Annotated in this window: 116 protein-coding genes and 7 pseudogenes (1 of these 123 only partly in view); 68 read left to right on the top strand and 55 right to left on the bottom strand. The window is 72.6% G+C overall.

What is annotated here, in order from left to right:
• Nucleotides 1–633, bottom strand: the 5' portion of a protein-coding gene (locus tag HGB44_RS09385) for a sensor histidine kinase (RefSeq protein WP_210751397.1). The gene continues 618 nt to the left of window position 1, outside the view; only the first 633 of its 1,251 coding nucleotides appear in the window; its start codon is at nt 631–633; its stop codon lies beyond the left edge, outside the window.
• Nucleotides 634–727: 94 nt separating this feature from the next.
• Here HGB44_RS09385 and HGB44_RS09380 point away from each other — a divergent pair, with 94 nt between their 5' ends.
• The 6 genes and pseudogenes from HGB44_RS09380 (at nt 728) to HGB44_RS09360 (ending at nt 4,225) form a co-directional block, all read left to right on the top strand.
• Nucleotides 728–1,894, top strand: coding sequence for a DUF418 domain-containing protein (locus tag HGB44_RS09380; protein ID WP_061079754.1), 1,167 nt, complete (start codon nt 728–730; stop codon nt 1,892–1,894).
• A gap of 576 nt (nt 1,895–2,470) precedes the next feature.
• Nucleotides 2,471–2,902: a hypothetical protein gene (locus tag HGB44_RS09375; protein ID WP_061079818.1), complete on the top strand. Its 432-nt coding sequence runs from the start codon at nt 2,471–2,473 to the stop codon at nt 2,900–2,902.
• 60 nt (nt 2,903–2,962) lie between these two features.
• Entirely contained in the window at nt 2,963–3,091 is a 129-nt protein-coding gene (locus HGB44_RS32410) for a hypothetical protein (protein ID WP_267909075.1), read from the top strand.
• Nucleotides 3,052–3,450: pseudogene (locus HGB44_RS09370) on the top strand (DUF5753 domain-containing protein); the annotation flags it as partial. The gene HGB44_RS32410 and the pseudogene HGB44_RS09370, both read left to right, overlap by 40 nt.
• Nucleotides 3,451–3,452: 2 nt before the next feature.
• Nucleotides 3,453–3,638, top strand: coding sequence for a DUF397 domain-containing protein (locus HGB44_RS09365; protein WP_082768276.1), 186 nt, complete (start codon nt 3,453–3,455; stop codon nt 3,636–3,638).
• Between the two features lie 131 nt (nt 3,639–3,769).
• A complete protein-coding gene (locus HGB44_RS09360; RefSeq protein ID WP_061079752.1) occupies nt 3,770–4,225 on the top strand; it encodes a pyridoxamine 5'-phosphate oxidase family protein in 456 nt (151 codons plus the stop codon).
• 80 nt (nt 4,226–4,305) lie between these two features.
• Here HGB44_RS09360 and HGB44_RS09355 read toward each other — a convergent pair whose 3' ends face one another.
• The gene (locus HGB44_RS09355; protein ID WP_061079751.1) at nt 4,306–5,520 is read right to left on the bottom strand and encodes an FAD-dependent oxidoreductase; all 1,215 of its coding nucleotides are present in this window, start codon (nt 5,518–5,520) and stop codon (nt 4,306–4,308) included.
• Nucleotides 5,521–5,616: 96 nt separating this feature from the next.
• On the opposite strand from HGB44_RS09355, the gene HGB44_RS09350 reads away from it, so the two are divergent.
• Together HGB44_RS09350 and HGB44_RS09345 are read left to right on the top strand one after the other, a co-directional pair.
• Entirely contained in the window at nt 5,617–6,246 is a 630-nt protein-coding gene (locus HGB44_RS09350; protein ID WP_061079750.1) for a TetR/AcrR family transcriptional regulator, read from the top strand.
• A 214-nt stretch (nt 6,247–6,460) separates the two neighbouring features.
• Entirely contained in the window at nt 6,461–7,087 is a 627-nt protein-coding gene (locus HGB44_RS09345; protein WP_061079749.1) for a DUF1349 domain-containing protein, read from the top strand.
• A gap of 61 nt (nt 7,088–7,148) precedes the next feature.
• Here the strand turns inward: HGB44_RS09345 and HGB44_RS09340 are convergent, their stop codons facing one another.
• Entirely contained in the window at nt 7,149–7,553 is a 405-nt protein-coding gene (locus tag HGB44_RS09340) for a cupin domain-containing protein (protein ID WP_061079748.1), read from the bottom strand.
• 52 nt (nt 7,554–7,605) lie between these two features.
• Between HGB44_RS09340 and HGB44_RS09335 the strand changes: the two genes are divergently transcribed.
• Complete coding sequence (locus HGB44_RS09335; protein ID WP_210751396.1) at nt 7,606–8,640, top strand: helix-turn-helix domain-containing protein; 1,035 nt, start codon at nt 7,606–7,608, stop codon at nt 8,638–8,640.
• The gene (locus HGB44_RS09330; RefSeq protein ID WP_061079746.1) at nt 8,633–9,073 is read left to right on the top strand and encodes a VOC family protein; all 441 of its coding nucleotides are present in this window, start codon (nt 8,633–8,635) and stop codon (nt 9,071–9,073) included. The genes HGB44_RS09335 and HGB44_RS09330 overlap by 8 nt, the downstream gene beginning before the upstream one ends.
• A gap of 144 nt (nt 9,074–9,217) precedes the next feature.
• Here the strand turns inward: HGB44_RS09330 and HGB44_RS09325 are convergent, their stop codons facing one another.
• From HGB44_RS09325 to HGB44_RS09315, 3 genes are all read right to left on the bottom strand, one after another.
• The gene (locus HGB44_RS09325; protein ID WP_061079745.1) at nt 9,218–10,486 is read right to left on the bottom strand and encodes a purple acid phosphatase family protein; all 1,269 of its coding nucleotides are present in this window, start codon (nt 10,484–10,486) and stop codon (nt 9,218–9,220) included.
• Nucleotides 10,487–10,762: 276 nt separating this feature from the next.
• Nucleotides 10,763–11,185: a hypothetical protein gene (locus HGB44_RS09320; protein ID WP_061079744.1), complete on the bottom strand. Its 423-nt coding sequence runs from the start codon at nt 11,183–11,185 to the stop codon at nt 10,763–10,765.
• A 48-nt stretch (nt 11,186–11,233) separates the two neighbouring features.
• Nucleotides 11,234–12,190 carry a hypothetical protein gene (locus tag HGB44_RS09315; protein ID WP_231972363.1) on the bottom strand — a complete coding sequence of 319 codons (957 nt, stop codon included), beginning with the start codon at nt 12,188–12,190 and terminating at the stop codon, nt 11,234–11,236.
• 130 nt (nt 12,191–12,320) lie between these two features.
• Here HGB44_RS09315 and HGB44_RS09310 point away from each other — a divergent pair, with 130 nt between their 5' ends.
• Both HGB44_RS09310 and HGB44_RS09305 read left to right on the top strand, forming a co-directional pair.
• Nucleotides 12,321–13,322 carry an ArsR/SmtB family transcription factor gene (locus HGB44_RS09310; RefSeq protein ID WP_061079743.1) on the top strand — a complete coding sequence of 334 codons (1,002 nt, stop codon included), beginning with the start codon at nt 12,321–12,323 and terminating at the stop codon, nt 13,320–13,322.
• Nucleotides 13,323–13,444: 122 nt separating this feature from the next.
• Entirely contained in the window at nt 13,445–14,422 is a 978-nt protein-coding gene (locus HGB44_RS09305) for an aldo/keto reductase (RefSeq protein ID WP_061079742.1), read from the top strand.
• 111 nt (nt 14,423–14,533) lie between these two features.
• Here HGB44_RS09305 and HGB44_RS09300 read toward each other — a convergent pair whose 3' ends face one another.
• Nucleotides 14,534–15,265 carry an alpha/beta fold hydrolase gene (locus tag HGB44_RS09300; RefSeq protein WP_061079741.1) on the bottom strand — a complete coding sequence of 244 codons (732 nt, stop codon included), beginning with the start codon at nt 15,263–15,265 and terminating at the stop codon, nt 14,534–14,536.
• A 75-nt stretch (nt 15,266–15,340) separates the two neighbouring features.
• Nucleotides 15,341–16,711: an NADP-specific glutamate dehydrogenase gene (gdhA, locus tag HGB44_RS09295; RefSeq protein WP_061079740.1), complete on the bottom strand. Its 1,371-nt coding sequence runs from the start codon at nt 16,709–16,711 to the stop codon at nt 15,341–15,343.
• 1,237 nt (nt 16,712–17,948) lie between these two features.
• Here gdhA and HGB44_RS09290 point away from each other — a divergent pair.
• From HGB44_RS09290 to HGB44_RS09245, 10 genes are all read left to right on the top strand, one after another.
• The gene (locus HGB44_RS09290) at nt 17,949–18,548 is read left to right on the top strand and encodes a phage tail tube protein (RefSeq protein ID WP_061079739.1); all 600 of its coding nucleotides are present in this window, start codon (nt 17,949–17,951) and stop codon (nt 18,546–18,548) included.
• Between the two features lie 44 nt (nt 18,549–18,592).
• A complete protein-coding gene (locus HGB44_RS09285) occupies nt 18,593–18,901 on the top strand; it encodes a hypothetical protein (RefSeq protein ID WP_061079738.1) in 309 nt (102 codons plus the stop codon).
• Nucleotides 18,902–18,948: 47 nt separating this feature from the next.
• The gene (locus HGB44_RS09280) at nt 18,949–19,275 is read left to right on the top strand and encodes a hypothetical protein (protein WP_168443992.1); all 327 of its coding nucleotides are present in this window, start codon (nt 18,949–18,951) and stop codon (nt 19,273–19,275) included.
• Nucleotides 19,276–19,306: 31 nt separating this feature from the next.
• The gene (locus HGB44_RS09275; protein WP_061079736.1) at nt 19,307–20,869 is read left to right on the top strand and encodes a phage tail protein; all 1,563 of its coding nucleotides are present in this window, start codon (nt 19,307–19,309) and stop codon (nt 20,867–20,869) included.
• On the top strand, nt 20,866–21,735 hold the full coding sequence (locus HGB44_RS09270) for a phage distal tail protein (RefSeq protein ID WP_061079735.1): 870 nt from the start codon (nt 20,866–20,868) through the stop codon (nt 21,733–21,735). Before HGB44_RS09275 ends, HGB44_RS09270 begins: the two co-directional genes overlap by 4 nt.
• Nucleotides 21,736–21,777: 42 nt before the next feature.
• On the top strand, nt 21,778–22,833 hold the full coding sequence (locus HGB44_RS09265) for a hypothetical protein (RefSeq protein ID WP_061079734.1): 1,056 nt from the start codon (nt 21,778–21,780) through the stop codon (nt 22,831–22,833).
• Entirely contained in the window at nt 22,830–23,972 is a 1,143-nt protein-coding gene (locus HGB44_RS09260) for a hypothetical protein (protein ID WP_061079733.1), read from the top strand. The genes HGB44_RS09265 and HGB44_RS09260 overlap by 4 nt, the downstream gene beginning before the upstream one ends.
• Complete coding sequence (locus HGB44_RS09255; protein ID WP_061079732.1) at nt 23,969–24,436, top strand: hypothetical protein; 468 nt, start codon at nt 23,969–23,971, stop codon at nt 24,434–24,436. Before HGB44_RS09260 ends, HGB44_RS09255 begins: the two co-directional genes overlap by 4 nt.
• Nucleotides 24,437–24,569: 133 nt before the next feature.
• Entirely contained in the window at nt 24,570–25,616 is a 1,047-nt protein-coding gene (locus tag HGB44_RS09250; protein WP_061079731.1) for a Gfo/Idh/MocA family protein, read from the top strand.
• Between the two features lie 117 nt (nt 25,617–25,733).
• Entirely contained in the window at nt 25,734–26,567 is an 834-nt protein-coding gene (locus HGB44_RS09245) for a phosphotransferase (protein ID WP_061079730.1), read from the top strand.
• Nucleotides 26,568–26,650: 83 nt separating this feature from the next.
• On the opposite strand, the gene HGB44_RS09240 is transcribed toward HGB44_RS09245, so the two are convergent.
• On the bottom strand, nt 26,651–28,141 hold the full coding sequence (locus HGB44_RS09240) for a carboxylesterase/lipase family protein (RefSeq protein WP_061079729.1): 1,491 nt from the start codon (nt 28,139–28,141) through the stop codon (nt 26,651–26,653).
• Nucleotides 28,142–28,311: 170 nt separating this feature from the next.
• Between HGB44_RS09240 and HGB44_RS09235 the strand changes: the two genes are divergently transcribed.
• The gene (locus HGB44_RS09235; RefSeq protein WP_061079728.1) at nt 28,312–28,956 is read left to right on the top strand and encodes a TetR/AcrR family transcriptional regulator C-terminal domain-containing protein; all 645 of its coding nucleotides are present in this window, start codon (nt 28,312–28,314) and stop codon (nt 28,954–28,956) included.
• Between the two features lie 71 nt (nt 28,957–29,027).
• Here the strand turns inward: HGB44_RS09235 and HGB44_RS09230 are convergent, their stop codons facing one another.
• Nucleotides 29,028–29,591 carry a helix-turn-helix domain-containing protein gene (locus tag HGB44_RS09230; RefSeq protein WP_061079727.1) on the bottom strand — a complete coding sequence of 188 codons (564 nt, stop codon included), beginning with the start codon at nt 29,589–29,591 and terminating at the stop codon, nt 29,028–29,030.
• Nucleotides 29,592–29,623: 32 nt separating this feature from the next.
• Between HGB44_RS09230 and HGB44_RS09225 the strand changes: the two genes are divergently transcribed.
• The gene (locus HGB44_RS09225) at nt 29,624–30,151 is read left to right on the top strand and encodes a GNAT family N-acetyltransferase (RefSeq protein ID WP_082768274.1); all 528 of its coding nucleotides are present in this window, start codon (nt 29,624–29,626) and stop codon (nt 30,149–30,151) included.
• A gap of 168 nt (nt 30,152–30,319) precedes the next feature.
• On the top strand, nt 30,320–31,279 hold the full coding sequence (locus tag HGB44_RS09220; RefSeq protein WP_168443991.1) for an EamA family transporter: 960 nt from the start codon (nt 30,320–30,322) through the stop codon (nt 31,277–31,279).
• Nucleotides 31,280–31,439: 160 nt separating this feature from the next.
• Here the strand turns inward: HGB44_RS09220 and HGB44_RS09215 are convergent, their stop codons facing one another.
• From HGB44_RS09215 to HGB44_RS09205, 3 genes are read right to left on the bottom strand one after another with little or no spacing between them, the layout of a single operon-like run.
• Nucleotides 31,440–32,759: an ABC transporter substrate-binding protein gene (locus HGB44_RS09215; RefSeq protein ID WP_061081941.1), complete on the bottom strand. Its 1,320-nt coding sequence runs from the start codon at nt 32,757–32,759 to the stop codon at nt 31,440–31,442.
• 18 nt (nt 32,760–32,777) lie between these two features.
• Complete coding sequence (locus HGB44_RS09210) at nt 32,778–33,653, bottom strand: carbohydrate ABC transporter permease (protein WP_061081940.1); 876 nt, start codon at nt 33,651–33,653, stop codon at nt 32,778–32,780.
• Nucleotides 33,643–34,614, bottom strand: coding sequence for a carbohydrate ABC transporter permease (locus HGB44_RS09205; RefSeq protein ID WP_061081939.1), 972 nt, complete (start codon nt 34,612–34,614; stop codon nt 33,643–33,645). The genes HGB44_RS09210 and HGB44_RS09205 overlap by 11 nt, the downstream gene beginning before the upstream one ends.
• Nucleotides 34,615–35,048: 434 nt before the next feature.
• Here HGB44_RS09205 and HGB44_RS09200 point away from each other — a divergent pair, with 434 nt between their 5' ends.
• From HGB44_RS09200 to HGB44_RS09180, 5 genes are all read left to right on the top strand, one after another.
• Nucleotides 35,049–36,356, top strand: a complete 1,308-nt coding sequence (locus HGB44_RS09200) for a Gfo/Idh/MocA family oxidoreductase (RefSeq protein ID WP_082768488.1) — start codon at nt 35,049–35,051, stop codon at nt 36,354–36,356.
• Nucleotides 36,356–37,528, top strand: coding sequence for a Gfo/Idh/MocA family protein (locus tag HGB44_RS09195; protein ID WP_061081937.1), 1,173 nt, complete (start codon nt 36,356–36,358; stop codon nt 37,526–37,528). Before HGB44_RS09200 ends, HGB44_RS09195 begins: the two co-directional genes overlap by 1 nt.
• Nucleotides 37,529–37,539: 11 nt before the next feature.
• Nucleotides 37,540–38,394 (top strand): DUF6807 domain-containing protein, encoded by an 855-nt coding sequence (locus HGB44_RS09190; protein ID WP_061081948.1) that lies wholly within the window; start codon nt 37,540–37,542, stop codon nt 38,392–38,394.
• 313 nt (nt 38,395–38,707) lie between these two features.
• Nucleotides 38,708–39,661 (top strand): NAD-dependent epimerase/dehydratase family protein, encoded by a 954-nt coding sequence (locus tag HGB44_RS09185; protein ID WP_061081936.1) that lies wholly within the window; start codon nt 38,708–38,710, stop codon nt 39,659–39,661.
• Between the two features lie 67 nt (nt 39,662–39,728).
• On the top strand, nt 39,729–40,760 hold the full coding sequence (locus HGB44_RS09180) for a LacI family DNA-binding transcriptional regulator (RefSeq protein ID WP_061081935.1): 1,032 nt from the start codon (nt 39,729–39,731) through the stop codon (nt 40,758–40,760).
• A gap of 229 nt (nt 40,761–40,989) precedes the next feature.
• Here the strand turns inward: HGB44_RS09180 and HGB44_RS09175 are convergent, their stop codons facing one another.
• A complete protein-coding gene (locus HGB44_RS09175) occupies nt 40,990–41,403 on the bottom strand; it encodes a DUF6069 family protein (RefSeq protein ID WP_061081934.1) in 414 nt (137 codons plus the stop codon).
• 129 nt (nt 41,404–41,532) lie between these two features.
• Here HGB44_RS09175 and HGB44_RS09170 point away from each other — a divergent pair.
• Nucleotides 41,533–41,844: pseudogene (locus HGB44_RS09170) on the top strand (response regulator transcription factor); the annotation flags it as partial.
• 108 nt (nt 41,845–41,952) lie between these two features.
• Here HGB44_RS09170 and HGB44_RS09165 read toward each other — a convergent pair.
• Nucleotides 41,953–42,660, bottom strand: coding sequence for a hypothetical protein (locus tag HGB44_RS09165; RefSeq protein ID WP_210751393.1), 708 nt, complete (start codon nt 42,658–42,660; stop codon nt 41,953–41,955).
• 37 nt (nt 42,661–42,697) lie between these two features.
• Between HGB44_RS09165 and HGB44_RS09160 the strand changes: the two genes are divergently transcribed.
• Nucleotides 42,698–43,324: a TetR/AcrR family transcriptional regulator gene (locus HGB44_RS09160; protein ID WP_061081933.1), complete on the top strand. Its 627-nt coding sequence runs from the start codon at nt 42,698–42,700 to the stop codon at nt 43,322–43,324.
• Between the two features lie 41 nt (nt 43,325–43,365).
• Here HGB44_RS09160 and HGB44_RS09155 read toward each other — a convergent pair whose 3' ends face one another.
• The 8 genes from HGB44_RS09155 to HGB44_RS09120 all read right to left on the bottom strand — a co-directional run bounded on the left by HGB44_RS09155 (nt 43,366) and on the right by HGB44_RS09120 (nt 51,038).
• Entirely contained in the window at nt 43,366–43,743 is a 378-nt protein-coding gene (locus HGB44_RS09155; RefSeq protein ID WP_061081932.1) for a DUF2784 domain-containing protein, read from the bottom strand.
• 137 nt (nt 43,744–43,880) lie between these two features.
• On the bottom strand, nt 43,881–44,969 hold the full coding sequence (locus tag HGB44_RS09150; RefSeq protein ID WP_061081931.1) for a mandelate racemase/muconate lactonizing enzyme family protein: 1,089 nt from the start codon (nt 44,967–44,969) through the stop codon (nt 43,881–43,883).
• Nucleotides 44,970–44,971: 2 nt separating this feature from the next.
• Complete coding sequence (locus HGB44_RS09145) at nt 44,972–45,877, bottom strand: 5-dehydro-4-deoxyglucarate dehydratase (RefSeq protein WP_061081930.1); 906 nt, start codon at nt 45,875–45,877, stop codon at nt 44,972–44,974.
• Between the two features lie 53 nt (nt 45,878–45,930).
• Nucleotides 45,931–46,890, bottom strand: a complete 960-nt coding sequence (locus HGB44_RS09140; protein WP_061081929.1) for a sugar phosphate isomerase/epimerase family protein — start codon at nt 46,888–46,890, stop codon at nt 45,931–45,933.
• Nucleotides 46,887–48,047 (bottom strand): dihydrodipicolinate synthase family protein, encoded by a 1,161-nt coding sequence (locus tag HGB44_RS09135; RefSeq protein ID WP_061081928.1) that lies wholly within the window; start codon nt 48,045–48,047, stop codon nt 46,887–46,889. Before HGB44_RS09135 ends, HGB44_RS09140 begins: the two co-directional genes overlap by 4 nt.
• A complete protein-coding gene (locus tag HGB44_RS09130) occupies nt 48,044–49,198 on the bottom strand; it encodes a Gfo/Idh/MocA family protein (protein WP_061081927.1) in 1,155 nt (384 codons plus the stop codon). Before HGB44_RS09130 ends, HGB44_RS09135 begins: the two co-directional genes overlap by 4 nt.
• Nucleotides 49,199–49,485: 287 nt before the next feature.
• Nucleotides 49,486–50,661, bottom strand: a complete 1,176-nt coding sequence (locus HGB44_RS09125; protein WP_061081926.1) for an MFS transporter — start codon at nt 50,659–50,661, stop codon at nt 49,486–49,488.
• Nucleotides 50,658–51,038: an ArsR/SmtB family transcription factor gene (locus HGB44_RS09120; protein ID WP_082768490.1), complete on the bottom strand. Its 381-nt coding sequence runs from the start codon at nt 51,036–51,038 to the stop codon at nt 50,658–50,660. Before HGB44_RS09120 ends, HGB44_RS09125 begins: the two co-directional genes overlap by 4 nt.
• 176 nt (nt 51,039–51,214) lie before the next feature.
• Between HGB44_RS09120 and HGB44_RS09115 the strand changes: the two genes are divergently transcribed.
• From HGB44_RS09115 to HGB44_RS09100, 4 genes are all read left to right on the top strand, one after another.
• Complete coding sequence (locus HGB44_RS09115) at nt 51,215–52,219, top strand: DUF2804 domain-containing protein (protein ID WP_061081946.1); 1,005 nt, start codon at nt 51,215–51,217, stop codon at nt 52,217–52,219.
• A gap of 69 nt (nt 52,220–52,288) precedes the next feature.
• Nucleotides 52,289–53,317, top strand: a complete 1,029-nt coding sequence (locus HGB44_RS09110) for a pirin family protein (RefSeq protein ID WP_061081924.1) — start codon at nt 52,289–52,291, stop codon at nt 53,315–53,317.
• Nucleotides 53,318–53,623: 306 nt separating this feature from the next.
• Nucleotides 53,624–55,174, top strand: a complete 1,551-nt coding sequence (locus HGB44_RS09105; protein WP_061081923.1) for a sodium-dependent transporter — start codon at nt 53,624–53,626, stop codon at nt 55,172–55,174.
• Nucleotides 55,174–55,287 (top strand): methionine/alanine import family NSS transporter small subunit, encoded by a 114-nt coding sequence (locus tag HGB44_RS09100; protein WP_082768487.1) that lies wholly within the window; start codon nt 55,174–55,176, stop codon nt 55,285–55,287. The genes HGB44_RS09105 and HGB44_RS09100 overlap by 1 nt, the downstream gene beginning before the upstream one ends.
• An 85-nt stretch (nt 55,288–55,372) precedes the next feature.
• On the opposite strand, the gene HGB44_RS09095 is transcribed toward HGB44_RS09100, so the two are convergent.
• Both HGB44_RS09095 and HGB44_RS09090 read right to left on the bottom strand, forming a co-directional pair.
• The gene (locus HGB44_RS09095; RefSeq protein ID WP_061081922.1) at nt 55,373–55,918 is read right to left on the bottom strand and encodes a type 1 glutamine amidotransferase domain-containing protein; all 546 of its coding nucleotides are present in this window, start codon (nt 55,916–55,918) and stop codon (nt 55,373–55,375) included.
• A 116-nt stretch (nt 55,919–56,034) separates the two neighbouring features.
• Nucleotides 56,035–56,931 carry a DMT family transporter gene (locus HGB44_RS09090; protein WP_061081921.1) on the bottom strand — a complete coding sequence of 299 codons (897 nt, stop codon included), beginning with the start codon at nt 56,929–56,931 and terminating at the stop codon, nt 56,035–56,037.
• On the opposite strand from HGB44_RS09090, the gene HGB44_RS09085 reads away from it, so the two are divergent.
• Complete coding sequence (locus HGB44_RS09085) at nt 56,930–58,381, top strand: aminotransferase-like domain-containing protein (protein WP_061081920.1); 1,452 nt, start codon at nt 56,930–56,932, stop codon at nt 58,379–58,381. The two genes, HGB44_RS09090 and HGB44_RS09085, sit on opposite strands and share 2 nt — an antisense overlap.
• 90 nt (nt 58,382–58,471) lie before the next feature.
• Here HGB44_RS09085 and HGB44_RS09080 read toward each other — a convergent pair whose 3' ends face one another.
• Complete coding sequence (locus HGB44_RS09080; protein WP_061081945.1) at nt 58,472–59,176, bottom strand: hypothetical protein; 705 nt, start codon at nt 59,174–59,176, stop codon at nt 58,472–58,474.
• A 181-nt stretch (nt 59,177–59,357) separates the two neighbouring features.
• Complete coding sequence (locus tag HGB44_RS09075; RefSeq protein ID WP_061081919.1) at nt 59,358–60,740, bottom strand: FAD-binding oxidoreductase; 1,383 nt, start codon at nt 60,738–60,740, stop codon at nt 59,358–59,360.
• Between the two features lie 214 nt (nt 60,741–60,954).
• Here HGB44_RS09075 and HGB44_RS09070 point away from each other — a divergent pair, with 214 nt between their 5' ends.
• Both HGB44_RS09070 and HGB44_RS09065 read left to right on the top strand, forming a co-directional pair.
• Entirely contained in the window at nt 60,955–61,707 is a 753-nt protein-coding gene (locus HGB44_RS09070) for an SDR family oxidoreductase (RefSeq protein WP_061081918.1), read from the top strand.
• Nucleotides 61,708–61,765: 58 nt separating this feature from the next.
• Nucleotides 61,766–62,191 carry a hypothetical protein gene (locus HGB44_RS09065; RefSeq protein ID WP_061081917.1) on the top strand — a complete coding sequence of 142 codons (426 nt, stop codon included), beginning with the start codon at nt 61,766–61,768 and terminating at the stop codon, nt 62,189–62,191.
• A 62-nt stretch (nt 62,192–62,253) separates the two neighbouring features.
• On the opposite strand, the gene HGB44_RS09060 is transcribed toward HGB44_RS09065, so the two are convergent.
• Nucleotides 62,254–63,564, bottom strand: a complete 1,311-nt coding sequence (locus HGB44_RS09060) for an FAD-binding oxidoreductase (RefSeq protein WP_061081916.1) — start codon at nt 63,562–63,564, stop codon at nt 62,254–62,256.
• 95 nt (nt 63,565–63,659) lie between these two features.
• Here HGB44_RS09060 and HGB44_RS09055 point away from each other — a divergent pair, with 95 nt between their 5' ends.
• Nucleotides 63,660–64,523, top strand: coding sequence for a sigma-70 family RNA polymerase sigma factor (locus HGB44_RS09055; RefSeq protein ID WP_061081915.1), 864 nt, complete (start codon nt 63,660–63,662; stop codon nt 64,521–64,523).
• A 19-nt stretch (nt 64,524–64,542) separates the two neighbouring features.
• On the opposite strand, the gene HGB44_RS09050 is transcribed toward HGB44_RS09055, so the two are convergent.
• Nucleotides 64,543–65,085, bottom strand: coding sequence for an MOSC domain-containing protein (locus HGB44_RS09050; RefSeq protein WP_061081914.1), 543 nt, complete (start codon nt 65,083–65,085; stop codon nt 64,543–64,545).
• On the opposite strand from HGB44_RS09050, the gene HGB44_RS32695 reads away from it, so the two are divergent.
• From HGB44_RS32695 to HGB44_RS09030, 4 genes are all read left to right on the top strand, one after another.
• A complete protein-coding gene (locus HGB44_RS32695) occupies nt 64,975–65,457 on the top strand; it encodes an aldo/keto reductase (protein ID WP_325096945.1) in 483 nt (160 codons plus the stop codon). The two genes, HGB44_RS09050 and HGB44_RS32695, sit on opposite strands and share 111 nt — an antisense overlap.
• Nucleotides 65,458–65,681: 224 nt before the next feature.
• Complete coding sequence (locus HGB44_RS09040; RefSeq protein WP_061081912.1) at nt 65,682–66,143, top strand: hypothetical protein; 462 nt, start codon at nt 65,682–65,684, stop codon at nt 66,141–66,143.
• 113 nt (nt 66,144–66,256) lie between these two features.
• Complete coding sequence (locus tag HGB44_RS09035) at nt 66,257–67,123, top strand: LLM class flavin-dependent oxidoreductase (RefSeq protein WP_061081911.1); 867 nt, start codon at nt 66,257–66,259, stop codon at nt 67,121–67,123.
• Between the two features lie 104 nt (nt 67,124–67,227).
• Nucleotides 67,228–67,953 carry a Mut7-C RNAse domain-containing protein gene (locus HGB44_RS09030; protein ID WP_061081910.1) on the top strand — a complete coding sequence of 242 codons (726 nt, stop codon included), beginning with the start codon at nt 67,228–67,230 and terminating at the stop codon, nt 67,951–67,953.
• A 176-nt stretch (nt 67,954–68,129) separates the two neighbouring features.
• Here the strand turns inward: HGB44_RS09030 and HGB44_RS09025 are convergent, their stop codons facing one another.
• From HGB44_RS09025 to HGB44_RS09015, 3 genes are all read right to left on the bottom strand, one after another.
• Nucleotides 68,130–69,314, bottom strand: a complete 1,185-nt coding sequence (locus HGB44_RS09025) for a GDSL-type esterase/lipase family protein (protein WP_061081909.1) — start codon at nt 69,312–69,314, stop codon at nt 68,130–68,132.
• 83 nt (nt 69,315–69,397) lie between these two features.
• Nucleotides 69,398–69,967, bottom strand: coding sequence for a TetR/AcrR family transcriptional regulator (locus tag HGB44_RS09020; protein WP_061081908.1), 570 nt, complete (start codon nt 69,965–69,967; stop codon nt 69,398–69,400).
• Between the two features lie 185 nt (nt 69,968–70,152).
• Nucleotides 70,153–71,157 (bottom strand): helix-turn-helix transcriptional regulator, encoded by a 1,005-nt coding sequence (locus HGB44_RS09015; RefSeq protein WP_061081907.1) that lies wholly within the window; start codon nt 71,155–71,157, stop codon nt 70,153–70,155.
• Nucleotides 71,158–71,425: 268 nt separating this feature from the next.
• Here HGB44_RS09015 and HGB44_RS09010 point away from each other — a divergent pair, with 268 nt between their 5' ends.
• Nucleotides 71,426–71,848 carry a VOC family protein gene (locus HGB44_RS09010; protein ID WP_061081906.1) on the top strand — a complete coding sequence of 141 codons (423 nt, stop codon included), beginning with the start codon at nt 71,426–71,428 and terminating at the stop codon, nt 71,846–71,848.
• A 133-nt stretch (nt 71,849–71,981) separates the two neighbouring features.
• On the opposite strand, the gene HGB44_RS09005 is transcribed toward HGB44_RS09010, so the two are convergent.
• Nucleotides 71,982–72,842 carry a helix-turn-helix transcriptional regulator gene (locus HGB44_RS09005; RefSeq protein ID WP_231972530.1) on the bottom strand — a complete coding sequence of 287 codons (861 nt, stop codon included), beginning with the start codon at nt 72,840–72,842 and terminating at the stop codon, nt 71,982–71,984.
• An 87-nt stretch (nt 72,843–72,929) separates the two neighbouring features.
• On the opposite strand from HGB44_RS09005, the gene HGB44_RS09000 reads away from it, so the two are divergent.
• The 5 genes from HGB44_RS09000 to HGB44_RS08975 all read left to right on the top strand — a co-directional run bounded on the left by HGB44_RS09000 (nt 72,930) and on the right by HGB44_RS08975 (nt 76,754).
• Nucleotides 72,930–73,694 carry an SDR family oxidoreductase gene (locus HGB44_RS09000; RefSeq protein ID WP_061081943.1) on the top strand — a complete coding sequence of 255 codons (765 nt, stop codon included), beginning with the start codon at nt 72,930–72,932 and terminating at the stop codon, nt 73,692–73,694.
• Nucleotides 73,695–73,759: 65 nt separating this feature from the next.
• Complete coding sequence (locus HGB44_RS08995; protein WP_061081905.1) at nt 73,760–73,969, top strand: 4-oxalocrotonate tautomerase family protein; 210 nt, start codon at nt 73,760–73,762, stop codon at nt 73,967–73,969.
• 666 nt (nt 73,970–74,635) lie between these two features.
• Entirely contained in the window at nt 74,636–74,923 is a 288-nt protein-coding gene (locus tag HGB44_RS08985) for a helix-turn-helix domain-containing protein (protein WP_269458479.1), read from the top strand.
• A 434-nt stretch (nt 74,924–75,357) separates the two neighbouring features.
• Nucleotides 75,358–76,323 (top strand): hypothetical protein, encoded by a 966-nt coding sequence (locus HGB44_RS08980; protein WP_168443990.1) that lies wholly within the window; start codon nt 75,358–75,360, stop codon nt 76,321–76,323.
• Between the two features lie 44 nt (nt 76,324–76,367).
• Complete coding sequence (locus HGB44_RS08975) at nt 76,368–76,754, top strand: hypothetical protein (RefSeq protein ID WP_168443989.1); 387 nt, start codon at nt 76,368–76,370, stop codon at nt 76,752–76,754.
• Between the two features lie 148 nt (nt 76,755–76,902).
• Here HGB44_RS08975 and HGB44_RS32905 read toward each other — a convergent pair.
• Nucleotides 76,903–78,616, bottom strand: a pseudogene (locus HGB44_RS32905) (Tn3 family transposase).
• A gap of 74 nt (nt 78,617–78,690) precedes the next feature.
• Nucleotides 78,691–79,026: an NAD(P)-binding domain-containing protein gene (locus tag HGB44_RS31875; RefSeq protein ID WP_233458636.1), complete on the bottom strand. Its 336-nt coding sequence runs from the start codon at nt 79,024–79,026 to the stop codon at nt 78,691–78,693.
• A 492-nt stretch (nt 79,027–79,518) separates the two neighbouring features.
• Between HGB44_RS31875 and HGB44_RS08960 the strand changes: the two genes are divergently transcribed.
• Nucleotides 79,519–79,836: a DUF4158 domain-containing protein gene (locus tag HGB44_RS08960; protein ID WP_061081011.1), complete on the top strand. Its 318-nt coding sequence runs from the start codon at nt 79,519–79,521 to the stop codon at nt 79,834–79,836.
• Nucleotides 79,837–79,885: 49 nt separating this feature from the next.
• On the opposite strand, the pseudogene HGB44_RS08955 reads toward HGB44_RS08960, so the two are convergent.
• From HGB44_RS08955 to HGB44_RS08940, 4 genes and pseudogenes are all read right to left on the bottom strand, one after another.
• Nucleotides 79,886–80,092: pseudogene (locus HGB44_RS08955) on the bottom strand (hypothetical protein); the annotation flags it as partial.
• 40 nt (nt 80,093–80,132) lie between these two features.
• Nucleotides 80,133–80,918: a MerR family transcriptional regulator gene (locus tag HGB44_RS08950; protein WP_061081010.1), complete on the bottom strand. Its 786-nt coding sequence runs from the start codon at nt 80,916–80,918 to the stop codon at nt 80,133–80,135.
• Between the two features lie 4 nt (nt 80,919–80,922).
• A complete protein-coding gene (locus HGB44_RS08945; protein ID WP_061081009.1) occupies nt 80,923–81,723 on the bottom strand; it encodes an alpha/beta fold hydrolase in 801 nt (266 codons plus the stop codon).
• 191 nt (nt 81,724–81,914) lie between these two features.
• Nucleotides 81,915–83,363: an MFS transporter gene (locus HGB44_RS08940; RefSeq protein WP_231972464.1), complete on the bottom strand. Its 1,449-nt coding sequence runs from the start codon at nt 83,361–83,363 to the stop codon at nt 81,915–81,917.
• Here HGB44_RS08940 and HGB44_RS32825 point away from each other — a divergent pair.
• Together HGB44_RS32825 and HGB44_RS32690 are read left to right on the top strand one after the other, a co-directional pair.
• Nucleotides 83,251–84,018 (top strand): annotated as a pseudogene (locus HGB44_RS32825) (DUF4158 domain-containing protein); the annotation flags it as partial. The gene HGB44_RS08940 and the pseudogene HGB44_RS32825 overlap by 113 nt on opposite strands.
• A 47-nt stretch (nt 84,019–84,065) precedes the next feature.
• Nucleotides 84,066–84,536, top strand: a complete 471-nt coding sequence (locus HGB44_RS32690; protein ID WP_061081007.1) for a Tn3 family transposase — start codon at nt 84,066–84,068, stop codon at nt 84,534–84,536.
• Between the two features lie 63 nt (nt 84,537–84,599).
• Here the strand turns inward: HGB44_RS32690 and HGB44_RS31570 are convergent, their stop codons facing one another.
• From HGB44_RS31570 to HGB44_RS08915, 4 genes and pseudogenes are all read right to left on the bottom strand, one after another.
• Nucleotides 84,600–85,187: an aminoglycoside phosphotransferase family protein gene (locus HGB44_RS31570; RefSeq protein ID WP_210751390.1), complete on the bottom strand. Its 588-nt coding sequence runs from the start codon at nt 85,185–85,187 to the stop codon at nt 84,600–84,602.
• 10 nt (nt 85,188–85,197) lie between these two features.
• A complete protein-coding gene (locus tag HGB44_RS31565; protein WP_210751389.1) occupies nt 85,198–85,554 on the bottom strand; it encodes a phosphotransferase family protein in 357 nt (118 codons plus the stop codon).
• Between the two features lie 343 nt (nt 85,555–85,897).
• Nucleotides 85,898–85,981: pseudogene (locus tag HGB44_RS08920) on the bottom strand (IS5/IS1182 family transposase); the annotation flags it as partial.
• Nucleotides 85,980–86,093: pseudogene (locus HGB44_RS08915) on the bottom strand (MerR family DNA-binding transcriptional regulator); the annotation flags it as partial. The pseudogenes HGB44_RS08915 and HGB44_RS08920, both read right to left, overlap by 2 nt.
• Before the next feature lie 199 nt (nt 86,094–86,292).
• Between HGB44_RS08915 and HGB44_RS08910 the strand changes: the two are divergent.
• Together HGB44_RS08910 and HGB44_RS08905 are read left to right on the top strand one after the other, a co-directional pair.
• Nucleotides 86,293–87,222, top strand: a complete 930-nt coding sequence (locus HGB44_RS08910; protein ID WP_061081006.1) for a ribonuclease Z — start codon at nt 86,293–86,295, stop codon at nt 87,220–87,222.
• Between the two features lie 151 nt (nt 87,223–87,373).
• Complete coding sequence (locus tag HGB44_RS08905; RefSeq protein ID WP_061081005.1) at nt 87,374–88,150, top strand: putative protein N(5)-glutamine methyltransferase; 777 nt, start codon at nt 87,374–87,376, stop codon at nt 88,148–88,150.
• Between the two features lie 29 nt (nt 88,151–88,179).
• Here HGB44_RS08905 and HGB44_RS08900 read toward each other — a convergent pair whose 3' ends face one another.
• The gene (locus HGB44_RS08900; RefSeq protein ID WP_231972463.1) at nt 88,180–88,476 is read right to left on the bottom strand and encodes a hypothetical protein; all 297 of its coding nucleotides are present in this window, start codon (nt 88,474–88,476) and stop codon (nt 88,180–88,182) included.
• 347 nt (nt 88,477–88,823) lie between these two features.
• On the opposite strand from HGB44_RS08900, the gene HGB44_RS08895 reads away from it, so the two are divergent.
• The gene (locus HGB44_RS08895) at nt 88,824–89,534 is read left to right on the top strand and encodes an ArsR/SmtB family transcription factor (RefSeq protein ID WP_061081004.1); all 711 of its coding nucleotides are present in this window, start codon (nt 88,824–88,826) and stop codon (nt 89,532–89,534) included.
• A 185-nt stretch (nt 89,535–89,719) separates the two neighbouring features.
• On the opposite strand, the gene HGB44_RS08890 is transcribed toward HGB44_RS08895, so the two are convergent.
• Entirely contained in the window at nt 89,720–91,354 is a 1,635-nt protein-coding gene (locus HGB44_RS08890; protein WP_231972462.1) for an FUSC family protein, read from the bottom strand.
• A 138-nt stretch (nt 91,355–91,492) separates the two neighbouring features.
• Here HGB44_RS08890 and HGB44_RS08885 point away from each other — a divergent pair, with 138 nt between their 5' ends.
• The 9 genes from HGB44_RS08885 to HGB44_RS08850 all read left to right on the top strand — a co-directional run bounded on the left by HGB44_RS08885 (nt 91,493) and on the right by HGB44_RS08850 (nt 97,837).
• The gene (locus HGB44_RS08885; protein WP_061081003.1) at nt 91,493–91,978 is read left to right on the top strand and encodes a MarR family winged helix-turn-helix transcriptional regulator; all 486 of its coding nucleotides are present in this window, start codon (nt 91,493–91,495) and stop codon (nt 91,976–91,978) included.
• A gap of 118 nt (nt 91,979–92,096) precedes the next feature.
• Nucleotides 92,097–92,270, top strand: coding sequence for a hypothetical protein (locus HGB44_RS31870; protein ID WP_231972461.1), 174 nt, complete (start codon nt 92,097–92,099; stop codon nt 92,268–92,270).
• A 344-nt stretch (nt 92,271–92,614) separates the two neighbouring features.
• A complete protein-coding gene (locus HGB44_RS31865; RefSeq protein WP_231972460.1) occupies nt 92,615–92,833 on the top strand; it encodes a hypothetical protein in 219 nt (72 codons plus the stop codon).
• A 14-nt stretch (nt 92,834–92,847) separates the two neighbouring features.
• On the top strand, nt 92,848–93,888 hold the full coding sequence (locus HGB44_RS08875) for an aminotransferase class V-fold PLP-dependent enzyme (RefSeq protein ID WP_061081002.1): 1,041 nt from the start codon (nt 92,848–92,850) through the stop codon (nt 93,886–93,888).
• Between the two features lie 263 nt (nt 93,889–94,151).
• Entirely contained in the window at nt 94,152–94,889 is a 738-nt protein-coding gene (locus HGB44_RS08870) for a class I SAM-dependent methyltransferase (RefSeq protein WP_061081001.1), read from the top strand.
• Nucleotides 94,890–95,034: 145 nt separating this feature from the next.
• Entirely contained in the window at nt 95,035–95,424 is a 390-nt protein-coding gene (locus HGB44_RS08865) for an Hsp20/alpha crystallin family protein (protein ID WP_061081000.1), read from the top strand.
• 183 nt (nt 95,425–95,607) lie between these two features.
• Nucleotides 95,608–96,180: a TetR/AcrR family transcriptional regulator gene (locus tag HGB44_RS08860; RefSeq protein ID WP_061080999.1), complete on the top strand. Its 573-nt coding sequence runs from the start codon at nt 95,608–95,610 to the stop codon at nt 96,178–96,180.
• Nucleotides 96,177–97,358: an FAD-dependent oxidoreductase gene (locus HGB44_RS08855; RefSeq protein ID WP_061080998.1), complete on the top strand. Its 1,182-nt coding sequence runs from the start codon at nt 96,177–96,179 to the stop codon at nt 97,356–97,358. The genes HGB44_RS08860 and HGB44_RS08855 overlap by 4 nt, the downstream gene beginning before the upstream one ends.
• A 239-nt stretch (nt 97,359–97,597) precedes the next feature.
• Entirely contained in the window at nt 97,598–97,837 is a 240-nt protein-coding gene (locus HGB44_RS08850; protein ID WP_061080997.1) for a hypothetical protein, read from the top strand.
• Between the two features lie 43 nt (nt 97,838–97,880).
• Here HGB44_RS08850 and HGB44_RS08845 read toward each other — a convergent pair whose 3' ends face one another.
• The 6 genes from HGB44_RS08845 to HGB44_RS08820 all read right to left on the bottom strand — a co-directional run bounded on the left by HGB44_RS08845 (nt 97,881) and on the right by HGB44_RS08820 (nt 103,767).
• Entirely contained in the window at nt 97,881–98,783 is a 903-nt protein-coding gene (locus tag HGB44_RS08845) for a transglutaminase domain-containing protein (protein WP_061080996.1), read from the bottom strand.
• Nucleotides 98,780–99,631, bottom strand: coding sequence for a MerR family transcriptional regulator (locus HGB44_RS08840; protein WP_061080995.1), 852 nt, complete (start codon nt 99,629–99,631; stop codon nt 98,780–98,782). The genes HGB44_RS08845 and HGB44_RS08840 overlap by 4 nt, the downstream gene beginning before the upstream one ends.
• A gap of 64 nt (nt 99,632–99,695) precedes the next feature.
• Nucleotides 99,696–100,418 carry a CPBP family intramembrane glutamic endopeptidase gene (locus HGB44_RS08835; protein WP_061080994.1) on the bottom strand — a complete coding sequence of 241 codons (723 nt, stop codon included), beginning with the start codon at nt 100,416–100,418 and terminating at the stop codon, nt 99,696–99,698.
• A gap of 267 nt (nt 100,419–100,685) precedes the next feature.
• Entirely contained in the window at nt 100,686–101,852 is a 1,167-nt protein-coding gene (locus HGB44_RS08830; RefSeq protein WP_061080993.1) for an aminotransferase class V-fold PLP-dependent enzyme, read from the bottom strand.
• A gap of 59 nt (nt 101,853–101,911) precedes the next feature.
• The gene (locus HGB44_RS08825) at nt 101,912–102,565 is read right to left on the bottom strand and encodes a response regulator (protein ID WP_017567396.1); all 654 of its coding nucleotides are present in this window, start codon (nt 102,563–102,565) and stop codon (nt 101,912–101,914) included.
• A complete protein-coding gene (locus HGB44_RS08820) occupies nt 102,562–103,767 on the bottom strand; it encodes a sensor histidine kinase (RefSeq protein ID WP_231972459.1) in 1,206 nt (401 codons plus the stop codon). The genes HGB44_RS08825 and HGB44_RS08820 overlap by 4 nt, the downstream gene beginning before the upstream one ends.
• 133 nt (nt 103,768–103,900) lie before the next feature.
• Here HGB44_RS08820 and HGB44_RS08815 point away from each other — a divergent pair, with 133 nt between their 5' ends.
• Both HGB44_RS08815 and HGB44_RS08810 read left to right on the top strand, forming a co-directional pair.
• Nucleotides 103,901–104,212, top strand: coding sequence for an SHOCT domain-containing protein (locus HGB44_RS08815; RefSeq protein WP_061080991.1), 312 nt, complete (start codon nt 103,901–103,903; stop codon nt 104,210–104,212).
• Nucleotides 104,213–104,362: 150 nt separating this feature from the next.
• Nucleotides 104,363–105,352: an adenosine deaminase gene (locus HGB44_RS08810; RefSeq protein WP_061080990.1), complete on the top strand. Its 990-nt coding sequence runs from the start codon at nt 104,363–104,365 to the stop codon at nt 105,350–105,352.
• A gap of 70 nt (nt 105,353–105,422) precedes the next feature.
• Here the strand turns inward: HGB44_RS08810 and HGB44_RS08805 are convergent, their stop codons facing one another.
• A complete protein-coding gene (locus HGB44_RS08805) occupies nt 105,423–106,025 on the bottom strand; it encodes a TetR/AcrR family transcriptional regulator (RefSeq protein WP_061080989.1) in 603 nt (200 codons plus the stop codon).
• Between the two features lie 92 nt (nt 106,026–106,117).
• On the opposite strand from HGB44_RS08805, the gene HGB44_RS08800 reads away from it, so the two are divergent.
• Nucleotides 106,118–106,900: an MBL fold metallo-hydrolase gene (locus HGB44_RS08800; protein WP_061080988.1), complete on the top strand. Its 783-nt coding sequence runs from the start codon at nt 106,118–106,120 to the stop codon at nt 106,898–106,900.
• Nucleotides 106,901–107,064: 164 nt separating this feature from the next.
• Here the strand turns inward: HGB44_RS08800 and HGB44_RS08795 are convergent, their stop codons facing one another.
• From HGB44_RS08795 to HGB44_RS08785, 3 genes are all read right to left on the bottom strand, one after another.
• On the bottom strand, nt 107,065–108,051 hold the full coding sequence (locus tag HGB44_RS08795) for a DUF2332 domain-containing protein (RefSeq protein WP_061080987.1): 987 nt from the start codon (nt 108,049–108,051) through the stop codon (nt 107,065–107,067).
• 120 nt (nt 108,052–108,171) lie between these two features.
• A complete protein-coding gene (locus tag HGB44_RS08790) occupies nt 108,172–108,813 on the bottom strand; it encodes a DJ-1/PfpI family protein (RefSeq protein WP_061080986.1) in 642 nt (213 codons plus the stop codon).
• Nucleotides 108,814–108,864: 51 nt separating this feature from the next.
• Nucleotides 108,865–109,812, bottom strand: coding sequence for a GlxA family transcriptional regulator (locus HGB44_RS08785; RefSeq protein WP_061081014.1), 948 nt, complete (start codon nt 109,810–109,812; stop codon nt 108,865–108,867).
• Between the last annotated feature and the right edge of the window lie 69 nt (nt 109,813–109,881).

The following is a 109,881-nucleotide window of genomic DNA, read 5'->3' as shown; positions in this document are numbered from 1 at the left end:
GATGTCGTGCACGTCCCGAGCGATCCGGGCCCGTTCCCGGGCGCGCTCCCGCTGGATCCGGGAGAGTTCGGCGCTGCGCCTCTGTCCCGCCCGCTCGGCGCGCATGCGCAGGAGCAGCCCCACGAGCGTGGGCAGGACCCCGGTCAGCGCGATCATCACGATCTGCGGCGGGTCCCCCCACAGCAGGCCCGGCTGCTCCGCGCTCAGGGTGAACAGGGTCAGGATCCACGGCACCGAGAGCGCGCCCACCAGGGCCGCCGGAGCCCGGTGCAGGACCGCCGACCCGGCGGCGAAGGCGGCCAGCGCCTCCGGCAGCGGGGCGCCCACCCCCAGGACGACCGCCAGCGCGAGCGCCGCGGTACCGGTGGCCACTGCCACCGCCACCGGGTACCGGCGCCGCCACACCAGCGGCAGGCAGGCGCAGACCACCAGCACGGGCAGTGCCCACCACGGTGCTGCGGCGGCGCCCGAGGTCCCCGACCAGGCGAGCGACACCGCCCAGCCCGCGGCGATCAGGGGGTCCCGAGCGGTGTCCGGCAGTCGGCGCCGTCGGCGGTGCGGCCCCTGGGGCACCACCGCGTCCGGTGCGTCCGTTCGGGTCAGGGTCGTCTCCATCCCCTCATGGTGGGTCATGGAACGCCCTCCGTCGTATGCCGAACGGCATAAGGGTGCACCTCTGCCGTTCGGCGGACGCGCCCCAGGGGTCCCCACCAGCAGGCTGCCGGGCATGGACACCGAAGCCGAAGCCCCGCGGGCCCGCACCGAGGCCCGCCCCACACCCCCGCCCAGACTGCTGATCCTCGACGTGCTGCGGGGGATCGCCATCCTGGGCACCCTCGCCACCAACATCTGGCTCTTCCTACCCGGAGTCGCCGAGTCCGCTGGCGCCTTCAGAGCGGTGCTGGACCCGCTGCTCAACGGCAAGTCCTACGCGTTGCTCGCGATGATGTTCGGCATCGGTCTGGCCGTGCAGCACCGGTCCGCGGCCGCGCACGGCCGACCCTGGCCCGGCCGTAACGGGTGGCGCCAGGTCCTGCTGCTGGTCGAGGGCGCGCTGCACACCGTGCTGCTGTTCGCCTGGGACGTCCTGATGGGCTACGCCGTCACCGCGCTGGTGGTCGTGTGGCTGCTGAGGCGCTCGGAGAAGGTCAGGTCGGTGGTGATGTGGACCGCTCTGGGGGCGAACCTCGCCCTCATGAGCGCGTTCACCCTGCTGTTCACCCTGTTTCCGGCAGGTGATCCCGCCCCCGCGACGGTCGGGGCACAGGAACTCCTCTTCATCGAGGGCTCCTACCCCGACCAGGTGGCCGAACGGTGGACGGGGTTCTTCGGCACCCGGGCGGAGATCCTCGTGGCCCTCCCCATGTGCCTCTTCCTGTTCCTGCTGGGGGTGCGGCTCTACCGTTCGGGCGCTTTCGACGACACCGCGCGCGGACGGCTGATCCGCGGACGGCTGCTGGCCTGGGGGCTGGGCCTGGGGTTGCCGCTGTGCGTTCTGGGTTCTGCGATATCCGAACTCGGCACGGCCCACCGGTACGCCTTCTCCGGCCTGCTGATGCTCGGGTACGTGGGTCTGACGGGATGGCTGCTGGACCGGGCGCGCGGGAACGGGCAGGTGGTCCGCTCCCTGCGCGCGGTGGGTCGCACCGCCCTGACCTGCTACGTCCTACAGAACCTGCTGGGGTCGGTGATCTTCTACGGCTGGGGGCTGGGGTTGGCGGGGGTCCTCGTGGGGGCCGATCCGACCGTGGTCGCGGCGACGGTCGCGGCCGCCTACTGCGCGATCGCCCTGATCCTGGTCACCGCCGCCAGGATGTGGTCGCGTCGGTTCGCCCGGGGGCCTCTGGAATCCGTCAGTGCCCGGGTGCTCGCGCTGCTGCCGGAACGCCGCTGAGGCGTGTCCGGTGAATCCGGGGCAACGGTCCTGTCGGGTCGTACGCGGAGCCGGACCAGGACGGCGGCGGTCCTGACGGACGACCGGTAGGCCGTGGTCGTGGCGGGTGGTTCGCCAAGTGGACGCCGGGGGATGGACCATTGGGGGTGCGATCGCACGGTGGGACGCCTTCGCCACCCGGGAGGCCGTGAAGGGGCAGGGAGCGGGCCGGTCCGACGGCGGTGGGGCGCACGTCCTGCTCGGCCATGGCCTGGTCCACGATGCCGCCCGCCGCCGCGTCGTGGCCGCCGCAACGACGGACGGTCGGCCACCGCCGTCGAGGGATGCGACAGCGCCGCGTAGAGCGGCACGAGCCCGTCCGCGTCGGAGGCCCGGACCGTACGGATGATCACGTGGGAGGTCATCTCCCGCACGCTACAGAGGGGTGCGTCGACCAGCCGTCGCCCCCACCGGTTCCCGGTACGGCGGGGTGGGGCGAGACACACCGGGTCCTCCTCAAGTCCAGGCTGTCGTCCGGGTCCGGCCAATCCGGCCAACTTCGCCCGCGAACCGGATCCACCTGCGACCATGGCCCCCATGACCACCACCGCACTGCACTACCGGGACGGCGCGTGGGCGCCGGGCCCCGACCCCGTCAACGAAGCGTGCGCCACCCAGACCGTCGAGGAGGACTGGACGGACTGCGTCGCCCGCGCCGGGTTCAACCGACGTCCGTTCGCCGAGTACGGCGGTCCCTGCTCGTCCTCCTACGCCCAGCTGTTCAGCGGCGACGACGGCACGAGCTTCTTCATGCACATCGCCCACGGCGGCTTCGGACAGCACCTGTACTTCCACTCCGTGGTGGACGCCCTGGACCACGCGGCCCGCTGGGCCCCCGCGTTCGCCCTCCAGAACGACGACCCCGAACTGGCCTCCCCCGACGTCGGGGCAGCCTCGTCCATCCCCAGCTTCGCCGAGGACTTCGACGAGGAGGAGCTGACCAAGCTGCGGCAGGCCCCTCACCCCTGATCCGGGCTCTGGGCGCGGAGCCAGCTTCGGCTGTCGTGAGCGTAGGGGCCGAGCCGGTCGATGGCCTCCCAGAAGCCGTACGGCAGCGGGGCGCAGGTGCAGGTCCGCGCGTTGCAGGCCGGGGTGAAGGGCGAGACGCGACCGGCCAGCGGCGTGCTGTCCTGGACGCACCGAGCGGTCCCCGACTGACGGCCGTCCTCGATGAAGCAGCCCTGCGCAAGGTCGTGGGGGCGTACACCGTCATGGCCGAGCGGTTGCGCTTCCTCGTCGGTATGGCCGCCCACTACAAGGTGACCGTGCTCGTACTCCCCGACGAGGCGGGTGCGCACCCCGCCGTTGACGGTGCCTTCACCCTGTTCGACTTCCCCAGGCCCGAACCGGGCATAGTCTCCATCCCCACCGTGGTGGAGGCGCTGTACGTTGAGGACGCGGACTACTTCGATCAACACGCGCTGATCTTCGACGCCGTCCAGAACCTGGCGCTGGACCCCCAGGGGTCGCTCGACCTCATCGGTTCCATCGCCGCAGAGCACGACAAGCGAGCCTGAACATGTTGCTGGAGTTCCACAAGTCCTCCTACTCCACCAGCGGAGACAACTGCGTCGAGGTCGCCGAACTGCCCACCGGTGCGGCCATCCGCGATTCCAAGCACCCTGAACTGGGCTTCCTCCCGGTCGGTGCCGGTGAGTGGACCGCCTTCACCCGCCTCATGGCCGCCCAGGCCCCCAAGGCCTGAGGACGCTTCCGCGCCCTCCCGGTGGCGGGCCGCAGCTCCGTCCGGCCCGCCACCGCACACCCCCGCGACGGGTTGTCCACAGCCCGAAAAAGCTTCTTTCCCCGCCGCCCCGGGCCGCCTAGCCTGAAGATGTGAGCGATACCCCCAGCACCTTCAGTCAGCACGAGCACCCCTTCGACGTCGACGCCTTCCTCGCCCGCCCCCTGGTCGCCAGGGTGGCCGTCTCCGACTCCTCCGGCGCACCCACGGTGCGTCCGGTGTGGTTCCTGTGGGAGGAGGGCGCGGTCTGGTGGATCACCGGCGCCTACTCGCGGATGTCGCGGTTCCTGGCCAAGGACCCCCGGGTCGCGCTGGTCGTGGACACCTGTGACCTGGAGAGACTGGAGTTCCTCCAGGTGATCATGCGCGGTAAGGCCGAGGTCGTGCCCTACGACGAGGAACGCTCCAGACGCAAGCGCCGCCGCTACCTCGGCGACGACGAGTCCACCTGGCCCGCCGACCTGAAGGACTTCGACGACGACGCACGCCTCGTCCGCTTCGTCCCCGAACGGACCATCGTCCAGGACCTGTCCAAGACCCGCCCCTGAACCACGGCCAGCAACGCCTGGCCAGCCCGCTGACGAGGGTTGACACGACTCCAGAAGGTGATGCCGCTGTCAGTGGCGGGCTAGGGACGGGTCGGAGCCGGGCCGGGGACCGGCGGGGGCGTCCACTGCGCCACCGAGGAGCCCATCCGCACGAGGGCACCGCCGGGGACCAGGCGCAGCGCGGAGTTGCGCAACGCCTGGCGCCACCCGCCGCCCAGGTCCGCCCCGAACCGCGCCATGAGGACGGCCTGCGCGGCCATCGAGCGGCATCGCGGGCGCCGGACCGCGTCGAACTCCGCCAGGGCCCGTCCCAGGTCGTCGCCGTGCGCCGTCCGGCCGCTGACCAGACGTCCGAGGCTGGCACCGTCCTCCAGGGCGGTGGCCGCGCCCTGCCCCATCGTGGGCAGCGCGGCGTGCGCGGCGTCGCCGACCATCGCGACCCGCCCGCGGACGTAGCTCGGCAGCCCGCCCGGCAGGTGGTAGACGTCGTGGCGCATGAGCTGGTCGGGGCTGGTGTCGGCGATGAGTTCGCCTATCTCGGGCGCCCAGCGGGCGAACCGGGCCCGCGCCACCGCGTGCTCGTCGCCGACGACCGCTCCCTCCGGGGCGCGGACGTAGCCGTACCAGTACAGTTCCGACGCGCTGACCCGCACCGACCCGAACTCTCCGCCCGGCCCCCAGTACTCGACGAGACGTCCGTCGCGGGCGGTGTCGGGAACGACGGCGCGCCAGCTCGTGCTCCCGCTGTAGCGGGGGCGCGCCGTGGGGAAGAGCGCGGCGCGGACCGCACTCCACACCCCGTCGGCGCCGACCACGAGGTCGGCCTCCGTGCGGTGGTCGGTGTCCCCTCCATGCCACTCCACCTCCGCGCGCTCCCCGCCGGGCGTTCCGGGGCGCACACCGGTGACCCGCGCGTCCGTGGTCACCTCCACTCCGGCCTCCTCCGCTGCCTGGCGGAGGGCGGCGTGCAGCCGCTGCCGGTGCAGGCCCAGCAGCGTGACCACCGGGCGCACGTCGGGGCGGTGGTCGGGGATGAGCAGGAGGCTGCGGCCCCGGGTGTCCCGGAAGCCCGTCGCGGTGGTCTCGTACCCGATCCGCGCGACGCGCTCGTCGTCGAGTCCGAGCGCGTGCAGCGCGGCGACGCCGTTGCCGAGCATCGCGACCCCGGCGCCGACCTCGGCCTCGCCGGATCGGCGCTCCAGCACGGTGGTCCGCCAGCCCTCCCGGGCCAGCGCCACCGCCGACGCGAGCCCCGCGATGCCGCCGCCGACCACCGTCGCCACCGGTTCCCTCATAGCCGTCCACTCCCTCGCCGTCGGGCGTTCGGCAAAGGGCCGACCGCCGTTCAATACGATGGTAGTGGTAGGCGTCGCCGACCTATACTGACCCCCATGCCTCCCGCCAACCTGCGACGACGCCGTGCCCTGGCGGACGCGGCCATCGCCCTGCTCGCGGAGGAGGGGGCGCACGGGCTGACCCACCGCGCCGTCGAGGCCCGCGCCGGGGTCCCGGCCGGGACCGCCACGAACTACGCCCGCAACCGCGAGGCCCTGCTCGTCGCGGCAGCCGAACGCGTCCTCGAACTCCACTTCGCCGACATGGCCGCCGCCACCGCCGTCGACCCGGCGGAGGGCGCGGCGGACGGGACGGACCCGGCGCCCCGCAGGACGACCAGCGCGCACGACCTGGCCGAGATCCTCGCCGACTCGCTGTGGACCGCGGCGACCGAGTTGCGCGAGCGCTACCTGGCGGTCTTCGAGCTGCAACTGGAGGCCCGGCGCCGTCCCGCACTGGCCGCCGTCCTGGCCCGGCTGGGCGCCACCGCGCTGGCCGACACCGCCGGGCTGCACGACGAGATGGGCACGGGCGTGCCCGAGGCCGCGGTCTCCGTCCTCATCAGCCTCTACTCCGGCACGCTGTTCAACCTGGTCACCCTCCCCGCCGACCTGCTCGACCGGGAGCGGGTCCGCGTCCTCGCGGAGGCCATGGTGCGCGGAGCGCTCACCGGCGGCGGGGCGTAGGCCTCACCCTGTGGGCCCGGCGGGCGCGAGACGGACCCGGATTCCCTCTCATGGCGGGCCGATTGGTGGTGTCGCGTGCGCCCTCGCGCCCGGCCCCTCCTAGGCTTACGTGGTCCGCTCCCCCACGACAGCCGTCGAAAGCCCCCCACCCCACCCCGCCCCGCGGGGCCTGCGGTCGGCCGCCCCTGACACCACGACACCGGAGGAAGCAGCAATGACCCCCGCCTGGAACGTACCGGCACTGCCCTTCGCCCTCTCCCCGTCGTCCGGAGCGGCATGGGCGATCGATGAGGAGACCGGTGCGGTGACGGCCGCAGCGACCGCCCACAGCGACCTCTTCATCGCCCCGGACACGGACTCCCAGATCAACGCCGCGACCATGCTCAACGCCGAGACCCTGATCGGCGTCCCTCCGGAAGGCGACTTCCAGTTCAGCGCGCGTGTCACCGTCGGCTTCGCGTCAGCCTTCGACGCCGGAGTGCTGCTCCTGTGGGTCGACGACCGCCACTGGGGCAAGCTCTGCTTCGAGTACTCCCCCGACCGCGAACCCATGGTCGTCTCCGTGGTCACCCGGGGCGTCTCGGACGACGCCAACGCCTTCACCGTCGACGGCCGGACGGTGTGGCTGCGCGTCTCGCGGATCGGCCGGAGCTTCGCCTACCACGCCTCCCTGGACGGCGCGGCCTGGCGGATGATCCGGTTCTTCTCCGTCGGCGACGGCACCGCGCCCGCCCGGATCGGGTTCGAGGCCCAGTCGCCGACCGGCGACGGCTGCGCCGTCACCTTCGACGACATCCGCTTCACCCGCGAGCGCCTGGCCGAACTGCGGGACGGCTCCTGAGGCGCGGAGCGACCGCGGCACGGGACCCTTCCGGACGGGCCGGTGCGACCGGCCCTGCGCGTCAGCCCGCGTCCAGGGCGTGCCCGGTGGTGGCGTCCACGTGGTCGGGCACCTCCTCGTGCCGGTCCCCCACCGTCAGCGTTCCCGTCGGCTCGAACAGGAGGATGGCGGCCCCGTCGTCGGACTCGGGCCGGTGCTCGGTCCCGCGCGGCACCACGAAGACCGATCCCCTCTCCAGGGTGACCACCCGCTCGGCTCCCCCTGCGTGCTCGCGCAGCCGGATGCGCAGGTCCCCGTCCAACAGCAGGAAGAACTCGTCGGTGTCGTCGTGGGCGTGCCACACGTACTCGCCCCGGACCTTGGCCACGCGCACGTCGTAGTCGTTGACCCGGGTGACGATACGCGGGCTCCACAGCTGCTCGAAGGAGTCCAGCGCGTCGTTCAGGTTGATCGGCTGTTCGCTCATGACGGCCATCCTGGCCGTGGCGCACCGCCCGGGGAAGTGCTAGGAATCGCACATGCCGCAAGAATCCTCGCACCGCGTGGCCCTCGTCGTGGACGAGGGATCCAACCCCTTCGAGATGAGCGTGGCCACCGAGCTGTTCGGGCTGCGCCGCCCCGAGATCGACCGCCCCTGGTACGACCTGACGGTGTGCGCGGCCGTGCCCGAGGTACGTATGCACCGGGGCGTGTTCACCCTCGGCGGCCTGGCCGGGCTGGAGGCGGTCGCCGGGGCCGACACCGTCATCGTGCCCAACCGGCCCGACCCCGAGGTGCCGCCCTCCCCGGAGGTGGTGGAGGCCGTGCGCGCGGCGGACCGGCGCGGCGCCCGCCTGGTGAGCTTCTGCAGCGGCGCGTTCACCCTGGCGGCGGCCGGGGTCCTGGACGGCCGCCGGGCCGCCACGCACTGGCGGTTCGAGGAGCTGTTCGCCCGGACCTACCCCCGCGTCCGGCTGGAGCGGGACGTGCTGTTCGTGGACGAGGGCCGGGTGCTCACCGCGGCGGGCAGCGCCGCCGCCCTGGACCTGGGGCTGCACCTGATCCGCCGCGACCACGGGGAGGGGATCGCCAACACCGTCAGCAGGCGGCTGGTGTTCACCGCCCACCGCGAGGGCGGGCAGCGCCAGTTCGTGCCCAGGCCCGTCCCCGAGGCGGCCGACACCTCCCTGTCCCCGCTCCTGGACTGGGCGCGCGAGCGCCTGGACTCCCCGCTCACCGTCGCCGACCTGGCCGCCCGGGCGTCGGTCAGCGCCGCGACCCTGCACCGCCGCTTCCGGACCGAGCTGGGCACGACCCCGCTGGCCTGGCTGCGCGCCGAGCGGGTGCTGCTGGCCTGCCGCCTGATCGAGGCGGGCGGAATGGGACTGGAGACCGTCGCCCGCGCCAGCGGCCTGGGCAGCACCGCCAACCTGCGCGCGAGCGTGCGCGCCCACACCGGGATCAGCCCCTCCGCCTACCGGGAGCGCTTCGGGCCGAGGCCGCCGGCCGGGAGTCCCGACCGTTCGGTCCTTCCTTCCCCCGACCCCGACCGCGTAGCCTCCAGGCATGTCTGACCTGCCCGCGCGCTTGACCGTCGTGACGCTGGGAGCCCGGGACCTGCCCGAGCTCCGCCGGTTCTACAGGGCCCTGGGCTGGGAGGAGGTCCCGGCCAGCGGTGACGGCTGGGCGGCCTTCCTGCTCGGCGGCGTCCTGCTGGCCCTGTACCCCGTGGAGGAGCTGGCCGCCGAGGCGGCGGACGGCGCCCCCGGCCCCGCGGGCTGGTCGGGGATCACGCTCGCCTGCAACGTGGACGGCCCCGAGCAGGTGGACAGCGCCTTCGCGGCCGCGGTGCGTGCCGGTGCCACCGTCGTGGCCGAACCGGTGGAGCGCCCCTGGGGAGGGCGGTCCGCGTACGTCGCCGACCCCGAGGGCAACCGCTGGGAGATCGCCTGGGCGTCGGCGGCCAGGTTCGACGACCGCGGTGCGCTGACCGGCTTCGGCGACTGAGGCCGCACCGGGGTCATCCCAGGCGCCCCGTACCGGCGCCGCTCCCCGCCACGGTGTGCCCCCGCCCCTGACGCTTGGCGGCATCGGGGCGAGGGGGCCTTCGTCAGGCGTGGCGCCCCAGGGGGCGGGGCGCCACGACTGGGTTCAGAGCGTGTCGGTCACGCGCTTGCCGTCGCTCTTGTCGATGGTGAAGGAGTCCACGACCGTGCCGTCGGCCGTGCGTGCGGTGTAGCGCAGGCGGGCGCCGTCCACCTCCACGGCCTGGAAGGTGGAGGTGTCGGTCAGCTGCACGCGCACCTCGGCGCCGTTGTCGGTCCAGTTGTCGGTGGAGGCGTCGTACATCTTCGTGCCGGTCACCGCGACGGTGTAGACCGGGCCGGTCTGCACGTCGGGGTCACCGGTGCGGTTCGCGGTCAGGTTGCCCCGGCCGTAGGAGTGGTCGTGGCCCTGGAGGACCAGGTCCACGTCGTGCTCCTCCAGGGTGTCGAGCCAGGAGTCGCGCAGGGGGCCGTTGTCGCGGCTGGGGCTGTTGGAGAAGACCGGGTGGTGGAAGGTGACCACCGTCCAGGGGTGGGGGTTGGTGGCCAGGGCCTCCTCCAGCCAGCGCTGCTGGGTGTCCAGCCAGGAGTCGGTGCTCAGCGGCGCCGCGTTGCGGTAGTTGGAGTTGAGGACGACGAAGCGCACGCCCTGGTAGTCGGTGTGGTAGACGGTCTGGGGCAGGTGGCGCCCGCCGGTGGGTCCGTTGCCCGCGCCCGGGAACTGCGGGTTCCAGTACCGGCTCAGGGAGAGCAGCGAGTACTCGTGGTTGCCGGGGGCGGCGAGGTGGTTGACGGTGCCGGTGGCCTCGGGGCCGAAGGCGTCGAACCACTCGGTCCACTGGGACTCGCTGTTGGGCGAGTCGACCAGGTCGCCGGAGTGCACGACCAGTTCTGCTTCGGGCTCGGCGGCCAGGGCGGCCCGCACCACCGTGGCGCCGCCGGTGGAGATGCCGTTCTGGACGTCGCCGAAGTACAGGAAGGTGAAGGGCTCGGCGCCGGAGGCCGCGGTGGTGAAGGTGCGCCAGGGGCTGAAGTCGGTGCCGTCGCCGACCCGGTAGCGGTAGGCGGTGCCGGGAGTCAGGCCGGTGGCGGTGGCGGTGTGGAAGGTGCCGTTGGCCGAGCCGGTGTCGGTGCCCTCGACGGTGGTGACCCGGCCGGGGTCGGCGGCGGGGGCGGTCTGCGCGACCGGCGAGCCGGAGCCGTCCGAGCGCCAGGCGAGGGTCTGGGAGGTGGCGGGGTCGGCCGTGGGCGAGAGGATCACGCGTTCGGGCGCGGTGGCCGCGGACGCGGCGGGTGCGGCGGCGACGACGGGGATCAGGGCCAGCAGGGTCGTGCCGAGCAGGGCGAGGGCGGGGCGTGCGGCGAAGCGGGACACGGGGGGTGCCTTTCTGCCGGGGGAACGCTGACGCAGCGAAGGTAACCGCCCTCGGGCAACACCCCGTTAACTTGCTGTGACCATCGGTAGCACCCGGGTGAACGCGGCGGCCGGATCCTCGCGACCGCCGCCTCGGCGGCGCGGTGGACACAGGGGAAGGGCCTCCGGGCGGCAGGGACGGTCGTCCTCTCCGCGCCGAAGGCCCTCCCCGCCCTCTCGGCACCTGTCAGCGGGTCCGCGGACCCGCCTTGGCGGGCCGCACGAGCGGCACACCGGTCACAGGTTGGTCCACATGTGGGAGGAGATGTTGTTGTTCAGTGCCTGGCCGGAGCCGGAGCCGGTGTTGGCGTCGAAGGTCCACCGGCTCAGGTTGGCGAGGGCCACCCCGTTGTGCACTCCCCGGCGGGCGCCGGAGTGGTTGAGCCCCCAGTAGACCCACACGTCGTCGAGGTTGCCCGGGTAGCCGTTGTTCCACAGCGAGGACGTGGTGTTGCGGCAGGACCCCCAGTTGGAGGAGTTGCCCAACCAGGAGCCGCAGTAGCGGTTGTAGTCGAAGTCGTAGTAGGCGTACAGCCTGCCGTCGGCGGCCGCGGCCGCGGTGTGGGGCCGGACCTCCTCAGCCTGCGCGGTGGGGGCGTTGAACAGGGTCGCGACGGTGATCGCCGCCGCGACCAGGGCCGTCATGCGCTTGGTCCTCATGGTTTCCTGTCTCTCTTCCTGTGTCTCTTACTGCTCCGGGGGCGGGGGTCACTCCCGGTGTTCGGGGTCCGTGGTCCGCTCCGTCCCGGCGACGATGGAGCGGGCCCGGGGCAGGGCGTCCAGTTGCAGCCGCCGCTGCGTCTCCAGCGCGGAGCGGTGGCGCTCGCTCAGCTCCCGACCGTGCTGCTCGTCCAGGTCCGCCGCGGCTTGGGCCAACCCGGAGTCCAGGGCGCAGCGCGCCTCGGCCAGCGCGAGACCGACTTCCTCCTGCCGGGGCAGGGGGTCCTGCGGGGGAGGCAGCGCGGCACGGATGTCAGCCGGTGTGGCGTAGTCGTGTCCGGCGGCGCGCATGCAGTCCGCCCAGGGTCGCGCGGCCTCCAGGTAGCGCTGGTCGTCGACCACGAGCTGGTAGCGGAGCGGGGGAAGGGCGTCGACGGTGGTCCGGGCCTGGAACCAGGAGGCCAGGTCGCCGTAGAGTTCGCGGTCGACCTGCGACTGGCATCCCTGGTCACTGCGGCCGAGTTCCATCCCGTCGGGCGTGGTCGCCGTCAGCCCGACGGGGCTGGGCCCGTTGGCGGCCACCAGCGCCTGGGCCCTGCGCTCGGGGGACAGAGCCGCGAAGTAGACCTGATTGGGGTCGTTCTCCCGCAGTTCGACGGCCTCGCGCTGAAGCCGGGATCCGTAACCGTGCTCGGCGGCCCAGGACGGATCGTCGATGACGTAACGGAATTCCTCGAACTCGGCGGCGGACTTATCCGAAACGATCTGGTACTCGAACCCGTGGCTTTCCATGCATTCTCGGAGCAGGATCTGTCCGGCCGTCTCCAGCAGCTCTTCCTCCTCCGGTGTGATGTCGCGTGCTGGGGCGTCCTGCGTCTGCTGGTCCGGGGAGCATGAGGCGGTGAGCAGGAGGGGCAGCGCCAGGAGGGCGAGGAGCGCGCGCGGGTTCGCCGTGCGAGCCCTTCGGCGCGCTGCGCCGTGTCCGCCCACCGATTCCCCATTCATGGAATTTCCTTTCCATCTCCGGCACCACTCACTCTTCGCTGCCTTCTTGGTTATTATTAACACTCGCTTTCGGGTTTGTGGGTATGTTTTCTTCCTGGCGAAAACGTGGTCGGAAGTGGGGAAGTCCGAAATGCCAGAAAACAGCACAAAGCTACTCATTCATTTCAGTAGCGACGACCTCCTGCGCCTTCGCCTGGCCGACTCCGCCAACCCCATGTGGGAGACCGTCAACAGCCTTCACCTGCTACAGCACAGGCAGGGCGCCCTGTTCTTCGACGAATGGCGCGGGGCCGTGCACCGGGCGCTGCTGGACGGCGGCCCCGGGGAACGCGCGCTGCGGTTGCTGTTGGCGCTGGTGCCCTACGGGAACTACTGCCCCGACTTCCTCACCCCGACCGATGCCGATCCCGACCCCGACCTCGGTGTCGAGTCCGTGCTCACCACGCCGGTCCCCCGGATCCGCGAGGAGCTCGGTATCCTGGCCGACCACGCCCGCCCGCCCTCGTCGTTCGGCTGGCTGGCCGCGGGCGACGCCGGGTCCATGCGCCTGCTCGGCGGCGCTCTGCGCACCTACCAGCGCGCCGCGCTCGCGCCGTTCTGGAGCCGGATCCGCGCTCAGGTGCACGCGGACCTGGCACGCCGTGCACGTGCCCTGCGGGGTGGGGGCTCCGAAGCGCTCCTGGCCTCCCTGGGCTCCACCGCGCTCTGGAGGCCGCCCGTTCTGGAGATCGACTATCCCTTCGACCGCGAACTCCACCTGCGCGGACGCGGTCTGCTCCTGCTGCCGTCCTTCTTCTGCTGGGGCAGGCCCGTGGCGCTCGCCGACCCCGGTCTCCCGCCTGTGCTGGTCCACACGGTCGAGCACAGTCCCGGCTGGGCGCGACCGGCCCCGCGACCCGACGGTCTCGCTCCGCTCCTGGGGCCCACGCGCTCCCGGCTCCTGGAACTGGTCGCCGAGGGCGGGGTGTGCACCACGACAGGTCTGGCCCGCAGGCTCACCGTCTCCCCCGCCACGGCGAGCAAGCACCTGAGCGTGCTCCGCGAGGCCGACCTGGTACAGAGCCGTCAGGAGGGCCGCTACGTTCTGCACAGCGTCACCGTCCTGGGCCTGGGCCTGCTGCGAAGGCCCTGACCGCTTCCCTCCCGCGCGCCTGTGCACGCACGGGTACGACGCACCCCCGACAGGGCAGGGCCTCGGGCACTCAGGCCCGTCCGCGCATTTGGGAACGCTCCCAAGGGCCTAGGATCGCACCCATGGAAACACGCGTACTCGGCCGCACAGGCAACAACGTGGGCGTCATCGGTTTCGGCGCCTGGCAGATCGGAGCCTCCTGGGGCGAGGTCAGCGAAACTGACGCCCTGGCCGCCCTGCACGCGGCCGCCGACGCCGGTGTCACCTTCTTCGACACCGCCGACGTCTACGGCGACGGCCGCAGCGAGCGGCTCGTCGGCCAGCTGCTCAAGGAGCGCCCCGGCATCACCGTGGCCACCAAGATGGGCCGCCGCGCCGACCAGACCCCCGACAACTACAACCCCGACAACTTCCGCGCCTGGAACGACCGCTCCCGCCAGAACCTGGGCGTGGACACCGTCGACCTCGTCCAGCTGCACTGCCCGCCCGCGCGGGTCATCGCCACCGACGCCGTCTTCGACGACCTGGACGCCATGGTCGCCGAGGGCCGCATGCGCGCCTACGGCGTGTCGGTGGAGACCGTGGACGAGGCGCTGACCGCGATCGCCCGCCCCAACGTCGCCACGGTGCAGATCATCCTCAACGCCTTCCGCCACAAGCCGCTGGAGAAGGTGCTGCCCGCCGCCCGCGAGGCCGGGGTCGGCATCATCGCGCGCGTGCCCCTGGCCAGCGGCCTGCTGTCGGGCAGGTTCCGCGCCGACACCGCCTTCGGCGAGGACGACCACCGCAACTTCAACCGCGAGGGCCAGGCCTTCGACAAGGGCGAGACCTTCTCCGGCATCGACTACGCGACCGGGCTGGAGGCGGTGGAGCGCCTGCGCCCGCTGGTGCCCGAGGGCGTGACCATGGCCCAGTTCGCACTGCGCTGGATCCTGGACCAGGAGGGCGTCAGCGTGGTCATCCCCGGCGCCCGCAACGCCGACCAGGCGCGCGGCAACGCCTCCGCCGCCGAGCTGGCCCCGCTCGCCCCCGAGGTCCGCGCCCGGGTGGCCGAGGTCTACGACGAACTCGTCCGGCCCCAGGTCCACCACCTGTGGTGACGAACGCGTGACCGCCTCCGGGCCCCGACGCCCGGGTGTCCCCGCCTGACGGCTCCGGGGCCGGGGCGCGCGTCGGCGCCCCGGCCCCGGAGCCTCGCCCGGACGGGCCGCTCACACCCTGGCGGCCAGGACACGGGCGAACAGGTCCGGGCGTTGGAGGGGTATGCCGTGACCGCATCCCGGAACGGAGGTCAGCCGACAGCCCGGGAGGGCGTCACGGATGCCGCGCGCGGAATCGCGCATCAGTCCGCGCTCCCGTTCCCCGACCATCACCAGCGCCGGGCCCTCGAAACCGGACCAGCCGGGGGGAAGGGTGAAGCGGATGTTCTCGCCGACGCTGGCGAGAAGGGTCGCACGGCTCATGCGGGCGCTGTCGCGGAGGTAGTCGTCCAGGAGTTCGTCCGGGACGAACAGCTCCTTCGCCTGGAGCCTGGCGAACCACCGCTGTCGCGCGAGCGGCGCGGTCGCGGCGAGCAGGCCCAGGGTCGCGCCCGGGAACCGGAAGGGTTTGGCCTGGGCGCTCACGACGACGGCTCCGGTGACGAGGTCGGGCCGGGTCGCGGCCAGGAGCGTCGTGAGCTGCGCCCCCAGGGAGAACCCCGCGACCAGCGCGCCGCGCGGCGCGCGTTCCTCCAGGACCTCCGCCACGGCCCGGGCGGTCTCCTCGTGTGAGCGGTACGCCTCGTCCGCGCTGCGTCCGTGGCCGGGAAGGTCGGGAACGATCGCGCGGGCCGCGCCCCCGAGCCGCTCCAGCACCGGACGCCACATCCATCCCGCGACGCCGCCGCCGTGCAGCAGCAGGACAGGAGAAGCGTGTGCTTCGCCGGTCTCACGGACGTACACGCCCACCTCCTCCCAATTCTCGGTGACGCCCGGGCCCGGACGGGGCGGGGCCTCCGGGGAGGCCCCGCCCCACCGTTAGATCAGGCCCTGGGCCAGCATCGCGCCCGCCACCCGCTCGAACCCGGCGACGTTGGCGCCCAGCACGTAGTCGCCCGGGGCCCCGTAGCGCTCGGCCGCCTCCTCGCAGCGGTCGTGGATGCCCGCCATCGTCTCGGCCAGCTCGGCCTCGGCGTGCTCGAAGGACCACGACGTGCGCCGCGCGTTCTGGCGCATCTCCAGCACACTGGTGGCCACGCCGCCGGCGTTGGCCGCCTTGCCCGGCGCGAACAGCACACCGGCCTCGCGCAGCACCTTGACCGCCTCGGGCGTGGTGGGCATGTTCGCGCCCTCCGCCACCGCCACGACGCCGTTGCGCACCAGTGTGAGCGCCGCGTCGGCGTCCAGTTCGTTCTGGGTGGCCGAGGGCAGTGCCACGTCGCACGGCACGTCCCAGACGCTGCCGCCCTCGACGTAGCGGGCGCCACCGCCGCGACGCTCGGCGTAGACGCTGATCCGGGCGCGCTCGACCTCCTTGACCTGCTTGAGCAGGTCCAGGTCCAGTCCCTTGTCGTCCACCACGTAGCCGCCGGAGTCGGAGCAGGCCACCACGTTCGCGCCCAGCTGCTGGGCCTTCTCCGCCGAGTAGATCGCCACGTTGCCCGACCCGGAGACCGTCACGCGCTGGCCGTGCAGGCCGCGGCCCGACCGCTCCAGCATCCGCTCGGTGAAGAGCACGCTGCCGTAACCGGTGGCCTCGGTGCGCACCCGAGAGCCGCCCCACTCCAGGCCCTTGCCGGTGAGCACCCCGGCCTCCCAGCGGTTGGCCAGGCGCCGGTACTGGCCGAACAGGTAGCCGATCTCGCGGCCGCCCACGCCGATGTCCCCGGCCGGGACGTCGGTGTGCTCGCCCAGGTGGCGGTGCAGCTCGGTCATGAACGACTGGCAGAACCGCTCGATCTCCGCCTCGGAGCGGCCCTTGGGGTCGAAGTCGCTGCCGCCCTTGCCGCCGCCGATGTTCATACCGGTCAGGGCGTTCTTGAAGATCTGCTCGAAGCCCAGGAACTTGATCACGCCGAGGTTGACGCTGGGGTGGAAGCGCAGACCGCCCTTGTAGGGGCCCAGCGCGCTGTTGAACTCCACCCGGAAGCCCCGGTTGACGTGCACCTGGCCCTGGTCGTCACGCCAGGGCACCCGGAAGATGATCTGGCGCTCGGGCTCGCACAGGCGCTTCAGGATGCGCTGCTCGTCGTACTCGGGGTGCCGGGTCAGGGCCGGGGAGAGGTCGTCCAGGACCTCCAGCACCGCCTGCTGGAACTCCGGCTCGTCGGGGTTGCGGCGCACGACGTGCTCATAGGCGGCGCGGACTCCGGGGTGGTGGTCACGGCCTGCCTCGTCGGCGAAGGACATGGGTGAACGTTCCTTTCAGCACAGGTGGAACGGGCACCCCACACGCCGTTGTGTCGGGAACCTCGAACAAGCGCACGCTGGCGCAACACATGATGGTGATCCGAGGCCCTGAGGTCCTCACGCCTGCGGATCGTGGCTGTGTGAGGAGTGTATTACCTCGATGTAAACATAAATCCCCCGCGGCCGCGGTCGGCTACCCCCTCCGGAGAACAGGTGTCGACCCAGGTCAGCTCGTGTTCTCATGACGCGAAGGCCCGGTGGCGGTCCCGGCACTCCACCGGGGTCGTGTTTCCGACGCGTTGCGTTCGCGTGACTCGCCCGCCGCGGCCCTCGCCGTCGTGTTCCGCGGTGGAGCGCGCCCGCATGCGGGCGGCCACTCCGCCGCGCCCCCGCCCGCGTGCGCGCGTCCACTGTTGTTCCCGAATTCACCTTCCATGGTTATCGTCCAGTTGTGCAATGATTTACCAAGGAACCGTACGAGCGTTCACCGGTCCGTGTCGGGCACGCGAGGAATCCGCGCCCCTCCGGGCGGCGCCGTGCCCCCCAGGCGAGGCCGTCCGGTCTCTCCCGGATGAGAGCGCAGGCCACGGAATGAAATGGCCAAATAAACAGACATATCGGGTGCAGGCTGTGCGGATATCGAAGAGCGGAAACCGGCACGTGCGTCAACACCCGCCTATCCCCGTGATGCCCAAAGCCAACGGGCACCGCCCGGCGCCGCAGCGCCACCGGACAGAGGGGGGTGCGTATAAGCGCAGGTCACCAACCTTCCACGGCCCGCTTCTTCCGCCACGAGGGGAGCGGTCCTTCCCGGAGTTCCCCGCGGACCCGTACTGGCCACATCCGGACAGACGCCGAAAACGGTTGCGACCCGACCGCGCCATCACCAAGAATCAGTGGTGTTGGAGAGGTCGCCGGACAAACGATTTATCGCCGTTCGCCTCCTCGATCCGACGCGGATTCCGACGTCTTTACCTCAGAGGCTTTTTTGTGATGCGCACTCCTTGTCCCGCATGCTCCTCGTCGGCTGCTGGGACGCGTTCGCCGAAGCCTGCGGAGGAATGGCGCCACCGGGCCGGGGCGCGGGATTCCGCGTCCCCGTCCGCTCTCCAGATCCCCCGCGCGACGGGTACAGCGCCGACACCCGCCGCGCGGAACGAACACGTCAGCACGCGGTCCCGCCCCCGGCCGCGTGAGCGGGTCCTGGTCCCGGGGGCGCGAAAGAGGGAGAACGCTCATGGCCGCGAACACCAAGGAGGTTCGGGTCGGAGGAACGGGACGTGTGCTGGTCGCTCCAGCCAACACCCCGGTCCCCGACGCGACCGGTGACCTGCCCCCCGTGTGGAGTGATCTGGGACTGACCAACGAGGAGGGCGTGACCTTCACCAAGGCGGACTCACTGGAGGCCGTGCAGTCCTGGCAGCACACCGCGCCGGTCCGGCTCGCCTACAGCGAGCGCGAGTTCACGGTGACCTTCGCCCTGCTCCAGATCAACAGGGACACGCTCTCCTTCTTCTTCGGCGACCCCGGGGCGAGTACCGAGAACGGAACGACCCGCGCCAGCCTCTCCGCGGCTCCCCAGCCGGACGAGCGGGCACTGCTCGTGGAGTTCTCCGACGGTGGCGTGCTGTCCCGGTTCGTCATCCCCCGCGGCATGGTGACGGAGAGCGAGGACGTGCAGATCACCCGTTCCGCCGCCGTGCAGCTCAACGTCACCTTCCAGGCCATCGCCCCCTCGGAGAACCCGCACGACATGGTCGTCTGGCTCACCCACGACGCCGGTCAGGACGGCGGAGAGGAAGAACCCGCCGCCCCGCCCGCGCCCGCCGCCACCTGAGCCGCCCCCAGCCACCGCCACGAGCAAGGGACACCGCCACGACCATGGAACGATTCAACGTCAACGCCGCCCGGGCCCAGCGCCTGGAGGCGCTGGGGCAGCACTGGGAGTTCGAACTGGACGACGAGGTCTACCGCCTGCCGACCGAACTCCCACGGCAGGCGGCGAGCAGGCTCGCCGAACTCGGCCCCTCCGACCTCGACGGCCTGTTGCAGGTGCTCCTGGGCGAGGACCAGTTCGCCCGCTTCGCCAAGCACGACGTGAGCGTGCAGGACGTCCAGGCGATCCTCACGGCATACGGAGCGCAGACGGGGATGAGCCTGGGGGAAGGATCGCCCTCGACGCGCTCCTGACCGAGCACGCCGAGGCGATCGAAGCCGACCTCCTGCGCGTCTACGGGGTGGACCTGCTCGACTACCACCGCGGGCGGCTGAGCGCGCGACGGCTCCGGGTGCTGCTCGCCCACCTTCCGCGCGACAGCGCCCTGGTCCGCGCCATGCACGGCGACGCGGCGCAGTGGGGGGTGGCCGAGCACCTGCTCGCGCTGGTCGCCGATCACCAGGCGGTCGGGAACTGGCTGTTCGCCTCGGCGCACACGGACAGGAAGCGCAGGGCGCCCTCGCCTCCCGACCCGGTCCCCCGCCCCGAGGGCCACCCCGGCCGAAGTACCGCCGCGACCGTGCCGGAGGCGACCGACCGGCAACTGCGTGACTTCTTCGGGACATGACGCGCCCTGACCGGAAAGGACATGAGCCACCTTGAGCGAAGTCGCCGCCATCACCGGTAGCGCCCAACAGGCGGTCAGCGGGCTGATCCAGGAACTGCAGCGGTCCGTCTCCCAGGCGGTCAGCCAGGCGACCAACGACATCGGCCAGGGGTTCGCCGGCCTGGTCACCGACCAGGTCACCCAGATGGTCGACTCCTTCAAGACCGCCAACCCCGCCGTCACCGAGGCCGTCACCACCGTTCTCGGCTACCGGGACGCGGTGACGACCACCGTCGACTCGGTCAGCGAGATGGTCGGCCAGGTCCAGGACGCCGCGGGGGCCATGGCCGAACTGCCGGCGATGGTCTCGTCCATGCGCGAGTCCCTGCTGGGCACCGTGACCGAGGTACGCAACCTGGGCGTCGAGCTGCGCACCGTGGGGAGCGAGCTCCTCACCGCCATGGGCACGATGCGCCAACTCCCCGTCGTGCAGCAGGCCATCACGGTCGCCACCCAGCTCTGGGCGGGCGCGCAGCGCCTCCTCAACACGGTCCTGCGCATGAACCCCATCGGCCTGCTGGTCACCGGCATCACCCTGCTCGTGGCCGGCCTCATCGCCGCCTACCAGAACAGCGAAACGTTCCGGAACATCGTCACCGGCGTCTTCTCGGCCATCTGGTCGGTGGTCCAACCCGTCTTCGAGAACATCCGCAACCTGGTGGTCACGGTCTGGCCGCACATCCAGCAGATCATCACCTCAGCGCTGAACGCCGTCCTCGCGGTGGTCCAGCCGGTCATCGCGGCTGTCTGGGGGGTCATCCAGTCCGTCTTCACGTCGATCTCCACCCTCGTCGCCACCGTGTGGCCGCACATCCAGGCGGTGATCTCCGGTGTCGTCAACACGATCCGCAACATCATCTCCACCACCTTCAACACCGTCGCCACCATCGTGCGGACCGTGTGGAACACCGTCACGACCGTCATCACGGGGGCGATAAACACCGTCCTCAGCGTCATCGGACGCATCCGCGGCATCATCACCACCGTCCGTGACGCGTTCGCCCGGGTCGTCGAGGCGGTCAGCGGCCGGATCTCCGAGGCGGTGGAATTCGTCAGGGAGCTGCCGGGCCGCGCGATGAACGCCCTGGGCAACCTCGGCACGACCCTGGTGAGCAAGGGCAGGCAGCTCATCGAGGGCTTCATCCAGGGCATCAAGAACGCCGCGAGCGGGATCGTCGACACCATCAAACGGTTCGTCACGGACATGATCCCCGGCTTCGTCAAGGACGCCCTGGGCATCAACTCGCCCTCACGCGTGATGGCGGACCTGGGACTGGCGGTGGGCGAGGGTCTGGCGCGGGGGATCAACGCCAGCGCGCCCGCAGTGGACGCGGCCATGCACAGGCTGGTGCCCTCACCCGCGTCCCCGGGTCTGTGGGCGGACACCTCCGGAGTCGTCGGCGCGGCCACGGCAGGGCGCCGCGGACCAGGGACCATGTCCAGGGCCTCCTCGTCCGAAGGCGTCACCATCAACGTCTACCCCCGTGCGGGGCAGTCCGAGTACGAAATCAGCCGCATGGTCGAACGCGAACTGGTCTGGGCGGGCAAACGATGAACGAGGAACTGCAACTGCCCGTCTTCCAACTCGGCCGTTGGGCGGGCAACCGCCGGGACGAGCACGGAGTGGAGTGGTGGGTCGTCAGTGACGAGGGGTGGACCGGGTCCCCGCCGCCGCGCGTGGACCTCACCGACCGCCCGCAGCGCCACGGAGCCTTCGACGCGCCCAGTTACCGGACACCGCGGGTCATCACCCTGGAGGGCGTCGCGATAGCGCCCTCGCGCGCGACGAAGGAACGGGCCAAGGACACCTTCGCCGCCCTGCTCGCCGACGGATCACGGCTCTTTCCCCTCGTGGTGCGCGAACACACCGCGACCCGCCAGGTACGCGTCCGCCTCACCGACGGGAGCCGCACCCGCGACACCACCCCCTACGCCTTCGAATGGTCGTTGCAGGTGACCGCGCCCGACCCCACCCGCTACTCCCACCAGGAGCGACGCGCCACCACGGCGCCTCCCACCCGGCCGCCGGGCCTGTCCTTCCCCCTGTCCTTCCCCCTCGGCTTCGGTGAGGAGCAGGGGGGCCGGTTCACCGCGCGCAACGCCGGGACCATCCAGACGGCCCCACGGTGGGAGATCACCGGGCCCTGCGTGGACCCGGTGGTGCAGAACGCCGTCACCGGCGAACAGCTGGCCTTCGACATCACGCTCCGCTCCGGGCAGCGGCTCGACGTCGACGTGGACGCGCGCACGGTCCTGCTCGGTACGTCCACGTCACCGGGGTCGGTGTCGCGCCGGTCCGCCCTGCGGTCGGGCTCGCGGTGGTTCGACCTCGCCCCGGGCACCAACCAGATCACGTTCCGGACCGCGGACGGCGACCCCGGCGCTCGGCTCAGCGGGGTCTGGCGCGACGCGTGGCTCTGACGACACACCGTTTCCACGACCACGGAGGAGAACTCCCCAGCCATGAACACACGTCGGCCCGCGTGGGTCAACGAGATGACCGCCCAGGAGGCACGCCTGTCCACCGGGCTGCTGGTCTCGCCAGCCACCGGCGAGGACACCCGTCCGGGGCGGGTCCGCTCGGGTTTCCGTCCCGGACCGGGAACGCCCGGCAGGGTCAGCCAGGCGACCGGGTCCGGGCCCGGGGTCCTCTCGGTCGATCCGTTCCAGGCGGTGATGGACACCGACGAGGGGCCCTACCTGGTCACCCTGCCCGAGACCCACACGATCCGGCTTCTGGAGGACTATCCGCCGGAGGAGGTCCACGACCGCACGGACCTCATCGCGGCCCTGCTCACCGGCACGGCCGACTCACGGGCGCTGGAGATCGTGGTCATCACAGGCCAGGAGAGCGAGGGGTGGGAGCCCCCCGAACCCGAGGGGCCCGCGATCCGGCTGGCCCTCGTGAGGGTGGCGGCCAACGCCGAGTTCGTGATCGGGACGGACATCAGGGCGCTGTGGCGCGAGTACCCCTTCACCTGCGCGGTGGGCGGTGTGCTGCCCGTACGCGACGAGGCGTCCCGTCCGGTCAACCCACACCAGGGCCTGTACCTGCACCGGCTCGACACCGGGGACCTGGAGTCCTTCCACCGCGACCGCTGGCAAGTGCACCGCCGCCACCGCGACACCGGCTGGTTGGAGTTCACGGGGCTGGTGCCCGACTGGACCTACTCCGAGGGCGGCACGGAGGTGTCCTCGCTGCGCATCCGCCGCGTCGACGACACCGTCCACATGGCCGGGCGCGTCGCCAAGACGACGGACGAGGGACGGCCGACACTGGGCTCCCTGGCCGACTACCAGGCGTTCCTGCCCTCCTCCGGCTCCTTCCACACCCTCGTGCGCACGACGGTGGGCATCAGGCGTTTCGCCGTAGCCGGCAACGTCCTATACCTCGACAACCTGCCGCGCGTGGACCCCGGTGCGATCGTCGCTGGAGAGTGGGTGTACCTGAACGTGTCCTGGCACACGGACGCGCCCTGGGAGGCCGGCCTCCCCGACACACCCGCCACGGCGCCATGAGCGCCACCTACACCTACTACGTCGCCGATCTGCTCAGCGGAGAGATCATCGGCGACCTCCCCCTGACCGGAGTGGGCTTCACCCGTGTCCTCAACGCCCCGGGCACCTTCCGCGGCAGTCTGCCCACCCGCGACCCGGCCGTGCGGGCGCTGGCGCCCCGACGGCTCACCGAGCCGGGCAGGACCGCGCTGTACGTGGACCGCGACGGCGTCCTGGTGTGGGGCGGGATCGTCTGGACCACCCGCTACGCGGCCGCGGACGGCATGCTGGAAGTGAGCGCCGCCGACTTCCTCTCCTACTTCGAGCACCGCTTCGTCCTCCCCCACCCGCTGTCCCCCGGGGTCCCGATCGCGGAGCAGCCGCCGGTCCGCTTTCCGGCCGGGGGAGGCGAGGGCGTCGACCAGCTCTCCATCGCCGAGACGCTGATCGGCCTCGCCCAGAGGCCGCCAAGCGCTGACCTGGGCATCCGTGTACGCCGGAGCGGTACCGCCCCACACGTTCCCCGAACCGCCACCTACCAGCCCTTCGACCTCAAGCCGGTCCTGGAGGCGCTCTCCGACCTGTCCGACGCCGCCGACGGCTTCGACTTCGTCTCCGACGTCCGCTACGTGCGGGGAGTCCCCGAGCGGTCGGTCCTCTTCGGTTCACCCCAGCTGGGCCGGACGGGGACCGCGCACCTGTGGGAGTACGGGGCCGGGCTGGTCGACTTCGTCTGGCCGGTGGACGCCGCCGACGCGGCGACCCGGGTGTTCGCCCGAGGCGCGGGAAACGGCGCCGAACAGCTGATCGAGTACGCGGCGGCGGCCGCGCCCGGTCCACGGCCCCTGCCTCTGCTGGAGAGCGCCGTGGCCGCGCTCGACATCAGCGACCGGAGCCTGTTGAGGGCCCTCGCCGAGCAGCGCCGACACAACCTCGAACACCCCGTCACCCTCCCCGAGCTGACCGTGCGCGCCGACCGCCCGCCGTATCTGGGCACCTACCGGGTCGGCGATCCGGCCCGCGTCATCATCGACGACCCGTTCTTCTCCGGTCCCGTCGACGTCACGACCCGGATCGTGGAGTACGAGGTCTCCCCGGGCGACGACGCCGAGGAGGAACTGATCCGACTCACCGTCATACCGGTGGAGGAGACGCCATGAGCCGTGTGAACCGACCGGACACGCTCCTCGACCAGCTGCGCGACATCCGTCGCCGTCTGGCCCGGTTGGAGGCGTCCCGACAGGAATCGGGCGGGGCCGCCGCGGCGGCCCGCGCACCCGCCGTGCCGGAGGCCCCGCCGCCCGTCGGCGGTCCGGTCCTGCCAGCGCGGGCACACGACCAGTGGAGCAGTTCCTCCGACACCTGGGAGACGGTCGGACACACCTGGTGGGAGCAGGGCCCCGGCCGCACGCGGGTGCTGCTCGCGGGGGGAGCGGACGCGGGCACCACGGGGCTGGCCCGGGTGGTGGTCGACGGGGTGGCGTCGGGGCCGGAGCTGGAGCTCGGCGGTGCCCCCTCACGCCTGCGCGTGCCGCTGGCCCCGCGCGGTGGCGCCGAGATGGAGGTCCAGGTGAGGCGGACAGGCGGCGCCGGGACCGTGTGGGTCGCCGCCGGTCTGGCTTGAAGCCGCTAGCGGTCCGGTGTTGCGGCCGCTTCGCGCACGTGACGCACCCCAGGCCCGGCGCTTCGGGCCCGCCTCGCGGTGCCGCGCGTAAAATCCGTTGCCCCGCGGCCGCGCGGGAACCGATGATGCCCCCATGCGCGTGGGAGTGGTGGGGCTGGGGATGGGTCTGCACCTGGCGGAGTGGGCCGCCAGGCTGGGCATGGACGTGGTGGCGGCATGCGACCGCGATCCCGCCCCGCGCACCGCGGCCCGCGGGCGACTGCCCGGTGCGACCCTCACCGGACGCTGGCAGGACCTGCTCGACCAGGACCTGGACGGGGTGCTCCTGGCCAACGACTTCGACACCCACGCACCCCTGGCCCGGGCCTTCCTGGACCGCGGCGTCCACGTGCTCTCCGAGACCGCCGCGTGCGCCGACGAGGCCGAGGCGAGGGAGCTGATCGCGGCGGCCGACCGCTCGTCGGCGACCTACTCCCTGGCCGAGAACTACACCCTGCACCCGCACGTGCTGCTCGTCCGCGAGGCCGTCCGGTCGGGCGAACTGGGCAGGATCAGCCTCATCGAGGCCGACTACCTGCACGGCATGTCCCCCGAGGGCGTCACCGGGCTGACCGGCGACCCCGCCCACTGGCGCGGGCGCATCGCCCCCACCGCCTACTGCACCCACTCCCTGTCGCCGATCCTGGCGATCACCGGGGCGCACCCGGTGGAGGTCAGCGCGTTCACCGTGGACGAGGCCGCGCCGCGCCAGGCCAGCACCATGGTGGTGCGCCTGTCCACGGGAGCCCTGGCCGTCACCCGCAACGGCTTTCTCCAGGGCGAACCCGACAGCCACTGGAGCTGGGTGTCGGTGCGCGGCACCCACGGGCTGGCCGAGTCGGTACGGGCACGCGGAGAACGCGCCTGGTCGGTGCGCGTACGCCACGAGGGGTGGACCCGCCCCGACGGCAACGCCCGCGAGGAGGAGCGCGTCCCGCCCGCGCTGATCCTGGACGGGGCGCCCGTGGAGCGCGGAGCCGAGGGCACGGTGCGCCTGCTGCGGGGCTTTCGCGACACCGCCCAGCGCGGCGCCGAGCCGCTGGTGCCGGTACGCGCGGCGGTGGCGGCCTCCCTGGTAGGGGTGGCCGGAGCCGAGTCGCTGGCCCGGGGGTCGCGTCCGGTCCCGGTTCCCCGGCTGTGACCGGGTTTTTCCTCCTCCGGAACGACCTTCGACACGGCGCGGCCTCCCCCCGGGCGTGCGCTGGCACTAGTTTCGAGGTAGACCCGCCGCCGCAGGTCCTCAACCCCGAGGAGAGCGATGACCCACCCGACCGACACCGACAGCGGCACCGACAACAGGGGGAAGCGGCTGGCCGGCGGCATGATGACCACGGTGTTCCGGTACGGCGGCCACGTCGTGCGCACCGCGACACCCGCCGCCCCCGCCATCCACGCCCACCTGGGCGCCCTGGCCGAGAGCGGGTTCAGGGGCGCTCCGGTGCCGCTCCGGCTGCGCGACGACGGCAGGGAGGAGCTCACCTTCGTGGAGGGGGACGTCGCCCTTCCGCCGTTCCCCGACTGGGCGTTCACCGAGCACACCCTGCGCTCGGCCGCCGAACTGCTGCGCCGCTACCACGACGCCGCCGCACGCGTGCCCGTGGACGCCTCGGCCGCCTGGAACACCGGCTCCACCGGGATGGCCGACCCCGAGGGCGGTCCGATCCTGTGCCACAACGACCCCTGCCTGGAGAACATCGTCTTCCGCCGGGGCCGGGCCTCGGCCCTGATCGACTTCGACCTGGCCGCGCCGGGCCGCCCGGTCTGGGACGTGGCGGCGCTGGCCTACTACCTGGCACCCGCGCTCGACCCGGTGTCGGCCGCCGGGGCCCCGCACGAGGGGAGCGTCGCCCCGCACCGGCTGCGCGTCCTCGCCGACGCCTACGGCCTCTCCGTCGACGACCGCCGCGCCCTGCCCGAGACGGTCGAGGACTACACGGCCGTCGCCCGCGTCTTCGTGGCCGAGCGGGTCGAGAACGGTGACGGCCTGTTCGCCCGCGACCTGGAGCGGACGGGCGGGTGGGAGCGCTGGGACCGCCGCCAGTCCTGGCTGGCCGACCAGCGCGCCGTGTTCGTCCGTGCGCTCGTCGACTGACCCCGGCCCGCGGCCCCGGGCACCGGGACGGCCTACGTCCCGGTGTGCGGAGGCAGCTTCGGCGACCGGGGCGGGGAACCCCTTCAGCGGACGCCGTCCCAGACGGCGCGCTCCTCCGGCCTGTGGTCGTCGGTGAGCGCAGGAGCGTCGTCGAAGCGCATCACCGGCCGCCGGGGCAAGTCGTAGCGAGGCCACCCCGGGTCTCCCCGGGTGGCGAAGGCGACCCAGGCGGCATGCACGGAGTCGGCGAGGCGCTGAGGCGGACTGGTACCGGTCAGCGGCCAGAAGCGGGGGGCGTCGAGGAGGTCGAAGACGAAGGGGACCTCCAGGAAGTGGCAGGCGCCGAGGCTGCCGCCGAACTGGGGAGAGCGCCAGGCGAACTCGTACATGTGGACCGCGGTGCCGTTCGCGGCCCTGGCCTCGGCCAGCCGGTAGGCGGGAACGCGGTACCACCAGTCGCGCTGTAACAGCGCCAGCAGGTCACCCGGCCCGAGACCGCGATCGGCCGCACCGTAGGCCGCGCGGACCCGCTCGGCCGGAAGCCCGTACAGCCTCGCGGCGGTGACCAGATCCGCCTCGGTCACAGCGGCCAACGCCCCGAAGGGAACCAGCGAAAGCCTGCCCTCCTCCGCGTTGGTGCCGATCAGGATGTCGACGTCGGCGCCCGCACCGGTCCGGACGAGGTCGAGCGGCCGGGCGGGCAGGGTGCCCTCGTCGATGACCGGCTGCCAGGCGGTCACCCTGGAGCCCGGCTCACCGTTCCAGCGCCGGGGATCGGGGGCCGACGCCAGATCGGCCGTCACCGCGGCTTGAGCGTCGAGCAGTCGTCGGCGGGAGACCGCAGCGATCGCCTCGCGCGTGAACGCGACACCCAGGTGTGAGGCCAGCGACTCACCGATGTGCCGCGCGGTCTCGGGCGTCTGGACCAGGTTCCCGGCACCGCTCTGCAGGACCGCTCGCCGGAACAGCCCCCGGGCCGCAGGCACGGCCAGCAGGGTACCCGCGCACATGGCACCGGAGGACTGTCCGAACACGGTGACGTTGTCCGGATCGCCGCCGAAGGCGGCGATGTTGTGCCGTACCCAGTGCAGTGCGGCGATCTGGTCGAGGAGGGCGAGGTTGGCGACCCCGTCTCCCGGCGCGAGGAAGCCCTCGGCGCCGAGCCGGTAGTTGAGGCTCACGAGGACGACGCCGTCGCGGGCGAAGCGCCCGCCGTCGTAGAGGACGCTGCTTCCGCCGTCGAAGCCGCCGCCGTGGACCCACACCATCACCGGTTGCCGGGCACGGCCCAGGTCGGCGGACCAGACGTTGAGGTTGAGACAGTCGTCCCCGGCCACGGTCGGATAGAAGCCCGCCAGCTCCACGGGCAGGGGGAAGTCCGGCTGGGGCGCGGTGGGGCCGAAGGCTCCGGCGTCGCGTACACCCTCCCACGGAACGACCGGCTCCGGCGGGCGGAACCCGCGGGGGCCGGTGGGCGGTTCGGCGTACGGGACTCCCTTGAAGACGTGGACGCCGTCGACGGTGCGTCCACGCACGAGACCAGCGCGAGTAGCGGCGACGGGCCCGCTTGTCATGGCCTGACGCGTCCTTGTGCGGGCAGGGCCCGGCGCGCGGCCGACCGCATCGCGGCCTGGGTCATGAGCTCGGTCCTCCTCGGGCTCGGTGACTTGTTTCTTACGGCATAAGTTTCCTGTGCTCTCACTATACTTACGCCGTAAGAACCGGTGACGCCTGAAAGGCCGCCATGTCCCCGAACCGCACCCGTGGCCAGAGCGCCGGGCTCACCCGCCAGGCTGTCCTCCGAGCTGCCCTGGCGCTGGCCGACCGCGAAGGACTCAAGGCGTTGTCGATGCGCCGCATCGGTCAGGAGCTCGGAGTCGAGGCCATGTCCCTCTACCAGCACGTCGTCAGCAAGGACGACCTGTTGGACGGGCTGGTCGAGCAGGTTTTCACGCAGGCCGCTCCGCTGATGGCCAGGGCCGCCTCATGGCGGGAGGGCCTGAGCGAGTACGCCCACGTCCTCCTGTGCACCCTGCTGGCGCACCCGAACGTCCTGCCCCTGGTGATCACCCGGCCCGCGATCACCACACAGAACCTACGCACCATGGAGAGCGCGCTCATGACGCTGCGGAGCGCGGGTTTCACACAGGAACGGGCCCTGGACATGCTGTACGCAGTGGCCGATCTCGTCGTCGGCCACGCCGCCGTGCTGGCAGCCAGCGGACCGGAGGACCAGGCACAGACCGGCCAGACACGCGCAGCGGCCCACCCGGGCTCGCGGGAGGCTTTTCTCCTCACCGAGGCCGCGCGGGCCCGGCGGTCCTCCGGGCCAGGATCCCGCTTCGACTTCGCGCTCGGTGCCATGCTGCGCGGCTTCGACGCGAGCTGACCGCACGGACCGTCCCGGCGCCTCGCCGGGGACCGGTGATGACCACCGGGCCCGTCCACCGGTCAGCGGCCTCAGGCTCCGCGTCGGGAGACGACCACCAGGTACCGGCAGTCCTCTCCGGTCGGGTTGTGGAACTCGCACGGCTCAGGCGGGCCCAGGTGCAGGCAGTCGCCCCGCTCCAGCACGTGCTCCGCAGCGCCCTCGCGGAAGGCGAGCGTGCCCTCCAGCACCCAGATCTGGTGGTGGGTGAGGGCGTAGGCCCGTGCGGGGAAGCCCACCCGCGCCCCCGGCGGCAGCTCCACCTCCACCAGCTCGATCGGGCCACCGGCCGCGGGCGAGACCGCGCGCCGCCGGTAGCCCGTCCCGGGATCGGTCCACACGGGCTGCTCGTGCGCGCGGACCAGGCGGCGGTCGCCCTGCTCGGCGCGGGCGACCAGCTCCGACAGGGTGATGCCGAGTGCGGCGGCGAGCCGTCCCAGCAGGGAGGCGGTGGGTTGGGCCTCGCCGTTCTCGATCCGGCTGATCATGCCCCGGGAGACACCGGAGAGCTCGGCCAGGGCCCCTCCGCTCAGCCCGCGGGACCGGCGCAGCTCACGCAGGGTCGAAGCCAGGGCCGGTCCCAGTGTGTCGCTCATGACGTTCACTATAGGGATCTCGGATGAATACCATGGTCGACATGACTTCGATGCCGACCCTCACCGTCCGCGACGCGACACCCGCGGACGCTCCGGCGTGCGCGGCGATCTATTCTCCCTACGTCACCGACACCGCGATCACCTTCGAGTACGAGCCGCCCACCGCCGAGCAGATGGCCGAGCGGATCGCCGCGGCCCAGCGGCGGCACGCCTGGATCGTGCTGGAGGACGCGGACGGGATCGTCGGTTACGCCTACGGCGGTCCCTTCCGCGCCCGCGACGCCTACCAGTGGACGTGCGAGGTCAGCGTCTACCTGGCCATGGGGCCCAGGCGCACCGGCGCGGGCCGCGCCCTGTACCGGGAACTGCTGCCCCGCCTGGCCGAACGCGGCATGCGCACCGCCGTCGCGTGCATGACCCTGCCCAACGACGCCAGCCTGGGCCTGCACCGCTCCCTGGGCTTCGAGGACGCGGGCCTCATGCGACGGGTCGGCCGCAAGTTCGACGCCTGGCACGACGTCGCCTGGGCCCAGCTCGACCTCACTCCCGCACGGGGCTGAGGCCGGCCGTACCGCCGCCGGAGCGCCTCCCGCGTCCGCGACCGGTCGTGAGCACCCCTCGTGTACGACCCCGTCACCGGAGGCCCCCGCCGCCCGAAGACTTCCTCGGACCCCGGCCGTATGCTCGTCAGCGGTCCCACGTCCCCACCATCCCCCGGGAGCACCGCCGTGTCCGTCCCACCCGCGCGCCACCGACGCTCGGGGCTGGCCTTCGCGCTCGCCTCGGCACTCGCCTTCGGCGGATCAGGCGTCTTCGCCCGCCCCCTGCTGGACGCCGGGATGGACTCCCTCCACGTCACCTGGCTGCGCGTGGCCGGAGCGGCGCTGCTGCTGTTGCCCGTGGCCCTGGCCCACTGGCGCACCGCCCGCCGCCGCCCGCTGCTGGTCCTGGCCTACGGCGTCTTCCCGATGGCCGGGGTCCAGGCCCTGTACTTCGCCTCCATCGCGCGCATCCCCGTGGGCATCGCCCTGCTCATCGAGTTCCTCGGACCGGTCCTGGTCCTGCTGTGGCTGCGCGTGGTGCGCCGCACCCGCGTCTCCCCCGCCGCCGTGGTCGGCGTGGTCCTGGCCGTGGCCGGACTCGGCCTGCTGCTGGAGGTGTGGGCGGGCGTGCGCCTGGACGCGGTCGGCGTGGGGCTGGCGCTGGGCGCCGCCGCGGCGCAGGCCGCCTTCTTCCTGCTCTCGGACAGCATGGACGAGGACACCCACCCCCTGGCCGTGGTCGCCTTCGGCTCGCTGGTCGCCGCGGTGCTGCTGGGCGTCCTGGCCCGGCCCTGGACGCTGCCCTGGCACATGCTCGCCGGCCCGGTCGCGCTCGGCGGGTTCTCCTTCCCCGGCTGGGCCGCGGCCCTGTGGCTGGGCCTGGTGTGCACCGCGCTCGCCTACTTCCTCGGCATCTCGGCGATCCGGCGCCTGTCCCCGCAGGTCGCCGGGGCGGTCGCCTACCTGGAGGTGGTCACCGCGATCGTGCTGGCGTGGGTGCTGCTGGGCGAGGCGCTCACCCCCGTGCAGGCCGTCGGCGCCGCCGTCATCGTCGCGGGCGCCTTCGTCGCCCAGACCGCCGTGCCCCCGGCCCCGGCGCGGCCGGAGTCCGATCCCGAGCAGCCGCCGGTCGCCGCCTCCCCCTGAGGAACGAGGGACCGCGCACGGGCGCCGCCGGGGCTCCTCCCCGAACGACCGCCGGTCCCCGCCACCGTCCGGACGGGCCGCACACGCGGGCGGGCCCGGCGGGAGAGTCTCCTCCCGCCGGGCCCGCCCGCGTACTGGTGTTGGATCCGCGCCTTCCGGATCAGGCCTCGCCGGTGGCCGCCTCGACCTCCGAGATGAACTGCTCCGCGGCCTCGGCCGGGGTCAGGTCGCCGAAGGTCAGGTCCTCGGTGACGCGCTTGGTGATGTCCACGACCTGGCCCGCGCCGATCGGCGGCGGCGGGTTGCCGTCCACGATCGTGCCCTCGATCTCGGACAGGAAGACCGCGCTGCGGGCGTCGGCCTCGGGCAGGGAGTCGATGATGTGCGAGCGCACGTCCACGTTGGCGGGCAGACCGCGGTCGGCCAGGATCAGCTCGGCCGCCTCCTCGCTGTTGAGCAGGAAGTCCACGAACAGCGCCGCCTCCTCCGGGTGCTCGGTGCCCGCGGAGATGGAGTAGAACATGGCCGGCTTGAAGAACATGCCGGTGCGGTCCTCGGTGCTCTCGCCCGGGTAGCGCAGCAGCTCGATGTCGCGGCCGGAGGAGGCTGAGATGCCGCCCAGCTGGTTGGTCCAGAAATGGGCCATCGCGCCCTGGTTGGTGGAGAGCACCGACTGGTCGGGGCCGCCCGCCTCGATCTCCACGCTCTCGGCGGCGCCGGGCTGGCCGCCGTTCTCCACCAGCTGCTCGGTGACGGAGAACCACTCCTCCAGCGTCTCCTGGGAGAAGCCGAGGGATCCGTCCTCGGCGTAGAGGTTCTCCCCGCGCTGGCGGGCGAAGATCTGGAAGCCCGTCTCGTTGTAGGACATGCTCTGCGTGCCCACGGTCTCGCCGTCGGTGGCCTCGCTGATCTGGGCCGAGATCTCGATGTAGTCGTCCCAGGTCCACGTCTCGTCGTCGGGCATCTCCACGCCCGCGTCCTCGAAGGCCTGGGGGTCGGCCAGGATGGCGTAGGCGTTCACGCCGGTGGCCACGCCGAAGGTCTGCCCGTCCAGGTCGCCGCTCTCGGCCACCAGGGGGTCGATCCCGGACATGTCCAGTTCGGTCTCGCTGAGGTCGAGCAGGGCGCCGCGGTCGCCGTACTCACGCAGGTAGCGCTCCTCCTGCGTGATGATGTCGGGGGCGTCGTTGGCGGCGGTGCTGGTGGCCAGACGGTCCCAGTACCCGGCCCAGTCGGTGTACTCGGGGACGATGGTGATGCCCGGGTTCTCGGCCTCGAACAGGTCGATGACCTGCTGGGTGGTGGAGTGGCGGTCGTCCGCGCCCCACCAGGAGAAGCGCAGCTCCACGGTGCCGTCGTCGGCCTCGGAGCCGCCACAGGCGGTGGCCGCCATCACGATGGCGCCCATTCCCGCGGCCACGGAGAGGAAAGGGCTGCGGCGACGGGCCTGGGGGCGCCCGCTGCCAGGGTGTGCGTGCATGTGTTCGGTTCCCTTCGACTACTTGATTCCGGTGGTGGCGATGCCCTTGACGAGGTATCGCTGACCCGCGAGGAAGAAACCGAAGACCGGCCCCAGAGCGACGATCGACATGGCGAACAGCGGACCCCAGGAGGTCTGCGAGGTCGAGTCGACGAAGGTGCGCAGGGCGACGGGAACGGTGTACATCGACGGGTCGGTGAGGAAGATCAGCTGGCTGAAGAAGTCGTTCCACGTCCAGATGAAGGTGAAGATCGCGCTGGTGGCCAGGGCCGGCAGGGACAGCGGCATGATGATCTGGAAGAAGATGCGCACGTGGCCGCAGCCGTCGATGCGCGCCGCCTCGTCCAGGTCGCGGGGCAGTCCGCGGATGAACTGCACCATGAGGAAGATGAAGAACCCGTCCGTGGCCAGGAGCTTGGGCACGATCAGCGGCAGGAAGGTGTTGATCCAGTCCAGCTCGGCGAAGAGGATGTACTGCGGCACGATCACGACGTGGATCGGCAGCATGATCGTGGCCATCATGACGGCGAAGAACAGCCGCTTGCCGCGGAACTCCAGCCGGGCGAAGGCGTAGGCCGCCATCGAGCAGCCGATGAGGTTGCCCACGATCGCCCCGGCCACCACGATCGCCGAGTTGAGCAGGTAGTGGTGGAACGGGAACTGGAGCGCGTTCCAGCCCTCGGTGTAGTTGCCCGGCGTGAAGGTCTCGGGGATCAGGCCCGGGGCGCGGAAGATCTCCTCGGTGGGCTTGAACGAGCTGGAGAGCATCCACAGCAGCGGGTAGAGCATGATCAGCCCGAAGGCGATGAGCCCGACGTGCGTGATCAGCCGTCGTGTGCGTTCGGCCCGCGTGCGCTTCTGCGAGGGCGCGGGGGCCATTGTCTTAGTCGCCATAGAAGACCCAGTACTTGGAGGCGATGAAGTTCACCGCGGTGAACCCGCCGATGATCAGCAGCAGCAGCCAGGCCATCGCCGAGGCGTAGCCCATGTCGAAGGAGCCGAAGCCGCGTAGGTAGAGGTAGAGCGTGTAGAAGAGCGTGGAGTCGGAGGGGCCGCCGGTGCCGCCGCTGACCACGAACGCCTGGGTGAAGGTCTGGAAGGCGTTGATGAACTGCAACACCATGTTGAAGAAGATGATCGGGGTGAGCATCGGGACGGTGATGTTCCAGAAGCGGCGCATGGGGCCCGCTCCGTCCACCGCGGCGGCCTCGTAGTACATGGCGGGGATCTGGCGCAGACCCGCCAGGAAGATCACCATGGGTGCGCCGAAGGTCCACACGTTGAGCACGATCAGGGTGCCCAGCGCGTAGTCGGGGTGGGAGACCCAGCCCTCACCCTGGATGCCGAAGAAGCCGAGCACCTGGTTGATCAGGCCCTCCGCGCCGAAGACCTGGCGCCAGAGGATGGCGATGGCAACGCTGCCGCCGAGCAGGGAGGGCAGGTAGTACACCGACCGGTACAGGGGCAGCCCCCGTACGCCCCGGTCCAGGATCATCGCCAGGGCCAGGGCCAGGGCGAGCTGGAGCGGCACCGACACGAACACGTAGACGAACGTGACCCTGAGCGCGCTGTGCAGGCGCTCGTCGTCGAACATCCGCTGGTAGTTCTCCAGGCCGACCCACCCGTAGTCACCGATGAGGTTGTAGTCGGTGAAGGAGAAGTACAGGGAGGCCAGGAGGGGGCCCGCGGTGATGAGCACCAGGCCGACGAACCACGGGGCCAGGAAGCCGTAGGCGGCGAGGTTCTCGTTCCGCCGCTTGCCCGGGGCCGGGCTCTTGCCGACCCGGCGGCGCGGCTTGGCACCGGCCGGGTCCTCGGGGGCCTTGGCGGGCCGCCGTTGCAGGAGGGCACTCACGGGGATCCACCCTCCTGTGGGGCCACCGCCGGAGCGCTGGCGGGCGCGTGCGGTCCTGGAATCATGGAAACTGCCAATCTCGTTCGGAAGACGCGTACGCTGTGGGCGAGAACACGTGTTGAACTGCCTAAACATGTTCTGGTAAGCGCTATCCACGTACTAAGATGTTCAGTTTCTAGCACCGGGTTACATGGGTGTCAACGGCAGGTTTCCCGAAAACTGTGATCCAAGCCCCATATCGTTACGCTTCCGGCGACCCGCAGGGCGCGAGGATCACTCCGATTTCACCGCTTTCGCGACCGTTCGCACAAAGAATCCCACCCTCCGCAGTCGCATGGACACGTACCGTCGTGCGTCACGGGAGTGCGGATGCTCGGACACGTCTTGGTCGACACCCTTGTCGACCGGATGGGAAAGCGTTTACCATGCCCTGTGTGAACCACACCACCCCACGCAGGTACGCGATCGTCGGCACCGGCTCCCGCGCCCGGATGTACACCCGGGCCCTGACCGGCACCCACCGGGACCGGGGACGTCTGGTCGCCCTCTGCGACACCAACAGCACCCGCATGGCCGTGCACAACCGCATCGTCACCGACGCCGGTCTCGACGCCGTGCCGACCTACTCCCCCGACGACTTCGTCCACATGCTCAAGGAGGAAAGGGTCGACGAGGTCATCGTCTGCACCGTCGACCGCACCCACGCCGACTACGTCGTCGCGGCCCTGGACGCCGGACTCGACGCCATCACAGAGAAGCCCATGACCGCCGACCTGGAGGGGCTGCGGCGCATCAACGAGGCCCAGGCGCGCACCGGGGGGCGGGTGACCGTCGGCTTCAACTACCGCTACAACCCCGTCCACCGCCAGCTGCGCGACCTCATCGCCTCCGGGGTCATCGGCGAGGTCGGGTCGGTGCACTTCGAGTGGCTGCTGGACCTGCGCCACGGCGCCGACTACTTCCGCCGCTGGCACCGCGACAAGACCCAGTCCGGCGGCCTGCTCGTGCACAAGGCCAGCCACCACTTCGACCTGGTCAACTGGTGGATCGGCGCCCGCCCCACCGACGTGTTCGCGTCGGGGAGGCTGTTCTTCTACGGCGACGACAACGGCCGCCGCCACGGCCTGGCCGCCGACTACGAGCGCGGCCACGGCGAGGACGCCGCCCAGAGCGACCCCTTCGCCCTGCACATGGACGACAGCCCCGACCTCAGGGCCCTGTACCTGGACGCCGAGCACGAGGACGGCTACCGGCGCGACCTCAACGTCTTCGGACCCGGCATCACCATCGAGGACGACATGTCCGTGCTGGTCGGCTACGACACCGGAGCGCGCCTGACCTACCACCTGGTCGCCTACGCACCCTGGGAGGGCTACCGCATCGCGATCACGGGCAGCCGGGGGCGCCTGGAGCTGGACATGACCGAGTTCGAGTACACCTCGCCCGACCAGGACGAGGCCACGCCCGTGCGCGGCATGCCCGCCCCCAAGGAACACACCAGCGCCCGGCTGTGGCTGCGCCGCCACTGGCAGCCGCCCGAGGAGATCCCCGTGGCCGTGGGCGAGGGCACCCACGGCGGCGGCGACCAGCTCATGCTCGACTCGCTCTTCGGCGGCGAGGACGACGGCATCCGCCCCGACCACTCCGACGGCGGCAACGCCCTTCTCACCGGGCTGGCGGCCAACGCCTCCATCGCCTCGGGAGCGCCGGTCCGCGTCGCCGACCTGCTCGGGGGCAGCTGATGGACGAACCCGTGCCCGTGCTGCTGGCCGGGGTCCACGGCCACGGCCGCGCCCACCTGCGCTCCCTGCGGGAGCTGGCGGAGAGCGGCCTGGTCCGGCTCGTGGGCGTGTGCGACCAGCGCCCCGTCGCCGAGGACGACGACCTGGAGGGGCACGGCCCGCTGCCCTGCCACGCCGACCTGGGCGAGGCGATCGAGAGCACCGGCGCGCGGATCACCGTCCTGGCCACACCCATCCACACCCACCTGCCCCTGGCCCGCACCGTGCTGGAACACGGCTCCCACCTGCTGCTGGAGAAGCCCACCACCGCGACCCTGGCCGAGTTCGAGGAGCTCACCACGGCCGTGGACGCCTCCGGGCTGGCCTGCCAGGTGGGCTTCCAGAGCCTGGGGTCGGCCGCCGTGGAGGCTGTGCGCACGCTGGTGCGCGAGGGCACGGTGGGGCGCGTGCGCGGCATCGGCGGTTCGGGCACGTGGGTGCGCACCTCGGCCTACTACGACCGCGCACCCTGGGCGGGGCGCCGCCGCCTCCAGGGGCGCGACGTGGTGGACGGGGCGCTGACCAACCCCTTCGCCCACGCCCTGGCCACCGCGCTGGCCGTGGCCGGAGCCGCCACCGAGGCACCGCGGGACGTGGAGCTGGAGATGTTCCACGCCCACCCCATCGAGGCCGACGACACCTCGTGCGTGCGCGTGCGCACCGCGGACGGGCTGCCCATCACCCTGGCGGTGACCCTGTGCGCGCCCGAGCACCTGCCGCCGCGCCTGGTGGTGCACGGCGACCTGGGGCGCATCGAGTTCGAGTACACGCTGGACCGGGTCACCGTGCACCGGCTGGGCCGGGACCCGGCCACCACCACGCACCCGCGCACCCCCCTGATGTCCAACCTCGTCGACCACGTGCGCGGAGACGAGCCGCTGCTGGTGCCGCCCCAGGCCACCCGGGCGTTCATGCACGTGCTCGAAGCGGTGCGCACCGCGCCCGACCCGGTGGCGCTGCCCGCGGGCATGCAGCACGTGTACCGCACCGAGGAGGGGGTGCGCCGGATCATCCCCGGCATCGACGCCCTCATCCACCGCAGCGCCGAGCACCTGGCGCTGTTCTCCGAACTCGACCCCGCCTGGTCCCCCGCAGCCCGGACGGGACCGACCGACGCGAAGGCCACGCCGTGAACACTCTGACCATGGACGGTCGCGTCCTGGCCGTCCTCAGGGACGGAACCGACATCGAGCCGACCCTGTCCCCGCGCCCCTACCTGCACCCGGTGCACACCCTCGCCGGGGTGCCGGTCACCGAGGAGCGGCCCGCCGACCACCTGCACCACTTCGGGGTGGGCGTGGCCGTGCCCGACGTGTCGGGGGTGAGCTTCTGGGGCGGGCGCACCTTCACCCGCGACCGGGGATCGGTGCTGCTGGACAACCACGGACGCCAACGGCACGTGTCCTGGCTGGAGCTGGCCGCGGACCGCCGCGTCGAGGCGCTGTCGTGGACCGGCCCGGACGGGGCCGAGATGCTGAGCGAGGAGCGCACCGTGCGGGCCGCGGGCCTGGACGGGCGCACCTGGGTCCTGGACGTGCGCACGCAGCTGCGCAACACCTCGGGACGCGACCTGAGCATCGGCAGTCCCGCCACCAACGGCCGCCCCGGCGCCGGGTACGGGGGCCTGTTCTGGCGCGCGCCCGTGGCCGCGGCCCCGCCCGCCGTCGTCGGCGCGGGCGGGCTGTCGGGTGAGGAGGCCCTGCACGGTTCGCGGGCGGAGTGGCTGGCGCTGGTCGGTGGTGGCGCTGAGGACGCGGACGAGGCCGTGAGCGGGGGGTGGACCCTGCTCTTCCTCCAGCCCGGCGAGCACGCCGACCCGTGGTTCCTGCGGGTCAAGGAGTACCCGGGAGTGGGTCCCGCGCTGGCGTGGGACGCGCGGCTGCCGCTGCCCGAGGGCGGGCGCCTGGAGCGGCGGCTGCGCGTGGCGGTGCGCGACGGGCGCACCGACGGAGCCGGGGAACTGGCGGCCCTGGCCGAGGCCGCGCGGGAGCTGCCCTGAGCCCGTGATCCGTGAGGAGGGCCGGGCTCCGCGCCAGGACCGGGGCGGAGCCGCGGTGGGTCCGCGGACCGAACCGGCGGGGCCCGGCCCATGAGAGCCCATGAGACGCGGTCTGTGAGACGCGGTCTGTGAAGCACGCCTCGCGGGGGCGGGCGCTGCGGGGTCGGCCCGGGCGCGACGGGCGCAGCGCGAAGCAGGCGGGCCTGGGCCCCGATATCAACGTCAGGTCCGCCGTGCGGGACGGCACCAGTGCCCCGCACGGCCTGTGGACGACTCCCCCGAGCACGGGGGCGAGGAAAGGAAGACAACACCCATGCGCGTTCTCGTCACCGGCGGTTCCGGGCGGCTCGGCCGCAGCGTCGTGGCCACCCTGGCCGCACGCGGACACCAGGTGACCTCCGTGGACACCGCCGCGGCCGACCTGCCCGAGGGCGTCGACGCGGTCACCGCCGACCTGCTGGACCCGGCCGCGCTGGAGGCGGCCTTCACCCGGGCCCGCCCCGAGGCCGTCGTCCACCTGGCCGGGATCGCCGTGCCCTTCGCCCGCCCCGACGTGGAGACCCTCCAGGTCAACACCGGCCTGGCCTGGGCGGTGCTCTCCGCCGCCGTCGCCCACGGCGCCCACTCGGCGGTGGCCGCCTCCAGCCCCACCGTCTACGGGTACAACACCCCCTCCTGGGCGCCCCGCTACCTGCCGCTGGACGAGGCCCACCCGGTCACGCCCTGGCACGCCTACGGGCTGAGCAAGGCGATCATCGAGGACACCGTGCGCGCCCTGGCGCGCACCTCCGCCACCTGCGTCCTGTCCTGCGTGCGCCCCGGTTACGTCGTGGCCCCCGAGGAGTGGGAGGGCGCGCCCACCCAGCTGGGACACACCATGGCCGAGCGGCTGGCCGACCCCGCCCTGGCCGCCACCTCCCTGTTCAACTACGTCGACGCCCGCGACGCCGCCGAGCTGTTCGCGCTGGTCGTCGAGAACCCGGCCAAGGTCAGCGGCGGCCAGGTGTTCAACGCCATGGCCCCCGACCCGCTGTCCGAGGTCCCGGTCGACGCCCTGCTGCCCCTGCACCACCCCGGAACCGCCCCTGCGGCCCCGGCCCTGGCCGACGGCCGCGCGGTCTTCTCCTCCCAGGCGGCCCGCACCGCGCTGGGCTGGGCCCCCTCCCGGACCTGGCGCACGCAGCTGCGCGCCGGGGAGGGCCGGTCAGCCGCCTCTCCGGACGGGTCCGGGGCCGGTGGTACCGGTGCGACGTCCGAGCATCCATGAGCTGGTCGAGGGCTCCGCTAGGGTAGGAAAGAGTTTTCCCATGGGCCGAGGCAGGAGAGGGAGCGGCGTGGAGTCCGGTTACGTGACACTGGAACAGGTCGCCGAGCACGCCGGGGTGTCCCTGGCCACGGCGTCCAGGGTGATCAACGGCAGCACACGCCAGGTCAGCCAGCGCCTGCGTGACAAGGTGACCGCCAGCGCGCGCGAGCTCGGCTACCTGGCCAACGCCTCGGCCCAGACCCTGGCCCGCAACAGCAGCGCCCTGGTCGGCCTGCTCGTCCACGACATCTCCGACCCCTACTTCTCCTCGATCGCGGCCGGGGTCACCCGCCACACCGAGGAGCAGGGGCTGGTCCTGGTGCTGGGCACCACCAACCGCTCCGCGCAGAAGGAGGGCCGCATCCTGGCCACGCTGCGCGCGCACCGGGCCCGCGCGGTGGTGCTGGTCGGTTCGCGCTCCACCGACGAGGAGAGCAACCGGCGCCTGTCCGAGGAGATCCGCATGTTCCGCCGCCAGGGCGGGCGGGTGGCGTGCGTGTCCCAGGAGGGCCTGCCCGCGGACACGGTCACCCCCGACAACCACACCGGGGCCTCCGACCTGGCCCGCCGCCTCATCGCCCAGGGGCACCGGGAGTTCGCCATCCTGGCCGGGCCCACCGACCTCCAGACCGCCCGCGAACGCCTGGACGGGTTCCACTCCGCGCTCTCGGGCGCGGGGCTGGAGCTGGCCCACCACAACGTGGTGCACGGCGCCTTCACCCGCGACGGCGGCTACGAGTCCACCCGCCGCCTGATGGCGGTGGGCACCGACGCCACCTGCCTGTTCGCCGTCAACGACGTCATGGCCACGGGCGCGATGGCCGCGCTGCGCGACCTGGGCCTGCGGGTGCCCACCGACCTGTCGGTGGCCGGGTTCGACGACATCCCCACCCTGCGCGACCTCACCCCCGCCCTGACCACGGTGCGCCTGCCGCTGGAGGAGATGGGCGAACGCGCCGCGGTGCTCGCCCTGGACAGCGAGCCCAGCGCCCAGCCCCGCGTGGTCACGGTGCGCGGCGAGGTCGTCGAGCGCGAGAGCACCGCGCCGCCCACCCGCTGAGCCCCGCGGTCGGCGCCGGGCGGCTGCGGTGCCCAGCACCTTGCCGAACACCCGAGGTCGACCGCCGCGCTCCCCGGGTGCGCGGTGCCCCTCAAGAGGGCTGGTGGCGGGCCCAGAACAGAAGGTGAAGCTCCGCCCCGGCCGGTGTCTCACGCCGTTTCGGCCCCGGTGGCGGGCTCAGCGCGGAAGGGGCGCGCCATGAACGAGTCCCGGGAGCGGAGCTGCGGGCTCAGGTGCGGGCCGAGCGGCCCAGGCCCAGGATCAGCACCACCCCGACCAGGACGTGCATCCCCTCCAGCACCAGCACGACCACCGGCGCGGCGCCGCTGGTGAGCGGCCCGGCCAGGGAGAGCACGAGCACGACGCAGGCGGTGACCGTCCACGCCCGCCGGGGCCGCCGCGCCGTGCGCTCCAGCACCGCGAGCAGTCCCCAGGCCGCCGCGGCGCTGATCAGGCCCGCGAAGGCCACGGACCCCGGCCCCACCGGCCGGGCCTGCCCACCGGGAAAAGCGGTCAGGTCCACGCCCGTCAGCGGCACGGCCAGGGCCCACAGGGCCAGCGGAGCGAGCACCGCGGCGGCAGCGGTGAGCAGCCGCCTCGGACCGGTGGAGGCGGTGCGGGTGGTGGATGCGGCGGTGGCCATGGGCTTTCCCAACGTCGTCGTCTTCCGGGGCCGCACCGGTGCGGTGTCGGCCCTCGAACGTCCCGCGCCCCACACTCCCCGGCGCGACACGGCCGCCGCATCGGCCCCGGGGCGGTCACGGGACCGACCGTGGACGCGGTCCTGCGGGTGGCCGAGGGCGAGCCCATCCTGTCCGCGAGCATCACCCTGCGCCTGATGGACCGCACCGCCGTCCAGGCCGGGTCCCATGAGCGGGCACACGCGGCGCTGTCCCGGCTCAGTCCTCGCGAGCACGAGGTGGCCCTGGCCGTGGCCCGGGGCCGCACGAACGCGGAGATCGCCGCGCGGCTGTACATGAGCGTGGCCACGGTCAAGGCCCACGTCTCCAACGTCCTGGCCAAGCTCGACCTGGACAACCGCACCCAGATCGCGCTGCTGGCCCACGACGCCGGGCTGGCCTGAACCGGGTCCTCACTCCAGCGGCAGGCCCTCCAGGGTCGAAGCCCCCGACCTCCATGTCCACGGCGTCCGGGCCCCGGGGAGAACCTGGACTCCGTCGTCCCCGCGGGGTCACACGGCGGCCGGTGCCCTCAGGGAGGGCAGGCGCACCAGGACCACGCCGTAGGCGCAGACCCACACGACCCACAGCAGCCAGCCGACGAGGCCGATCAGGCCGAGGGGGTTGCCGTGCTCGATGACCAGGGGCGCCAGGACGGAGGAGGCGAGCATCAGCGCGGCGGAGACCAGTCCCAGCGCGGCGTGCCACGGGCGGATCAGGCCGCCGCGCCTCCCGGCGACGGACAGGCCGAGCAGGGCGAGGGCCAGGAAGGTGCCGTTGAGGGTGAAGAAACCCTCGTGCACCGCCCAGACGGCGGCGGTCACCGCGGGCTCGTCCAGGGGCATCGACGCCAGGGCCAGCCGCAGCGCGACGATCCCGGCGAAGGTGGTGTTCTGTAGGACCAGCCCCGCGAAGCCGACCAGGGCCCACGCCTCACCCCGCTCGCGCTCGGAGCGCCACGTCGCGGCGACCGCACCCGCGCCGAACAGCGTGGCCAGGACCCAGGCCAGGGGCGTCAGGGCCGAGGAGAGGTCGGCGACGCCGCCCTGCTCCCCGAAGAACGCGGTGACCTCCGCGGTCCCGGCTCCGGTGGTGGGCAATCCTGCCGGGACCGCGATCGCGTTGGCCGCGACGATGGCGGCGGCGAAGCCGAGGGCTGCCAGGCCGCACACTCGGAAGAAGGACAGGGGCGTCGCCCCGGATTTGGTTTTACGCGTCATATATTCAATATAACCACCGAAAGGCAGGAGGGCGGTCATGTCGACAGAAACGGGCCAGCGCCGTTACGACTCCCTGCGCCGCACCGCGCAGGCACAGCAGACACGGGCCGAGATCGCCGACGCCGCACGGCGGCTCTTCGTCTCCCGGGGATGGGCGGCCACGACCGTGCGCGACGTGGCGCGCGAGGCGGGCGTCTCCGTGCCGACGGTCTACTCCGCCTACGGCAACAAGACCGGCCTGGCACTGGCCCTGGCCGACTCGACCTCCCTGTCCGCGGACATCCCCCGGATGGTCGGGGAGCTGGAGGCCGCCGGGTCCGACCCCCGGCGCCAGCTCGCGGCGATGGCCTCCTACGACAGGCGGCTCTACGAGCACGCGGGCGACGTCATCACCCTGGTACGCGAGGCGGGCCGCGCCGAACCCGAACTGGCCAGGACCTACCGCGAGGGCCGCGAGCGCGCCGACCAGACCCGGACGCAGGTGTTCTCCTCCTGGCCCGCCGGACTCCTGCGGGACGGACTGGACACGGCGTCGGCCGTGGACGTCTACGCCGCCCTGTGCAACATCGACGTCTACACCACGCTCACCGTCGAGCGCGGCTGGGAGCCCGCCCGGGTCGAGCGGTGGTGGTGCCAGGCGCTGGCGCGCGAACTCCTGGCCTGAGCCTCCGGCAGTGGGGACGGCTCCGGTCGGGCCCTGCCGCCTCACACCCCGGCCCGCTCCGCCGCACGGCGGCGCAGGACCAGCCATCCCGCGCCCGCCCAGGTCAGCGCCACGATCCCGGCCATGACCAGGCGCGAGGTGAGCAGGTGCTCGGGCGGATAGAGGTTTCCGGTCAGGTAGAAGTCGATGAAGCCGTTCTCCATCACCGCCCGTCCGGTGCGCGCCCGCGACCAGTTCTCGATCTCGGTCAGGAAGCACGGCCAGTCGACGATGACGATGCCCAGCGCGTAGGCGGCCACCGCCAGGTGCACCCAGAACATCCGGGGCCAGCGCCAGGACAGCACACCGCCGAACACGACGAAGGCGAGGAAACCGAAGTGCAGGGCCGCCGCGGCGTGGCCCACGAGGAGGGAGGTCATGCCCCGAACCTAGGACCGGGCCGCCCCGCACACATCGGTACGCGCACCCGGCCCCGCTGAGTACCCGTACTCATGACGGGGCCGGGACGCCACCGCCACGGGGCGTCCCGGCCCCTTTTCCCGGTCGCGACCCGGTGCTAGGGGGAAGCGTCCGCGACCGGTGTGAGCGTGTCGGCGAACACCAGGCCGTGGCCGCGGCCGGTGTCGGCGCGCACCCGGCCCCGGTCGAACTCCACCCCGCTGGGGCGGGCCAACGCGCCCAGCGCGGCGAAGGAGGCCCGGTCGATGTCCTCGACCATGGCCACCCGGGGCAGGCACAGCGCCAGCTGCCCCGACAGCTCGGGCAACAGGTGCGGAGCCACCGGCACGCCGCGGCGCGCCATCGACTCCGCGATCCGCAGGAACGGGGTGATGCCGCCCACCCGGACCACGTTGGGCTGGGCGACGTCGCACACCCCCAGTTCCACGGCCCGTTCGAACTCGGCGACCGTGCGCAGGTTCTCACCCACCGCGAACGGCACCCGCGTGCGCTCGCGCAGGCGGGCGTGCGCCTCCAGGTCCTCGGCCGGGAGGGGCTCCTCCACGAAGTGCGGACCGAACCCCTCCAGGGCGTCCAGCGCCCGGACCGCTCCGGGCACGTCCCAGCGCTGGTTGGCGTCCACCATCAGCAGCCGGTCCGGGCCCAGCACCTCGCGCACCGCTCCCACCCGCTCGGCGTCCCGGGCAGGGTCGGGCGAGCCGACCTTGATCTTGGCGGCGACGTGCCCGGCCTCCACCCAGCCGCGCACCTGCTCCACCAGGTCGGGCAGGGAGTAGTCCAGGTTCACCCCGCTGCCGTAGGTCGGCGCCGACTCCCTGCGCCGACCCACCAGGTCCACCAGGCTCGACTCCGCCGCGCGGGCGCGCAGGTCCCACAGGGCGATGTCCACCCCCGCCAGCGCCATCAGGGTGAGCCCGCTGGTACCCGCCTCGCGCAGGTGCCAGCGCAGCTCGTCCCACCGGGCCGGATGGGCCTCGGCGCCCACCAGCGCGGGCCGCAGGTCGTCGTTGACCAGCGCGGCCACCGCCCGGGCCCCGATCAGCGGGGTCCACGCGAACCCCGTGCCGACCAGCCCGGAGTCGGTGGCCACCCGCACCACCACGACGTCGTTGCGGTCCACGCCCCCGTCCCAGGGCCGGTGCAGCGGCAGCCGGAAGGCCCGGGCGCCCACCTCGGTGACGCGCACGCTCAGCCCTCCTTGACCAGGGACAGGCCGGTCTCGATCAGCTCGGCCAGCGCGGACTCCTCCTCGGCGGTGGGTTCGGTGAACGGCGCGCGCACCCCGCCCATGTCCACCCCGCGCAGCCGCGCGCCCGCCTTGACCAGCGACACCGCGTACCCCGGCGTCCGGTCGCGCAGCCGCACCAGAGGCTCGAAGAACTCGCGCATCAGGGTGTCGGCCAGCGGGTCGCCGGCGTGGAAGGCGCGGTAGAACGCGTCGGCCACCTCGGGCACGAACGCGAACGCCGCCGAGGAGTACAGCGGCACGCCCACAGACCGGTAGGCCGCCACGGTCAGCTCCGCCGTGGGCAGGCCGTTGAAGAAGGTGAACTCCTCGCCGCGCAGGGCGCGCACCGCCATCACGATCTGGTGCATCCGCCCCAGGTCGCCCACCCCGTCCTTGATCCCCACCACCTGGGGGATCGCGGCCAGCTCCGCCGCGCTCTGGGGGGTGAACACCATCGATCCGCGCTGGTAGACCACCACCGGGATGTCGGAGGCCGCGACCACGGTGCGCACGTAGTCCACCAGCCCCGACTGCGGCGCGCCCACCAGGTAGGGCGGCAGCAGCAGGATCGCGTCCGCGCCCAGTTCGCGGGCCGCGCGGGCCTGCTCGATGGCGGTGCCCACGCTGCCGCCCGCACCGGCCACCACCGGCACGCGGCCCGCGGTGACCTCCACCGACCGCCGCACCACCGCGGCGTGCTCGGCGGCCGACAGGGCGTGCACCTCACCGGTGCCGCAGGCCGCGAACACCCCGCCCGCGCCGTGCTCCACGCCCGAGGCGACGTGCTCGGCCAGCACGTCCTCGTTCACTTCTCCTTCGGAGTCGAAGGGGGTCAGGGGAAAGAACAGGATTCCTTCGAAGTTCATGCTTGCTCCTTGAGCTCGGGGGGACCGGGGGCGCCCACGCGCCCCCGGGGGCCTCACAGGACGTGCTGGACGTGGCGCCGGGCCAGGGTGGCGATGACGTCGTCGCCGTCGGCCGACCAGATCCGCTCGTTGAAGATCTCCACCTCGATGTCGCCGTCGTAGCCCGCCGCGTCCACCGCGCGGCGCAGGGCGCGCACGTCGGCGTGGCCGTCGCCGACCATGCCGCGCCCCAACAGGGCGTCGGCGGGGATCGGCAGCTCCCAGTCACAGGCCTGGAAGGAGGCGATGCGCCCGCCCGCCCCGGCGCGGGCGATCTGCTCCCACACCTGGGGGTCCCACCACACGTGGTAGGCGTCCACCACCACGCCGACGGCGGCCGCGTCGAAGCGTTCGGCCAGGTCCAGGGCCTGGCCCAGTGTGGAGAGCACGGCGCGGTCGGCACAGAACATCGGGTGCAGGGGCTCCAGCGCGAGCCGGACCCCGCGCTCCAGGGCGTAGGGCGCCAGCTCGGCGATGCCGTCCGCGACCCGCTCGCGGATCCCGACCAGGTCGCGGTCTCCGTCGGGCATGCCGCCCACGACCATGACCAGGCAGGGTGCGCCCAGTTCGGCGGCCTCGTCGACGGCGCGCCGGTTGTCCTCCAGTGCCGCGGCCCGGTCCGGGGCGGTGAGGAACCCGCCCCGGCAGTGCGAGGACACGCGCAGCCCCGACCGGCGCAGCAGACCAGCCGCCTTGGCCAGGCCCATCTCGGCGACCGGTTCGCGCCAGGTCCCGATGGCGGGCAGCCCGGCGCGCAGGCAGCCGTCCACGGCCTGGGTCAGGTTCCAGTACTTGACGGTGGCCTGGTTGAGGGAGAGCCGTGCCAGGCGCGGGTCGCCCGGTTCGGGGGTGGGCACCGCGGCGGGCAGCCCGGAGGGCACGTCCACCGCGCCGGGCACGACCGCCGGAACGGTCGCCGCGGCCGGGGCTGTCTGCGGAAGGTGCGCCGGGGCGCCCTCGGGAACCGTGCTCACTGCTCCACTCCTGACACCTGGAGGAGCGCCCGCATGCGTGCCGCGGCCAGGTCCGGGTCGGTCAGGGCCCCGGCGGCGTCGGCCAGGCGCACGGCCTGGGCCAGGTGGGGCAGGTCGCGGGCGCTGTGCAGCCCGCCCACCATGTGGAAGCCCTTCTGGTGGCCGTTGAGCCAGGCCAGGAAGGCGACCCCGGTCTTGTAGTAGAAGGTGGGCTCGGCGAACAGGTGCCGGGCCAGCGGGACCGTGGGGTCCATCAGGGCCCGGTACCGTTCGGTGTCGCCCTCGTTCAGGGCGGCCAGCGCGCGTGCGGCGGCCGGGGCGATGGCGGCGAAGATGCCCAGCAGGGCGTCGGAGTGGCCCCGCTCGTCGCCCAGGATCAGGTCCGGGTAGTTGAAGTCGTCGCCGGTGTACAGGCGCACGCCCTCGGGCAGCAGCCGCCGCAGCCGCACCTCCAGCGAGGCGTCGAGCAGGGAGACCTTGATGCCCTCCACCTTGGCGGCGTGCTCGGCGATCAGGGCCGCCACCGGCTCGATCGCCTCGGCCGGGTCGGCGAAGCCCCAGTACCCGGCCAGGGCCGGGTCGAAGGCGGTGCCCAGCCAGTGCAGGATCACCGGCTGGTCGGCCCGGCGCAGCAGGTCGGCGTAGACCTTGGCGTAGTCGTCGGGCCCCGAGGCGACCGCGGCCAGGGCACGCGAGGCCATGAGGATGGGGGTGGCACCGGCGCCCTGGACGACGTCGAGCTGCTCACCGTACGCGGTGATAACGCTTTCCAGATCGGCCTGCGAAAGGTCGAGCTGGTCGGTGCCCACCCCGCAGGCCAGGGCGGCGCCGCGCGCGGCGGCCTCCGCACCCGACCTGCGGATCAGCTCGGCGGTGGCCGCCCAGTCCAGGCCCATGCCGCGCTGGGCGGTGTCCATGGCGTCGGCCACGCCCAGTCCCTGGTCCCACAGGTGGTGGCGGAAGGCCATGGTGGCCTCCCAGTCCAGGCGGGCCGGGGCTCCGGGGGCGTTGGCCGCCAGGGGGTCGGCGACCACGTGGGCCGCCGCGTAGGCCGTGCGCGAGCGGGCGGGGGGAAGGGGGGACGCGTCGACGGGTGTTCCGCCCAGGGTGTAGGGGGCGGAGGTGCCGTCGGCGGCGGGTAGCAGGAGTGTGCTCATGCGAGGGTGACCTCGTCCAGTTCGATCGTGCGTCCGGTGCGCGCCGACTGGAGTCCGGCCTCGGCCATCTGGAGGCCGCGCGCGCCCGAGAGCAGGTCGTGCGGGAAGGGGGTGTCCAGGACCACGTGGCGCAGGAAGTCCTCCCACTGGGCGCGGAATCCGTTGGGGAACTCGGTGTTGTCGGGGACCGGCTCCCACTGCTCCCGGTAGCGCCCCAGGTCCTCCAGGTCGGGGTTCCAGACCGCCTTGGGCGTGGCCGAGCGGTGCTGGGCGCGGCAGGAGCGCAGCCCCGCCACGGCGCTGCCGTGGGTGCCGTCGACCTGGAACTCCACGAGCTCGTCGCGGTCCACGCGCACGTTCCAGGAGGAGTTGATCTGGGCGATGACACCTCCGTCCAGCTCGAAGATGCCGTAGGCGGAGTCGTCGGCCGTGGCCTCGTAGGGCCGGCCCTCCTCGTCCCAGCGGCGCGGGATGTGGGTGGCCACCTTGGCGGTGACCGCGCGCACCGGGCCGAACAGGTGCTCCAGGACGTAGTGCCAGTGCGGGAACATGTCCAGCACCATGCCGCCGCCCTCCTCGGCGCGGTAGTTCCAGCTGGGGCGCTGGGCGGGCTGCCAGTCGCCCTCGAAGACCCAGTAGCCGAACTCGCCGCGCACCGACAGGACCCGGCCGAAGAAGCCGCTCTCGACCAGTCTGCGCAGTTTGAGCAGGCCGGGCAGGAAGAGCTTGTCCTGGACCACGCCGTTGCGCACGCCCGCGTCACGGGCCAGTTTGGCCAGCTCCAGGGCGGCGCTGAGCGTGCTGGCGGTGGGCTTCTCGACGTAGACGTGCTTGCCCGCGGCGATGGCCGCGCGCACGGCGGCCTCGCGGGCGTGTGTGATCTGCGAGTCGAAGTAGACCGTGATGTCGTCGTCGGAGAGCACACCGTCCAGGTCGGTGGACCAGCGCTCGATTCCGTGGCGCTCGGCGATCTCGCGCAGCTTGTGCTCGGAGCGTCCGACCAGGACGGGCTCGGGAATGATCCGGGAGCCGTCGGGCAGGCGTACGCCGCCCGCCTCCCGGATGGCCAGGATGGACCGGGTCAGGTGCTGCCTGTACCCCATGCGTCCGGTGACGCCGTTCATGGCGACACCCAGCACGTGATCACCCATGGGTTGTTACCACCTTTCCGTGTGAAAGCGCTTTCCAGCCTACGGCAAAACCACCCCCGTGCACCAGAGGGGCCCCGGACCTGCCACGACGCGAAGCGTTTCGACACCGGTCCCCGCAGGACGGCCCGGAGGACCCCGGGGGCGCCTGCCCCCGGGGTCCCCGGTGGTTCTCGCGGAAAACCCCACGGCCCGGGCCCCGGGCCCCGTCGGCGGCTCCGGTGACCAGCGGTGCGGGCCTCGCTCCCCGGGCCGGGGGACCGCAGCCCCGGCCCGCGACCGCCGCGGCCTCAGGGCCGGTCGGGGTCCGCCCCGGACCGCGCGGGCGAGCGCACCGCTCCGCCGCGCGTGACGGCCAGGGCGAGCACGAACGCCGCGAACGCGACCCCGGCCGCCCAGCCGGGAAGCGCTCCGGCGGACGTACCCTGCTCCAGCAGCCGACCGCCCAGTGCCGCCCCGGCCGCCGACCCCAGGTACATGGCGGCCATCTGGAAGGCGACGACCGCCATGGCCTGCCGCTGGCGCCCGTGGACGAGCAGGTGCTGGAGAACGGGCACGCTCGCCCACCCCGCGGCTCCCCACAGGGCGACCGCGACGACCCACACGGCGGCCTGGTCAAGGAACGACAGAGCGGCCAGCGCCAGGGTCAGGACCGCCACGACCGCGGGGAACAGCCGCCGGGGCCCCCAGGCGTCCAGGGGCCTGCCGATCAGGGCCGAGGCCGCGACGCCGCCGACGCCCCACACCCACACCAGCGTGAACGCCAACGGGGCCAGGCCGCGCTCGTCCGCCATGGGGACCAGATAGGTGTACAGGCCCAGGCTCGCCAGCCCGAGCAGGAAGGCCGACGCCACTCCCGCGGCGATCGCCGGGGCCCTGAGCAGGCGCAGGTTCTCACCGACCCGGACCACCGCGATGGACGGGTACGGTGCCCGGCGGAGCAGGATCGCGGCCATGCTGACGGCGCCGATCACCACGACCAGGCCCATGGTCCAGCGCCATCCCGCCCACTGTCCGATGAGCATGCCGACCGGTACGCCCGCCACCGTTCCGGTCGACAGACCGAAGGTCACCAGCGCCATGGCGCGTCCGCGCTCGTGGTCGGCGACCATCGCGGCGGCCGTGGCGGTCGCCACCGCGGTCAGGACCCCGGCGCCGAGCCCCGCCACCACGCGCGAGGCCAGGAACACCGCGATGCCGGGAGCCAGAGCGGTGACCAGGTTGCCGAGGTTGAACAGGGCCAGCGCGACGGCCAGGGCGCGCCTGGTGGAACCGGCGACGAGAGGTCCCGACAGCAGCGGCCCGGCGAACGCGTAGGCGCCGGTGAAGGCGGTGACGCCCAGGCCGACGGCGGCCACCGACACCGTGAGCGAGTCCGCGATCCGGGGCAGGACACCGGCCAGCACGTAGGCGTCGATGCCGAGCGAGACGGTGGCGGCCACCAGTGGCCACAGCCGGCGGATCACTGGCCGGTCCCCCGCCGCGAGCCGCCGCCGGGCTCCCCGTCGTGTTCGTCGTCCGACTCGGGCGCGTACCCGGCCAGGACGGTGTTCACCAGGCCGGGGAACCGGGCGTCCAGGTCCTCGGCGCGCAGGCTGATCATGCACTTGCGCCCCTCGGCCCGCACGAAGGCGACGCCGGACTCGCGCAGCAGGCTGGTGTGGTGGGTCAGGGTCGACCTGGGCAGGTCGGGCCCCAGGTCGATGCTGTCCACCTCGCCCTCCCGGGCGAGTTTGCGGACCATCTCCAGACGCAGCGGCTCACTCAGCGCGAACAGCACACGCGGCAGTGAGATCTCCCCGGTCTCGGGGTGAACGTAGGTCCGTACCGCTGCCACTGCCATCGCCTCCATGATCGTTCGACTATTGCCGCACAATAATAGTGCGAAAATTCCCGCACGATCAAGCGGGGTGCTGCTGTCGACGGCAGCGGACAAGACCGCGGCACCCCCGCCGAACCGGCCGGGAACTGACGCCCAGGCCCTTACCAGCGGCTTCCCGCGCCCCTATGCTGCCGGTCATGCCGACACACGAGCGGGAACTCACCGCACCCGTCGACCTGTGCGCCCCCGACGGCCGCCTCGCCCCCCGAGCCGTGGGCTGGTCCCGCACCCCTCTGCACCGCTGCGCGCTGCCCGGCTGGGGCCGCCGCAAGAAGTGGGAGTACTGGTGCGTCGCCACACCCACCCACCTGGTCGCGCTCACCGTCGCCGACGTCGACTACCTCGGCCTGACCAGCGTCTACCTGCTGGAGTACGGCGGACGGGAGGTCAGCCGCACCGCCCTGCGCCCGCTCGCGCACGGCGTCCGCCTCCCCGACAGCCTGGGCTCGGGCCCCAGCGCCGCGCTCGGCCCGGTCCGCGCCCTCATCCAGGAGATCGACGGCGGCACCCGGCTCCGCTTCTCCTGCGACACCCCCGAGGGGCGGCTGCGCGCCGACCTGACCGTCGACCTGCCCGAGGGCCACGAGACCATGAGCGTGGTCATCCCCTGGAGCGCCGACCGCTTCCAGTACACCTCCAAGCACACCGCCCGCCCCGCACGGGGCGAGGTGCGCCTGGGCCGCGACTCCCTCGACTTCGACGGAGCCTGGGGCGTGCTCGACCACGGCCGCGGCCGATGGCCCTACGACACCCGCTGGAACTGGGGTGCGGCCTCGGGCCGCACCGACGGACGCACCCTGGGGCTCCAGTTCGGCGGCCAGTGGACCCGCGGCACCGGCCTGACCGAGAACGCCCTGTGCGTGGACGGACGCCTGACCAAGATCGGCGAGGAACTGGAGTGGGTCTACGACCCCGACAGCCCGGACGAGCCCTGGTGGGTGCGCACCCCCGACTCGGACCGGGTCGACCTGGTGTTCACGCCCTTCCACGAGCGCGCCGACCGCACCGACGCCGGGGTCATCGTCAACGACACCCACCAGCTCTTCGGCCACTACACCGGCACGGTCCGCCCCGACGGGGACGAGCCCGTCTCCGTGGACGGCCTGCTCGGTTTCGCCGAACACGTCCACATGCGGTGGTGACGCGAAACGCCCCCCGGCGCGTCCCCCGAGAGGTACCGGAGCGGGCCCGCCTCGACTAACTTCGGCAGGGTGAGCAACCTGGACACCCATCCCGCCGAGGAGCGCGTCTGCGGCGGAGAGACCGATCCCGCCGTCACCGCGACGCCCGGCGACACCGAACTCCTCGAACCGCGCGAGGTCCCGCTCGGCGGCCCGCGCGCCATGCTGGTCCGCCGCGCCCTGCCCGGCAGGAACCGCCGCATGGTCGGCGCTTGGTGCTTCGCCGACGTCTACGGACCCACCGGCATCGCCGACGGCCCCGGCATGCAGGTGCCGCCGCACCCCCACATCGGCCTGCAGACCGTGAGCTGGCTGGTCCAGGGCTCGGTCCACCACCTGGACGGCCTGGGCTCGGACCAGCTGGTCCGCCCCGGCCAGCTCAACCTCATGACCGCCGGGCACGGCATCGCCCACTCCGAGCGCTCCCCCGCCGACGCCCCGCCGCTGCTGCACGGCGCCCAGCTGTGGGTCGCCCTGCCCGAGGCCGATCGGGAGGGACCGGCCCGCTTCGAGCACCACGCCGACCTGCCCGCCTTCGACCTGCCCGGGACGGACGCGCCGGGGGCCAGGGTCACGGTGATCGCCGGAGAGGTGGACGGCCGCCGCTCCCCCGCCCGCGTGCACACCCCGCTCATGGGCGCCGAGCTCGTGCTGGAACCCGGGGCCCGGGTGCGCCTGCCCCTGGAGGCGTCCTTCGAGCACGGCGTCCTGCCGCTGGACGCGCCCGTGCAGGCCCTCGGCCACCGCGTCGAGGCCGGCGCGCTGCTCTACGCGGGCGAGGGGCGCACGGAGGTGGAGCTGCGGGCCGAGGAGACCGCGCACGTGCTGGTGATCGGCGGCGAGCCCTTCACCGAGGACCTGCTCATGTGGTGGAACTTCGTCGGCCGCGACCACGACGAGATCGTGCGGGCCCGCCTCGCCTGGGAGGGCGAGCGGGAGGGCTCCGGCGAGGGAGGCGTGCGGCGCTTCGCCGCGGTCGCGGCCGACGACGGCGCGGCGCTCCCGGCTCCGGAGCTGCCCAACGCGCGCCTGCGCGCACGCCCGCGCCACCGCGCCTGAGGGCCGGGAACGGTCGGCCGGGGGCGCGCCCCCGGCCGAGGCGAGGCCGGATCCCGCCACCCGCCGGGACGACGCCCGCCCGGTAGCCCCCGGCGGTCACCGCCACGCGCGTACACAAGGGCCCCTGAAGGTTTCCGGTAAGTGCCCCTTGTCGTTTTGACCCGAGGTGCGAGTCTAGACAAAACGAAGCCAAAGGAGCATCGTGGGGCGACACCGCGCACAGGCTGCCCGCCCCGCGATGCTGACCAGGCCAACTCCTGCTACCGTGCGGATCGCGAACTACGGGATGATTTAGGAGACCTGAACATGGTCCAACAGACTCGCGAGCAGTGGGGATCGCGCGCGGGCTTCCTGATGGCGGCGATCGGATCCGCCATCGGTCTGGGCAACATCTGGCGATTCCCCTACATCGCCTACGAGAACGGCGGCGGCGCCTTCATGCTGCCCTACCTCATCGCCCTGCTCACCGCCGGTATTCCGCTGCTGATCCTGGAGTACAGCATCGGGCACCGCTACCGCTCCTCCGCACCGCTGTCCTACCGCCGCATCACCCGGCCCGCCGAGGCCATCGGCTGGTGGCAGGTGGCCATCTGCTTCGTCATCGCGGTCTACTACGCCGTGATCGTGGCCTGGGCCGTCCGATTCGCCTGGTTCTCCATCGGACAGCAGTGGGGCGACGACCCCAACGCGTTCTTCTTCGAGGACTTCCTCCAGATGAGCGAGGGTCCCGGCATGGTCTCGGGCTACGTCGCGGGCGTGGCCTGGCCGCTCATCGGCGTGTGGGCCGTGGTGCTGCTCATCCTGGCGCTGGGCGTGCGCAACGGCATCGAGAAGGCCAACAAGGTCTTCATCCCGCTGCTGGTGGTGCTGTTCCTGGTCCTGGTCGTGCAGGCGCTCACCCTGGACGGGGCCGCGGTCGGCCTGAACGCCCTGTTCACCCCCGACTGGAGCGCGATGCTCGACGGCAGCGTCTGGATCGCCGCCTACGGGCAGATCTTCTTCTCGCTGTCCGTGGGATTCGCCATCATGGTCACCTACGCCTCCTACCTGCGCCGCAAGGCCGACCTGACCGGCTCGGCGATGGTGGCGGGCTTCGCCAACAGCTCCTTCGAGCTGCTCGCGGGCATCGGCGTGTTCGCCGCCCTGGGCTTCATGGCCACCGCGGCGGGCACCGGGGTCGAGGACGTCGCCGCCAACGGCATCGGTCTGGCCTTCGTCGCCTTCCCGCAGATCATCTCGACCCTGCCCATCGGCGGTGCGCTGTTCGGGGTGCTCTTCTTCGGCTCCCTGGTGATCGCTGGCCTGACCTCGCTGGTCAGCATCGTCCAGGTGATCATCTCCGCGGTGCAGGACCGCACCGGACTGGGCCGCGTCCAGACCGTGCTGCTCGTGGGCGGCGCCACCGCGCTGGCCTCGATCCTGCTCTTCCCCACACCCGAGGGCCTGCACTTCCTGGACGTGTTCGACCACTTCATCAACCAGTACGGCATCGCACTGGCCGGACTCGTCATGATCGTGGTCTTCGGCTGGATCGCGCGCAAGCTGCCGATGTTCCAGCAGCACACCAACGCGATCTCCTCCATCCGGCTCGGCCTGTGGTGGAAGGTCGTCCTGGGCGCGGTCACCCCGATCCTGCTCGGCTTCATGATGTGGGACAGCCTGCGCACGGAGCTGACGGAGAACTACGCGGGCTACTCGACCGGGTTCCTGCTGGCCGCCGGATGGGGCCTGGCCATCGGGGCGATCGTCTTCGGGATCGTCGTCTCGCTCTTCCCCTGGAAGCGCGCCGACGCCCTGGCCCGCCAGGACGCCGACACCGCGGCCACGACCGCCGCGACCGATGAAGGGAGCCGCTGATGACCACCAGCGCGATCGTCATGATGGCCGTCTCCATCGTCCTGGTGTGGGGAGGCCTCCTCGCGGCCATCCTCCACCTGCGCCGCCACCCCGAGAAGCCCGAAGAGGGATAGCCGCACCCGACACACGGGGCGGTGGGCGCCCAACCGGCGCCCACCGCCCCGTCGTCGCTTCCGCGCCCCGGGACGCGGAGGCCGCCTACCCGGCGGCGAACTCGCGCACGATGCGCTCGCAGAAGGCGGGCAGGTCGTCCGGGTTGCGGCTGGTGGTGATCCCCTGGTCGGTGACCACCTCCTCCTCCACCACGGTCCCGCCCGCGTTGCGGATGTCGGTGCGCAGGCTGGGGTAGGAGGTCACCCTGCGCCCCCGCACCACGTCGGCCTCCACCAGGATCCACGGCCCGTGGCAGATGGCGGCCACGGGCTTGCCCGCGGCCACGAAGTCGCGCACGAACCCCACCGCGTTCTCGTCCGAGCGCAGGTTGTCCGGGTTGACGGTCCCGCCGGGGACCACCAGGGCGTCGTAGTCGTCCACCCCGACCTCGGAGACCACGCGGTCCACGTCGAAGGTGTCCGCCGGTTCGATGTCGCCGTTCATCGCCTGGATCCGCCCGGACTTGAGCGAGACCAGGTCGACGGTGGCGCCCTCCTCGCTCAGAGCCTTGCGCGGTGTGACGAGTTCGACCTGCTCGACCCCGTCCGCCGCCAGAATCGCGACCCGACGGCCGTTGAGCGTGTCGGCCATGGCTGCCCCCTCAGCTGGACTCTTCCGGCACCCTCCGTGCCGCGTTGGCGCCCCTACCCGCACAGGCCGCACTCTCACACTCCCCGCCGGGGACGCCCGTGCCCCCGCCCCCGTGCTCAGCCGCGCGACCTCTGGGTGACGGCGATGCACACGAGGACGACGACGGCCGTGGCGGGCGCGGCCGGGGACAGCGACTCCCCCACCAGCAGAAACGCCCACACCAGGGTCAGCAGCGGCTGGGCGAGCTGGAGCTGGCTGGCCCGGGCCACACCCATGGCGCCCATCCCCCGATACCAGACCACGAACGCGCCGAACTGCGACACCGCGCCGAGATAGGCCATGCCCACGAGCGCGCGCGGCACGGCGTCCACCGGCTCGGCGGCCAGCGCCCAGAGAGCGGCGGGCACGGTCACCGGCGCGGCGGCGACCAGAGCCCAGGCGATCACCTGCCAACCCGGCAGGTGCGCGGCCAACCGACCGCCCTCGGCGTACCCTGCGGCGCACAGCACCAAGGCTCCCAGCAGGTACAGGTCGGCCAGGCCGGGTGTTCCGCCGCTGCGCACCAGCGCGAACGCGACGACGGCCGCGGCGCCGCACACGGCGGCCACCCAGAACCGGCGGGAGGGGCGCACCGAACCGCGGCGCATGGCGAACACGGCGGTGGTGATCGGCAGCAGTCCGATCACGACCGCGGCGTGGGAGGTGGAGGACACCTGGAGGGCGAGCGTGCTGAGCACCGGGAACGCCGCCACGCAGCCCAGGGAGACGACGGCGATGCCCCGCCAGTGGACGCGGTCGGGCAGCGGGGCGCGGACCGCCGCGAGGCAGCAGCCTGCCAGCACGGCGGCCAGCGCGCACCGGACCACCGCGACGCTCCAGGGCCCGAACCCCTCCAGAGCCCACGCGGTGGACGGAAGGGTGAACGAGAACCCGAGGACGCCGAGCGCGGCGCACAGCGTCGCACCGAGCGCCGCTACTCCGCGCGGCACGATAGCGCTATCTTGTGTCTTCATGAAACAGCGTAGCAGCGTGCGAGATCTCACCAGTTTCCTGCGCAGGGAGGTCAACCGCTACCCTCCAGGGGAGAAGCTGCCGTCGAGTCGAGCACTGGTGGAGCGCTACGGCGTGAGCCCGGTGACCGTGTCGCGGGCCGTCGCGGCGCTGGTCGCCGAGGGCCTGGTGGTCACCCGCCCCGGCGCCGGGGTGTTCCGGGCGGGTGGGGGTGCCTCCGATCGCCCGGTCGGCGACACCTCCTGGCAGGAGGTCGCGCTGAGCGCCGAGACGGCGGCGGCCTCCGGTGAGCCGGCCCCGCGCGCCGTGGACGCCTCCGGAGTGCTGGCCACCCTGACCCCGCCCGCCCTGGGAGTCGTCGTGTTCAACGGCGGTTACCTGCACCCCAGCCTCCAGCCCGAGCACGCCATGGGCGCCGCGCTGGCCCGCGCGGGGCGGCGGCCGGGCGCCTGGGCGCGGCCGCCCGCGGAAGGGGTGGAGGAGCTGCGCGGCTGGTTCGCCCGCCAGATCGGCGGCCCCGTCGGCGCGGCCGACGTGCTGGTCACCGCAGGAGGGCAGAGCGCGCTGACCACCGCGCTGCGCGCCCTGGCTCCCCCGGGGGCTCCCGTGTTGGTGGAGTCGCCCACCTACCCCGGCCTCCTGGCCATCGCCCGGGCTGCGGGCCTGCGCCCCGTCCCCGTTCCGGTCGACACCGAGGGTGTCCGCACCGACCTGCTGGAACAGGCGTTCGCGGCGACCGGCGCGCGGGTGCTGGTGTGCCAGCCGCTCTTCCACAACCCCACCGGAGCGGTCCTGTCTTCCGACCGCCGGAGCGAGGTGGTGCGGATCGCGCGCGCGGCGGGCGCGTTCGTGGTGGAGGACGACTTCGCCCGCCACCTGGCGCACGCCGACGCGGCCGCCCCGCCGCCCCCGCTCGCCACCGAGGACCCCGACGGCACCGTGGTGCACGTGCGGTCCCTGACCAAGGCGACCTCGCCCAGCCTGCGCGTGGGGGCGATCGCCGCGCGGGGACCGGTGACGCGGCGCCTGCGCGCGATCCAGCTGGTCGACAGCTTCTTCGTGGCGCGCCCCCTCCAGGAGGCCGTGCTGGAGCTGGTCGGCTCCCCCGCCTGGGGCCGCCATCTGCGCGCGGTCGCGGAGGGCCTGCGCGAGCGCCGCACGGCCATGGCCGCGGCCCTGGCACGGGAACTGCCGGAACTGGCGGCGCCGCACCTGCCCGCGGGCGGTCATCACCTGTGGCTGCGGCTGCCCGGTGAGACCGACGAGACCGCGCTCGCGTCAGCGGCACTGCGCGCCGGGGTGGCGGTGGCCCCCGGTCAGGCCTACTTCCCGGCGGAGCCGACCGCCCCGCACCTGCGGCTCAGTTACGGCGGCGCGGCCGGAACCGCCGAGATCACCGAGGGGGTGCGCCGCCTGCGCACCGCGTTCGCCGGTACCGAACCCGGAGGGTGAGGGACACCGACGCGCGGTGCCGCTGACGCTCCGGGAGCTGACGGGACCACCGGCGCGGGGGAGCGGCAGGGCGGGGGCGCGTCCAACGCCCTAGCCCAGGGTGTCCTGCGCGCTCTCCCAGACACCGGACGGAACCCGCTCCAACAGGTCGATCGCCGCGTCGGCGCGCTCCCGGACACGACCGGCCTCCAGCGGCCCGCGCTCCCAGGCCAGCAGGTACCGACCGCCGAAGCGGAACGGGCACACACCCTCCCGCGACAGCAGCCACTCCCGCACCGGCTCACCCAGAACGGCCGCCGCGAAGCCGCTGTCACCGGTCACGACGGCGAACCGGTCGTCGAAGGCGGCCTCGTCCGCGTTCCAGGCACGGGCGCCGTCCGTCCCGGGCTGGGGCGCACCGGCGCCGGTGCCCGCCTCCTCCACCTGGAGCAGCGGCACGCCCGCGGGCAGGGCCACCGCCACCACCGCGTACACGTGCGCGACGGTGCGGTGGCGCTGCTGGGGGTGGGGCGCGGCGTAGCCGTACTCGTAGGCCAGGACCCGGCGGCCGCGCACCTCGGCGCACAGCACGTGCCTGGTCCGGGCGTTGGACCGCCGTTCCAGGAAGGGAGCGCCCTCGAACCGGTCGACCAGCTCGGGCCGCTCCCGGTCGTAGCGCCACCCCTCATGTGAGGCCCAGAGGGCCAGGCCACGGGAACGGCGGCGTTCGGCGGCCGACCCCGCGACCGCCGCCGCGACCACGCCGACGACCACCAGGGCCGCGATCACCAGAACCAGGACGGTGGTGGTCTCCATGGGGGTCTCCTCGTGCGCGGTGCTGCTCCTGCCCTCTGAGACGCCGCCCACTCCCCGACCGGTTCCACCGTTCTTCCGGCTGCGCACCGCGTCCGGTCCGCTTCTCCCAGCGGCCAGTCCCCCGGCGCGTTCGGCCCCGCCCGCTCCTCCGGCACACCCGGTCGCGCGCGGGGCCCGCCCGCTACGACGCGGCGAAGACCTTGCCCGGGTTGAAGATGCCCCGGGGGTCCAGGGCGTCCTTGACGGCCCGGTGCATGGCGAGCACGTGAGGCCCCATCTCCCGGGCGGCCCCGCGCATCTTCAGCAGGCCCACGCCGTGCTCGCCGGTGACCGTGCCGCCCAGGGCGATCGCCTCGTCCACGATCACCTCGAAGGCCTCCTGCGCGCGCTTCTTGGCGTCCTCGTCACCGGCCGGGACGATGAACAGGGGGTGCAGGTTGCCGTCCCCCGCGTGCGCGATGTTGCCGATGCGGGTGTCGAAGCGCCTGCCGATCTCCTCGATGCGCTCCAGCATCAGCGGCACCTTCGCCTTGGGCAGGCACATGTCCTCGGTCAACAGCGGGCCGAGCCGTTCCAGCGCCGGGTAGGCCAGACGGCGGGCCTCGAACAGCGCCTCGGCCTCCTCCTCGTCGGTGGAGCGCACCGCGTAGACAGCTCCCTCGGCCCGGAAGCACGCCAGGATGCGGTCGGCCTCCTCCTCGCCCGCCGCTCCGGGCTGGTCGCTGCGCGCCAGCAGCAGCACCTCGCCCTCGGCGGACAGGCCCATGTTCTTCCAGTCGTCCACCGCCTGGAGGCAGAACCGGTCGATCAGCTCCATCGCCGAGGGCACCACCCCGGCGGCCGACACCGCCGCTACGGCCCGCCCGGCCTCCACCAGCGAGTCGAAGTAGCCCACCACGGTGTGCTCGGTACCGGTGCGCAGCGGCCGCATCCGCAGCGTCACCTCGGTGACCATGCCCAGCGTCCCCTCCGAGCCCACCATGAGCCCGCACAGGTCGTAGCCGGTCACGCCCTTGGCGGTGGTCCGGCCCAGCCGCACCACCTCACCCGACCCCACGACCGCCTCCATGCCCAGCACGTAGTCGCGGGTGACGCCGTACTTGACGCAGCACAGGCCGCCCGCGTTGGTGGCCACGTTGCCGCCGATGGTCGACCAGGGAGCGGAGGCCGGGTCCGGCGGGTACCACAGGCCGTCGCGCGCCACCCGCTCGCGCAGGTCGTTGTTGACCACGCCCGGCTGCACGGTGGCGGTCTGCTGTACGGGGTCGACCTCCAGGACCCGGTTCATCCGCTCGAAGGAGACCACGACCCAGCCGTCCACGGCGTTGGCCGCCCCCGACAGCCCCGTCCCCGCGCCGCGCGCGACCACCGGGACGCCCGTTTCCGCGCACACGCCCACCGCGGCCGCCACGTCCTGGGTGTGGCGGGGGCGCACGAGCGCGGCCGGGCGGCCGTGGGGAGCCCACTCCGCCTCGTCGTGGGAGTAGCCCTCGAGGACGGCGGGGTCGGTGACCACCTGCTCCGCGCCGACCGCTGCCGTCAGTCTCCCGGCGATCCCGGACATGGGCACACTCCCTCACCGTTCGCTCGGACGCTCCGCTGCGCCGACGCCGCCAGCACTCTAACCGGACACCGGGCACCAAAGACACCACCGCCCCCTGGTCGGGGCAGCCCGCGGGGCGCCCCGCGGCGGACACGCTCGGGGTAGCGCGCCGGGGACCGCCGCGCCCGGTTGTCCGAGACCTAGCATGGGTTCTCCAGGAAGCGAAGGAGCGCGCATGAAGACAGTCCTCGTCACCGGCGGCACCGGCACCCTGGGACGGCCCGTCGTGGAACGCCTGCGCCGGGCCGGGCACCAGGTGCGCAGCCTGAGCCGCCGCCCCGATCCCGAGGATCCCGCGTCCTTCGCCGTGGACCTGCGCCGGGGCACCGGGCTGGCCGACGCGGTCCGGGGCGTGGACACCGTCGTGCACTGCGCCAGCACGCCCGCCGGCGGCGACATCGAGTCCGCCACCCATCTGATCCGCGCGGTCCGCGAGGCGGGCGTGGCGCACCTGGTCTACGTCTCCATCGTGGGCGTGGACCGGGTTCCGCTGGGCTACTACAGGGTCAAGCACACCGTGGAGGGCGCGCTGGCGGCCTCCGGCCTGGGGTGGACGGTGCTGCGCGCCACCCAGTTCCACGACCTGGTGTTCAGGCTGTGCGCGGGCGCGGCCCGCCTTCCGTTCATGCCCGTCCCCGACGTGGACGTGCAGCCCGTGGATGCCGAGGAGGTCGCCTCCCGCCTGGCCCACCTGGCCGACAACCCTCCGGCCGGACGCGTGGCGGACATGGGCGGCCCGCGCGTGGAGTCCTTCCGCGACCTGGCAGGGGCCTACCAGCGCTGGGCGGGGACGGACCTGCGGACGGTGCCCGTGCGCCTGCCGGGCGCCGTCTTCGCCGCCTACCGCGCCGGGGGCCACCTGGTCCCGGACCGGGCGGTGGGCAAGGTGCCCTTCGCGGAGTTCCTGGACCGGCGACCTCCCGAGTGAACAATCTGTTGAAAACTCAATGTTGACAACCGGGGGTTGTGTCTCCCATGCTGGAGGCATGAGCGAGGAACAGCGCGAGGGGACCTTCACCCCACCCGACCCGCAGAGCGCGCGCCGCCTGCGCACCCACGAGGCGCTGCTGCGCATCACCGAACGGCACGCCACCGGCGAGCAGCGCACGCGCTGGGACGAACTGCGCATGCCCATGGCGCCCCTGGACGCCCTGCGGCGCGTCGCCGACCTGGCCGCGGGCAGCGCCCAGCCCGACCCCGGCGCCCCGCCCGTGGACCAGGACGACCTCACCGCCGCCCTGACCCTGGTGCCCTGGGCGCGCGCCGAGTTCGACCAACTGGAGGCCGGGCTGTTGCAGATGTCCAAGGGACGCGGCATGACCTGGCAGGAGATCGCCTTCGGTCTCGGGCTCGGCTCGGCCCAGGCCGCCCGCCAGCGCCACGAACGCCTCCTCCAGCGCGGCGGAGCCTGAGGCCACCGCTTCCGAGCACGCGGCGGCGGGCCGGTCGGGGTGCCGCCCGGCCCACCGCCGCGTCAGCCGAGCACCGGGTAGTTGGACCGCACCACACCTCGCGGGTCGCGCTCGGCCTTGATCCGCCGCAACCGCTCCAGCGCCTGCGCGGAGAACACGTCGGTGACCGACTCCCCCGGCACCAGTGAGGTCAGCGGCTTGCGACCGCTGACACCCGGACCCAGCGACGCCACCAACCCCTCCAGACGCGCCCGGATCCCCGGCGCCATCCCCGGCGCGAACGGCACTCCCAGCGCGTAGAGGTAGTACCGCTCGTCCATCGGTCCGAACGGGGTGTCGGAGGCGTCGGCGAACGCGCCGCCCAGGTGGCGCACCTGCACCCCCACAAGCGGGGCGATCGGCTCGGCCAGCAGCGCCCCGACTGCCTGCGGCCCCAGGTCGGTCAGCAGCGCGGCGCGCGACAGGCCCGGCGAGGGATCGGTGGGCTCGGCGGTGACCGACCCCAGTTCGCTCAGCGGCAGTACCGCACGGGTGTCACGCAGCGGCCTTCCGGCCGCCTCCAGCGGACGCAGCAGCTCACGCGCCCGCTCCGACCCGCCCAGGAAGGTCGTGTCCACCGACACCGTCGGCTCCCGGCCCGGGACGTGGTGCAGGTTCAGCCACACCGTCAGCTCCCGCCGCGCGTGCGCGGTGACCTCGGTGTAGGCCGCCAGCACCCGCTCCGCCCGATCGGCGGGCCACACCACGCGCCCGCCGTACAGCCGCGGCGCGGGGTGCAGGGCGAACTCCAGGGCGGTGACCACCGCGAAGTCGCCCCCGCCGCCGCGCAGCGCCCAGAACAGGTCGGGATCGGACTCAGCGGTCACCCGAGCACGCTCCCCCCGGGCGTCGACCACCTCCAGGGCGGTGACGCCGTCGGCCGCCCACCCGTGGCGGCGGCCGAACCAGCTCAGACCCCCGCCCAGGGTGTACCCGGCCACACCGACCACCGGGGAGCTGCCCGGCAGACCGGTCAGGCCGTGCACGGCGGCCGCCTCCTGCACGCGCCCCCAGGGCACGCCCGCGCCCACACGGGCCACCCGGCGCTCGGCGTCCACACTCACCTCGTCCAGCGCCCCGGTACGCAGCAGCACCGCGCCCTTGACGTCACCGGAGGCGCCGTGCCCGGTGGGCTGTGCGGCCACCGCCAACCCCTCCCGATGGGCGTGGCGGACCAGGGCGGCCACGTCGTCGGCGTCGGCGGCCTCCACCACCGCCGCCACGGGCTGGTCCACGGACAGGCTCCAGGGACGTCTGGCCAGATCGAATCCCTCCTCGCCGTCGGTGAGCACACGGCCGCGCAGCAGCGAACGCAGTTCGTTCCAGGTGTTCATGGATCTCCTCGCCGAAACCGGTCACATGGGGCCGCATCCAGACGTCAGCCCGATGAGTCGAAACCACGACGGACGCCGACGAAGGAATGTGACCGATGAACACCGACGAAGTGTGGGCCGCGCTTTTCGAGGAGCACCGCGCGCTGCTGCGCTCGATCGCCCACCGGATGCTCGGATCGGCGAGCGAGGCCGAGGACGCGGTGCAGGAGACGTGGCTGCGGCTGAGCCGCTCCGACGCCCGGAGCATCGACAACCTGGCCGGATGGCTGACCACCGTGGTGGGCCGGGTGTGCCTGGACATGCTGCGCTCGCGCGCCTCGCGCCGCGAGGACCCCGTGGGCGAGGACGTGCCCGAGCCCTCCCAGGACGCGGCGCGGACCGACCCCGAACAACAGGTGGTCCTGGCCGACTCGGTGGGGACGGCGCTGCTGGTGGTCCTGGACACCCTCACCCCGGCCGAGCGGCTGGCGTTCGTGCTGCACGACCTGTTCGCGCTGCCCTTCGACCAGATCGCGCCCATCCTGGAGCGCACCCCGGCCGCCGCCCGGCAACTGGCCAGCCGCGCACGGCGCCGGCTGCGCGGCGCGGACGCGGACGGCGTGTCCGATCCGGCCCGGCGGTACCGGGTGGTGGAGGCGTTCCTGGCCGCGGCACGCGGCGGTGACTTCGAGGGTCTGCTGGCGGTACTGGCCCCCGACGTGGTCATCAGCGCTGACGAGTTCGCGGTGATACGGGGCGTGCCCACGGCCACCAGCGGAGCCGAGGCGGTCGCGGGGCAGGCCATCGCCTTCTCGCGCCTGGCCCAGGCATCGCGCGTGGTGTCCGTGGACGGCCTGCCCGGGTTCGTGTCCCTGCGCGAGGGGCAGCCCTACGCGGCGCTGGCGTTCACCGTCGAAGGCGACCGCGTCGTCGGCATCCGCGTGCACGCCGAACCCGAACTGCTGGCCTCACTGGTGTGACGGGGCCCGGGGCCTCTCCTCAGACCCGTTCGAGAGGTGTGTGGGCGCCCCGGGGCGCCCACACACGCACAGCCATACCGGGTTCGACCGTGCCGCTGGTCAGGACGACGCCCATGATCCCAGCCCTGCGTACCAGGGTTCCGTTCTCCCCGCGGTGTAGAACCTGTTTGAGCAGCCCCCGGGAGAAGCCGTCGATCTGCGCACAGGGGTTGCGCAGGCCGGTGACCCGCACACTGGCCCCGTCACCGAAGGTCAGGACGGTGCCCACGGACAGGGACAGCAGGTCCAAGCCGCGGGTGGTGATGTTCTCGCCCAGTTGTCCGGGGGCGACCGCGAACCCGGCCTCGCCGACCTCCTCCAGGAGTTCTGCGTGCACCAGGTGGACCTGGCGCAGGTTGGGCTGGTCGGGGTCCGCGGCGATCCGGGACAGGTGCTGGACGGTGGCTCCCAGGTGGGCGTCACCCTCCACGCCCAACCCCGCCAGAAGACGGATCCGGGGCAGGGCGGCCTTGCTGAACGTGTGGCCGGGACTGCTGCTGACCGACTCCACCACCGGGTCCATGGACGCCGTCCCCTCATTCGCTCAGGTGTTCCGCGCCACAGCCTAGCCAGTCCGGCGCACCTGCCGGGGAGGGAGCGGCCCGGTCAGTCCGGCACCGCACGCAGACCGCCCCGGCCGGGCCGCGCCCCGTCCGGCACCAGGGTCGACCCGGTCTCCCTGACCGAGCGCGACCACCGGGCGGCCCGCGCGGTGAGCGAGGTCGCCGCCGAGCTGGGGGCGAGCCCCTCCCAGGTCGCGATCGCCTGGACCCTGGCGCGCTCGCGCGCGGTGCACCCCATCGTCGGCGCGCGCGACGCCGAACAGCTGGCCGACAACCTGGGCGCGGTGGACGTGGACCTGCTGCGGGGGCACTGGAGCGCCTGGACGCCGTGACGGGCTTCGACCCGGGCTACCCCGCCGACTCCCCGCCCCGGTGTCCGGGGGGAAGGAGGCGGCCGGTCGGCGGGGCCCACCCGCACGGGCAGGGGTGACGCGCACCACGCCGGTGCGGGTATGGACACCGCGGGGCCGGGGCACAACCGTCGGTGACGAGGCCACCGCCGCGCGGCCTCCCCTCACCCCCGGATGTGCGCGGCCCAACTCATGGACGGGGCACCATGACCACCACCCTCCGCCCGATCCGCGCCCTGGCCGCCGCCGGTGCCGTAGCCGCCCTGCTCAGCGGCTGCGCCGGATCACAGGAGCAGGACCCCCCGGCCGCCGACGCCTCCCTGCCCGACAGCACGGACGCAGCCTCCCCCTCTCCCACCGCCCCGGCGACACCCGAGGCCGCCGACGGCACCGACCTGGAGGCCTGCGCCGACGCCGACTGCGAGGTGCTGGTGGAGAGCGGCGACGAGTTCGCCATGGACGGCTCCCACGGCGTGGACCGGTTCGTGGTCGACGCCGTCGGCGAGGACGGGCTGGACGTCAGCGGTTACGGGCCCGGCACCACCCTGTCGGGCCACCTGCCGCCTCCGATCGGAGAGGAGCCGGGGGGCGTGTTCGTCATGAACGGCTTCGAGATCACCCTGGTCGCCGTGACCGGCTCCGGCGGTGTGGTGCGCCTGGCGCCCTGAGCAACCCGGACCGGGTTTCTTCGTGCCGGCGAAGGCCCCGGCCTGCGTCGCGGAGTGCGGGGGAGGGCGAAAGTCGTTGTCCTCCCCCTCTCCCGCCCGGTAGAACAACAACCATGACCGAACTCGGAGCCGTCTTCCGCCCCCAGCTGCCACCCGAACGCCTGCGCTCCGTGGCACGCGCGGCCGACGAGGCCGGACTCGACCAGCTCTGGTTGTGGGAGGACTGCTTCCTGGAGAGCGGCGTCGCCGCCGCCTCCGCGGCCCTGGCCTGGACCGAGAACCTCACCGTGGGCGTGGGCCTGCTCCCCGTCCCCCTGCGCAACGTCGCCCTGACCGCCATGGAGACCGCCACCCTGCACCGGCTCTTCCCGGGCCGCGTGCGCATCGGCGTGGGCCACGGCGTGCAGGACTGGATGGCCCAGGTCGGCGCGCGCCCCGACTCCCCGCTCTCCCTCCTGCGCGAACACCTGGACGCGCTGCGCGCCCTGCTGGCCGGGGACCGGGTCACCTCCCGAGGGCGCTACGTCGAACTCGACGACGTCGCCCTGGACTACCCGCCCGCCGCCCCCGTGCCCGTGCTGGCCGGTGCCCGCGGACCGCGGACCCTGCACCTGAGCGGACAGGCCGCCGACGGCACCATCCTGGACGCCGCGGCGGGCGTGGACGGGGTACGGCGGGCACGGCGGCTGGTTGACCAGGGACGCCAGGCCGCCGGACGTCCGGGCCACCACCCCGTGACCGTCTACCTGCTGGCCGCCACCGGCCCCGACGCCGACCGGCGCGTGGCCGCCGAACTGCGCGCCGAGGGCCTGACACCGCAGACCGGTGTGGCCGGAGACGCCGGCCGCATCGCCGAGGCGGTACGACACATGGCCGAGGCCGGAGCCGACACCGTGGTGCTGCAGCCCACGGCCGACGAGCCCGACCCCGAGGGCTTCGTGCGCTTCACCGCCGAGCGGGTGCGCCCGCTCCTGTCCTGAACCGCGTACCGGCCGCACCGGATGTCTGCCGATCCGCGGCCCGCCGCGACCGATCGGCCCCCTGGTCCGCGGGCAGGAACGGCCCGCTGGAAGGAAGAGAACCGATGCTGGACCTGAGCTTCGCGCCCGAACTGCGGTTCTTCCTGCCGTCGCGGCACCGGGGCGGAACCGTGCGCGTGAAGGGCGACTCCACCTCCACCCTCGGACACGTCGTCCAGTCTCTGGGCGTACCCCTGACCGAGGTCGGAGCGCTGCGCGTCGACGGCCGCGACACCCCCGCCTCCCACATTCCCGCCCCGGGTGGGGCCGTGGAGGTCCTGCCCGTGGAGTACCCGCAGCGCCTGCCCTTCGCCGAACCGCGGTTCCTGCTCGACGTGCACCTGGGCACCCTGGCCCGGCGCCTGCGCCTGCTGGGCCTGGACACCGCCTACGACAACGACCGCGACGACCCCTCCCTGTTCCGCCAGGCCAACGCCGAGGACAGGGTGCTGCTCACCCGCGACCGCGGACTGCTGTGCCGCAGCGGCTTGCGGGCCGGCGGCCACGTGCGCGAGCAGCGGCCCGCCGACCAGCTACGCGAGGTGCTGGAGCGCTTCGCGCCGCCCCTGCGGCCCTGGACGCGCTGCCCGGCGTGCAACGGCGAACTGGTGCACGCGTCCAAGGAGGAGGTGCAGGGCGATCTGGAGGCGGGCACCCGCGCCACCTACGACGCGTTCGCGCGCTGCTCCGCGTGCGAGCGGGTGTACTGGCCCGGCGCCCACCACTCCCGGCTGGCCCAGATCGTGCGCGAGGCCCAGGAGCTGGTTTCCGCGCGTTCCGATCCTGCCTGACCCGACGGGCGGACCGGGACCGGTGAGCTCCTGGCCCGGTCCGCTGCCCGGTTCCGTGTCCGGCTGACCAGCCGAGAACGGCAGCCCCTGTGGAGAAGACCTCCCAGAGGGATGCCTGTCCTGAGGGGCGGCCAGGGAGCGACGACCGCGCGGGAAGAGCGAGCCGGTCGGACGTCTCAGGTTCTTCGTGCGCGGAACGGACCGCCCGCGCCGAAGGCGCGTTCGGCGAAGCGCTCGCCCATGCGCCGGTGTGTGGCGGCGTCCGGATGCAGCTCGTCGGGCAGCGGAAGTTCGGCGTGGTCCGCCTCACCGTAGAGCTCACGGCCGTCGAGGTAGTGCAGGTGCGGGTCCTCGGCCGCGCGCTGGCGCACGATACGCGACAGCTCCTCGCGGATGACGGTGAGCGTCAGCTTTCCGGCGGTGCGCTCGTCGGGGTCGCCGGTGGCCCGGAACCGCAGTTTTCCGACGTGCAGGGAGTCGGGGTCGAAGGCGCACGGGCCGGGCGTGTCCTCGTGGATGGGGCACAGGATCGGCGAGACGACCAGCAGCGGTGTGCTGGGATGCCCCTCCCGAACGGTGTCGAGGAAGCCGTGCACCGCGGGACCGAAGGCGCGCAGGCGCATCAGGTCGGCGTTGACCAGGTTGATGCCGATCTTGAGGCTGATCAGGTCTGCGGGGGTGTCACGCATGGCGCGGGCGGTGAACGGGTCGAGCAGGGCGCTGCCGCCCAGACCGAGGTTGACCAGGTCCACCGCGCCCAGGGAGGCGGCGAGCGCGGGCCAGGTGGTGGTGGGACTGGCGGCGTCGGAGCCGTGGCTGATGGAGCTGCCGTGGTGCAGCCACACCCTGCGGCCCCGGCCGGGGACGGGCTCGACGGCCGTGTCGGTGCGCAGGGCGACGAGTTCGGTGGTCTCGTTGTGCGGCAGCCAGATCTCGACGTCCTTGACGCGGTCGGGCAGGCCGGTGAAGCGCACGGTGGCCACGGGTCCGGGCCGGTGCTCGGCGGAGCCGGTGGCCATGTCGATGGTCAGGGTGTTGCCGCCGGTCGCACTGGCCTGGTCGACGAGGTGGCCGTCCACGAGCAGGTCGTACACGCCGTCCGGGCGGGGCGGAGCGCCCGTGTAGGCGCGCTTGGTGGGCAGTGTGTCGAGTTCGACGGAGGTGGCCCGGGTCCGGAAGGCCAGCCGTACCCCGGAGGGTTGGGACTCGGCCATGAGCAGCTGCGGGTCGGCGCACTGGGCGCGTGCCCGTGCGGGCAGCCGGTGCGGCAGCACGCCGTGCTCGGTGCGCTCCAGGTCGAGGGCTCCGCGCAGGAGGTCCGGGGTGAGGGGCGTGGTGGTCCAGTGGTGCTGGGTGTGCATGGTGTCAACCTGGTGGTCGGGGCTGTCGTGCAGCTCTGGTCGGTCGGCGGGACGCGCGGTCGGGCGCCGGCGTGGGGCCGCTGTCAGGGCGCGGGCCAGTTGCGCAGCAGCGCGTCGAGGGCGTCCAGGGTCCGTGTCCAGGTCTCCTGGGTGTCGGGGGCGCTGTGGCTGAACCCTCCCCCCAGTTCCAGGGTCACGTAGCCGTGGAAGACGCTGCCCAGCAGCCGGACCGCGTGCGTCTGGTCCGGCTCGGCCAGGTCGTAGCCGCGCAGGATCGCCCGCGTCATCTGTGCGTGCCGGACACCGGCGCTGGCGGCCGCCGTCTCCGGGTCGAGTCTGAGCTGGGCCGCGGCGTAGCGGCCGGGATGCTCTCGGGCGTAGTCGCGGTAGACGTTGGCCAGGGCGGTCAGGGCGTCCTTGCCCGCCCGCCCGGCCAGGGCGTCGGCGGCCCGGTCGGCGAGCTCCTCCAGGGCGAGCAGGGCGATCTGGGTTCTGAGGTCCTGGGAGTTGCGCAGGTGTGAGTACATGCTGGCGACCTTGACGTCGAAGCGCCGGGCCAGTTCGGAGACGGTCACCTGCTCGAAGCCGACCTCGTCGGCGAGTTCGGCTCCCGCCTCGGTAAGGCGTTCTGTGGTCAGTCCCGCGCGTGCCATAACCTCTCCCCTCTTCGGCATAAGCCACTCTACTTCTGCCTAAAGCCTTTAGGCAAGACGTTGTGGATGCCGGGGAGAAACCTGGGGGGCAGAGGGAGGGGAACCGCGTTCGTGGTCCGCGCCCGAGGCCGCGCGTCAGACCGCCTTCGAGACGACGCCGTCCGGCCCGCCGGTGCGGCGCCCGGTCAGCGCTCGGGGGCGCGGGCCTGGCGGCCGCCGCCTCCGTAGCGGCGCGCCAGACGCGCGAAGGCGTCTTCGAGCTCGGGCGGCCCGACGACCTCGAAGTCGGCGTCGAAGCGCCCGATGGCCGAGGCCAGGCCGACCCACGACCAGGAACCGAGGACCAGACGGCAGCGCTCGGCGCCCATCTCCTCGACCAGTCCGTCGTGCGCGAAGGGAACGACGGCGGCGGCGGGCAGGTCGAGGATCACCTCACCGCGGCAGGGCCAGTCGACCGTTCCGTCGGAGCCCCGGAACCTGCTGGTGAGGAAGGACGCCACATCACCTCCGGGAACCTCCCTCGGGGTGAAACGGGGACCGTTGGGGCTGCGGAGCGCGATGCGGTCCACCCGCAGGGTCCGCCACTCACCGCGTTCGACGTCCCAGGCCAGGAGGTACCAGCGCCCCGCCCGGGTGACCAGGTGGTGGGGCTGTACCCGGCGCGGTTCCACGGCCGCCCCGTCCCGGTCCGAGGCGGACCGGAAGGCGGGGGTGTAGTCCAGGCGCAGTTCCTCGCGGGCGTGCACGGCGGCGCTGATCGCCGTGAGCAGGCCGCCGTCGGCCCGCGCCCGCCGGGCGTCGGGCGGCGCGACCACGGCGGCCCGGACCGCGTCGATCCGTCGGCGCAGCCGGGCGGGCATGACCTGCCGAACGGTGTTGAGGGCTCGCTCCGCGGCCTCACCGATCCCGGCGCCGGTCGCCGTGGCCGCCTGGAGCGCCACCGCCAGCGCGACGGCCTGGTCGTCGTCGAACAGCAGCGGGGGCATCCGTGACCCCGCGTCGAGCCGGTACCCGCCCTCGGGCCCCTTGAAGGTCGTGATCGGGTAGCCCAGTTCGCGCAGCCGGTCCACGTCACGGCGGACCGTGCGCGGACTGACGTCCAGCCGGGCGGCCAGATCCCGGCCCGACCAGTCCCGGCGGGTCTGGAGCACGGAGAGCAACGCCAGCAGACGAGCGGAAGTCTTCACCATGGGCTCCATCCTGCGGGAAGTAGAGGACACACCCTGGCCTGTACCCCTGCCAATGTGGGACCACAGACGCCGACGGGGGCCAGCACAAGCACGGTCATCGCAGGTCAGGCCCCATCGACCCCACCGGCGGCGGACACCGGCTGTCCGCCGCCGGAGCGGTCACGGCTGCCCGGCCCGGTGCCGTGCGGTCACCACGGTGACGTACGACTGCCCGCTTGTGGCACGAACCCGTTCGGCGTCCACCCACACACACGACCAGGGAGCCAGCATGTCCGTCACGACCACGACCCACCTGAACCTGCGCGGAGACGCCCGCGCGGCGCTCGACTTCTACCACTCCGTCTTCGGTGGGGACGTCGTCGCCGTCACCTACAAGGACGCGGGCAACGTGACCAACCCGGACGAGGCGGACTGGGTGGTCTGGGGCCAGGTGGTCGCGGACAACGGATTCCGCGTCATGGCCTACGACGTGCCCTCGACGATGCCGTGGAACCAGGGCGAGAACGCCGTCTTCGTCTCCGTGCGCGGTGACAGCGCCGACGAGGTCACCGCCTTCTGGGAGAAGTTGGCCGTCGGCTCGACCATCGTGCAGCCGCTGGAGCCCTCCCAGTGGGCGCCGCTCTACGGGATGCTCAAGGACCGCTTCGGCGTCGTCTGGGTCCTGGACGTCGCGGCCCCCTACAACGGCTGACCCGCGTGGAGGGGGTGTGCGCCGGGCCGTGCGCCCGCCGCACGCCCCTTCCCCCGTTTCCACCCCGGAGGGTGAGGCAGCGCCACACGGCTCCGGGGTCTCTCCGGCGACCGGCACTGCGGTCGGGAGGCTCTCAGCGTGTCGGTCCGGTGACTTCCTGGGTGCCCAGGACGGCGAGCAGGTCAAGGAGGTCGGCGCTGTCGGTGCCGACCGCAGGGGTGAACCAGAGCAGCCGCTGTCGGCCGTCCTCGCTGAACAGGTGGAGGCAGTTGACCTCGATCAGGCCGAGCGCGGGGTGGATGAGGCGTTTGCGGTCGTCGCGCCGGAACGCCACGTCGTGGTCGGCCCACAGCGCGGCGAATTCGGGGGAGGCGTCGATCAGCGAGCCGATCAACGAGCGGGCTTCGGTGTCCTTGGCGTCTCGCCTGGCGGCGGCCGCCCGCAGGTCGGCGGCGAAGGCCCGGGACTGGCCCTCGTGGTCGGCTTCGGGATACATCTGCCGGGCGTCGGGATCGGTGAACCACCGGTGGATGAAGCTGGCCCGAGCGCCACGAAGACCGGAATGGTCCCCGAGCAGCGCCATCGCCAACGGGTTCTGAACGAGGGTGACGTGCAGGTCGGTGATGACCTGTGCGGGTGTCGACGTCAGGCGGGTGAGCAGGTCGAGCATGCCGGGGTGGACGTGCGAGGCCGGTCCGCCGTACGCGGGCACCGGGCGGTCGGCCAGGTGGTAGAGGTAGTCGCGCTCGTCAGCGCTCAGACGCAGAGCCCTCGCCAGCGCGGCGATCATCTGCTCGGAGGGCTGGGATCCGGCGCCGCGTTCGAGTTCGTTGTAGTAGTCCACCGACGCGCCGGCGAGCTGGGCCACCTCATCGCGGCGCAGCCCGGGTACCCGGCGGCGGAGCCCGTGGGGAAGTCCCACGTCAGCTGGACGGATGCGGTCGCGCCGCGAGCGCAGGAAAGCCCCCAGCTCGGTGTATTTCACAGAACCCATGCCGTCCATTCTGCGTCCGGCCGGGCCGCCGACACAGGGGATGAGATCCCCTGGTTCCGCCGGTCGGCGCCGTGCACCGTGGAGGACATGACTACGGACCACTCCACGAGCACCCCTTCGCCGGACACGCGTGTCGCCGTCGTTACCGGCGGATCACGCGGCATCGGCCGGGCGGTCTCCCTCAGACTCGCCCAGGACGGCCTTGCCGTCGTGGTGAACTACGCCCGCGACGCGGCTGCCGCCGAGGAGGTGGTGGCGGCGATCACGGCCACCGGCGGTCGGGCGGTCTCCGCGCAGGCGGACGTGGCGGACGAGCACGCGGTCGCCGAGGTGTTCGACCGGGCGGAACAGGTGTTCGGCGAGGTGGACGTCGTGGTGAACTGCGCCGGCCGACTCGCTCTGTCGCCCATCGCCGACCTCGACCTGGCGGTGCTCGACGCCGTGCACCGCACCAACATCCGCGGCGCCTTCGTCGTCGCCCAGCAGGCCGCCCGACGACTGCGCGCGGGCGGCTCGTTCGTGGGGTTCTCGACCTCCGTGGTCGGCACCCGGTTCCCCGCCTACGGCGCGTATGCGGCGAGCAAGGCAGCCGTCGAGTCGATCACGCTGATCCTCGCCCGCGAGCTGCGCGGGCAGGACATCACCGTGAACACCGTCGCCCCCGGCCCCACAGCCACGGACATGTTCCTCGAAGGCAAGACGCCCGAGCAGATCGACCAGCTCGCCAAGGCCCCGCCCCTGGAGCGGCTGGGCACCCCGCAGGACATCGCCCAGGTGGTCGCCTTCCTCACCAGCCCGGCAGGGCACTGGGTGAACGGCCAGGTCCTTCGAGCCAACGGGGGCATGGTGTAACGCCACAGCCGAACCCGGACACATGCTTCCGCATCACGGAAGAGCCCATCCAAGGAGGAACACCCATGCCTTTCGCCAACTTCAAGGTCCCCGCGGGCACCATCACCGCCGATGACAAGAAGAAGCTTGTCGAGCGCACCACCGACCTGTACGCGGAGATCTACGGTGAGCGGGCCCGACCCACCACCGTCGTGCTGATCGAGGAGGTCGCCGACGGCGGCTGGGGCGTCGCCGGCGGCGTCCTGACCGCCGCCATGCTCAACGGCGACGCCTGACCTCCGTCCCGTCGGGGCCCGGTGCCGCGGCGCCGGGCCCCGACGGGACGGGGACGACCACGGCGAGCACGTCAACGCCCTGCACGAGTACGTGGCCTCCCGGACGCTGGCCGAGGCCGGGTGGAACGCCACGGTCGTCGAGGGCGACGTCGCGCAGGAGATCACCGGCGGCGTCACCGTGATGGTCTTCGGCCCGGAACAGGCCCGCTCATCGTGCAGCCGCTGGAGCCCTCCCAGTGGGCGCCGCCCTACGGGATGCTCAAGGACCGCTTCGGCGTCGTCCGGGTCCTGGACGTCCCTGGACGTCGCGGCCCCCACAAGGGCTGACCTCGTATGGAGGGGGTGTGCGCCCGCCCGGCGCGCACCCCCTCCTTTCCGTTCTCGTCCGGGTGGGGGGTGAGTGCGGTCCGTCGAAGCGTCGACCGGCGCCTCCTTCTCCTTCGCTCCGGCCGACGGGGCAGACGTCACTCAGGCGGAGTTCACTCGCCGCGCATGGCTTTCTGCTCGCGCTGGAGGCACGCGGCCTGGCGGGCATCCCGCAGACCATGCTGGGCTCCCACGCCGACGTCGTGCGCGAGTCCTTGGGCGTCGAGCCGGACATGAAGCTGTTGTTCGGCATCTCCTTCGGACTGGCCGACCCCGGGGGGGCCTGCGAGCGAGTACCGCATGGGACGGGTACCGCTGGCCGAGTTCATCCGCGAGCTCATCGTGGTCGGGACCCGCGAAGGGCTGGCCGCCGCGCGGGCCCGCGGCCGGGTGGGCCGGCGCCCGAGCGTGGTCAACGCCGACCTGATCCGCGCGGCCCGCGACATGCTGCCCAACCCCGAGTACTCGGTGACCTCCATCGCCAAGCTGCTCGGCGTCAGCCCGGGGACCCTGTACAACCACATCCCTGATCTGAAGGAACTGCGCGCCTCGGGGGCACACCGCGAGTTGGGCCCAGCCCAGGGCTGAACAGATGCATGCGAAGCCACGGATCCAGACCTATGCGCCAACGTCCTCTCGACCGAGGCGGAGCGGCGTGATATTGGCTACGGGGCCGATGGGCGCTGAGCCAAGCTTTGTATCGCTTCTTGTTCTAAAACGGAGGAAGGTCGAGGCGTAAATACTGGGCTGGCCGGATGTGGCCATGAGATCCCTCGCTGTACACATCTCACCCTTGACCAGCCAGAACCTCGTCAATAGACGTGGGATAACGATAAGTGTCGTATTCCTTGGGTTTTGTTCGCGCTTTGTGAGTGAGTATCCACGGTGTGGAACCTACACTTTCCCCAACCTCTATGGAGAGATGATGCGGATACTTGTCTTACAACGCCGGATGTGCGTTCTGTACACAAGTCGCCCAAAGCGTAGAGAAGGAAACGAATGGGTGGCTGACTGTCAAGGACATGAGAAGCTCCGAGGTTCAAGGGATGCTGGCCAACGCTGCCCCGGGGTTCCAAGGCGAAGAGCCGGTCCTGCTGCTGGTGGACGGCCAGCGGGCCACGGCCCTGCGAGGGCTGGCGATGCGCTGGCATCTGTTCAAACACCTGGGACCAGCCAAGGCGTGGAACATATGGAAGCGCATCAGCGAGGCGGCCCAACCCCTCCCCCGCACCAACGGCATGAGCCGCCGAGGCATGGTAGGTACGGTTACCGCCGCCACGGCGGCTTTCTCAGTATTCGCTGGGCTACGCACACCGGCAGCGGCCGAGGTGCAAGATTCTGCGGCCCAGGACGACTGGCTGGCGCAACTGGACCTGCGCAATGGCCAGGAGCTCTCCGGTGAATCCCTAGATCATGCCTGGTCCAAGGCTCAACGCTCGTCTGAAATGCAGCGTCTGATGAGCGCTGAGCTAGTGGGGCCACCCGAAGAAATGAACGATTTGCGCTCCTCCACACCCGAGGACTCCGGAGCCGAGGAACTCAAAGCGGTCACGCACCAAATCGCAGGCACCGACGGAGGCGAACTCACGGCCTTGGTGTGGCAGAAGGCAGAGGCTGTCGTTCTGTACTACGAAGCCACTTGGGCAGGGCAGACCCAACGACGGTCGATCGCTCTCCAAGCCGATGAGGCGAACAGCAAGGCGCATTTCCTGGCGGTCGTGGACAAGGGCGAGCTCGCCGTCGCTGCAAACGAACCCGGGACCCTCGCCAACTGTAGCTCCGACAGCGACTGCTCAGGCGCGTGCTACACGTGTCGGTGCACCAGCATGGATGTGGCCTGTGGCGCCAACTGCTGTGTTCCGTGTGCCTTCGCCTGCGGAACCGTGTATTCCTGTATCGGCTGCCTGGGATTGTGGTGCCCCGCCTGCCTGGCACTGAACAGTTGCTGCACAGCCCGGTCGTGCCGGTGGCGCGACTCCTGCGCCTAGAACCGTTAAGGAATGGGCACAGCACTGAAGGGGACCCTATGACTATGACCCACAACCCCAAAGAACAGCGAACAGCAACAGAACGCACGAGGATCCTTCCCGCGGCGGGCGCGGTCGTGCTCGTGGGCGTGGCAGCTTACCTGGGCTGGACCTCCTGGGATGCCGCAGTTCCCGATCTCGTCACGCACAGGATCTTCCTCACTACGTGCATGGTGGTGGCCCTGCTACTGGCCCTGCGTTTGGTTACGCCTCTGCCTGGGCGAATGGTCCAGGCCGTGGCCTTGGGCGCCCTGATCGGGGTTGCTCTGGGCACCACACCGTGGCAGGAGTTGGGCGAGGTGTTCTGGTATCAGATGTGGTGGTCCGGGCCGCTCGCAGTCGGCCTGGCCCTCATGTTGTGGGCGCCGTCCAACCCTTCGTCCAAAGCCTGAGCCGACGTTCCGGATTGGCCCCGTGTCCCGGGCGAGCCCTGACGGTAAGAGTGCATCCTTAGCAGTGTTGCTTCCATTCTGATCAGCGGCTCGTTCGGGCGGCCTGTTCCGTGGCCACCGTGCCTGTGCCCGGCGCTGCGGAACAAGTTCATGCAGCCAGGTCCATGACGGTGAAGTCGATCTCGTCCAAGTCCGGGTTGAACGCCTCCGGTTCGATCCCGAGGACATCGGTGGCGTAGGCGCCGAACCGGGTGATGTGGGCGCGAATGTAGGGGGACAGTGCGGCAATCTCCTCGGCGGTGATGGTCCATCCCTCGGCGACCAGGCCGCGCACCACCTCGGCGATGTCCAGGGCGTTGTGGAAGATGACCAGGTTGGCCAGCAACGTGTTGAGTTTGATGAGCTTTTCCTGCTCGTCGGGGTCGTTGTCGGCCAGGATCCCGTTGTTGCCGAACCGCAGCCACTGGGAGAAGTCGTTGTAGGACTCGACCTTGTTGGTGGCCGCGGTGATGCGCGCCCGCAACTGGGGGTCGGCCAGGAAGCGCAGCAGCGCCACGGTGCGCACCGACCGGCCGACCTCGCGGAACACCTTGTAGATGCGGTTCTTGCGCGAGTTGGAGCGCAGGCGCCGCATCAGCGTCGCTGAGGACAGTCGTCCCTCGCTGATGGAGATGGCGACCTGCATCAGGTCGTGCCAGTGCCGCTCGATGAGCTTGAAGTCGATGACGTTGCGGCCTCGTTCCCCGTACAGCTCATCGGTGCTGGGGTAGACCACCTTGTCCGTGGCACGGAAGAAGGTCAGGTCCTTGTTGAGCTTGGTCAGGTCGATGTGGCGGTTGCGCACCATCGACAGCTCCCGGGCGGTGATCCCGGCGATGTGCTTGGCCGCCTCATACGGGCCGAGGTTGATGCCGCCGGTGAACACCGCCAAGGCAGATCTCCTCCAGTTCGTCCTTGGCCTTCTTGGTGTTGGCCGCCACCCGCTTGCACAGCATCTGCGTCAGGTCATCGCGTGCGCGCATTCGGGCGGTGTGCACCAGGCACGCCACCAACGCCAAGCGCTTAACAGGGTCGTAGCGCGAGAGCGTGTCGGCGTCCTGAGCAGCGGCCTCCCCGGCGAAGTCGGTGACCTTGGTCGGCGCCACCCCCTCCAGCCAGGCGTGGGTGTCGCCGAGCTCGTCCACCTCGGCCACGTAGGCGGCCTGGGCCTTGAACCGTGACCAGGTTGCGCGCTTGGCGGGTTTCTTGAGCCGGTTGAACATCGAGTACCCGTCCTCGGCCACCGCCACCAGGGCGTGGAGGCGGGCTTGGCCCTCCTCACCCATGCGGTCGTTGACCTGGGCGAAGATCTCGGCGTTGACCTGCGCGCGGATGCGTGTGGCCATCTCGTCCAGCGTGGAGAACCCCAGCAGTTCCAGCGACGCCTCCACCAGGCGGTCCAGCGCGACGTTGATCAGATCGGGTGGGTAGTTCTTGAATCGGGCGGCTTCACCGATGGCCTCGGCGGCGATCTTGCGGGCCCGTGGTGGATCGTAGGTCACGCCCTGGCGGGTGCGGATCTGCTTGCGGTGCCATTTGGCGGTGCGTCCCGCCCCGTGGTCGGGTTCGACGTCCTCGTCCAGGTCCAGGCAGCGCCGCACGTGGTCGATAACTTCGTCGGGAATCTCGCCCGCCGAAGGGAAGCGCGTCATCTTCTGGTAGCACTTCAACGCGAGCACCACCGCGAACAGGGCCTCAGGGGTGTTGGTGCGCTCGGTCGCCCATCCGATCTCGTCGGCGTTGGGGGTGAAGGACACGTGCAGCATCCGCGCGGAGGTCAGCTTCTTGAACTGCGGGTAGGCAGTGCGCTCGATCGAGGTCACCGGCGAGCCTCTCCAGAACGGGGGTAGGAGGTCGCGGACACGGTAGCCGGGGGTTGATCAGGGCTGCAGAAGGTTCACCGAACCGCAACCCAACACGCGTCCACATCACTGGTGGCCGGGGCCATTGCCCCTTTCGGGCTTACTTGGTTCACTCCCCCTCCAGGGCGGCGCGCAGCTCCCCGGCCGGGACCGGAGCGGCGGGGGCCTGCGTCATCGCACGGTCGTCTCCCCCGCACGGGCGGCCTCCTCCACAGTGGCGGCGCTCGTACGGGGCCCAGCTCCTCGACCAGACCGGCCAGGCTCCGGGGGCCGCGTGAGTTGGCGATCAGCACGTCGATGTCCGCCGCGACCGCCGGCCGCGCGACCGCGGTCCCGATGTTCCCGCTTCCGATGATTCCCAGAGTCGGCATCGCCGTTTCCTCTTCCTCGCGGTGCTCGCCCGGTGTCCGTGGTGTACGGCGAAGCCGTGCGCGCGCAGGAGGCCGAACGCCTTCGCCGAGCGGACGCCCAGCACCCCAGTTGTAGAGCGGGCTCCTCGTCGCCTACGGCACGTCGGCCTCGCGGAGACCGGACCAACGCGCCCCCAAACCCCCTGCGTTCGCCCCTGGACGGGCTGTGCTCAGCGCACCCGTTCCGCAGTCCTCTTAATAACGTTTCGTTGGTTACGTTAATAAGAAACGTAAAGCAATACCGCACATGCAATGCAGCCCCGGAGGCCCCCGCATTCTCACCTCCGATAAGTGAACCTTATAAGGTGTTACTACATGTGTTGCCACAAAGAGGGCAGGGGAGGCCGGAGTTTCGTTGGCACTGGCGCAGAGAGCCCTGGTCGGAGCCCGAGAACGCGATGGGTACAGCGAGGGCTGTACCGTCATCGCAGACTGTTCGCCCCGCTTCTGCTCGTGCGGCGTCGACCGGGAGAACCACCCCTGTTCGGCAGGTACCCGTGGAACACCCGGGTTCCGGGATGCCACCGGCACCAGATCCGGCAGGAGTACGGCATCCACGCCGCCATCGAGGACGAGGAGGACCAGCGCGCCCGGTGGCTGGCCGACCAGGTGCGCCCGGTGGGGATCGACCGCACCGAACTCGCCCAGGCCGTGGTCAACCGGTGCCGCACCCCGAAGGCCGAGCCCCCGCGCCCGGGGCAGAGCGAGCGGATCGTGGCCTCGGCCGGGCGCCGGTTCGAGGAGGCCCTGGCCGGGCAGGAGGCGCGCTGAGGACCGGAAACCTTCCCGGGGCCTCTTCGCCTCCCCACGCAGTACCCACCAGGTCGTGCCCGGTCAGGCGCTCCGCCTCGTCGACGTGCGGGGCGCCGGGACCAGGTAGGAGCCTTCACCGTCCCGGTAGGGCGGGGCCTCCTCCGCGGGGCTGTGCTGGTCGGCGATCTCGCCGACCAGCTCCTCGGCCAGGTCCTCGGTCGTCGATGACCCCGGCCAGGCCGCCGTACTCGTCGACGGCGCAGGAGAACTCCTCGCTCCATGTCTGACAGGCGATCGGCGCGTGGTGGGGCTGCTCAGCGGCAATCCGGTCTGGGGATGTCGATCCCGGCGGAGCGGAGCCTCGTTTCGACGAGCGACGCCAAGCGGGCTGCCGCGGAGTCCTGTTCTTCTCCGTGGTGGGCGATCAGCCGGTACCGGATCGCGGTCTCGGTGGGGGCTTGCAGGCCGGTCACGATCCTCAGCTGCGCGGGGTTGGCGAGGTAGTGCTCGGCCATGTCAGCAGCCAGTTCGGCAACACGGGGGTCGTCCGGTCCCCAGCCGATGACGTCGGCGCTGCGCTTGGTCAGTTCCACGAAGCGGGGGTCGCGCAGCGCGTGTTCGATGTCGGTGAGGTAGTCGTCGAAGCCTTCGGGGACCAAGGCCTTGGCCAGCACGAAGGATTCTCGGGCGGTCCGCACGTCCTCCGGGGTGAAGCCGAGGGCCGGCATTCCCTCCGACATCGCTACGGCGCGGTCGGGCAACAAGGTCCGGTCTCCGGAGGCAAGCCGGTGGAGCATGTCCCGCCGCGTGGTCAACTCGGCGATCCGCTCGGTGAGGTGCCGCTCGACATCGTTGAGCGTCGCCGCGAACGACGCGGCGTCGGAGTCGAGCAGGGGGCCGATGTCGGCCAACGGCACTCCGGCGGCGGCCAGGGTCCTGACCTGCGTCAACCTCAGCAGTTGGGCCGAGCTGTATCGCCGGTAACCCGAGCTGTCGCGCGCTGGTTCGCCGACCAGGCCGAGCTTGTGGTAGTGCCGCACCGTTTTGATCGTGATGTTGGCGAACGCGGCCGCCCGGCCGATGGTCACCCCTTCGGTCATCGACTCAGCGCTCCTCCCGAGCCCGCGCGGCGGCGGTCTCCCGTACGGCGGCGGCGACCGCCCGGAAGTCCTTGCGCAGGATCTGCGTGTGGTTGCTCTTCACCTTCGTGCTGACCCGCAGGTTCGGGTTCCGGCGAAGCACCGGATCAAGAGAGGCGCGCATCTGCGCCATCTCCTCCGCGCCACCGCCGAGGTTGGCACCCGAGGCCAGGACGTAGCGCACCGGGCAGGAGAGCCGGTCCAATACCGGTTCGAGGGCGGCGCAGACCTCGTTGATCTCGATGTTGACCTCGGCGTGCTGAGCGGCACTCATCGAGGCGGCCAGGCCGAACGGGCGCGCCAGCGGCAGCCCCGGCCGCATGCTGCGAAACGCGCGCCGGATCCGTTCCCGGTTCTCCTCCCCGGTCAGCCCCCACGGAACCGCGCCGTCGACCGAGACAACGCCAGCGACCCGGCCCGGGTTGCGGTCGGCCCAGTGCACCGCGAGCGCCGCCCCGTAGGACCAGCCGACCAGCAGCGGCCGGTCGACCGCGGTCGCCTCGACAACCGTGTCAATGTCACGAAGGCAGCCCTCAAAGGAATAGTCCGCCGACCGCTTCGACCCGCCGCGAGCCCGTTCGTCGTAGGTCAGGTGTCTCCACTCGGGGCCGAGATCGGCGATCACACGCCGCCAGGAGCGCTGACTGGCGTAGGAGCCGTTGAGATAGACAACGGCGGGGCCGGGGCCGCGGGTGTCGGTGACCGACAGGGCCGTGTCGTCAACGGGCACCATGCCCGTCCATGGTGAGGTGGTCGAACTGGTCATGCGCTCAGCATCCGCCTTGACCTCGGGTCAAGGTCAAGGCGGGCCCGCGAGGCCACCCGATTGAGTGCCCGGCGGTGTCGTGGTCCGGGTGTCGGGTCGGGCCGGGGCGCCCCGGCCCGACCATTCTCCCGTCGACCCCTTGGAGCCGCCGGTGTCCCCGTTCATGGTGTGGCTCGACCCCGCCACCGGTCTCAGCTCGCCGTTTCGGTTTCTGTGTCAGCCGGTCCGGAGCTGCCCTGTTCTGCGATCGGACGGGCGTTGAGCGTGGTCAGGGCGAGCGCCGCCGCGGCGGCGAGCAGACCCGCGGCCGCGGCCAGGGCGGTGCCGTATCCGGCGACCAAGGCTTCGTCGGTGGCCAGGACCGTGTTCTCGGGCCGGGCGGTGACGGTGGCGGCGATCCCCGCCAGAACGGTCAGGCCCAGGGCGACACCGATCTGCTGGGCGGAGTTGAGCAGGGCCGAGGCGATTCCGGCCTTGTCCGGGTCGACACGGTAGACCGCGGCCTGGGTGAGCGTGATGACGCCGAGTCCGAAGCCCAGCGCCAGGACGAACATCGCCGGTGCCAGGTGCAGCCAGTAGCCGGTGTCCACGGTGATCGCGGAGAACCAGAACGCCGCCGCGGCGCCGAGGAGCGCCCCCAAAGCGGCGACGAACCGCGGGGCGAAGCGCAACAGCAGCTTCGGACCGGCCCCCGCGCCCAGGACGAGGCCGGCGGCGAACGGCAACCACGCCATGCCCGTCTGCAGCGGGCTGAACTGCTGAACCTGCTGCAGGTGGAGGGTGATGACGTAGAAGGAACCCATCGGACCGATGGCCAGCAGCAGCATGGTCACGTAGGCGCCGGCGCGGCTGCGATCACGGAACAGGCTCAGCGGCACCAGGGGGCTGGAGCCGCGGGACTGGGCGAGGACGAACACCACGAGCAGTACGACCGACGCACCCAGCAGGAACAGTGCGACCGGGTCGGCGAACCCGTCCTCGCCGAACCGGGTGATCGCATACACCAGCGCGACCATCCCGCCGGTACCCAGCGCCGCGCCCACAGCACCGAGTCGGCCCTGGTGGCGGTCGGCGGTGACCAGGGTGCGGCTGCCCCACAGCACGAGCAGACCGATGGGAACGTTGATGAAGAACACCCACCGCCAGTCGAGAACGTCGGTGAGCACCCCTCCCAGCAGCAGGCCCACGACGATGCCCAAGGCCGACATCGCGCCGTAGAGCGACAGCGCGGTGTCGCGCGTCTTGCGGTCGGCGAAGGTCGTGGCGATCAGCGCCAGGGCGTTGGGAGCCGTCAGCGCCGCACCGATCCCTTGGACGGCGCGCGCGGCGATGAGCATGGCGGCGTTCTGTCCGAAGCCGCCTGCCAGGGAGGCGAGCACGAAGATCGCGATGCCCGCCTGCAGCGTGCGGCGGCGTCCCCACAGGTCCCCGATCCGGCCGCCGAGGAGCAGGAGCGCTCCGAACGCGAGGATGTAGGCGTTGACGACCCAGGGCAGGTGCACCGCGTCCACGCCGAGTTCTTGCTGGATGCTCGGCAGCGCGATGTTCACGATCGAGTCGTCGAGCACCAGCATCAACTGCGCCGTCACGATCACCAGCAGCGGCACCAATCCGCCGCTCCGTTCTGCTGTCGCTGTCACACCGTCTCCTTCGCACCTGCTCGGTGAACCCGTGATGGTCTTGGGGGATCCGGATGGTCATCCCAGCTCACGGCGCCAACCTGATACCCCTCCCAGGTATTCCAACGTATACCCTTACGGGGTATACGGGGCAAATCGACGGGGTGCCCCGCCACCAGCCGCAAGGCAGGTCCGTGCCGCGCCGCCCTCTCACCGGTCGGTGGTGAGCGCCTCCAAGGCGCGGGCCTTGTCGGCCTTGGTGGTCAGGGCTTGGCGGCGGGTGGTGTTGATGTCGGGGCTTGAGCAGCAATCGAACGGCCAATGGCGTCAGCGGGTCGCGCAGGGCGGGCGTACCGCCACCCGGCGTTCCGACGCGGGTGGCACTGACATGCCCCGACGATCTGCAACGGTTCGGTCGCCCTGGGTTTGCCGCCGGTCGGCCGGACCTACTTTGTGGCCTATGCCAGTGGAGTCCCTGACCGATGAAGGGGCGGCCGCCTATCGGCGGTACGCGGGGCCGCCGTCGCGGGCTGATCTGGAGCGGGTGTTCTTCCTCGAGGACCAGGACCGGGCGCAGGTCGCGCAGCGGCGCGGCCAGCACATGAAGCTCGGGTTCGCGCTCCAGCTCGTGACGGTGCGGTGGCTGGGGACGTTTCGAAAGGACCCGCTCGACGTGCCGGGCGCGGTACTGGAGTTCGTCGCCGAGCAGGTGGAGAGCGCCACGTGCTTGATCAGCTCCTGGAGGTCGCGGCCGGGTCGCGGATATCGGACCTGGAGCGGTGGCGCAAGAACGTGGCGCCGCGCTCGTCGGGCCCGACGGTCATCAAGGCGCTGGACCAGGTGGCCGACGAGGGCCTGAAACTCGCCGATCTGGGGGCCGAAGCGCTGGTGCCACCGCGCCGGCTGGGCGAACTCTCCCACCGCTACGAACGCGGCCTGGAGAACCAGCTCGGCGCGCTCGACCCCGTCCTCAACTGCGTCACCCTCTGGACGACCGTCTACCTCGACGCCGCCGTCCGCCGGCTGAAGGACCAGGGCTACCCGGTTCGGGAGGAGGACCTGGCCCGGCCGTCCCCGTTCGTCCACTCCCACCTGGGCGTGCACGGCACCTACACCTTCGCCCTGCCCGAGCTGGCCCCCGGCGCCATCCGCGAGCCGCGCGACCCCGAGACCGCCGAAGACGACGAGATCTGACCCGTCACGCCACCGCAGGGCGGCACCAGGGAGCAGATCACAAGACCTGGTCAGCAGACCCGCTCAGGCCAACGCGTCCATGAGAGCGGTGACATAGGCATCCAGCCGCGCCTCCACGGCACGCGTCGTCAACTCCGCCCTTCCCGCCTGCCTCCACGGCCGCGAGACCGACCGCACTTCTTCCGAGCACGCCAGCGCGTCGCGCACCTGCCAGTACAGCCGCTCGCCCGCGGTCGCGGCCAACACACCGCCGACCTCCTCATAGGCATCCGCGAACCGCAGACCCCACTCCGGTCCGTGCAGCAGCGCGAGATTGGTGGAGCAGTGCGCCACATCGAGATCCGCCGGGCCCCAACAGGCCGCCACCCAGTCCACGACGCCGGTGACCCGGACACCTCCCGGCCGTGGGGGCACCACGTCGAACAGCACGTTGCCGGGCTGGAAGTCCCGATGCAGGAAACGCCCTGCATAGGACGGCGCGGGCCCGCGGATCACGTCGATCGCCGCGGCCCATGCCGCCGCTTCGGCACCCCGGGGAGTGACGACGGTGTCGGCGGTCGTCAACGCCACATACTCCCGGGGCCGCTCAGCGGGTCGCACCGCATGGATCGCTACGAGTTGGCGGGCCAGCAGGGGAACACGCGTCTCCACTCCCTCGTCGTCAAGGACCGTCCGCCCCCCCCAGATGGGTCATGAGGAGCGAGGGGTATTCGCAATGCGCGGCCGTCGGATCGACCGCGACCAGTCCGGGAGCCGGCACGCAGGTCCCCGTGAGCAGGGTCAGGGCGCCGGCCTCCCCGCTCAGCCCCTCCTCGGCGTGCTCCACGTCGACGAAGGTCCGCAGCACCAGGTCCCGGGTGCCTCCGTGTCGCGTGCCGATGGTCAGCCTGCGCATGTCGGCGGTGATGCCGCCGCGCAGTACCTCGGTTCCGACGATCCGTTCGCCGGCCTCCAGGTGCCGGCTCACCCACGCCAGCGTCGACGATCGGACGGCCGCCGCCTCATCGTGGTCGGTCACCAAGCCATTTGATCATCCCGACGGCGGCATGCGCGAGATGCATTTCAGAACAAGGTGTCGTGCACCCGCAGCGGCCAGTAGCCGATCGGGCCAAGCCGGTGCCCCTATCGGCCCGCCACTCCTGAAGCTGCGACGAGCCGCCAACTAGCGAAAGGGCGCTGATCAGGGGGTGGAGACGGCGGACGACGGGCGACGCCCGCGCGTTCACCAACCGGCCGTTAGACGAACACCCGCCACGCCGCAGCCGGGTGTCGCGTGGTCGACGACGACAAGCGTGCCGCGGTCCTGGCCCGCGGTCGGCGCGGAGAATCCATCCGCACCATCGCCGCCGGGGTCAAGGTCCCGGGCGACGTCGTCGTGGTCCACGGCGAGACCGGATCGGGGGAATCCCTTGTACCAGGGGTTGCGGGGCCTGGCTGTCGTGTGTGGCCGTCGGCGCCGCGCTCGGGCTCGGCCAGCAGGCCGATGCCGTGGTAGTGCCGCACCGTGCGCAGGGTCGTTCCGGCCAACTCGGCCAGTTGACGGGTGTTCCACGCCATAACGGCCCCTCCTCGACGCGTGTGTTCGGCGACCGCTGCTCCACCCGGAACGCCAGTGCACACAACCACGCCCGCACGGCACGTTCCGGCCCCGCCCCGAGGGCACGGGGAAGGACGCGCACCACCCCGACGCCCCCGGCGGAGGACCCGCCCGCCGCCTCGGAGGGGCCCTGCCCGGTGCTGTGGCAGGATCCCTCCCATGTCCGTACGCGAACTCGTGGTCCTGGGCACCTCCAGCGCGGTGCCCACCCGCCGCCGCAACCACAACGGCTACTTCCTGCGATGGGACACCCACGGCGTCCTGTTCGACCCCGGCGAGGGAACCCAGCGCCAGATGCGCCTGGCGGGCCTGGCCGCCACCGACATCACCCGCGTCTGCGTCACCCACTTCCACGGCGACCACTGCCTGGGCCTGCCCGGCACCATCCAGCGCATCGCCCGCGACCGGGTGCCCCACACCGTGCGCGTGTCCTACCCCGCCGACGGCGAGCACTACTGGCGGCGGCTGCGCCACGCCACCGCCTTCCACGACACCGACGTCGTACTGCCCCAGCCGGTCGGCGGTACCGGTTCCTGCCCGCTGGGCGAGCCGGACCTGCGCGTCACCGCGCTGCCGCTGCGCCACTCGACCACCGCCTACGGCTACCGGCTGGCCGAACCGGACGGCTGGCGGATGCTGCCCGACCGGTTGGCCGCCCACGGTGTGCGCGGCCCCATGGTCGGCGAACTCCAGCGCCGGGGGTCGGTCACCACCGCCGAGGGGCGCCGCGTGGAACTGGCCGACTGCGCGCGGCCGCGCCGGGGCCAGGTCATGGCGTTCGTGATGGACACCGCCGAGTGCGAGGAGGCGGTCGAACTCGCACGCGGAGCCGACATGCTGGTGATCGAGTCGACCTACCTGGACACCGAGGAACACCTGGCCAGCGCCTACGGCCACCTGACCGCCCGCCAGGCCGGACGCGTCGCCGCGCGCGCCGGGGCGCGCACCCTGGTGCTCACCCACATCTCCGAACGCTACGAGGAAGACGACGACGCCCGTTTCCTCGCCGAGGCCGCCGCCGAGTTCGACGGGCCCGTCACCCTGGCCCAGGACCTGCAACGCCTGCCGATGCCGCCCCGCACCTCCTGAACCGGGCGCGGTGGGATAGGGTTCCGTGGCACCGAACCGCACAACCGAGGGGGTGAGGACGATCACCGCTGTCGCAGGAGGGGCGTTCCCACCGCGAGGACACACACTCGCGTCGTAGCCGGAGCGCCCGACAGTTCGTCGAAAGGCTCTCGTGGCATCCCCACTGTCCCCGGTCTCCCCCGCTCTCGTCGCGCGTCTGCGCGGGGCGGGCTGCGTCTTCGCCGAGCAGGAGGCGAGCCTGATCGCCTCCACCGCGCGCACCCCCGAAGAACAGGATCTGATGGTCCGGCGCCGCTGCGCCGGTCTGCCCCTCGAACACGTCCTGGGCTGGGCCCGGTTCTGCGGGCTGCGCGTGCACGTGGACGAGGGCGTGTTCGTGCCCCGGCCCCGCACCGAGTTCCTGGCCCGCCAGGCCGCCGCCCTGCTCACCCCCGGAGCCCTGGCCGTCGACCTGTGCTGCGGTTCGGGGGCCCTGGGCGCGGCCTTGGTCCACGCCCGCGCCGACATCACCCTGCACGCCGCCGACATCGACGCCGCCAGTGTGGCCTGCGCCCGGCGCAACCTGCCCGGGCGCGGGGTGCACCGGGGCGACCTGTACGACGCCCTGCCCCCGGACCTGCGCGGCCGCGTCCAGGTGCTGGTCGCCAACGTGCCCTACGTCCCCACCGACCGGATCGCGCTGCTGCCCGCGGAGGCGCGCGTGCACGAGGACCGGCGGGCCCTGGACGGGGGCCCGGACGGACTGGACCTGGTGCGCCGTGTCGCGGCCGGGGCCGGTCGGTGGCTGGCGCCGGGCGGCCGGGTGCTGGTGGAGGTGGGCCAGGAGCAGGTTCCCGCGGCGCGGGAGGCCTTCGTCCGGGGCGGTCTGGCCTGTGAGGTGGTCACCTGCCCGGAGTGGGAGGCCACCGTGGTGACGGGCACCCGCTGACCGGGCGGTCGTCGAACCGGGGACGGGCCTCAGACGTCCTGCTCCGGGGGCTGCTCGGACATCCGGTCGCGTACCTGGGTCAGGGTCTCGATCAGCCTGTCCAGGTAGGGGCGGTCCCCGCTGTCGTCATGCAGGTGCAGGGTCACTCCGGGCGCCACGTCGACCAGTGCCAGGGCCAGGAGTTCGGGGTGGTCCCGGCGCCAGAACACCTTGACGTCGTCGGCGTTGGGCTGGCTTATGGAGAGCTGGACGGTGGTGGTGCTAACGGAATGCCTCCTGGATGCGGCGGGGTTGCCGGGTTCGGGTGTATCGGTGCGCGGCCTCACGGTGCCCGATCGTGAGGCTTCTTCGGTGAAGCGCGCCCGCAGGCGTCGCGGCGGTGGTTTCTCGCCGCGGGTGCGGGCTGGACATGCCGTTCCCTCGGGCCCGGCGTCCACGGACGCGGCCTCGCTTCCTACCTACCCGCGGGCAGGGGCGCCGCCCCCTTTTCCGGCGTACAGGTTCTCCTGATCCGGCTCGGGGCCCTCGCGCCGTGCGCGGAGGCCCCGGGGAGCGCCCGGGCGGCCGATGCTTGCCGGGAGTCCTGGCGGCGCCGACCGGTGAGGGCAACGCCGCACCGGCCGCGCGCCATGTTTCGGTCGCCACCGCACCGTGCGCGCCCCATCCTGGAGGTATGCACGCTCCCGACGCCGTCCGCCTGGCCGCCCTGGCCTCCCTGCTGGCCGACCCCACCCGCGCCGGGGTGTGCCTGGCGCTTCTGGACGGGCGCGCCTGGACCGCCGGGGAGCTGGCCCGCCACACCGGGGTGGGCGCCTCCACCGTCAGCGAGCACCTGACCCGGCTGGTCGAGGGCGGCCTGCTCGCCCAGGAGCGCCAGGGCCGCCACCGCTACGTGCGCCTGGCCGACGAGGCGGTGGCACACCTGGTGGAGGCCCTGGCCGCGCACGTGGACCCGGGTCCGGCGCTGGCCCGGCGCCCGCGCACCCTGCGCACCGTGCACGCCGACCGGGCCCTGGCCCGGGCGCGCACCTGCTACGACCACCTGGCCGGGCGGTTGGGCTGCGCCGTCACCGAGGCCATGACGAAGCGGGGTCTGCTGACCCAGGACACCGGGTTCGCGCTCACCGAGGCCGGAGTGGCCTGGTTCGCCGAGCAGCGGATACCGCTGGCGCGCGGGGGCGGACGCCCGCTGGTGCGCTCCTGCCTGGACTGGACCGAACGCCTCCCGCACCTGGCCGGAACGGCCGGGGCGGCGCTGTGCCGCCACGCGCTGGAGGCGGGCTGGTGCGCGCGCGTGGGTTCGGGCCGGGCGCTGCGGATCACTGAGCTGGGCGAGCGGGCCTGGAGTGAACTCCTGGGTGTGGAGGCCGCGGCACTTCGCTGAGCGCCGCGGCGGGCCCCGAAGGGCCCGGCACCAGCCGCCGCGCTCGATGGTGTTCCCGCCCCGTCCCAGCCGCGGTCGGGGCCGCCGGTGCGGGGCTCAGCGCGCCCGGCGGGCGCGGCCCCGTTCCGGTGCGCGAGGCCCCCTGCGGCGAAAGGCCGGGCACTACACCAGGCGGGATGGCCAGCTCAGCTGGGGAGGGCGGCCCCGTCCAGCAGGGCACGGGCGCGCCGTTCCACGTCCTGGACCTCCTGCGCGCACGCCCCAGCCAGCCACGGCTCCCCCGAGGCCAGAACGTGGGAGGCGCGCAGCGCCACCAGGCTGTGCGACAGACGCCTGCGCGCGGCCGCGTCGGCGCCCGCGCACTCCCGCACCCGGGCGAGCTCGCGCTCGCACGCGGCCAGGGCCTCGCGCAGGTGGTCCCCGGCGCGGCGGTTGGCGACGGCCGCGCACACCAGGAGCCCGACCGCCGCGCCCAGCACGGTGGCCCACAGCCTCTCGGCCGCCAGTCCGTCCGCGCCCGGGTCGGCGTGGGCCAGGCCCGACAGGGCCAGCGTGAGCGGGGTGACGAACACGATGGCGTAGGAGTAGTTGGTGGTCACCACCAGCTCGGCCGCCATCTGGCACGCCACCACCAGCGCGATGACGCCCAGCGGGGAGTAGTCCAGGGAGAAGAGGGCGGCGGCCAGCACCACGCCCACGACCGTGCCCGTGCCGCGTTGCAGGGTGCGGTGCCAGGTGGTGGTGACGTTGACGGCCTGCAGGACCGATCCGGCCGAGACGGCCGCCCAGTAGCCGTGTCCCATGCCCAGCGCCCAGGCCAGGGCCCCGGCCAGCAGGCAGGCCAGCACGATGCGCACCACCGACACCGGGGTGGGCGAGGGGGCGCGCAGTGCGGCGCGCAGGCGCTCGCCCGCCCCGGGCGCGGGCGTGCGGTGGCGGCGCAGGTGCTCAGCGGTCCGGGCCAGGGCGGCGTGTTCGTCGGCGCCGACCAGGGGTTCGACGGCGCGTTCGGTGCGCAGGCGGCGGGCCAGTTCGCTCATCTCGGCTGCGGCGCGGGCGTCGCCGACGCGTTCGCCGGTGCCGGTGAGCAGGGTTTCGGCGCGGGCGGTGAGGACCTCCAGCCCCCGGCGGGCCGGAGCGTGGCCGGGGCGGGACAGCAGGACGTGCCAGGCGCGCTGGAGGGCGGCCTCGGTCCCGGCCCGGGTCGCTGGTGCGGGGTGGCGCAGGTGGCGGGCGAGCGCGTGCAGGGCGCGGGCGACGGCCAGGCGTTCGGGGGCGGTGGGGTGGACCAGGGCGCCGACCACGGCCAGCGTCCAGCACAGGGCGGCCGCGGTCGCGGTGGTGGCCACCACCACCGGCAGCGCGGACAGGGTCTGGGGGTTGTAGGCGGCCACCCCCGCGGCGAAGACGAACATCAGCCCGGCCGGGGCGCCGAAGTCCAGGGCGTCGGAGAGGTACTTGGCCCCTCCGGCGGCCAGGGCCACGACCGTGATGGCGGCCAGGGGGTGGGGTAGCACGGCCGAGGTCAGCGCGCCCAGGGCCACGGCCAGGGTCAAAGTCGCGCCGATCACGGCCAGGAGCCGTGCGCGGCGGGCGTAGGTGTCGTCGCGCGCGTACAGGGCGGTGAAGCAGCCCATGGCGGCGTAGGGGGCCAGGTCGGTGCGTCCGATGGCGTGCAGCGCCAGCAGGGGCAGGGCCACGCACACTCCGGCGCGCAGCGCGGTGACGGCGATGTTGCCGCGCACGGGCCTGGGCGCGAAGGCCCCGCGGGTGGTGAGGGTGCGGCGTAGTGCCACCCACAGGCGATAAAAGTAATTCACAAGTAAACTATCTTAGGATGTTCTGAGGGCAGGACAACCCTCCACGGAGGAGAGACCGCCCACTCCGCCCGGCACCCCGCCCGCGGGCACACCCGCCCGAACCCGGCGACCAGCCACGCCACGCACGCGAAGGACACCATGAGCGACGCCGTCTCCCGCTTCCTCCACAGCTGGTCGCGCCTGCGCCCCGACCTGGACCTGATCGGCATGGCCGCCATGGGACGCGTCCTTCGACTGGCCGCCCTGATGAACAACGTCACCGAGGACGGGCTCGCCGACGCCGAGGTCACCCGCCCCGAGTTCGAGGTCCTGGCCGCCCTGCGCCGCTCCCCCCACGGACTGCGCCCCCGCCAACTCACCCGCGAGACCATCTCCTCGGGCGCCGCCACCACCAAACGCCTCACCCGCCTGGAAGCCGCCGGACTCATCACCCGCACCCCCCTCGAACGCGACCGCCGCGAGGTCCAGGTCCGCCTCACCGAACGCGGACAGGCCCTGGCCGACACCCTCTTCGCCGACCAGCTCGACCGCGAGGCCGACGTCCTGCACCCCCTGACCAGCGACGAACGCGCCCAGCTGGCCGACCTGCTCTCCCGCGTCCTGGCCCCCATCGACCGCGCCTGAGCCCCGCACCGACGAGCAGGCGCGCCGCGGCGCGGGCGAGACGGACGAAAACCACGGGCACACCCACCGGGACCGTGCGAAGATGACCGCTCACCCCACCACACCCCTCAGGAGTGCCATGAGCGCGCCCGCCGCCCACCTCGCCCGCGCCGTCCCCGACCTGCTCCAACGCCCCGGCCCCGCCCGCGCCGTCCAGCGCCTGCGCGGCGGCTCCAAGAAGGGCGTCTACCGCCTGGCCCTGGACCAGACCACCGTCATCGCCTACCTGTGGCACGACAGCGAGGACTACTAGCCCGCCACCGCGCACGGCGCCGACCCGGCCGACCCCAGCACCGCCCCCTCCTTCGGCAAGGTCGCCCACCTGCGCGCGGGCGGCACCCCCACCGCCCCCTCCTGCCACCAGCTGGTCCTGGACCGGGCCCTGACCGACCTGGACGAGGCCGCCCGCCGCGACCCGCGCGTGCGCCAGGGCCGCGCACGCCTCACCGACACCCTGCACACCCTGGCCGCGCGTGTGGAACCCCGCCGGGACCACGTGCTCATCCACGGCGAACTCGGCCCCGACCACGTCCTGGTCGACGCCCAGGGCGACCCCGTGCTCATCGACATCGAGGGACTGATGTTCTTCGACGTGGAATGGGAGCACTCCTTCCTGCGCCTGCGCTTTGGCGACCACCACCCGCGCCCGGCCACCCGCCCCCCTGGACGGCCCGCACCGCGCTGTACGACCTGGCCCTGCACCTGTCCCTGGTCGCCGGGCCCCTGCGCCTGCTCGACGGCGGCTTCCCCGACCGCGCCCTCATGCTCGACATCGTCGAGCGCAACCTCCACCTCGCACTGGCCACCACCACCTGACACACTCGGTGCCCATGGACGACACCATCCCCGACCTGTGGAGCACCGACACCGTCTGGCTCAACACCGCCCAGTACGGCATTCCACCCGCGCCCGCCCACCAGGCCCTGGCCAGCGCGGTGCACTCCTGGCACACCGCCACCGGAGACCCCGGGGCCTGGGGGCGCGAACTCGAACAGGCCCGCACCAACCTCGCCGCCCTGGTGGGCGCGCCCGCCGACGACCTCACCCTGGGCACCAGCACCTCCCAGATCACCGGGACCATCGCCGCCAGCCTGCCCGACGGCGCCCGCGTCCTGGTCCCCGAGGGGGACTTCGCCTCGATCGTCTTCCCCTGGCACGCCCAGGCCGACCGCGGCGTCACCGTGGAGGCCGTCCCCCTGGACCGCCTGGCCCAGGCCGTGGACGCGCGCACGCACCTGGTCGCCTTCAGCCCGGTCCAGTCGGCGGACGGGCGCCTGGCCCCCACCGGCGACATCGTCGCGGCCGCCCGCGCCCACGGCGCCCTGGTCGTGGCCGACGCCACCCAGGCCGCCGGCTGGACGCCCCTGGACGCCACCGCCTTCGACGCCCTGATCGCCTCCGCCTACAAGTGGCTCATGACCCCGCGCGGCCTGGCCCTGGCCTACCTGTCCCCCGGTCTGCGCGCGCGGCTGCGCCCCAACAACGCCGGTCCTGCCGCCGCCCGCGACACGGCCTCGGCCATGTACGCCACCCGGATGGACCTGGCGCCCACCGCGCGCGCCTTCGACACCTCACCCAACTGGTTCGCGGCCGTGGCGGCCGCCGCCTCCAGCCGGGTCCTGCTGGAGGTGGGCCTGGAGAAGGTGCGCGCGCACAACACCGCCCTGGCCGACCACTTCCGTGCGGCCCTGGGCCAGGAACCCGCCCACTCGGCCATCACCAGCGTCGACCTGCCCGGCGCCACCGAGCGCCTGGCCCGGGCCGGGGTGGTCACCACCGAGCGCGGGGGCCGCACCCGACTCTCCTTCCACCTGTACAACACCCTCGACGACGCCGAACGCGCCGCCAAGGCCCTGCTCCAGCCCTGGTGAAAGGACGCCCCCCGCGGGCGTTCACCCGGGAACGGGCCCCGGCCCCCAACGGCACGGGGAAAGCCCGTCCACGCCGCGGTCCGCCCCTTCCCCTGCCAGGGGAGGGCGGGCCACGGCACAGCGCCCGGCCCCGTGCCGCCCCCCCACGCGCGAAGGTGCGCTCACACGGTGGGCGGCCCCGCCGGCTGTGGCCTCCTCCCACGCGGACCGGGGCGGGCGAAAACACGGTGACCGCCTCCGAACGCCGCTGCCACACTGGCGCGATGCCCCACAACCCTTACGACTCCCCCGACGTCGCCGCCCTCTACGACATCCTCGACCCCTGGGGGCCCGGCGACGACTTCTACCTGGACCTGGTCATGGCCGCCCCGCGTGTGCTGGACGTGGGATGCGGCACCGGCCGGCTGCTCCACCGCGCCCGCACCAGCGGCCACACCGGACACCTGACGGGTCTGGATCCGGCTCGGGCCATGCTGGAGGTGGCCCGCGGGCGCACCGACGCCGTCTCCTGGGTGCGCGGCGACCTGTCCACCCAGACCTGGGACGACGGATTCGACCTGGTCACCATGACCGGACACGCCTTCCAGGAACTGCGCACCGACGAGGAGACCACCGCCGCGTTGGAGGCGATGCGCCGCGCCCTGGCTCCGGGCGGCCTGGTGGCCTTCGAGACCCGCAACCCGGCCGCACGTGCCTGGCGGAGGTGGACCCCCGACCACCCGCAACAGGTCACCACCCCCGACGGCGTACGCGTGACCGACGTCCACGACGCCGCCGCGCCCACCCCCGAGGGGCTGGTGACCTTCACCAGCACCACCACCCGCTCCGACTCCTCCAGCCCTCTGAGCACCGTGAGCACCCTGCGCTTCGTGGAAGCCGACCATCTGGACGCGCTGCTGGAGCGGGCCGGTCTGCGGGCCACCGAGCGGTTCGGCGACTGGGACCGCTCGCCCCTGGCCGCGCCCAGCCCCGAGATCATCACCCTGGCCCGCGCCCGCTGAGCGCGCGTCCCACGTCCCGGACCCCGCGCGCGTCGGGGCCCGGGGCGTCGGCGTGTGGGGTGCCCCACACCACCTTGACGCACCCTAAGCCGTCAATAAACTTGAGTCCATCAGCATCAAGCCGAGGTTTTTCGGGGGTTCTTCCATGCTTCTCACCCGCACCATCCCCTTCGACGTCACCGCCTCCACCGCTCCCGCCCCGCTCGGCGCCGCCATGGACGCGGTGCGCACCCAGGACGCGCTCCTGGTCCGGATCGACCTGCCGGGCGTGCCCGCCGACGACATCGACCTGCAGGTGGAGGGCTCGGTGCTCACCGTCCGCGCCCAGCGCCCCGAGCGGTCCGAGGAGGGCCGCGTCCTGGTCGGTGAGCGCCCCACCGGGGCCCTCACCCGCCGCCTGCGCCTGGGCCAGGACCTGGACACCGAGCACATCGAGGCCGACCACACCGACGGCGTCCTGACCCTGCGTGTGCCGGTCGCGGCCAAGGCCCAGCCGCGCAAGATCCTCCTGGGCCAGGGCGGCGCCACCGCCTGACCCGGCGAGGCCGAACGGGGGGTGTGAGGACCACGGGGGACCTCACACCCCCCGTTTTTCGTGCGCGCCCGCCCCGGGGCTTGTCCCGGGGCGGGCGCTGTGCCATCCTCGAAATTGGGCGAATGACCAATACGTTCGCCCAAGACAGATGCCCAAGGCAACCCACCAGGAAGCGGAACGCACATGGCCCCACGCGGCGAGGACGTCAAAGGCCGCCTGATCCGGGCAGCGGCCGAACTCATCAGCGAACGCGGCTGGTCAGCGGTCAGCACCCGCACACTCGCCGAACGCGCGGGCGTGGGCCCCGGCCTGGTCCACTACCACTTCCCCTCCCTCCAGGCCCTGCTCACCCAGGCCGCCACCCAGGCCATCACCGCCATCGTCGAGGAGGCCGCCCACCTGCTGGGCCCCACCACCACACCCGAACAGGGACTCGCGCTGATCCTGCGCGACCTGGACCGCTACCCCGGCGACGACCCCGCCTCCCGCCTGGTCACCGAGACCTACCTGGCCGCCACCCGCGACCCCGGACTGCGCGAGGCCGTCACCGGCGTCCTGGACCTGATGCGCCGCCACCTGACCGACTGGCTCACCCACGCCGACGTCCCCGAACCCCGCCAGACCGCCACCGTCCTGGCCGCGACCCTGGACGGCATCCTGCTGCACCGCGCGCTCACCCCGGACCTGACCTCCACCGAGATCGAACCCGTCCTGCGCCGCCTGCTCACCCACCACACCCCAGGAGCACACCCATGAGAGCGATCGTCTGCGGAGCCGGAATCGCCGGGCTGGCCGCGGCCCACCGCCTGCACACCCACGGCTGGCAGGTCACCGTCCTCGAACGGGCCCCCGGACCCCGCGCCCAGGGCTACATGATCGACTTCTTCGGCCCCGGCCACCAGGCCGCCGAACTCATGGGCCTGCTGCCCCGCCTGCGCGAACTCGGCTACGACATCGACCACGCCACCTTCGTCGACCGCGACGGCACCCCCCGCGCCAGGCTGGGCATCCAACAGTTCTCCCACCTGGGCGTGGTCTCCCTCATGCGCCCCGACCTCGAACGAGCCCTGCGCCAGACCCTGCCCCCCGACGTACAGGTGCGCTACGACACGGCCCTGAGCCGCGTCCAGGACCACGGCGACACCGTCGAGGTCACCCTCTCCGGCGGCCACACCCTGACCGGCGACCTGCTCGTGGGCGCCGACGGCATCCACTCCACCGTGCGAACCCAGGTCTTCGGCTCCGAAACCGACCACCTGCGCTACCTGGGCTTCCACACCGCCGCCTTCGTCTTCACCGACCCCGACATCCACGCCCGGGTCGACGGCGGCTTCTACCTCACCGACACCATCGGCGCACAGATGGGCCTGTACGGGCTGCGCGACGGCCGCGTGGCCGCCTTCACCGTGCACCGCAGCCCCACCCCCGACCGGCCCGCCGACCCGCGCGCCGAACTGCGCCGCACCCACGCCGACCTGGGCTGGCTGGTCCCCCGCGCCCTCCAGCACTGCCCCGACCCCGAACACGTCTACTACGACCAGGTCTCCCAGAGCGTGGTGCCCCACTGGAGCCGGGGGCGCACCGTCCTGCTCGGCGACGCCTGCGGCGCGGTCTCCCTGCTCGCGGGCCAGGGCGCCTCCCTGGCGGTGGGCGGCGCCTTCGTCCTGGCCGAACACCTGGCCTCGGCCCCCACCGTCGAGGAGGGGCTGGGCCGCTACGAGCAGCAGTGGCGCCCCGAGGTCGAACAGCGCCAGCGCGCCGCCCGCCGCACCGCCCGCTGGTTCCTGCCCCCCACCCGCGCCCAGCTGCTCCTGCGCCGCCTCGCCCTGCGCCTGACCGGCCTGCCGGGGGCGAGCCGCCTGCTGGCCGGGGCATTCACCGGCAAGCCCACCCCCGCCGTACGCGAACACACCTTTCTGACCACCCGCGACTGAACCGCACCGGGGACCCGCGATCCCCCTCGTGCCCACCGCGACCTCTGCCCCGGCCACGAGGCCGCCCCCACCGGGGAGACCACGCCTCCCCGCACCGACCGCAGGAACCCACCGCCCGGGCGGCCGGGACCCGCACCGGCCCCGCCCCTGTCCGAGAGGAGCCTTGGAGCCCCGCCCCACGGCCGACCCAACGCGGCCGCACCGCACAGACCCCCCGCCGACGAGAGGAACACGCACCAGTGAAACCCAACGACCCCCACTGTTCCCTGTGCGGGCGCCAGTACGACGCCGAGTTCATGACGGGGCTGCCCTGCCGCGTGTTCAGCCACGAGGACGTCGTGACCCCGGGGTGCCCGGCCCAGCAGCACATGATCGCGGACATGGAGGCCACGGCATCCCGAAGGGCCACCCCGGCGGCGGGAGGATGCCTCATGCTCGTCCTGGTACTACCGGCACTGCTGGTCTCCCTGCTCGTGTGAACCGTGGCGTTCCCGCACGGGGGGAAGAGCGGCCTCCCCCCGCTCACCCGGGCTCGACCACCCGCCGCTCCAGGTCCACCCACCCCACGAAACCCGACGGCGACGTGCACAGCACCCGCCCGCCCGGGTTCAACCGACCATCGCGCGCGTACCAGGCGGCCAACTCCCGCTCGGCGGCCCCGTCCCCGCCGTCCGCCGCCACCAACAACCGCGCCACCTCGTCGAACACACCGTCATCCCCCGCCTCCATGGCCTCCCAGGTGTCCCACAGCAACACCTCCTCGCCCTGGCGGTGCGCCAACTCCAGCAACACATAGGCACGCACGAACCCCGCACCCCGCCACGGCAGATCCGGGTGCACCCCGTAGCGGTCGACGTCCACCCGCCCCCGACGGTGGGCCAGCCACACCTGCGCCGCACTGGCGAAGACCGCGCCCCGCGCCTCAGACGCGCGCGCGATGTCCATGACGTCCACCGGCCACGGCCGCGCCGGATCCAACTGGGTGTCCGCCCACACCCACCGCCCGCCGTCCCAGTACTCACTCACCACGTGGTCGGTCCAGAACCCGTCGTTCAGGTAGGAGGCGAACCCCACCCGGGTGCGCGCCGCCACCCCCCGCTCCCGCAGCGCCGCCACCGTCACCAGCGCGAAGTCACGACAGCACCCCACCAGCGGCTGCGCCCGGGCCCGCGTCCACGGGCCCGGGCAGCGGGCCTGGTCGGTGGCCAGCATCGCCTCCACCCACCGGTGGTCGATCTCCGCCAGCCGCGCCCCGGTGAAGGCGGGCCTCCCGCCGCTGCGGTAGTGGACCACCGCCCCGCGCAGCACCCGCCCCAACCCGGCCACGTCCCCCGGCAGGTCCGCCAGCACCCGCGCATACCCGCCCGGATCGCTGTAGGGGGTGTGCGCCACCCACCTCTCCACGCCCGCGCCCACCGTGCTCATCCGCGTCCCGCCTCCCTCATCGGCCGCGCCACCAGCGCGAACACCGCGTCCTCGGCCACCTCGTCCCAGGAAGCCTCATACACCTCACGCAACGGCCCCACCGCGTGCGCACCGCACTGGAGCATCCACCGCTCCACCGCCCGGTAGGCGCCCAGGATCCGCGGATAGAAGCAGTCCCCGCGCGCCACCTCGCACACCGCGCGCACGTGGGCGGCCTCCATACGGATCACCGTCTCCCCCTCGGGCTCGGCGTGTCCGGTGAAGGGCACCGCCACCTCGATCGGCGCGGGCCCGTCCGGGGTCACCGCACCGTGGTAGAGCACCCAGAACCCGGGGCCGGGGCGCGCCCCCTGCCCCACCAGGTGGCGGCGCAGCGCCTGCGCACGCGCGTGGAAGGTCCCCACCAGGTTCTGCTGGTCGGTACGGGCCCTGACCGCCGCCACCTTGACCGCACCCACGCGTTCGCGGCGCACCCGCCACACCGGCTCCGGACCCCGCTCGACCACCCCGCCCCAGGACAGGCGCAGCTCGGCCAGGGCCGCGCGCCGCGAACGCAGCGCCTCCTCCTGGGCCCGCCACCACGCCTCGGCCCGCTCCAGGGCCTGCCCGCGCTCCTGCGCCATCACCTCGGCCACCACCGCCAGGGGCATGTCCATCTGGCGCAGCAGACGGATGCGCCGGGCCCGCTCCACCTGCGCACCGAGGTAGAGGCGGTGCCCGCCCGCGCCCACCCGGTGGGGCACCAGCAGACCCGAACGCTCGTACAACCGCAGCGCCTTGGGGGAGAGCCCGCTCGCACGGGCGAACTCCCCCCGCGAAAGCCCCTCGGGGGGCTGTGGGGTGCTCATGGGACCCGAGTGTGGCCCCTGCCCCAAGGGCACCGTCAACACCCGGGCGCGGCCGGACCCCGCCTCACGCGGCCCCGCGGCGGGGCATGACCAGGACCACCAGCCCGAACAGCCCCATGGCCACGATCTGCACAAGCAACTGGACCCCGTAGACGATCCCCTCGGTGGGAAAGAAGCCGTTCGCGAAGTAGAAGCCGCTGTGCACGCCCACAGCCATCCACAGGGTGCCCGTCCGGGCCCGGCCCGCGGCGCAGACCAACCCCAGCGCCATCGCCCCCACCGCGTACAGGGCCACCTCCCACGCCCCCTGCGCCTGGCTCTGGGAGAAGACGTGCACCGCGCCGAAGAGCACCGAGGTCACCGCCACCACCGCGCCCGTCGGCATCCGCTCCGCGAGCACGTCGTGAAGATTGCCCCGCCACAACAACTCCTCGGGCAAAGCCTGCACGAGGACGATGATCGCGACCGCCACGGGCAGGAAGGCCAGGTCGTCGGGTACCCAGGGCACCCACCGGGCCGCCCCCAGCGCGACCGAGACGGCGTTGGCGCCCACCAGCACCGCGACCGTCACACCCACCCCCACAAGAAACAGGGGCAGCGCCGACCACGTCAGCCCCAACCCCACCCCGGCCCAGGGGCGGCGCGCCCAACGGCGCCACAGGTAGACCGCGAGCACCACGAGCAGGGCGCCGAAAGGCTGGCCCACCAGGGGCACGGCGAACGTACAGGCGAGCGTGAGCACAAGAGGAAGAACCACCGCGGTCCAACCGCGTTCGGGGGTAGTCATGCCCCTGATCCTTCAACGTCCCGGCCCCGCCGTCATCGGGGAAGGAACCCGCACCGCCCCCGGGGCTTTGCCGACACCGCAACCCGCCGCCCACTAAGGGACACCGGCCCCGTCCCTTACAGGCACACCCCCACCGCGCCCGGGCTCCAGCCCCGGGAGCACCGGCTTCTCCCCCCACCCCCTCAGGGACGCGGTGAGGACCCCCGCCCCGAGAACACCCACCGCACACCCGGACACGGCCGCCGCGCACCACACGCGAAAGCGCGCCTACAACCCCTTGACCGCGCCCGCCAACGCCTCCACCTCGGCCTCGGTGTTGAAGTAGTGCACCGAGGCCCGCACCGCCTCGTCCACCCCCACACCGTCCTCCCACACCTGGTTCCACAACCGCGACACGCTCACCCGCACCCCGGCCTCCCCCAGCGCCGCACGCACCACCTCGGCCGCCACACCCTCCACCGCGAAGGTCACGATCCCCGACCGCACCAGCCCCCGGTCCAGCACCCGCACCCCCGCCAGGCGCCCCAACCGGTCCCGGGCCTGCTCGGCCAACGCGCCCACCCGCTCCCGGATCGACTCCATCCCCACCGCCAACGCGTAGTCCACGGCCACACCCAACCCGATCTGACCGGCCACGTTGCGCTCAAAACTCTCGAAACGACGCGCGTCCGCGCGCACCCGGTACCCCTGCCCCTCCCAGTGCGCCGACGTCACGTCCACCACCGGCGGCTCCCCCAGATCCGCCCCCGACCGCGCGTACACGAACCCCGTCCCCCGCGGCCCGCGCAGGAACTTGCGCCCCGTCACCGCCAACACGTCACACCCCAGCCGCTCCACGTCCAGATCCCACTGGCCCGCCGACTGGCACGCGTCCAACACGAACAACACCCCGAACCTGCGGCACAGCGCCCCGATCCGCTCAGCCGGGTTGACCAGCCCGTTGTGCGTGGGCATGTGGTTGAGCGCCACCACCCGCACCCCGCCCCGCTCCAACTCGCGCTCCAACGCCCCCACATCCATCACCCCGTCGGCGTCGTCGGGCACCACCTGCACCCGCACACCCCGTTCACGGGCCGCCTTGACCATCCCCAACGCGTTACTGGGGTACTCACTGGCCGTGGTCAGCACCCGCTCCCCCTCGGCGAAGACCACCGACCCGAACGCCAACTCCCACGCCCGCGTCGCACTCTCGGTGAACGCGATCTCCTCGGGGCGCGCACCCACCAACCGCGCCGCGGCGGTGTAGAACCCCTCCACCCGCGCCTGCGCCGACTCGGCCGCCGCATAACCCCCCACCCGCGCCTCCAGACGCAGGTGCTCCACCACCGCCTCCACCACCACCTCCGGCGGCAACGACGACCCCGCGTTGTCCAGATGCGCCGCCTCCTCAGCCCCAGGAGTATCCGCCCGCACCGCAGCCACATCCACGCCCATCCGGCCAACCCCTTCGACGCACCCGACACGGTCGCCGCCGAACCTACCCGGCGTCCCCTTCAGCGCACCAGCCCCGCCCGGAAGGCGAACACCACCAACTGCGCCCGGTCCCGGGCCCCCAGTTTCACCATCGCCCGGCTCACGTGCGTGCGCGCCGTCGCCGGGGAGACCACCAAACGGGCCGCGATCTCCTCGTTGCTCAACCCCTCACCCACCAACCCCACCACCTCGCGCTCACGCTCGGTCAACACCTCCAACCGCGGCACCCGACCCCCGCCCGGCTCACGCGAGACGAACGCCGCCACCACCCGCCGCGTCACCGACGGCGACAACAACGCCTCGCCCCGCGCCGCCGCCCGCACCGCCGCCAACATCTCCTGCGGGTCGCTGTCCTTGATCAAGAACCCCGACGCCCCCGCACGCAACGCCTCGAACACGTATTCATCCAGTTCGAACGTCGTCAACACCACCACCCGGGTGTGCGCCAGCGCCTCCTCCCCGGCGATCCGCCGCAACGCCTCCAACCCGTCCACCACCGGCATCCGCACGTCCATCAACACCACATCCGGACGCAGCCGGCGCACCAACTCCACCGCCTCACCACCGTCACAGGCCTCACCCACCAACTCCAGGTCCGCCTCCCCCTCCAGCAGCACCCGCAACCCCATCCGCACCAACGCCTGGTCATCAGCGACCACCACCCGCACGCTCACCGCTCACCGCCCAACGGCAGCGACGCCCCCACCACGAACCCGCCACCCTCACCGGACCCCACCGTCACCGACCCGCCCACCGCACGCGCGCGCTCACGCATCCCCGCGATCCCCGACCCCTCACGCACCGGCCCCACCACACCCACTCCCTCATCGGCCACCCACACCTGCACCTCCTGGGCCCCGTACACCACCCGCACCCGCGCCGACGCGCCCTCACCGCCATGGCGCACCACGTTCGTCAACGCCTCCTGCACGATCCGAAACGCCGCGTGGTCCACCGCCGCGGGCACCCGCACCGCCTCCCCCTCCCACACCACCTCCACCTGACGCCCCGCCCCGCGCAACTCCCCCACCAACGCCTCCACACGCCCCAACCCCGGCAACGGACCCCGCCCCGCCACCTCGGCCCCGCCCCGAAACACCGCCAGCGTGCCCCGCAACTCCTCCAGGGCCGACCGGCTGCTCTCACGGATCGCCGCCAACGCCACCGACGCCTGCTCGGGCCGACGATCCACCACGTGCAGGGCCACCGACGCCTGCATACTGATCACCGACAGGCTGTGCCCCACCAGATCGTGCACCTCCCGGGCGATACGCAACCGCTCCTCGTAACGGTGCCGCTCCACCTCCTCCTGGCGCTGGCGACGGCGCGCCTCACGCCGCGCACGCACGAACATCCCGCCGCCCGCGGGAAAGGCCATCGCCCCCACCGCGAACACCACCCCCACCACAGCACCGCCGTCCGCCAACCCCCACCAGGGCTCACGCACCCGCGAGGCCACCCCCACCGCCACCACCAACGGCGCCGTCCACGCCAAGAACACCCCCGCACCCAACCGGATCGCGGCCGAGAACACCACCAGCGCGGGCAACACCAACACCGGCCCCAACAGGTGGCCCGCCCCCACGAACACCGCCGCGCCCACCGCGGCCACCACCAACGCCGCCACCGGCCACACACGGCGCACCGCCACCGCGCACACCAACACCCCCACGCCCACCCACACCGACCAGGGCACCACCACCGCACCCCAGTCCACATCCCACCCCGCAGGCGGCCCGCCCCGCCAGGGGCCGTGCCCGCCCCCGCGCCGCTGCCACGCCAGCTGGCCGCGCACGAACCCCACCGACACCGCGCCCAGCACCACACCCAGCACCAGATCCCCGACCACCCGGCGCACACGCCTGTCACCACTCACACCACGACCCTAGGCCGCCCACCCCCGCCCTGTCGTGACACCACAGGCGTAGGCGCCCTACGCACCCGAGCGCAGCGCAGGTGTCGCCCTCGGGGTGACGACCGCGACCCCCCGCCCCGGACACAGTGAACCCATGGACACCATCGCCACAGCAACCGCCCTGGCCGCCCACCCCCACTGGGGGCAGGGGCCGCCCGCCTTCGTCCCCGGAGCCCTGATGTTCTTCCTGCTCACCATCGCCCTCATCGGCGCGCTGGCCTTCGTCCTGACCCGCCGCGGCCACCGCCCGCCCTGGGCGCCGCACCCCGCCTCACCCGAAGAGGAGGCCCGCCGCACCCTGGCCGACCGCTTCGCCCGCGGCGACCTGACCGTCGAGGAGTTCATGGAACGCGCCAGCGCCCTGAACTGGACCCCCGGCCGCGACGACCGCCCAGGCCGCAAGTAACCCGCGCGCCCACCCGGCCCGGCCCCGCACCCCGCGCGGCCGGGCCCTCACCTGTGCTCCACGCCCCACTCCGACCCGGCCAGGGCGCCCCCACCCATCAGCCACAATGGCCAACACACAACCCCGACCGCAAAGGCAGCGACCACCGCCATGCCCATCCCCAAGGCCGAACTCCACGTCCACATCGAAGGCACCCTGGAGCCCGAACTGGCCTTCACCCTGGCCCGACGCAACGGCCTGACCCTGCCCCACCCCGACGTCGACTCCCTGCGCCGCGCCTACTCCTTCACCGACCTGCAGTCCTTCCTGGACCTGTACTACGCCCTCATGGACGTCCTGCGCACCGAGGCCGACTTCACCGACCTGGCCAGCGCCTACCTCGACCGCGCCGCCGCCCAGGGCGTACGCCACGCCGAGATCTTCTTCGACCCCCAGGCCCACACCGGCCGCGGTGTCGCCCTGGACACCGTCGTCAACGGCCTGACGGCCGCCCTGAAGACCAGCGAACACACCCACGGCATCAGCACCAGCCTGATCCTGTGCTTCCTGCGCGACCTCCCCGCCGCCGAGGCCCTGGACACCCTCCACCAGGCCCGCCCCCACCTGGAACACATCAGCGCCGTCGGCCTGGACTCGGCTGAGGTCGGCCACCCGCCCGAGAAGTTCACCGAGGTCTTCGCCGCCGCCCGCGACCTGGGCCTGCGCCGCGTCGCCCACGCCGGGGAGGAGGGCCCCGCCTCCTACGTCTGGCAGGCCTTCAACCTCCTGGGCGTCGAACGCATCGACCACGGCATCCGCTGCCTGGAGGACCCCGGCCTGGTCGCCCACCTGGCCGCCACCCAGATCCCGCTGACCGTGTGCCCGCTGTCCAACGTGCGCCTGCGCGCCGTACCCGACCTGGCCCAGCACCCGCTGCCCGCCCTGATGGACGCCGGACTGCTCGTGACCGTCAACTCCGACGACCCCTCCTACTTCGGCGGCTACGTCCACGACAACTACCAGGCCCTGCACACCCACCTGGGCCTGGACGCCGACCAGCTGCGCCAGCTCGCCCGCAACTCCTTCACCGCCTCCTTCCTGCCCCCCGAACGCAAGGCCCGGCTCATCGCCGAGGTCGACGCCCACCCCCACCCCTGGTAGGCGTGCGGCCCCGCCCCCACGCTCGGGGGCGGGGCCGCACCGGCCCTGCGGGGTCCGGTGCGGCGTGCGCTCAGGACTGGTCCAGCGCCCGCTCGATCGCGCGCCGGGCCCGGCCCGCGGCCGCCCCGTCGTGCTGGAGCTGCATGGCCGCGTTCAGCGCCAGCCCGGCGGCGATGATCTCGAACAGCGCCTGGTCGATGTCGAACCCGGCGGGCAGCTCGCCGCTCTCCACCGCCGTGGTCAGGTCCGCCCGCAGTTGCTCCCGCCAGCGCGACCACACCTGGGCCACCGCGTCGCGGACCGGGCCGGGGCGGCCGTCGTACTCGGTGATCGCCGCGCTCATCAGGCAGCCGCCGGGCAGCAGCGGCGCCTCCAGGTAGCCCACGGAGTTGGCGCACACCGCGCGCAGCCGTCGCAGACCTGGCGGCTCGGCCAGCGCGGGCTCGACCACCCGGTGCCAAAAGTCCACGAAAGCCTTGTCCAGCGTGGAGATCTGGAGCGTCTCCTTGCTGCCGAAGTGCTTGTGCACCCCGGACTTGCTCATCTCCAGTTCCTGGGCGAGCAGGCCGATGGTGATGCCCTCCAGCCCTTCCTCGGAGGCGATCTCGGCGGCGCGGCTGAGGATGCGGCCCCTGGTGGCCTGCGCCTCGGCCGCTGAGCGTCGTGGTGACATGCGACGAGGATAGCGTACGTTCGTTCGCTATTGCTTTAGTGAACGAACGTACGCTAAGTTCTGCCGCAACCACCAGGACGAAGGAGTGCGAGATGCGGGTACGACGACTGGGCTGGGCCGGACTGGAGATCCAGGCGGGCCGCGAACGACTGGTGATCGACCACGTGCACGACCTCTCGCCACTGTTCACGGGCTGGAAGGGCGGTGAGGGGCTGACGGCGCCGAGCGGAAAGGCCACCGCCGCACTGCTCACCCACCTGCACCGGGACCACACCGACGCCTCCGCCCTCGCCAACGCACTCACACCGGGGGCGCCGGTGCTGCGACCGGCACCCGGACACGGCGACGACGTGGACAACGTGACGACACTGGCGGCCGAACGCGAACTGGCCCTGCACCGGCTGACCAACGAGACCGTGGACGCCTGGTCCACCCGCGAGATCGGACCCTTCCGCGTCACCGCGGTCCCCGCCGTCGACGGACTGGGCGACCCACAGCTGAACTGGGTGGTGCAGGCCGACGGGCAGCGGCTCTTCCACGGCGGCGACACGATGTTCCACGGCTACTGGTGGCTCATCGCACGCCGCTTCAGCCCCTTCGACGCGGCGTTCCTACCCGCCAACGGCGCGGTGGTCGACGCACCGCACCTGCAACCGCCGAGCCCACTGCCCGCCGCGATGGACCCCAGACAGGCCGCCGCGGCCGCGGAGATCCTCGACGCCCGGTACGCGGTGCCGATGCACTACGAGGCACAGCAGCCGCACAAGATCGCGGGCTACGCCGAGGTCCGCGACCCGGAGAAGGAGTTCCGCGCGCACGCCGGACGGCGCACGCGCGTACTGGCCGTCGGACAATGGCTGGACCTGGCCACATGAGCGAAAACCCCGCCGCGCCGACAACTCGGGCCGAAGATGCTGGCAAGGAGCGCCCCACCAGGCGCCGAGCAACCCGCGAGTGACCCGGGCCGGTCCCCACAGGAACGCCCCGGACAGCGGCCCCTCCCCCAGGCGTTCGGGGGCGGGGCCGCACACCATCCGCCTCAACCCGCCCAGGTCAACCGCTGCCCGTGCTCACCGGCGAAGGCCACCACACGCCCGTCCAACGCCAACGCGAAATCGGTGTCCACCCGCGGACGCGGACCCTCCAGCCCGGGCAGCACCCGCGCACCCTCGTTCGACACCCAGTGCCCGTCCAACCCCCGCACCGCCTCCACGAACGCATCCCGCGAAGCCTCGTCCAGATAGGCCAGCACCGCGCTGTGCATCACCACCAACCGCGCCCCCGCGGGCACCCGCGCCGCCACCGCCCGCAACTCCTCCACCAGGTCACCGGCCACCAACAGCGGCGGCTCGGCCGCCGCCACCCGCGCCGCCGCCCGCAACCGCTCCCTCCGCTGCTCCTCATAGGGCCCCGGCCAGATCAGCGCCTCCAACCACCGCACGTCCTCCTCGCGGCGCACGTCCAACGGGTTCAGGTCGATCCCCGCCCGCCACACCACCCGCGGCACCCGCTCGGGCACCGGAACCGCACCCGAGGTCGCACACTCAAGCAACACCGGACTCCGCTCCGGACCGATCGGCGCCCCACCGTCGAAGGAGTAGCGGTACCGGTCCGGGTACAGGCACAACCCCGCCGACGCCCCCACCTCCACCAGCGCCAACGGCCCCTCCAACAAGGACAGCACGGGCAGCAGGGTGGCGCACCGGCGCACCTCGTTGGTCTGGGTGTAGCGCTCCAACACCACCGTGCGCACCGCCTCCCAGTGCCCCAGGAGCCAAGCGCGAAAATCCGCCCACTCACCCACCGGCCCACCCAGGAACCGCACCGCACCCAGCAACAGGTTGGGCTGGCGCTTGTTGCCCGCGGGCAGGGAGGCCACCAGCTCCAGCACCCGCTCATCCTCGACCAGGGCCCGGGCGATACGCGCGTACGCCGGAGCCGCGTCCTGGGCGTAGCCGTCCGCGAAACCCCGGTACTGCCTCACGATGCTGTCCACGTTGGCATCCACGGCGGCGACATGCTCCACGGCCACACACTCCTTACACCTCGGGGGGAAACAGGTGCGGTGTTCCTACCCCACCCCCGCACCCGCCGCCCCGTGACCGTGCTCACCCCCCATTGCCTCACCGGCATCCGGGGGCAGTGCTCACGCGCCTTCCAACAGGAACCGCGAGTGCGCACGCGCACGCGCCACCAGCTCCGGCGGAGCGGTCCGCGGCGACCCCGCCTCCCACGGCGGCCTCGGGTCGTACTCGGTGGCCAACTGCACCAGCTGCGCCACCTCCCGCCCCGCCATCCGCTCGGCCAGCACCAACCCCATGTCGATGCCCGCCGACACCCCGGCGGCGGTGACATACCTGCCGTCCGCCACCACCCGCTCCTTCACGGGAAGCGCACCCCAGCGCCCCAACTGCTCCACCGCCAACCAGTGCGAGGTCGCCCGCCTGCCCCGCAACAACCCCGCCGCGGCCAGGATCAGCGACCCCGTGCACACCGACGTCGTCCACCTGCTGGTGGCATCCACCCCCCGCACCCACTCCACCAGAGGGCCGCCCCGCATGTGCCGCACCTGCCCCGGGCCGCCCGGCACACACACCACATCGGCCTCCCCCACCTCCCCGAACGCGGCGTCGGCCACCAGGGCTCCCCGCCCGCCACTGTCGCGCACCGGCCCGCGCTCAGCACCCACGAACACCACCTCCACCCCAGGCAACCCCGCCCACATCTCATAGGGGCCCACCGCGTCCAACAGGGTCACACCCTCGAACAAAACGATCGCCGCACGCACCGCACACCACACCCTTCCTCCGCCCCACCGCCACCGGCGAGGACACCTCGCTCACACGCCCCGAAAACGGGCCCGGTACTCCGCCGGAGGACACCCCAGATTGCGCACGAACGACCGCCGCATCGCCTCAGCCGTGCCGAACCCACACCTCCGCGCCACCGCCACCACCGACGCCTCCCCCTCCTCCAACCACCGCCGCGCCGCCTCCAACCGCACCCGCTCCACGTACCGACCCGGCGTACACCCCACCTCCCGCGCGAACACCCGCGCGAACTGACGCGCAGACAACCCCACCCGCCGCGCCAACGCCTCCACCGACGCCTCACACTCGGGATGCTCGGCGATCCAGTGCTGCACCTCCCGCACCGCCGGGCGCTGCGCCACCTGCGCCGACAACTGCGCGGAGAACTGCGCCTGACCCCCCGGACGGCGCAGGAACACCACCAGATGACGCGCAACCGCCAACGCCACCTGACGCCCCAGGTCCTCCTCCACCAACGCCAACGCCAGGTCCACCCCCGCAGACACCCCCGCCGACGTCACCACCCGCCCCTGACGCACGAAGATCGGCTCGGACTCCACCCGCACCCGCGGAAACTCCCGCGCCAACCGCTCGCAGTGCGCCCAGTGCGTCGTGGCCCGCAACCCGTCCAACACCCCCGCCCGCGCCAGCAGGAACGCCCCCGTGCACACCGACGCCACCCGCCCCACGCCACCGCTGTGCACCCGCAACCACTCCACCAACCCCACGTCCGGGCGCCGGGTCCCCTCACCCCCCGGCACCACCAACGTGTCCACACGCCCCACCCGCTCCAACGCCACCGACGGCACCAACCCCAACCCGCTGGAAGAGGTCACCGCCCCACCGCCCAACGACGCCGTACGCACCCGGTAACGCGCCCCCTGCGCCTGAGCGGCACCGCAGAACACCTCCAACGGCCCCGTCACGTCCAGACTCTGCACACCGTCGAAGACGACGATGACCACCTCGTGCCCCATGCCACCCATCCCAGCGCCCCCACCCCCACGGCCGCAAGGTCGCCCACCCCACCCTTCCTGCCACCGAAC

The sequence above is a fragment of the Nocardiopsis alborubida genome (assembly GCF_012396365.1).
GTDB classification, from domain to species: Bacteria; Actinomycetota; Actinomycetes; order Streptosporangiales; family Streptosporangiaceae; genus Nocardiopsis; species Nocardiopsis alborubida.
This window is presented reverse-complemented; position numbering and strand designations above follow the sequence as displayed.

Bases quoted from the DNA above. Each gene is read 5' to 3' on its own strand.
- HGB44_RS09305 (WP_061079742.1), top strand. From the start codon at position 13,445: ATGGAAACACGCGTACTCGGCCGCACAGGCAACAACGTGGGCGTCATC.
- HGB44_RS09340 (WP_061079748.1), bottom strand. From the start codon at position 7,553: ATGAGCGAACAGCCGATCAACCTGAACGACGCGCTGGACTCCTTCGAG.
- HGB44_RS09070 (WP_061081918.1), top strand. From the start codon at position 60,955: ATGAAGACAGTCCTCGTCACCGGCGGCACCGGCACCCTGGGACGGCCC.
- HGB44_RS09375 (WP_061079818.1), top strand. From the start codon at position 2,471: ATGACCACCACCGCACTGCACTACCGGGACGGCGCGTGGGCGCCGGGC.
- HGB44_RS09290 (WP_061079739.1), top strand. From the start codon at position 17,949: ATGGCCGCGAACACCAAGGAGGTTCGGGTCGGAGGAACGGGACGTGTG.
- HGB44_RS09010 (WP_061081906.1), top strand. From the start codon at position 71,426: ATGTCCGTCACGACCACGACCCACCTGAACCTGCGCGGAGACGCCCGC.
- HGB44_RS08830 (WP_061080993.1), bottom strand. From the start codon at position 101,852: ATGGGCGTGGATGTGGCTGCGGTGCGGGCGGATACTCCTGGGGCTGAG.
- HGB44_RS09260 (WP_061079733.1), top strand. From the start codon at position 22,830: ATGAGCGCCACCTACACCTACTACGTCGCCGATCTGCTCAGCGGAGAG.
- HGB44_RS08885 (WP_061081003.1), top strand. From the start codon at position 91,493: ATGAGCGACGCCGTCTCCCGCTTCCTCCACAGCTGGTCGCGCCTGCGC.
- HGB44_RS08910 (WP_061081006.1), top strand. From the start codon at position 86,293: ATGTCCGTACGCGAACTCGTGGTCCTGGGCACCTCCAGCGCGGTGCCC.
- HGB44_RS08995 (WP_061081905.1), top strand. From the start codon at position 73,760: ATGCCTTTCGCCAACTTCAAGGTCCCCGCGGGCACCATCACCGCCGAT.
- HGB44_RS09265 (WP_061079734.1), top strand. From the start codon at position 21,778: ATGAACACACGTCGGCCCGCGTGGGTCAACGAGATGACCGCCCAGGAG.
- HGB44_RS09050 (WP_061081914.1), bottom strand. From the start codon at position 65,085: ATGGACCCGGTGGTGGAGTCGGTCAGCAGCAGTCCCGGCCACACGTTC.
- HGB44_RS09055 (WP_061081915.1), top strand. From the start codon at position 63,660: ATGAACACCGACGAAGTGTGGGCCGCGCTTTTCGAGGAGCACCGCGCG.
- HGB44_RS09210 (WP_061081940.1), bottom strand. From the start codon at position 33,653: ATGGCGACTAAGACAATGGCCCCCGCGCCCTCGCAGAAGCGCACGCGG.
- HGB44_RS08835 (WP_061080994.1), bottom strand. From the start codon at position 100,418: ATGACTACCCCCGAACGCGGTTGGACCGCGGTGGTTCTTCCTCTTGTG.
- HGB44_RS08855 (WP_061080998.1), top strand. From the start codon at position 96,177: ATGAGAGCGATCGTCTGCGGAGCCGGAATCGCCGGGCTGGCCGCGGCC.
- HGB44_RS09245 (WP_061079730.1), top strand. From the start codon at position 25,734: ATGACCCACCCGACCGACACCGACAGCGGCACCGACAACAGGGGGAAG.
- HGB44_RS09115 (WP_061081946.1), top strand. From the start codon at position 51,215: ATGCCGACACACGAGCGGGAACTCACCGCACCCGTCGACCTGTGCGCC.
- HGB44_RS08800 (WP_061080988.1), top strand. From the start codon at position 106,118: ATGCGGGTACGACGACTGGGCTGGGCCGGACTGGAGATCCAGGCGGGC.
- HGB44_RS09120 (WP_082768490.1), bottom strand. From the start codon at position 51,038: ATGGCAGTGGCAGCGGTACGGACCTACGTTCACCCCGAGACCGGGGAG.
- HGB44_RS31865 (WP_231972460.1), top strand. From the start codon at position 92,615: ATGGGAGCACTCCTTCCTGCGCCTGCGCTTTGGCGACCACCACCCGCG.
- HGB44_RS08805 (WP_061080989.1), bottom strand. From the start codon at position 106,025: ATGTCACCACGACGCTCAGCGGCCGAGGCGCAGGCCACCAGGGGCCGC.
- HGB44_RS08810 (WP_061080990.1), top strand. From the start codon at position 104,363: ATGCCCATCCCCAAGGCCGAACTCCACGTCCACATCGAAGGCACCCTG.
- HGB44_RS08845 (WP_061080996.1), bottom strand. From the start codon at position 98,783: ATGAGCACGGTGGGCGCGGGCGTGGAGAGGTGGGTGGCGCACACCCCC.
- HGB44_RS09335 (WP_210751396.1), top strand. From the start codon at position 7,606: ATGCCGCAAGAATCCTCGCACCGCGTGGCCCTCGTCGTGGACGAGGGA.
- HGB44_RS09270 (WP_061079735.1), top strand. From the start codon at position 20,866: ATGAACGAGGAACTGCAACTGCCCGTCTTCCAACTCGGCCGTTGGGCG.
- HGB44_RS08875 (WP_061081002.1), top strand. From the start codon at position 92,848: ATGGACGACACCATCCCCGACCTGTGGAGCACCGACACCGTCTGGCTC.
- HGB44_RS09135 (WP_061081928.1), bottom strand. From the start codon at position 48,047: ATGAGCACACTCCTGCTACCCGCCGCCGACGGCACCTCCGCCCCCTAC.
- HGB44_RS09175 (WP_061081934.1), bottom strand. From the start codon at position 41,403: ATGGCCACCGCCGCATCCACCACCCGCACCGCCTCCACCGGTCCGAGG.
- HGB44_RS09030 (WP_061081910.1), top strand. From the start codon at position 67,228: ATGCTGGACCTGAGCTTCGCGCCCGAACTGCGGTTCTTCCTGCCGTCG.
- HGB44_RS09365 (WP_082768276.1), top strand. From the start codon at position 3,453: ATGTTGCTGGAGTTCCACAAGTCCTCCTACTCCACCAGCGGAGACAAC.
- HGB44_RS09015 (WP_061081907.1), bottom strand. From the start codon at position 71,157: ATGGTGAAGACTTCCGCTCGTCTGCTGGCGTTGCTCTCCGTGCTCCAG.
- HGB44_RS08815 (WP_061080991.1), top strand. From the start codon at position 103,901: ATGGACACCATCGCCACAGCAACCGCCCTGGCCGCCCACCCCCACTGG.
- HGB44_RS09025 (WP_061081909.1), bottom strand. From the start codon at position 69,314: ATGCACACCCAGCACCACTGGACCACCACGCCCCTCACCCCGGACCTC.
- HGB44_RS09035 (WP_061081911.1), top strand. From the start codon at position 66,257: ATGACCGAACTCGGAGCCGTCTTCCGCCCCCAGCTGCCACCCGAACGC.
- HGB44_RS09355 (WP_061079751.1), bottom strand. From the start codon at position 5,520: ATGAGGGAACCGGTGGCGACGGTGGTCGGCGGCGGCATCGCGGGGCTC.
- HGB44_RS09095 (WP_061081922.1), bottom strand. From the start codon at position 55,918: ATGGCCGACACGCTCAACGGCCGTCGGGTCGCGATTCTGGCGGCGGAC.
- HGB44_RS09215 (WP_061081941.1), bottom strand. From the start codon at position 32,759: ATGCACGCACACCCTGGCAGCGGGCGCCCCCAGGCCCGTCGCCGCAGC.
- HGB44_RS09065 (WP_061081917.1), top strand. From the start codon at position 61,766: ATGAGCGAGGAACAGCGCGAGGGGACCTTCACCCCACCCGACCCGCAG.
- HGB44_RS08945 (WP_061081009.1), bottom strand. From the start codon at position 81,723: ATGACCAGTTCGACCACCTCACCATGGACGGGCATGGTGCCCGTTGAC.
- HGB44_RS09255 (WP_061079732.1), top strand. From the start codon at position 23,969: ATGAGCCGTGTGAACCGACCGGACACGCTCCTCGACCAGCTGCGCGAC.
- HGB44_RS09285 (WP_061079738.1), top strand. From the start codon at position 18,593: ATGGAACGATTCAACGTCAACGCCGCCCGGGCCCAGCGCCTGGAGGCG.
- HGB44_RS09350 (WP_061079750.1), top strand. From the start codon at position 5,617: ATGCCTCCCGCCAACCTGCGACGACGCCGTGCCCTGGCGGACGCGGCC.
- HGB44_RS09315 (WP_231972363.1), bottom strand. From the start codon at position 12,190: ATGAATGGGGAATCGGTGGGCGGACACGGCGCAGCGCGCCGAAGGGCT.
- HGB44_RS09190 (WP_061081948.1), top strand. From the start codon at position 37,540: ATGGACGGTCGCGTCCTGGCCGTCCTCAGGGACGGAACCGACATCGAG.
- HGB44_RS09155 (WP_061081932.1), bottom strand. From the start codon at position 43,743: ATGACCTCCCTCCTCGTGGGCCACGCCGCGGCGGCCCTGCACTTCGGT.
- HGB44_RS09060 (WP_061081916.1), bottom strand. From the start codon at position 63,564: ATGAACACCTGGAACGAACTGCGTTCGCTGCTGCGCGGCCGTGTGCTC.
- HGB44_RS31870 (WP_231972461.1), top strand. From the start codon at position 92,097: ATGAGCGCGCCCGCCGCCCACCTCGCCCGCGCCGTCCCCGACCTGCTC.
- HGB44_RS09380 (WP_061079754.1), top strand. From the start codon at position 728: ATGGACACCGAAGCCGAAGCCCCGCGGGCCCGCACCGAGGCCCGCCCC.
- HGB44_RS09330 (WP_061079746.1), top strand. From the start codon at position 8,633: ATGTCTGACCTGCCCGCGCGCTTGACCGTCGTGACGCTGGGAGCCCGG.
- HGB44_RS09090 (WP_061081921.1), bottom strand. From the start codon at position 56,931: ATGAAGACACAAGATAGCGCTATCGTGCCGCGCGGAGTAGCGGCGCTC.
- HGB44_RS09075 (WP_061081919.1), bottom strand. From the start codon at position 60,740: ATGTCCGGGATCGCCGGGAGACTGACGGCAGCGGTCGGCGCGGAGCAG.
- HGB44_RS09040 (WP_061081912.1), top strand. From the start codon at position 65,682: ATGACCACCACCCTCCGCCCGATCCGCGCCCTGGCCGCCGCCGGTGCC.
- gdhA (WP_061079740.1), bottom strand. From the start codon at position 16,711: ATGTCCTTCGCCGACGAGGCAGGCCGTGACCACCACCCCGGAGTCCGC.
- HGB44_RS09225 (WP_082768274.1), top strand. From the start codon at position 29,624: ATGGTCGACATGACTTCGATGCCGACCCTCACCGTCCGCGACGCGACA.
- HGB44_RS09000 (WP_061081943.1), top strand. From the start codon at position 72,930: ATGACTACGGACCACTCCACGAGCACCCCTTCGCCGGACACGCGTGTC.
- HGB44_RS09165 (WP_210751393.1), bottom strand. From the start codon at position 42,660: ATGACGCGTAAAACCAAATCCGGGGCGACGCCCCTGTCCTTCTTCCGA.
- HGB44_RS09100 (WP_082768487.1), top strand. From the start codon at position 55,174: ATGACCACCAGCGCGATCGTCATGATGGCCGTCTCCATCGTCCTGGTG.
- HGB44_RS08785 (WP_061081014.1), bottom strand. From the start codon at position 109,812: ATGGGGCACGAGGTGGTCATCGTCGTCTTCGACGGTGTGCAGAGTCTG.
- HGB44_RS08860 (WP_061080999.1), top strand. From the start codon at position 95,608: ATGGCCCCACGCGGCGAGGACGTCAAAGGCCGCCTGATCCGGGCAGCG.
- HGB44_RS09310 (WP_061079743.1), top strand. From the start codon at position 12,321: ATGCCAGAAAACAGCACAAAGCTACTCATTCATTTCAGTAGCGACGAC.
- HGB44_RS08870 (WP_061081001.1), top strand. From the start codon at position 94,152: ATGCCCCACAACCCTTACGACTCCCCCGACGTCGCCGCCCTCTACGAC.
- HGB44_RS09235 (WP_061079728.1), top strand. From the start codon at position 28,312: ATGTCCCCGAACCGCACCCGTGGCCAGAGCGCCGGGCTCACCCGCCAG.
- HGB44_RS09130 (WP_061081927.1), bottom strand. From the start codon at position 49,198: ATGGGTGATCACGTGCTGGGTGTCGCCATGAACGGCGTCACCGGACGC.
- HGB44_RS31875 (WP_233458636.1), bottom strand. From the start codon at position 79,026: ATGCCGACTCTGGGAATCATCGGAAGCGGGAACATCGGGACCGCGGTC.
- HGB44_RS09080 (WP_061081945.1), bottom strand. From the start codon at position 59,176: ATGGAGACCACCACCGTCCTGGTTCTGGTGATCGCGGCCCTGGTGGTC.
- HGB44_RS09195 (WP_061081937.1), top strand. From the start codon at position 36,356: ATGGACGAACCCGTGCCCGTGCTGCTGGCCGGGGTCCACGGCCACGGC.
- HGB44_RS09005 (WP_231972530.1), bottom strand. From the start codon at position 72,842: ATGGGTTCTGTGAAATACACCGAGCTGGGGGCTTTCCTGCGCTCGCGG.
- HGB44_RS08865 (WP_061081000.1), top strand. From the start codon at position 95,035: ATGCTTCTCACCCGCACCATCCCCTTCGACGTCACCGCCTCCACCGCT.
- HGB44_RS09105 (WP_061081923.1), top strand. From the start codon at position 53,624: ATGGTCCAACAGACTCGCGAGCAGTGGGGATCGCGCGCGGGCTTCCTG.
- HGB44_RS08985 (WP_269458479.1), top strand. From the start codon at position 74,636: ATGGGACGGGTACCGCTGGCCGAGTTCATCCGCGAGCTCATCGTGGTC.
- HGB44_RS09185 (WP_061081936.1), top strand. From the start codon at position 38,708: ATGCGCGTTCTCGTCACCGGCGGTTCCGGGCGGCTCGGCCGCAGCGTC.
- HGB44_RS09020 (WP_061081908.1), bottom strand. From the start codon at position 69,967: ATGGCACGCGCGGGACTGACCACAGAACGCCTTACCGAGGCGGGAGCC.
- HGB44_RS09345 (WP_061079749.1), top strand. From the start codon at position 6,461: ATGACCCCCGCCTGGAACGTACCGGCACTGCCCTTCGCCCTCTCCCCG.
- HGB44_RS09230 (WP_061079727.1), bottom strand. From the start codon at position 29,591: ATGAGCGACACACTGGGACCGGCCCTGGCTTCGACCCTGCGTGAGCTG.
- HGB44_RS08975 (WP_168443989.1), top strand. From the start codon at position 76,368: ATGACCCACAACCCCAAAGAACAGCGAACAGCAACAGAACGCACGAGG.
- HGB44_RS08895 (WP_061081004.1), top strand. From the start codon at position 88,824: ATGCACGCTCCCGACGCCGTCCGCCTGGCCGCCCTGGCCTCCCTGCTG.
- HGB44_RS09145 (WP_061081930.1), bottom strand. From the start codon at position 45,877: ATGAACTTCGAAGGAATCCTGTTCTTTCCCCTGACCCCCTTCGACTCC.
- HGB44_RS09250 (WP_061079731.1), top strand. From the start codon at position 24,570: ATGCGCGTGGGAGTGGTGGGGCTGGGGATGGGTCTGCACCTGGCGGAG.
- HGB44_RS09085 (WP_061081920.1), top strand. From the start codon at position 56,930: ATGAAACAGCGTAGCAGCGTGCGAGATCTCACCAGTTTCCTGCGCAGG.
- HGB44_RS08980 (WP_168443990.1), top strand. From the start codon at position 75,358: ATGAGAAGCTCCGAGGTTCAAGGGATGCTGGCCAACGCTGCCCCGGGG.
- HGB44_RS09320 (WP_061079744.1), bottom strand. From the start codon at position 11,185: ATGAGGACCAAGCGCATGACGGCCCTGGTCGCGGCGGCGATCACCGTC.
- HGB44_RS09240 (WP_061079729.1), bottom strand. From the start codon at position 28,141: ATGACAAGCGGGCCCGTCGCCGCTACTCGCGCTGGTCTCGTGCGTGGA.
- HGB44_RS09160 (WP_061081933.1), top strand. From the start codon at position 42,698: ATGTCGACAGAAACGGGCCAGCGCCGTTACGACTCCCTGCGCCGCACC.
- HGB44_RS08950 (WP_061081010.1), bottom strand. From the start codon at position 80,918: ATGACCGAAGGGGTGACCATCGGCCGGGCGGCCGCGTTCGCCAACATC.
- HGB44_RS08840 (WP_061080995.1), bottom strand. From the start codon at position 99,631: ATGAGCACCCCACAGCCCCCCGAGGGGCTTTCGCGGGGGGAGTTCGCC.
- HGB44_RS32410 (WP_267909075.1), top strand. From the start codon at position 2,963: ATGGCCTCCCAGAAGCCGTACGGCAGCGGGGCGCAGGTGCAGGTCCGC.